Below are 115,343 nucleotides of genomic sequence, written 5' to 3' on the forward strand. Positions count from 1 at the left end.
AAGACCCAGTTTTTTCAGAAATTCGCCCGTATAGCTGCGTGGGGCGCAGGCTATTTCGTGCGGAGTGCCCGCCGCGACGATCTCGCCGCCGGCCGCCCCGCCTTCGGGGCCGATGTCGATGATGTGGTCGGCGACCTTGATCACGTCGAGGTTGTGTTCGATGACGATCACCGTATTGCCGCGGTCGACGAGTTTGTTGAGCACATCGAGCAGCAGGCGGATGTCCTCGAAATGAAGCCCCGTCGTAGGTTCGTCGAGGATGTAGAGCGTACGCCCCGTATCGCGCTTGGACAGCTCGGAGGAGAGCTTGATACGCTGGCTCTCGCCGCCCGAGAGCGTGGTGCAGGGCTGTCCGAGCGTGAGGTAGCCGAGGCCGACCTCCTGGATGGCACGGAGTTTCTGGTGGATGGCAGGGATATTCTCGAAGAACTCCACGGCCATGTTGACCGTCATGTTCAGCACGTCGTCGATATTCTTGCCTTTGTATTTCACTTCGAGCGTCTCGCGGTTGTAACGGTGTCCCCCGCATGCCTTGCAACGCACGTAGACGTCGGGCAGGAAATTCATCTCGATGGTCTGGACGCCCGCGCCGCGGCACTCCTCGCAGCGGCCGCCCTTGACGTTGAACGAGAAGCGCCCCGCCTTGAAGCCGCGGATCTGGGCGTCGGGCGTCATTTCGAACAGTTTGCGGATGTCGGAAAAAACGTTCGAATAGGTCGCCGGGTTGCTGCGCGGCGTACGGCCGATGGGCGACTGGTCGACGACGACCAGTTTGTCGATATGGCTGATGCCTTCGACGCTGTCGTATTCGAGCGGCTGCCCGAAGGAGCGGTAGAGCTCCTTCGAAAGGATCGGGCGCAGCGTCTCGTTGACGAGCGTCGACTTGCCGGAACCGCTGACGCCCGTCACGCAGATGAACTTGCCGAGCGGGAATTCGGCCGTGACGCTCTTGAGGTTGTTGCCCCGCGCCCCGCGGATCACGATGCACTGCCCCGTGCCTTTGCGGAGCGTTTCGGGAATCCCGATACGGCGGCGTCCGGTGAGGTAGTCGGCCGTGATGGAATCGGAACGCAGGATGTCGTCGATCGTACCCGCGGCCATGATATGACCGCCCTTGCGTCCCGCACGGGGGCCGACGTCGACGATGAAGTCGGCGGCGCGCATCATGTCCTCGTCGTGTTCGACGACGATCACCGAGTTGCCGGCATCGCGCAGCTCCTCCAGGCTGCGGATCAGGCGCCGGTTGTCGCGCTGGTGCAGGCCGATCGAGGGCTCGTCGAGGATATAAAGCACGTTGACCAGCTTCGAGCCGATCTGCGTGGCGAGGCGGATACGCTGGCTCTCGCCGCCCGAGAGCGAGCGCGACGAACGCGACAGCGACAGGTACCCCAGCCCTACGTCCATCAGGAAGCGCAGGCGTTCGCGGATCTCCTTGACGACCTCCTGCGCGATCTTCCACTCCTTGCCGGTCATATAGTCCTCGATGTGCGCCACCCACTCCGAAAATTCGGTGATCGACATTGCCGACACGTCGGCGATGCTCTTGCCGCCGATGCGGAACTGGAGCGCCTCCTTCTTGAGGCGCGAACCGCCGCAGACCGAACATTTGCGGTAGACGAGGAATTGCTCGCGCCATTTCTGGCCGTGCTTGGAGTCCTCGTCTTCGGTACGGCCAATATATTCGGCGACGCCCTCCCACGAGACAAGGTGGTTGCCGCCCGATGAGCCGAACTCCGAGAGGTTGATGGTCAACGGCTCGGAATCGCCGTACAACACCGCATTCAGCCCCGGCTCGGGCAGCGACCCGACGGGGTCGTCGAGCGTGAAATCGTAACGCCGCCCCAGCATTTCGAGGATGGCGAAAAGCATGTTGTTGCGGTATTTGCCCAGCGGTTCGACGGCGCCCTCGCGCAGCGAAAGCCCCATGTCGGGAATGATCTTCCCGACGTCGAAGACGGCTTCCTCGCCCAGCCCGTTGCAATGCGGGCAGGCGCCCTGGGGCGAGTTGAACGAAAAGGTATGCGGCGCGGGGTCTTCGAACGCGATACCCGTCGAGGGGCACATCAGGTGGCGGGAGTAGAAGCGCTGCTGTTCGGTACCGTAGTCGTAGACGGCCATCGTACCCTTGCCCTGACGCATGGACTCCTTGAGCGAGGTCATCACCCGGTCGCGGGCCTCCTCACCGACGACCAGACGGTCGACCACCAGGTCGATGGTGTGTATCTTGTAACGGTCAAGGCGCATACCGGCCGAAATCTCGCGGATCTCGCCGTCGATACGGGCATAGATATACCCCTTTTTAGCCAGCGACTCAAACAGTTCGCGGTAATGCCCCTTGCGGCCTTTGACGATGGGAGCCATCAGGGCGATCTTGCGCCCCGTGAAGCCCGTCATAATGAGCCCGGCGATCTGCTCGTCGGTATAATGCACCATCTCCTCGCCCGTGACGGGTGAATAGGCGCGCGACGCGCGCGCGTACAGCAGACGCAGGAAATCGTTGATCTCGGTCACGGTACCCACCGTGGAACGGGGATTTTTGTTGGTGGTCTTCTGCTCGATGGCGACCACGGGGCTCAGGCCCGTAATCTTGTCGACATCGGGACGCTCCATCGTCCCCACGAACTGGCGGGCATAGGTAGAAAGCGTCTCCATGTAGCGGCGCTGTCCCTCGGCATAGATCGTGTCGAACGCCAGGGACGACTTACCCGAACCGGAAAGGCCGGTTATGACTACCAGTTTACGGCGCGGGATCTCCAGGTCTATGTTTTTCAGGTTGTGAACCCGGGCCCCCAGTATTTTGATCGTGTCTTCTTTCATCATCGTAGTCAAACGTACCGGAAGCCCCGTTTAGTGTGCGGGCTCTCCGGCGCGAATATCGTACAAAGATAGCGCATACCGGGGGCAATACCAAATTTTTCGGAAATCAGAATTCCAGTTCGAAGCCGTCTGCATCCATCCACGCCGGGAACTCCTCGCGGAAGGCCGCCTGCGCCTCGGAGTCGAATTCGGCGACGAGGGTCTGCTCCCGCTCACCGGCATCGGCCAGCGTGGCGCCACGGAAGTCGACGAGCGCCGAGTCGCCCGCATAGGAGGCATCGGGATCCGTGCCCACGCGGTTTACGCCTGCCAGGTAGCACTGGTTTTCGATGGCCCGCGCCCGCAGCAGCGTACGCCACACCTCGCGGCGGTCGTCCGCCCACGAGGCGCTGCACAGAATGGCATCGCAATCGCCCCGGTTGCGGCTCCACACCGGGAAGCGCAGATCGTAGCAGATCAGCAGCAGGAACCGGAACCCCATATATTCCACCACCACGCGGCGGTTTCCCGGAGTATAGTCGCGCGCTTCGCCGCCGGGACGAAACAGGTGCCGCTTGTCGTACCAGGCAACCCCGCCCGAAGGCTTCACGAAAAACATCCGGTTGCGGAACTCCTCGTTTTCGGCGATGACGACGCTGCCCACGACGGCTTTGCCGTATTGTGCCGCCCAGCGCCGCATGGTCGTGGCGACAAGCCCGTCGGCAGGCTCGGCGACACGGGCGGGGCACAGCTTGAACCCCGTGGCAAACATTTCGGGCAGCACGGCAATATCAGCATCGGCCGCCGCGACGACAGGTTCCAGACGTTCCAGGTTCCGGGCGGTATGTTCCCATTCCATGTCGACCTGGCAGACAGCAACACGTATTTTCATAGAAAAACTCCGTTTTGTAAACAAATATATAAAATTTTCTTACAGATCGCACCTGCGGGAATAAAAAACATGGAGGTTTGTAAGGCAGGGCGGCAACAGAGGGAACCGGGCATACAAAACGGACACGCAGGGCGGCACCCTTGCGGCAGTGCATACGGTTCGGCGATGAAAAGCAATGCAGGGAAACAGGGCGCAGGCAGCCGGGGGCAACCGGCCGAGGCGGACGACCTTGAGGACGACCTGTCCAGACAACCTATCCAAACAATCTGCCCAGACAACCTATCCAAACGACCGGACGGAGACAGGTACGGGCGGCCGACGCCGACCTGTACGCCTCAATGCGCCCCCAACCGCCACACCGTGACCGACGAGGCATTGCCGCGCTGGTGCAGCAGCGAAATCCGGCAGGGCACGAAATCCGAAGCCCAGCAGTTCCAGACGTCGACGAACTGCTGGGGATTGCGTTCGGCAAGCGGGAACCAGGTGCTTTGTACCTGCACCATGATGCGGTGTCCGGCGCGGAACGTATGGGCGATGTCCGTCATCCGGAAAGGCACCCGCGCCGGAACACCGGGCGTAAACGCCTCGGGACGCGAGAAACTGCGGCGGTAGCGGCCGCGCATGATGTCGCCCCGCACGAGCATCCGGTAGCCCGGCAGCGGATCGTCCTCGGGGAAAAGGTCGATCAGCTTGACCACGAAATCGGCATCGGTCGTCGAAAGCGTCACCTCCAAGTCGGCATCGACCGGGCCGACGAGGGTCATATCCTCTTCGAGAGGCTCCGAAACGAACGTCAGCACGTCGGAACGGCCGGACAGGAAACGCTGGTCGGCGACCATATACTCTTTGGGACGGCGCAGACCGGAAACCTCGCAGTACGGCACGGGATCGGAAGGATCGGAGACATAGGTACTTGCGGATGTTTTGGCCGTCGGGCGCCGGGTATCGAGGATGCCGCCGCCGGCGAGGTACAACGTCAGTTTCCGGGCCCCGCGCGACAGAAAGCGGCCGAAAGTATGCCAGCGGTTGTCCCCCGAGGAAAAGACCGCGGCGGCCGGCAACGGAGCCGCTTCGTCCGTATTGCCGTCGCGGAGGTAGTGGTCGAAGAACGGCACCTCGAAATGCTCCATATAATATTCCCACGAGGCATCGCTGCCGAAATCGAACGCCCCGAGCGTCCGGCCGCCGTTACGCCACGCCCCATGCGCCCACGGGCCCACGACCAGATGGCACGGCGTCGAAGGGCTCTGCCTGTTCAGGGCCCGGTAGAGGTTCCACGCCCCGAAGCAGTCCTCGGCATCGAACGTCCCGCCGACGATGAGCACCGCGGGCTGGACGTTGTAACAGGCACGGCGCAGGTCGCGTTCCTGCCACCAGGCGTCGTAATCGGGATGCGCGGACATCTCTTCCCAGAAGGGGTTGGGTTTCAGCAGCCCGGTAAGTTCCGCAAGCGCCGTATGCTCCAGGAAGAACGTCCGCTCGTCGGGCTGGGTCTGCCGGGACATGGAGGGCATTTTCGCGGCCGGAACACGTCCGGGAGGGGTATTCATGCTGCTCAGGAAGCGGTAGGAGTCGGTGAGCATCAGCACCCCGTTGTGATGCACGTCGTCGCCCATGAACCAATCGGTGACGGGAGCCTGCGGAGAGACGGCCTTCACGGCGGGATGGCCGCAAAGGCCGCCCATCATGGCGTAGAACCCCGGATAGGAACACCCGGCGAATCCCACCCGGCCGTTGTTGTGCGGGATGTGCCTGACCAGCCAGTCGACCGTGTCGTAGCTGTCGGTCGTCTCGTCGGTCTCACCGCTGCCGGCGGGCCGGACATGCTCGAAGTCGCCCTCGCTCATATAGCGCCCCCGGACATCCTGCATGACGATGATATAGCCGCGGTCGACGTAGCTGCGCAGATAGCCTTTCTCAAACCCCTGCGGGAAGCGTCCGGCACCATAGGGCCCGCAGCCGTAAGGCGTACGAAAAATGATGACGGGGGCTTCGCCGGGCGCCTTGGGCGTATAGACCGCCGTGTAGAGGGCTACGCTGTCACGCATTGCGATGCGGTACTCGGCCTTGTCGTACAGCTCGGCGACGGGCTGCCCGGCAAAGGCCGCAACGGCGGCGAGCAGGCCGGTCAACAGGAGCGCGAAAAATCCACGGATTTTCATAGCAGGAAGGTTAAGGTTCGTTTTCGAAAGTTACGCTTTTTTCCGCAAACGCCCAAAAGTCGGCACGAACGGGGAGTACGGATCGGTGCTGCCCGATCCCACTGACTCCCGAAAAGGGATGCGGCCGCTCCCGCACCGCGGAACTTGGCCGGGAAAGTTGCAATCCCGCGAAAATAAACGTACTTTTGCAGGCGGTCAATTCCGCAATAACGATATGCTCAGAGCAGGACGCACCCAGAAACTTACCGTAAGCCGTGTTTCGGACTACGGATTATACCTTACGGACGAGGAACAGAACGAGGTTCTGCTGCCCAACCGTTATATATCCCTCACAGACAAACCCGGCGACGAAAAGGAGGTTTTCGTTTACCACGACTCGGAAGACCGCCTCGTTGCGACTACCGAAACGCCGCTGCTCCGCGCCGGAGAGGCGGGTTACCTGCGCGTGGTGGACAAGACCGTGCACGGGGCATTCCTCGACTGGGGATTGCATGGCAAAGACCTCTTCCTGCCCAACCGCAACCAGCAGGGCGGCATCCTCGCGGGACGGAGCTACATCGTATACCTCTATGAAGACAGCATCACGGGGCGCTGCGTGGCGACCACCAAGCTCAAGGGCTTCATCAACAACGACCTGATCACGGTGGAACCGCGCCAGGAGGTAGACCTGCTGGTCGCCTCGGAAAGCCCGATCGGTTACCGCGTGATCGTCAACAACCGCCATTGGGGCATGCTATACCGCAACCAGGTATTCCGCCCCGTAGCCATCGGCGACCGCATGAAGGGATACGTCCGCAAAATCACCGAGGACAACCGTATCGACGTGAGCCTCCAACAGGAAGGATATGCGCAGGTCAAGGATTCGGCAGAGGTTTTGCTGCAACTGGTGATCGGCAACGGCGGGCACTTGCCGTTGAACGACGACAGTTCCCCGGAGGAGGTGAAACGCCTTACGGAGATGAGCAAAAAGGTCTTCAAACGCTCGCTGGGCGTGCTGATGAAACGCGGCGCGGTCGAAGTGGGCGAAGACGGGATAAAAGTCAAACGGCAATAATGGGTAAAATGAACACGGCGGAACGGGTTTCGCGCGAGATGTCCGACAATTTCGTCTTCCAGCGGTCGCTGCTGGCTTACCATGCCGCGGCGCAGCGCATCGGCGGCGACGTATTGGAGATCGGCACGGGGGCGGGTTACGGCATCGAGGTGGTGGCACCCCATGCACGGAGTTTCATCACGGTGGACAAATTCGCCCCGGCAGCGGAGCTTACGCGGCATCCGCATGTCGAATTCCACCAGGCCGTAGTGCCGCCGCTGGCATTCGCGGCCAACAGTTTCGATTTCGTGATCTCGTTCCAGGTGATCGAGCATGTGAAGCAGGACGTCGAATTGGTGCGCGAAGTGAAACGGGTACTTAAACCGGGCGGCAAGTTCATCGTGACGACCCCCAATGCACCGATGTCGCTCACCCGCAACCCATGGCATGTACGGGAATATACAGCGGAACAGCTGCAAAACCTGTTGGAGCATGAATTCCGCTCGGTCGAAACCCTCGGGGTCGCAGGCAACGGGAAAGTCATGGCCTACTACGAACAGAACCGCCGCAGCGTGGCACGCATCACGCGCTTCGACATCCTGGATCTCCAGCACCGCCTGCCCCGCCGCCTGCTCCAGCTACCCTACGACATCCTGAACCGGATCAACCGCCGGAAGCTGCTGAAGGCAAATACCGACCTCACGTCCTCGATCCGGATGGAGGATTACCGCATCTGCCCGGTGTCGGACGATTGTTTCGACCTGTTTTACGTGGCCGAAAAATAGCCGCTGAGCACCCTCGGATTACAATCGGTTTACTATAAAAAAGAGCAAGCAGCCTCATGCGGGGCTGCTTGCGCTTTTTAACGGCTCGTCCGAGCGCTCGTCATGTTTAATATTCCTCCTCGCCAAAGAAACTTTTATATATTGATTGTCAATATATTACTTCACATTCAATGAAATTTGCGCAAACAAACTGCGCCGTCTGAGACGGGCTGCGGCAATGGAATGGTGGACAAACATATTTGACTTCAATATAACTCATTATTTAAAGGCAACCATCAACGCGGCACGAAGAGCTGTGGTTCGCTTTTCTTTGAATGTCTTAAAATCAGCCCACTGCATTGTGCAGCAAGCAGCAATATAGTTTTTGTTTTTATAATCAGCAATCTTATTAACATCATTATCAAAATGTTCTAGAATCCACTCATCTGGATCAGCGTCTTTTTTTCGTATATTTTCAGCCCCCTCTAATAATTGGAGATTGAAAAGATAATTTTTCTCTTCAAGAAAATCAGGAGATAGAGTCTTATTCTTCATAGTAAACTTAGCTTTGGGATATATATGGTCTATGTGGAATTTGGAATTTTTATAATCCAAGTGCGGGTAGAGTACCTGTAGAACAGGTAATATCGCAGGGTTGCCATATTGCAATGTAAGCAAATCATCCACATCATCAGTAGTTAGCTTTAACGCTTTATTGGCATCCATCTTCGCCATTCTAACATTAAATTCTGAGAAATCCTTAACCCCATCCATTCCCTCTAGTGCATTACTAAGTTTTCTATCCAATGAAGTGGTAAAGTAAGAAGTAATCTGTGCTGTTCTGACAAACTTAAATATTGCCTCTTTATCACCATTGCCAAGTTTGTTATATACTATGTCATTTCTATATAAATACAGTGCAATGATGGAGATGATGTAACCGGATGCCAATTGTCCAGAATATCCAAAATCTTCTACAATGCGCACTGCATCTGTAATAGAAGTGACAATTTTTTCCCAATTTTGTTCAATTGAATGAATGTTAGTTTTGTTGAAATTTTTTAGATTAAATATGTGGTTTGCGCCAATTAGCAACAAACTAGTTTTCAATATTTGATCTCTACCGAAACAACCGAACCCTGTAGTCCTAAACTTATCAACATATACATTCATTTCTCCTCTTATATCTGAAGAGAAATTTGCAGTCAAAATTGACATAAGTAAGTCTGAATAAGACAATGTTGTCCCTCCGCTATTAACCCTAATGAATATCTTTAAGACTTTGTCAAGATTCTTTTCTGTTTCCTCAAAGTAAGAAATCAATCGTTCTGTACATATCACATTCTTAAGTTTCTCCAATATATCGGCCTCCATATCGTCCAATTCATTCTCTCTGCAATACCTATTTAAACTTGTAAGATTAAGAATGTCACCGACTTTAAACCAGAAATTATTTTCATCCGGAAAAGGTATTTGAGTGGGACTTTTAAATTCAAATTGATAACAATCTTCCGTGTCTTCTTCATTGGGCTGATATCTTAAATTGAGATATAACTTCTTTAATTCAAATGCATTAGGATTATCCCACCAACCTTTTGGCTTTTTCAGAGTTCGAGAACCGTTTAATCCAATATACAATGAGGTTAATCTTTGCTGACCATCAAGGACAATATTTAAGTCGTTAGAGTTAACCTTCGCAATATCAATTTTCTCATTATGAGGATTTCTAACATCATAATCTTCTATGAATTGATATAACTGAAAGTTTAATTTATCCGAGTCTGATAAAGCAGACTTATCTGTTTCTACATCAGTTTTTCTTAATTTCCAAAATAAGAAAGAACCTATTGGATAGTTTCTTAATATAGAGTCAAATAGTTGCTCTATTTTCTTTTCTGCAACTCGATCTAGCCAAACATATTCTCTTTGAATGTCCGGAAGGAAGTAACTGACATTGATTTCTTCAATAACCTCCTTAATTGTAATATCCTTAAATTGCCCCATGTTATTATAGTTTAGTGAAACTAAAGTACAAAAATAAGCCCTAAATATCGAATATAATTCCCTATATTTGTACTATTCAATCTATAGTCTTTTCGGTCTTCCCATATCTTTTCCTCCTGTTTTAATATTCCCGAGGATAAACAAAGGTAATGTATTTTAGACAAATAAACCGTACCATATGAAACCATAAAACACCAGCGCGACAAACAAATTTTCATTGTCTGTCGCGCTGATATTTAATAGTTTAATCTATTCGAAGGGCGTCAATATTCCTCCTCGTTGAAGAAGAAATCGTCTTTCGACGGGTAGTCGGGCCAAATATCTTCGATAGATTCGTAAATCTCACCCTCGTCCTCTATTTCCTGCAGATTTTCGAGCACTTCGAGAGGCGCACCCGAACGCACGGCATAGTCAATCAGTTCATCTTTCGTAGCGGGCCAGGGAGCATCTTCCAGCTTCGATGCCAATTCAAGTGTCCAGTACATAGTTCCAAGTTTTTAAGTTCCCAAATATCAGCGGATTAACATCAGGCAATAATCGCTATTCCGCTATCACTGATTTGCAAAAGTATAAAAAAAACGAGAAAAACAAAGAAAAAATTACAAAACATCCATGCGCACGCATCAATAAACTGGAATACAAAGCTTTATGGAATCCACAAGGTCTCCTCGACGCCGTAATGCTCTGTGAGCGTGCGCCCGAGCAGATAGAAATAGTCGGAAAGGCGGTTCAGCCACATCAGCACGATGGCATCCGTGCCGTATTTTTCATCGGCACGCAACGCGGCACGCTCGGCACGCCGGCAGACCGTACGGCACACGTGGCACATCGAAACGACGGCGTTGCCGCCCGGGATCGTGAATTTGTCGATCGGTTTGAGCGCGTCCTGCATCGCGTCGATACGGCCTTCGAGCCAGTTGACGGCCTCGGGAGCCAGCGGCGCGACCTTCCCGCATCCTGTTTTCCCGCACGCCAGCAATGCCTCGACGGTCATCAGGCGTGACAGGATACGGTTCAGGTCGTCGACATAGGGCGACAGCGCAGCTTCCGCACGCATGTTGTCGCAGAGCAAAGCCGCAAATGCTGCCAATTCGTCCACCGTGCCGTAAGCCTCGACCCGTTCGTCGGTCTTGAAAACCCGTTCGCCGCCGACAAGGGAGGTCGTTCCCTTATCGCCTTTTTTCGTGTATACTTTCATATCCGGAAATGTTGTTTCGGCAAATTATTATTGAAAACCAGCAGGTAACCGCGGTTGTCCACCGTCGTCGAACGGTGCGCCGCGACGATTTGCAGGCACATGGCCCGGCGTTCACGCCCGTCGTAGGGGGACATGACCGCCACCGTATTCCCGGCGGCAGCCGCATCACCGACCAGCGCGAGCGTCTCCGTCCGGGACAGGCTGCGCGTCGCTATGCAGAACTCCGCATCCGCACGATTCAGGCCAAAAGTGGCGTAGCCGCAATGAATCGCCAGGTTTTGCAGCTGCACGGCGCGGCGTTCGGGCACCCCGGCCGCGAGCAGTTCACGGAACAACGCCCGGTCGCCGGGAAGCAGCGTATCGCGCATGAAGACATGGCGCACGACATCGTATACGAAAGGCGAATGCACGCCGTGCCCGCGGAAGAAACGGGCCCGGGAGAGCCTGTTGCGCAGCTCAGTGACCCGCCCGTAAAATTTCAAACCGAGTTTATGGCCGCCGATTCCCATAACCGTTATTTTTTCAACAGCCCCGCAAGGCACCCCGTCGAAAAGGCGATCTGGAGGTTATAACCGCCCGTATTGGCATCGAGGTCGAGCACTTCGCCCGCGAAATAGAGCCCCCGGATCTTCAGCGATTCCATGGTATAGGGGTTGACTTCGGCGCAGGAAACGCCCCCGGCCGTCACGATGGCGTATTCGAACGGCGCATAGTCCGTGATGGGGAACGTGAATCCCTTGAGCGTCTTGATAAGGCGGGTTATCTCCTCTTCGGTGAGCTTGCCGATGTAATTCTTTCCGTTGACACCGAGTTCGTGCACCAAAGTCATCACGAGCGGCTTGGGCACCAGCTTGCGCAGCAACTCGGCGAAGAACTCCGTCGGCTCCATCCCGGCTATCTCGCGGGCGATACGTTCGCGCAGTACCTCTTCGGTCAGTGCGGGTTTCAGGTCGACGACCAGTTTAACGCGGCGTTCGTCGATCAGCGCATCGACCGCATCGCGGCTCATGCGCAGCGCCACGGCACCCTCGATGCCGCGCTCGGAGAAGCCCAGTTCACCGAACTCCTCGCGCACGGGTTCGTCGTCGACATAGAGCACGGCCCTGATATTTTTCAGCAACAGACCGTCGAGGTAGCCGATCTGCGGATGCGACGAAACGAGCGGCGTCAGCGAAGGGCGCACCGGTTCGACGGTATGTCCCAGGTCGGCCGCAAAGGTGTAGCCGTCGCCCGTGGAACCCGTGGCGGGATAGGAAACGCCACCCGTGGCGACGATCACCTGCGGGCATTCCTCCTTGCGTTCGAAACCGCGCCTGTTGATATAGCGGACGCCGAAGACCTTATCACCCAGGGTCATGATCTCCGTCACGCGCGTATTATAAATGATCTTCACGCCGTTCTCGTAGCAATATTCCAACAGCGCATTGGCGATGTCCCACGCCTTGCCGCTCTTGGGAAAGACGCGCTCGCCGCGTTCGATGTCGAGCTTCACCCCGGCCTTTTCGAAGAAACGGATGGCGGCGCGGTTATTGAACTCGGCGAAAGCCTGTCCGAGAAATTCCGCGTTGGTACGCACCTGCGCGGCAAACTCCTCGGCCGGGCGGGCGTTGGTGACGTTGCAGCGCCCTTTGCCCGTGATACGGACTTTACGGCCCGACTTGTCCATCTTTTCGATCAGCAGCACACGCTTGCCGTCGCGCGCCGCCGTACCTGCGGCCATCATGCCCGCTGCCCCAGCCCCGATGACGATCACATCGTACGGCCGGATTTCTTTTTCTTCGATTTGTTCCATACGGCTGCAAAGATAGACAATAATTCTTTCTTTCCGGAAAAATTTTTCCTATCTTTGCGACCGAAAAAACCGTTCTAAACAGATATGTTGAGCAGAAGATTACTCCGTATAAAGGTCGTCAAGGCACTGTTCGCCCACCTCAAATCGGGCGCCGACAACATGATGGCATCGGAAAAAACGCTGATGGCGTCCGTCGACAAGGCCTACGACCTCTATTTCCAGATCCTGACCCTCCCCGTGGAACTGACGCGCTACGCCGAACAGCGGCAGGAACTGGCCAAACAGAAAAAACTGCCGACATACGAAGACCTCAACCCCAATACCAAGTTCGTAGACAACCAGGTGATCCGCGTCATCGCCAACAGCGATGCCGTGAACGACCATATCGCCGCCCGCAAGCTGGGCTGGGGCCGCCATCCGGAGCTGATCCGTACGCTCTATACACAGCTCTCGGAAAGCGACTATTTCAAGGATTACATGCTGCGCGAGGAGCGCTCGTTCGCCGACGACCGCAAGCTGCTCGAAGATTTCTTCAAGGAGCTGCAGAGCTGCGAGGCACTGGAAACCGAGCTGGAAGAGATGTCGATCCTCTGGAGCGACGACCTGCCTTACATCGTGATGATGATCCTGCGTTCGCTCTCGGGCCTGAAACCGTCGCACACCGAGCTGAAAGTCCCCGCGAAGTTCAAGAGCGACGAAGACCCCGAATTCGTGAAGACGCTCTTCGAAAAATCGCTGGTCAACTACGATGCCTACCAGGATTACATCGAAAAGTTCACCGCCAACTGGGACGTGGAACGCATCGTGTTCATGGACAACCTGATCATCGGCACGGCCATGGCCGAACTGACCTCGTTCCCGTCGATTCCCGTCAAGGTGACGCTCGACGAGTACATCGAGATTTCGAAATACTACTCGACACCCGGCAGCAGCACCTTCATCAACGGCGTGCTGGACAAGATCGTCGAATCGCTCACCGCCGAAGGCCGCATCAGGAAAGCCGGCCGCGGCCTTATCTGAGTCCCGATGCTGCGCGGGTTGTTGTTGCTGGCGCTGGCCGTGACGACGGCGGCATGCGGCACCCGGCAGGCACGCACGGGCGAGACCGGGCGGAAAGGCCGGATTATCGCCGTCACGGACACGATCCTCGACACGGGCGGCACGGATACCGTGCGTTTCGGACGCATGCACTCGGGGGAGGTGGCCGTGCTCAGGCTCTGGATCGAAAACCGGGCATCGAAGCCCGTAGCCATCACCCGATACGACCGCAATTGCGGGTGCACGACGCTCGGATATGACACACAGCCCATTACGCCGGGCGATGCGCAGCAGGTATCACTCACCTTCGATGCGGGGGGCGAATGGGGCTGGCAGCTCAAGACGCTGGACATCACATTCGCCGGCGGGCGGAAACCCCTGAGGCTGTTCATCGAGGCCGAAGTGGAATAAACATTTGTGTATTCGACAATATTTCGTATATTTGTTCCGTTAACGGAAATAAACACTTAAAACATAACGACGTATGATTAATTTTCTTCAGGTGCCGCCCGTAGAGCCCCAGCCGGGCTTCATGCAGCAGTACAGTTTCATCATTATGATCGGCCTGATGGTGCTGGTTTTATGGCTCTTCATGTGGCGCCCCGAATCCAAGCGCCGCAAGCAGATGCAGGCATTCCGCGAAGGCCTGAAAAAAGGTGACAAGATCATTACCGCCGGCGGCATTTACGGTACGGTAAAAGAGATCAAGGAGACGACCCTGCTGATCGAGGTGGACGGCAATGTCACGCTGCGCATCGACAAAAACATGGTCGTAGCCGACAACAGCGACCTTCAGCGCCAGTAAAAACCTGTTTCAGATAATAAAAAAGCTGCAAAAATTTGCAGCTTTTTATTTGCAGGTTCAAATTTTTTATTTTAAATTTGTATACATGCTCGGGAAACCCGGGCATAGTCCCAACAACATTGTCGAGGGGGGGGGAATTTCTAAGCGCCTCTTACAGATTACCTCTTTCTCGGCAATGTTTTTTTATGCCCGTATCCCGGCAGGCGATCCTGCGGGGAATTTTCGCCCAAATCCGCAGCCGGCCGGCAAGGCGTCCCCAGAAAATTCCGGACAAAAAAATCCCGAACGTGCAAACAAGCAGGATATGCAACCGGTTTTATCGTTATATTTGCATCCGGATTTTTCAACGCATACACATGACCCGACACATATCCTACCCTACCCTCGGCACCTGCTCCCGGCAGATCGACATCGAACTGGAAGACGGCATCATCCGCAATGTGACGTTCACGGGCGGCTGCCACGGCAATACGCAGGGCATAGCGGCGCTCGTGCGCGGCATGAAAGCCGCCGACGCGATAGCCCGGCTGGAAGGCATCGACTGCCACGGCAAGGGCACTTCGTGCCCCGACCAGTTGGCCAAAGCCCTCAGGCAGGCGCTCTGAACCGACGCAGCTACCGTTCGGGAACGGATTTTGCACACGGAGCAGCAAATCAAAACAGAAACACTATGTATTTCGTATGGTATCTCCTGCTCGGCTTGGCTTCCGGATGGATCGCCAACCTCATTGTCAAAGGCAGCGGCTCGGGGCTCATCGTCAACCTCGTCGTAGGGCTGGTAGGCGGCGTGCTCGGCGGCTGGCTCTTTTCGTTCTTCTGGCTGGTTCCGGCAGGCACGCTGGGCAGCCTGGCCACATCGGTCATCGGCGCCGTGGTGCTACTATGGATTGCCGCAGCCATCTCGCACAAGAAAATCCGTTAAACCCGCAACGATTATGGACAACATGAAAAACGGCGTACACGCCGACACCGCAGAAGCGGAAAACACGGAGACCATGGATCTCCTGGCCGGAATGCTCGATGCCTCAACGCATTGCGGCGACAACGACGAGGACGACAAGGAACCGGCACAGGCGGTCGAAGAAACTCCCGGCGAAGAATCCGCGCCCGGAAAATAATAACCGCAGGGAAAAAACCGACAGTTCTATTCAACGAGCAAAGTGTGCGGACAGTCCGCACACTTACCGTATCCAGCATACTGGGCAGAAGCAGGACGAAGGAGGATTCAGGCGAATAATACAACAAACATAATCCCGCATTGATAGTCAATGCGGGATTGTTGAGCTGCCAGGACTCGAACCTGGAACGACAGAACCAAAATCTGCTGTGTTACCATTACACCACAGCTCAATCCGTTGCTCGAGAGCGGGACAAAGATAAGCAAAAAATCGCAATTTACAACCGGAAAACAGAAAAATGCCCGACTCTTGCAGGGGTGCAAGAAAGAATTTCATTACTTTTGCACGCATGGAGCCGACAAGCCGGACAACGGGCTGGCAGGCGCCCTACTGAAACTGAACGATTAATACGATAAGATATGATCCTGACAATGATCCTGCTCTTCGTGGTGGGCTACGCCTTCATCGCGCTGGAGCACAAAGTTAAGGTCGACAAATCGGCCATCGCACTGCTGATGTGCGGAGCCATATGGACGATCTTCAGCCTCTGGGGGCACGATGAGAATATCAGCCACGACATGGTCGACCACCTGGGCGACACGTGCGAGATACTGGTGTTCCTGATCGGCGCCATGACGATCGTCGACCTGATCGACTCGCACGGCGGTTTCAACGTCATCACCGACCACATCAAGACCCGCAACAAGCACAAGCTGATGTGGCTGCTGGCATTCATCACCTTCTTCATGTCGGCAGCGCTGGACAACATGACCACCACGATCATCATGGTGATGCTCCTGCGGAGGATCATCGCCGACCAGAAGGAGCGCTGGATCTACGCCAGCCTGATCGTCATCGCGGCCAACAGCGGCGGCGCCTGGTCACCGATCGGCGACGTGACGACGATCATGCTGTGGATGCGGGGCAACGTCACCTCGGCAGCGCTGATGGGGACGCTCTTCGTACCGTGTATCGTCTCGGTCGTCATCCCGACGGCGATCGCCATCCGGTATATCCGCAACGAGGACGCGGCACCGGTGGACGAGAGCACGTTCGAAGCGGAACTGCCCGCGGGCGTGGGCCCGCGCCTGAGCAAATTCATCCTCATCACGGGTGTATTGAGCCTGTTGTTCGTACCCGTGTTCAAGAGCATCACCCACTTGCCGCCCTACATGGGCATGATGGTCTCGCTGGGTGTGATGTGGGTTCTGACGGAGATCATCTACGACCGCAAGCGCGGCATCGAGGAGTCGATCAAATGCCGCGTGACGAAGGTGCTCAAGCATATCGACATGCCGACGATCCTCTTCTTCCTGGGAATCCTGATGTCGGTGGCGGCGCTGGAAACCGCAGGCGTGCTGACCGACGTGGCGAACTGGCTCGACAAGCAGGTACACGAAGTGTTCACCATAGCGGGCGTCATTGGCATCCTGTCGTCGGTGATCGACAACGTGCCGCTGGTCGCCGCCTGCATGGGCATGTACCCCGTGATGGACACGGCGGCGGTGGCCGCGAGCGCCGACCCGGCCTACATGCAGTCGTTCGTGCAGGACGGGTTGTTCTGGCACCTGCTGACTTACTGCGCCGGCGTGGGCGGAAGCCTGCTGATCATCGGCTCGGCGGCCGGCGTGGTGGCGATGGGGCTCGAAAAGATCAATTTCGGATGGTATTTCAAGAAGATCACCTGGCTGGCCTTCGCAGGCTATGCGTCGGGCATCCTGGTGATCCTGGCCGAACACCTGCTGGTCGGGCTCTGACCGACAGCGGGAAACGGAATAACGGGTGTGGAGGCAATGCTTCCGCGCCCGTTGCGTTTTGCGTAAAACCCCGTCAGCCGGCCGGGTGTCCCCCACCTATGTCAGCGGACTTTGGCCATGAATTTCTCACGATCCACGACGTAACGGACGTGTACGCCCTCGCCGATCATCCCTTCGGCATCGCGGGCGCCGACGTTGAAGGTCAGCTTGCGCCCCTCGACACCGGTCAACACGGCTGTGGCGGTAATTTCGGCACCCAACCCCGAAGGCTTGATGTGCGTGACGTTCATCTCCGCCCCTACGGTCGTAGCCCCCGCGGGGAGCGCCGCGGCTACGGCCGTCATGGCGGCATGCTCCATAAGCGCCACCATCGAAGGCGTGGCGAAAACCCCGAGGTCGCCCGACCCCATCGTCGCGGCGGTATTTGCGGCCGTAACCGTCGTCCGGCTCTGCGCCGACAATCCTTTTTCCAGCATAATATCCATTTTGCGTAATACGTTTATCCAATAAATAATTACATTTGCAGTGGCCGTGCAGGCTGCGTACGGAGGAGAGCTCCGACCCGCCGCCGGATTCGTCCGCGGCAAAGCCAATGCAAGCCGGACGCAACGGCAGACCCGCGAACTACGCGCAAGGCACGGCCTGCCCCGTGAAAGTCCGCCGTTCGCAAAGATAACGATTTTCGCCGATATGAAAAAGTGTCTCCTGATTCTGGTAATACTGGCCGCCGTGTCCCCCGGGGTACGTGCGCAGGGAGGCCGCGGTTTCTGGCACCAGGAATGGACGGTGGAAAAAGGAGACTCGGTACCGTTGGTACATATCCTGCCGGTCTACGTGTTCAGCCGCCCCGTCGACCTGCGCCGTTACCGCAAGCTGGTCGACGCCGTGAAGAAGGTCTACCCCATCGCCAAGGTCGCGAAAGCCAGGATGGCCGACATGGAAGAGGAATTATGCCGCCTGCCGACCAAAAAGGCGCAGAAGGAGTACATCAGGCAGGTATACCACCAGATCAAGGACGAATATACGCCCGTGCTGAAACACATGACCCGCACGCAGGGCAAGGTGTTGCTCAAGCTGATCGACCGCGAAACCGAATACACGGCCTACGAGGTGCTCAAGGAGTTCCGGGGCGGATTCGTGGCGGGGTTCTGGCAGGGCGTGTCGCGGATTTTCGGGCAGAATCTCAAATCGCAGTACGACAAGGACAACGAAGACAAGATGATCGAGCAGATCGTAATTTACTACGAAGCCGGGCTGCTGCGGTAGGCAAACCGGGATAAACTACGATCCGTTACTCGAATTTGTTGTAAAGGACGACGGGGCGTCCGCGGCGTACGCTCATCGCGGGAAACCAGATGTCGTCGGCCGTGAGTCCGCACTTCTCCACCGCCTCGAGCGAGTACTCCAGACGTCCGAAGTCGGCGTCGACGTTGTTGGTGCCGAACGTGAACTTTATTCCGCGCTGCTTGGCCCGGCGGATGATGCCGAAGCTCGGGATACGATAGCGGGCGTTGATCTCCAGGGCGATGCCGTAGCGTTCCAGCACATCCAGTACGCGGTCGACGCGCGCGTCAGTCCAATACCTGTCGTAATCGGCCTGCATGTCGTCGGGCAGGTAGGTCGGGTTGGCGTAGATGTCGGCCGGCTCGTTGGTGAGTATCTTCACCGTCTGGTCGACCAGATGATCCATGTACTGTTCTTTCGTCACGCCGTCGTAGTGCACCTCCTCGGGCCGGTAGATACGCGAGTTGCGCCCTTTGTGGTCTATGATGGTCATGGCGTCCGTAAACAGGTAGTCGAATACGCCGAGGGCCTCCTGCGAGAAGGTCGCCGTCCACTTGCGGCCCTCGCCCTGCACGCCGCACAGGAAGGGCATCCGCTCCACTTCGTCGAAATAGGCATAGACCTCCCCGTCGTCGGCCAGCATCCGGCCCACACCGCCTTCCCCGGCGTTGGGCGCCACGCCGTAATTGATGCCGTAGTTCATCGACATGGCGTGCGCCCGCTCCTTGGTCAGGCCGCCCTTCAGGTGTACGTGGTAGTCGATGACGGGGAAATCACGCTGCTGGAAGCGGATCACGCCGTCGGTGCGTTCGTCCACGGGCGGCAGTGTGTCGGCCTCGTTGCGGGCCTGCGCGCCGAGGCGCTCGATTGCAAGGTTGCGGAACGCAACTTCGCCCTGCACGCCGCGCAGCGCGATCGCGCCGTGTCCTAACAATTGCCGGGCGTGCGCCTGGGTGCGGTAGGGATGTTCGGGTTCGGTATAGCAGACCACTTCGGTGGTGTCGATGCGGACGACGATGTTACGGCCGCGCACAGTGACCTCGAAGCCGAACCACTCGCCGTCGTCGGCCAGCGAACGGTAGAGGTTGCGCACGGAGGCGAGCGAACCGCTCTTGCGTGTCCCGTCGATGGCGCCGTTGCGGAAAACCACCTCGTAGCCCGACTCGCCGTCGGTGTGGAAGAGCAGCGCCGCCTGGGCACCGGGCTGCGTGAGGGCTTCCCCCGTAAGGCGGAAGTTGCCGTAGTCGCCTGCTGCCAGGAGCGTACGGCCCGCCGTTACGGCCGGGGCCGTCGTGCGGATCTCCCGCTCGCCGTCGCGCCACCGGTCAAGCGGTTCGAGGGCTCCGGCCTCTCCGCAGGCCGTGAGTGCGGCCAGGGACAAGAGTGCCGCGGCGATCGTCGTCCCGATACGCGGAACAGGATTCGAATGGCAAAAGAGGTTCCTCATAACTTGGATTTTGTAATAATGCGGTTCCGATTCGGACAGGCCGCCCGGCCTATGTGTACGTCAAACTTATCTCAGTCGTTGCTTGCTATCAAATATGCCCATGCAAAAATACACACTTTGTTGGAAAAGTACGGAATGACGCACGCTGTTTTATTTCGGACAGCATGAATTTCGGGAATCCCGGCAGCAAATAGGCTCAGAAATTGAACGACAGGCCAACGCCCAGCTCCATGTAGGAACGCCCCGGGCGGTAATCCCCGAAGGCGAACCCGAAATTGTCGGTCAGGTAACAATGGTAGGTGAAATCGCCGTAGAGGTTGAACCGCCAGATGGGGATGATAAGCCGCACCCCGAGGTCATAGGTACAGCTGAAACGGTGCTTGACGAGGAAATTCCCGGAGGAGGGCTCGCGGCTGAGCGGGCCCAGCATCATGCCCGGCGTAAAACCCGTATGCGCTTCGAATTGCTTGGGAATGATCGAAAGCAATGCCGCGGCGACCCACGACCCGGCCTCGCCGTCGCCCGGGAAAACCAGCCCCCGGATACGTTCCGTGCGCCAGGTGAATTGCATCGGGATCGAATAGTAGTCGCAGACTTCGTCGTCGAAAAACAGGTTCAGCCCCGTGCGGAAACCTATATTATAATAGTTGTACCGGGCGTAGTCGATGCTGATCGCCTCGAATTCCGGGCCACGGCCGTCCCCCATGAAAAGTTGTGCGCCGTATCGCACTCCGATCTCGTTGCCGGAGGGCAGCCCCTTGGGGGTATGCCACTCGTTCGTATTCTGGGCTGCCCCGCTGACGCAATACAGAAGCGCGAGGAGTGCCGCAAAAACTGGTTTCTTCATAATTTACAGGTTGCTTCTGCCCGCAAAGGTAACAGAATAAGGCCGCCTTCCAAACATTTATGCGGAAAAATGCAGGGTGGGCAACCAGATGCCCTGAAAATCGCCGCAGCCCTTGCTCTTTGTGAATTATTCGTTATCTTTGTGGGCAAAATTTCGCTGAGCCATGTTTGAAAATTTAACGGATAAACTCGAACGGTCATTCAAAATCCTGAAGGGCGAGGGGCGCATCACCGAGATCAACGTAGCGGAGACGCTCAAGGAGATCCGCCGTGCGCTGATCGACGCCGACGTCAATTACAAGGTCGCTAAATCGTTTACCGACCAGGTAAAGCAGAAAGCGCTGGGACAGGACGTGCTCAAGGCGGTGAAGCCCGGACAGATGATGACCAAGATCGTACGCGACGAGCTGGCCGAACTGATGGGCGGCACGGCCACAGACATCAGGCTGGAGGGCAACCCGGCCGTGATCCTGATCGCGGGTCTGCAAGGCTCGGGTAAAACCACCTTCTCGGGCAAGCTCGCGGCATTCATCAAAAGCAAGAAAGGCCGCCAGGTACTGCTGGTGGCAGGCGACGTATACCGTCCCGCGGCCATCGACCAGCTGAAGGTGCTCGGCGGGCAGATCGAGGTGGAGGTCTACACCGAAGAGGGGAACAAAAACCCGGTACAGATCGCCGAAAACGCCATCAAATACGCCCGCCAAAACTCGTTCAACGTCGTAATCGTCGATACGGCGGGCCGTCTGGCCGTGGACGAGGCGATGATGCAGGAGATCACGGCCATCAAGGCGGCCGTGAAGCCTTCGGAGACACTCTTCGTAGTGGACGCCATGACGGGCCAGGACGCTGTAAACACGGCCAAGGAGTTCAACGACCGGCTCGACTTCGACGGCGTGGTACTCACCAAGCTCGACGGCGACACCCGCGGCGGTGCCGCGATCTCGATCCGCTCGGTGGTCAGCAAACCGCTGAAATTCATTTCGAGCGGCGAGAAGATGGACGCCCTGCAGGTGTTTCATCCCGAACGTATGGCCGACCGTATCCTCGGCATGGGTGACGTCGTATCGCTGGTGGAGCGTGCACAGGAGCAGTTCGACGAGGAGGAGGCGCGCCGCCTGAAGAAAAAACTGGTCAAGAACCAGTTCAACTTCAACGATTTCATCGGGCAGATCCAGCAGATCAAAAAGATGGGCAACCTGAAAGACCTCGCGGGAATGCTTCCCGGCGTAGGCAAGATGCTCAAGAACGTGGACATCCCGGACGACGTGTTCAAGCAGACCGAGGCGATCATTTCGTCGATGACCCCGGCCGAGCGCGAGCACCCCGAAATCATCAACGCACACCGCCGCGAACGCATCGCCAAGGGCAGCGGCACGACGATGGCCGACGTGAACCGCCTGATGAAGCAGTTCGAGGATACCCGCAAGATGATGAAGGCCGTAGCCGGCGGCAACATGAAGATGCCGAACATGCCCGGAAGACGCCGATAGCCAACAGATTGCAAATAAACCACGATCCCTCATTCGGAATGGGGGATTTTTTATGCGGTAGTTTTTAGGGCCCGAAACGAATTTTTCATCACTTTTTCATAGCAGGACAGTTAAAAATTATTACCTTAGTACACGCAATACTTCAAATCTCACTTTTTCTAATTTAATCACAACCACATGATGCAATTATCATTTTGGAAAAGATTACTCTGCGCGGCGCTCACCCTCGCGCTGGGAGTAACACTGACAGCCTGTTCGGACGACGACACCAAGGACGACAAGCTGATCCCTGAAATCGAGGTTACCCAATCGTTGACGTTCGATTGCACGCAAACCCAGACGAAAAACCTCGAAATCGAGCTTAACGGAAAGCTCAACTGGCAGATCAAGGCCGACGCATGAATCGAACTGTCGCAGACCAGCGGCAAAGGTTCTGCGACGGTAGCCGTAACCGTACCCGCGAACGCCACGTCGCGTACGGGTACCATCACCGTAACGGCAACCGGTTACATGGGCGCCACCGACACGGGCACATGCTCCGTAAGGCAGATCAAAGAAGGGGAGACGAATACGAACATTGCGGAAATCCGCGAGCTCGTCATGGCGACCAATCCCTCTGCCGATGGAAAAGAACTGACGGACGCGATCAGAGCCATGACGCTGTGCGGTATCGTAGTCTCGGACAAGGGGGGGGGAAACCAGCAGCCCTTCATCGTAATCCTTGCCGACGATACGCAGGATGCCGGTGCCGGCCTCGCACTCTCGATCAGCCAGTCTAACAACACCTTCGAGCGCGGCGACATCGTCGAAGTATCGCTCAGCGACGCATCGGCACAGCTCTTCAGCGGACTGCTGCAGGTTTCGACCCACAACGAACCCATGCTCGTGGGGCAGACCGAACCGCTGGCCCCGATCGCCATCACCGCAGACAAAATCGCGCAGTACGAATCGCAATACGTAAAGATCGAAAACACGCAGCCCGAAGCGTCGGAATCGGGCACCTGGAACAGCGACTCGAACAAGGGCAATGTTTCCATGGAGACCAAGGACGGAAAGTCCTACAAAATCCGCACCCTGCAAACCGCATCCTATGCCCAGGATGCCATCCCGACCGACAAGAGCGGTTCCATCGCAGGTATCGCGGGCATCTACAACGGCACACTGCAACTCCTGCCCTGCAACGGCGACGACATCCAGCTTACCGAAGCACGTTTCACGGTACAGGGTAACAAGGCCACGCTGGCCGAAGTGCTCGAAGCCGGCGCCGGCTCGGCATTCGAAGTCGAGGGCGTAAGCGTCATCGCCGCCAACGAGCAGGGTGTCCTCCTCCAGCAGGACGGCGCACGCATCTACGCATTCAAGGGCGAAGCCCACGACCTGGCCGTCGGCGACGTAATCACCGTATCGGGCAAGACCGAGTCGCGCAACGGCCTGCTGCAATTCGGCAAGGGTTGCAGTTTCACCAAGACTGGCCACCAGGATATTACCCAGCCGCAGCCCGCGGCATTCTCGGCAACGGAAATCGAAGCCTACATGAAAAACCCCGAGGTGAAATACGTGACCTACAAGGGTACCGTCCTCGTATCGGGCAACTACGTCAACGTCGAGATCGACGGCACTTCGGTGCAGGGCAGCCTGGACTACATGAGCGACGATTTCAAGGAGAAGTACAACAGCCACAACGTGACCATCACCGGCTGGCTCTTCGGCTCGTACAAAACCTATATGTACACCATCCCCGTGGAGATCAAGGACGAGGGAGAATTCGAAGAGGAAGTTCCCGACGGAGCGATCTTCTACAGCACGTTCGACAAGGAGCTCGCCTCGCAAACCTTCGGCGACGGCGGCCAGTGGCCGTTCCTCGACCAGTTCGAAGGCTGGATCAACCACAAGGGCTCGGGCGTCGCCAACGTGGCTTATGACTTCAAGAGCATGTCCGCACGTACGAACCAGTCGTCGAAGGGTTCGCTTTCGCTTTACGACGGTTCAGGTAAAAACAACATCTTCTTCAGCACGGCGCCCAACTATTTCACGATCCAGAAGATCGCGGTAACGTCGCAGAACCTTCGCCTCTCGTTCGGCGCGCAGCGCTACGCACAGGGCGCCACCAACACGTTCATCAAGTCCGACTTCGTGGTACGCCTTTCGGCCGACGGGCAGCTCTGGTCGCAGGCGCTCGACTACGATTTCGGCAGCGTAGCGGACGAACCGGGTGAGTGGCGCCTCGCAACGGCAGACTTCACCCTGCCGGCAGGCACCGGCACGCTCTACATCAAGTTCGAAGCCAAGATGAGCAGCGTGAACCGTATCGACGACGTATTGCTGACCCCGGGCAACGGCGGGCAGGCAATCGAGTTCGGTAAGGAAGAGGAGACACCGCTTTCGACGATAGCCGAGGTGCTGGCGGCTCCCATCGACGAAGTTTACAAGGTCGAAGGACAGGTGATCGGCACCCACTCGAAGGGCTTCCTCGTAAAGGACGCCACGGGTACGATCCTCGTATTCAAGAAGAACCACGGCATGACCGTCGGCGACAAAGTCACCGTCGAAGGCGCAACGTCGGAATACGGAGGCATGAAGCAGTTCGGCGAAACGTCGGAACTCACCAAGAACGGCTCGGGAAGCTATACGCAGCCCACCCCGACGGATTTCGGGGCAGCGCAGTTCGACGCCTATGTCAACAACCCGACGATCCAGTATGTAAAATACGAAGGCAACCTCAGCTCGTACCGCGACCAGATTTATCAGTGGCACTATAATGTCGCCGTGGAGGGTACGAATGTAGTCGGCTCGATCGCCTACCCCAACAGCGACCTGAACATCGAAAATTTCGTCGACCGCAAAGTCATCATCACGGGCTACACCGTCGGTGTTTCGGGGACGGATACCAAATACCTCAATACGCTGACCACGTCGATCGAATTCGCAGAACAGGAGACCATGCCCGACGAGAGCCAGGCCATCACGGTGAAAGAACTCAACGCCAAACTCGCCACGATGAATGCGGGCGATGCGCTGGGCGAACTGATCGCCGTGAAGGGCTATGTGGCGGCCAACAACGAAGGAGGAAACTTCTACCAGCTCATTTCGCTGGTGGACAACACCGGCGAGGCCAACACGGGCATCATCATCAAGGGCAGCGACTACACCGAGAAAGACCTGCCTGTGGGCACAAAAGTGATCGTCAGCCTTAAATACGCCAAGTACGACATCAACAATGACCTGCCGCAGTTGAGGATGGCGACGATCTTCCCCACTCAGGAGAAGGTAACGATGAAAGTCCCCCAGATCACCGTTTCGCAGGCAGGAGATTACGTTGGCCAGTATGTGACGGTAAAGAACCTCACCCCGGCGGCAAATTCGACGACCTGGGTCGTGAATAAGAAGACCACTTCGGTCAACTTCACCGACGACGCCGAACTGCCGATGGTGGCACGTACGACCAATCACGCCGTATTCGCCAACGAAGCTATCGCAATAAAGAAGGCGGATCTGAGTGGTATCATGGAGATATACAAGGGGGGCTATCAGATCTTCCCCAACAGCATGGAGGACGTTGCAGGCTTCAAAGTCGAGTAACACGGCACAATCCATCCGTTTGTAAGAAAATCCCTGCGAGCAGCAACCCGCAGGGATTTTCCGTTTCAAAGAGGGGCCAAGGCCGGGGGGGGGCTGAAGATTTAAGAGCGGTTTACAGCATGGAATTGAAAAATAATCGCTAAATTGTACCGGGAAACCCAACCCGGAAAACCACATGAAAAAATTACTCCTGCTGTTGCTGGGGATCGCTTCGATCCCGGCCGCCTTCTCCCAGGGCGGGAGCGGCATCGACTGGGCCGCCGACCTGGATTACCTGGCCAGCGAACTGCCCGCGAAACATTGCAACCTCTTTGCGAAATACGACAAAGCGCAGTTCGAGACCGCAATCGGCGCGATCAAGGCTTCGGCCGGGGAGGCCGGAGATTTTGCTACGGCGCTCAAAACCCAGCAGCTGATCGCCAGGCTGGGTGATTCGCACACCATGCTATATTTCAACCAGCTGATGAACCGGCAGCAGAACTGCCGCTCGGGCTGCTCTGGGTCTCCGACGGGCTGTACGTCATACAGACGGCAGAGGAAAACAAAGAGTTGCTGGGGCACCGGCTCACAGCGGTCGGCAAGGCACCGGTCGAAACCGTAATCGACAGCCTGAGCACCCTGTTCACGGTCGACAACGAAGCAATAGTAAAATCCATGATTCCCCAATTGTTCCCGTCGTTACAGTTCCTGGAATATTTCGGGTTCGCACACAACGGGCAGGTGGAACTCACGCTGGACGGAGACAAGATCTATACGCTCAAACCGTCCGATCCGCAGCGGGCGGGTCGGGCCGCCTTCCAGCCCGATTCCCTGCCCCTTGCGATCGCGGAAAGGAACGTGCTTTTCACGGATCGCTATTTCCCGGAGGAAAAAATATACTATATCCTCTACAACTCCTGCTGGGGGCGTGAAAGCGAGGCGGAGTTCAAGAGCCGCGAGAAAGCCGCGTCGCTGCCGTCGTTCACGGAATTCGGCGAAAAGGCGTTCGGCATATTGCAGGGAAACCCCGTCGGGAAGATCATTTTCGACATGAGGAACAACGGCGGAGGGAACTCGGCACAGGGGAAGGCATTCATCGAAAGGCTGGCCCGGTTCCTGGAACAGCACCCTGGCATAAAAACCTATGTCGTCATCGGGCGAAGCACATTCTCCTCGGCCATCCTGAATACGATGGATTTCAAGCACCTGACCGATGCGGTCGTAGTCGGCGAACAGCCCGCCGGCAAACCCAACCACTTCGGCGAGGTACGGAATTTCCAGCTCCCGGGATCGAAGCTGACAGTCGCCTATTCGACCAAATATTTCCGGCGTACGGACGAAGAGGCCGACACGATCACCCCCGACGTCAGGATCGAAATGAGTTTTACGGATTTCACGAAAGGCATCGACCCGGTGTACGAATGGATCAAGGCACAATAGGCTGCGCGGGCGGTTTACTCCGTCCAGCCGTTATGCCGGACGTTCGCCGGGTTCCACTTCTGCTTGGGCTCAGGATTGTCCGCAGGATAGCCCACCGGAATCAGGTTGAGCGGAACGACATCGGAGGGAAGCCCCAGCACGCGCCGCACGGCCTCTACCCGTTCGTCGCGGGGATAAACCCCAGTCCATACGGCTCCCAACCCCAGGGCATGGGCCGCAAGGAGCAGGTTTTCCGAGGCCGCCGAGGCATCCATCACCCACCAGTCGCCGGAAGCCCCCGGATTGCGCGACACGTCGCCGCAGACGACCACGGCCAGGGGTGCCCGGGCGGCCATCTTCGCAAAGGGCAGCGCCCCGGCGAGTTCGCGTAACAGCTCCCGGTCGTCCACGACAACGAAAGCCCACGGCTGACGGTTCACGGCCGAGGGCGCGGCCATCGCAGCCCGCAGCAGCAGTTCGACCGTATCGGCACCGACCGGGCAATCCCGGTAGGCCCGGATGCTCGTCCGGGTCATAATCACATCGAGGGGGCTCCGCTTGCCGGACTCCCCGGCCGGGGTGCGCATCCCGGCCGACAGCCACCATACCAGCAACGCGGCCAGCACGGCACCGGCGCAGAAAAAGAGGATTTTCGTCCTGTTCATAATTTTCCGTTATATCGTGTACCGGCAAATATACGGGAAAAATCGTAAAAAGCACCGCACACCGGTCAAACGACCGTATCGGCGGGTAAATTAATCGACCGGGCGTTTGCAGGGGTCTTTTTTTATCGCTACCTTTGTCCGGATCATATCCCAAAAGGAAAATGCACAAATCGGGCTTTGTAAATATCATCGGAAACCCCAACGTCGGCAAATCGACACTCATGAACGCGCTGGTCGGCGAAAAGTTGTCGATCATCACGTCGAAGGCGCAGACCACGCGCCACCGGATCATGGGGATCGTCTCGGGCGAGGATTTCCAGATCGTCTATTCCGATACGCCGGGCATTCTGAAACCCAGCTACAAATTACAGGAGTCGATGATGAAATTCGTGACGGGCGCCGTGGCCGACGCCGACGTCATACTCTATGTCACCGACACCGTGGAGCGGGGGGAACGCTCGGCCGAAATCATCGACCGCATCCGCCAGAGCGGCGTTCCGGCCATCGTGGTCATCAACAAGATCGACCTCACGACGCCCGAGGCACTCGAGGTACTGGTCGACAAATGGCAAGGGGAGTTGCCCGAGGCACGCATCGTACCGGCATCGGCCAAGGAGAATTTCAACATCGAAGGGTTGTTCAAGACCATCCTCGACCTGCTGCCCGAAGGCCCGGCCTTCTATCCGAAGGATACACTGACGGACAAGACGCTGCGGTTTTTCGCCTCGGAAATCATCCGCGAGAAAATCCTCAGGTTCTACGACAAGGAGATCCCCTACTGCTGCGAAATCGAGATCGAAAGCTACAAGGAGGAGCCGGCGATCGACCGCATCGCCGCAACGATCTATGTCGCCCGCGACTCGCAGAAAGGCATCCTGATCGGGCATAAGGGCGAGAAACTCAAACGGGTCGGGCAGGCCGCGCGCGAGGACATGGAGCAGTTCCTCGGCAAGAAGGTTTTCCTGCAACTGTTCGTCAAAGTGAATGACGACTGGCGCAACAACGAACGCCAACTGCGCCGTTTCGGGTACGAATTGGAATAAACCGGAATCATAAACCGCCCGAAAAGGACGTTAATGGGACAAGTGAGTCGGAAATTGAAAAAATACATCCTCGGGATCGCACTGGGCATCGCACTGATGTGCGGGAAGGAATCGTATGCGCAGTACAACCGGGAATATTTCTTCTGGGTGGGACGTTCGTGCATGATGAACAACGACTACCAGGAGGCCATCCGGACGCTCAACACCCTGCTGCGGTTCGACGAGGATGCCTTCGAAGGCTATTTCCTGCGCGGCATCGCCAAATACAACCTCGACGACCTGCTGGGCGCCGAGGCCGATTTCTCGACCGCCATCCGGCTCAACCCCGTATACACACAAGCCTATACCTACCGCGCGATCACGCGTTCGCGGCTGGGTAATTACGATGACGCCCTGCAGGACTTCCGCGAGGCGATCGACCTGCGCCCGGATCTGCCGGGCCCCTATTACAGCCGCGGCGTGACACGGCTGCTGAACCAGCAGTTCAAGGAGGCCATCGACGATTTCGACAAGTTCATCCGCCAGGAGAACAAAGTCGCCGACGCCTTCATCTGCCGGGGCCTGAGCTACCTGCACCTGAAGGATACGGTACGCGCCTACGACAATTTCAACACCGCCATCCGCACGAACCGCGAGAACCCCGGCGGATACAACCGCCGCGGCGGACTCTACATGGAGCAGAAACGCTTTGCGGAAGCCGAAGCCGATTTCAACAAGGCCATCGAATGCGATTCGGCCTACCTGCTTTCGTATTTCAACCGCGCACTGGTCTACTCGGACACCAACCGTCCGATGCTGGCCCTCGCGGATTTCGACAAGGTGATCCAGCTAGATTCGACCAATTCGCTGACCTACTTCAACCGTGCCATGCTGCGCACGCAGATCGGCGACTACAACCGTGCGCTGGACGACTACGACAAGGTGGCGCTCTATTCGCCCAACAACGTGCTGGTCTACTACAACCGCGCAGGGGTCTATGCCCAGCTGGGCGAACTGGAGAAGGCGATAGACGACTACTCCTCGGCCATCAAGCTCTACCCCGATTTCGCCAACGCCTATATTTACCGCGGCCGTCTGCGCGAACTGCTGCGCGACCCGCAGGGCGCGAAGAAAGACCGCGACACGGCCCAGAAGAAGATTGCGGAGTACCGCTCCCGCCTGAGCGACAGCACCTACTCGATCTATGCCGACACGACGCAGCGTTTCGATCGCCTGTTGTCGTTCGACAGCAAATTCTCGGGCGGCAGCTTCGACCGCATCACGGGCCACAACGGCGGCCACGAGGAGATGCGCCTGCTGCCGCTGTTCAAGTTCACGCTGATGCGTCCCGACACCGTGCCGACCGTGGGACGCTACCACGTACAGCGCGTCGAGGACTTCAGGAAACGGGTGGACAACGAATACCTCACCCTTTCGTGGCGCGAAAGCAATATCCCGGCCGACACGCTGGTGATGCTCGACAAGCAATACGTCGAGGAGCTCAAGTCGGATCGGGCATCGTGGACGGTGCTCTTCGAACGGGGTGTCACGCAGTCGCTCATCAAGCAGTATACCAATGCTGTAAATACCTTCTCAGCGGCCATCGAGCAGAATCCGAGCAACCCGTTCCTCTACCTGAACCGCTCGACGACGCGCGCCGAGATGATCGACTTCATCTCGTCGATCGACAACTCCTACCAGCGCATCACGATCGACTCGGATCCGGCCAACCGGCTGAACAACAACAGCAAGCGCACGTACAGTTACGACGAGGCGGTGGCCGACCTGAACAAGGCCATCAAGCTCTTCCCCGACCTGGCGTACAGCTATTACAACCGCGCCAACCTCAAGGCCCTGTCGGGAAGCCTGCCCGAAGCGTTCGAGGATTACTCGAAGGCCATCGAACAGAACCCCAATTTCGCCGAGGCATATTACAACCGCGGCATCATACAGATATTCATGAAGGACACGCGCAAAGGGTGTCTCGACATTTCGAAGGCCGGCGAGCTGGGTATCGTCGAGGCTTACGAGGTGCTGAAACGATACGCGCCGTTAGAAAAGTAAGCTAACTCAAAAACAAATAATTATGACGGAAATTATCCAACGGAAACTCAACGACTCGGCCTGGGTGCGGTGGACGGCGCTCATCCTGATCGCACTGACGATGTTCTTCGGCTACATGTTCGTGGACATGATGTCGCCCCTGCAGAGCATGATCGAGGCACAGCGCGGCTGGACGCCCGACGTGTTCGGCATGTACGGAAGTTCGGAGTTCATCTTCAATGTCTTCGGATTCCTGATCCTGGCAGGTATCATCCTCGACAAAATGGGTGTGCGCTTCACGGGAATGCTCTCGGCATCCCTGATGTTTATCGGCGCCTGCATCAAATATTACGGCGTGAGCGACGCCTTCATCGGCACTGGCGCCGAGGCTTGGCTCAATAGCTGGTGGGTATCGTTCCCGGCCAGTGCCAAACTCGCATCGCTCGGGTTCATGATATTCGGATGCGGTATGGAGATGGCCGGCATCACCGTTTCGAAGACGATCGCCAAGTGGTTCGAAGGCAAGGAAATGGCCCTCGCAATGGGGCTGGAAATGGCCATTGCCCGTGTGGGTGTCTTCGCCGTTTTCTCCATCTCGCCGTGGCTCGCCAACATGGCTCCCGCAACGGTCGTGCGCCCGGTGGCATTTTGTACCCTGCTGCTGCTGATCGGACTGCTCACCTACACGGTATTCACCATCATGGATCGCAAGCTGGACAAACAGCTCGGGCTGGATTCCCGCGGCAACAACAGTTCCGAAGAGGAATTCCGCATCAGCGACCTGGGCAAGATATTCAGCAGCAAGGTATTCTGGATCGTAGCCATACTCTGCGTGCTCTACTATTCGGCGATCTTCCCCTTCCAGCGCTTCGCCACGAACATGCTGGAAAGCAACCTCGGGGTCACAGCACAAACGGCCGCCGACATCTTCCGCTGGTTCCCGATGGGCGCCGCGGCCATCACGCCGCTGCTGGGCAGCTACCTCGACCACAAGGGCAAGGGCGCCACGATGCTGATCTTCGGAGCCGTCCTGATGACGGTATGTCACCTGATCTTCGCCTTCGTGCTCCCGGCCTATCCGAGTACGCTCATCGCTTACGGCGCCATCATCATCCTGGGAATCTCGTTCTCGCTGGTACCCGCAGCGCTGTGGCCCTCGGTTCCCAAGATCATGGAGACCCGCTACCTGGGTTCGGCCTACTCGCTGATCTTCTGGATCCAGAACATCGGCCTCTGCCTCTTCCCGGCAGTCATCGGCTACGCCCTCAAATTCAGTAACCCGGGGCATGTGGACGGCACGGCCTACAACTATACGCTCCCGATGGTGATTTTCGCCAGCTGCGGCATCGCGGCAATGCTCCTGGGACTGTGGCTCAAGGCGGAAGACCGGAAAAAGAACTACGGGCTCGAACTGCCCAATATAAAGAAGTAGCCAAACTACGACGAATAAATGAAGCGGAAGGGCTGCCGTGCAATGCACGGCAGCCCTTTGTAATTTTCCGGAGGCAAGGGTTCGGGGAAAATCCCAGCCACGCGATCCGGAATCAGCGTACCATTTCGTACAACTCGGCGATGCGCGTGCACATCTCCTCCCACGAGAAGCGTTTGCGCTCCTCGATGCAGTTCAGGCGGAAGCGTTCGATCGTATCCCCGTCGTACATCCGCGCAATGGCATCGGCCACGCCCTGCACTGTAGGCTCGCAGACATACCCTACGCGACCGTCGGGCACGATCTCCGAAAGACCGCCGACGTCGGTGACGACCATCGGCACGCAGAACTGGTAGGCGATCTGCGTCACGCCGCTCTGCGTCGCGGTCTTATAGGGCTGGACGACGAAATCCACAGCCGAGAAGTAATATTTCACCTGTTCGTCGGGAATGAACCGGTCGTGGAGGATCACCTCGTCCTGCAGGCCGTTGTCGGCAATCTGCCGCAGGTAACGCTCCTTGGGGGTGTAAAATTCCCCGGCGACGATCAGCCTGCGCCCCGCGGCAAGCCCCCGGCGACGCAACCCCGCCCAGGCGTCGAGCAGCAGGTCGAGCCCTTTGTAGTCGCGGATCAGCCCGAAGAAAAGCACGTAATCGACCGTCGGATCCAGCCCCAGCCGTACACAAGCCTCGTTGCGGGCGACCCGCTCCCCGAAGTTCTCGAAAAGCGGATGCGGGGAAAACAGCGCCGGGGCATCGCTGTATGCCTTCAGTTCGCCGTGCACCTGCTCGGACATGTAGACGAACCCGTCCACAACACCCAGGTAATAACGGTTGAAGGGTTTGTCGGTCAGGTGGTGCTCGTGGGGTTCGACGTTGTCGATCTGGCAGAGCACCTTCGTATGGCCGTTGCGGCGGGCGAAACGGGCAATGGTACCGAAACAGGGTGCCATGAAGGGCGTCCAGTATTTCATCAGCACGAAATCGGGACGTTCGCGGCATATCCGGCGACCGATACGCACCCAGTTGAAAGGGTTGACCGTATTGACGCACCGGCAGATGTGCAGATCGGCCGGCGGCGGCGTGGATACGGTCTGGCTCTTGCCCGGGAAGAGCAGCGAAGGGTATTGCAGCGTGAAAGTCTTTATGTCTACCTCGTTCCCACGCCGCTGAAAGGTGCGGGCCATGATTTCCATGATCGAAGCCAGTCCGCCCCGGTACGGGTGCGCAGGGCCTAAAATCGTAATCTTCATACGGCAAATATAGGAAAAGATAGCGCAAACGGCTGTCTCTTTTGCCGTAAATATACGGACAGGGCAAACTTTTCGCGCCACCGCGATTCCATGCGCAGGGGCATAACGGGAAGATCCCGGCAGTCCGGCACCCGCCCCGGCCTGGTTCCCGGCCGGGACGAGGCTCCGTAAAAAGACACAGCAAAGAGCCCGGAGGAAAAACACACGGAGAAAAACCGGCCGGGAAAGCATGGCGGCAAGTGTCCGGCGGGAAGAACGCACAGCGAAGAGCCTGCCGGACGGGATTCACCGGGAAAAGCCCGCACAAAAAACGGGGCGCCGCGAACGGCACCCCGCAGACTCGGGCCAGGGACGGTTATTCGCCGTCGTCAGTATGTTTGAAACTCTTGGCGGTATGCTTGCTGCCCGCTGCGGACTGCAGCGCCAGGTACTCCTCGCCGTAGTCGAGCATATGCTGCAACTCGGTGCGGAAGGTATCGAGGTGTTCCTCCTCCTCGACGATAATGTCCTGGAACATCTTGTGCGTCACGGCGTCCTTGTGTTCGGCGGCGATGCGCGACGCCTCGTTATAGGAGTCGATCGTGCTCTGCTCCAACTGCATGGCCAGGCGGAGCATCTCCTTGGCGTCGGTCACCTGCTTGGTACGGAACGAGGCGTTCATGTCGACGTCGCCCTGCAGGAACATGATGCGGTCGGAGAACTCCTCGATATGGCGCATCTCGGCGATCGAGATCTCGCGCATGATCTTCGAAAGGTACTGATAGCGGTCGTCTTCGAAATGGGTGTGGAAATACATGTACTGGAGCGATGTGGCGATCTCCTTACCTACGGCATCGTTCAGCAGGTCGATGCTCACCTGATACTTGTTCTGTGTTTTGACTGCGGTTTCCATAATGAAAAAGGTTTTGCAGCCCTACCTGCAAAACCCGTTCCACGGAGTGCCGACAGGACATTCCCCGCAGGCCTATTTCCACTCGATAGAGGCACGTACCGCCACCGTATCGGCATCGCTGCGTATCTCGAACAGCGCCGTACGGCCGCGTTGTTCGTAACCGACGGCAAGCGTCTGCCCGTAACGGCATTCGCGCAGGAAATGGATGTCCAACCGCACGGGCGCCTCCTGCATCAGCATTTCCAGGGGCAGCATGTCGATCATCATTTCTATATAGCGCATCGTATTGACATGGCGGTTAAAGTCGATGTCGCTGTAAACGACCTTGTGCATGACCGTCTGCGCCGGGTTGACATCGCGGATCTTGCGCGGCTTGTCGGTCGGCGAAGGGGCATCGACGATGGCTTCGGCATGGGCGTCTCCCACCCACGACAGGTCAAGCGCCGAACGGCTCTTCAGATCAATCATCGCCCACTGCGTCACCGCACGGCCGAATTCGTTGCCCGCGGCGTCGGTCAGCGTGAAATTACGCGTCGAGAGCACCCGCCCGTATTCGTTGATCCACGTGGCGATCGTATAGTCGGTATACTGCCCTGGCTGGCAGTCGAATTCCACGGCCATGCGCGAGAGCACCCACGAATGGTTGTCGGCATTGAGGGCGTCGACCCCGAAACCCTTGCCGTGGGCGTCGATGCCCGCCGTATTGAGGATCGCCGAGCCCAGCGACGGGATCGTGGCCCGGAGCGTGAAATCCACATCCTGCGGTTCGACACGGTAATTATAATGCGATTTTTCTCCCATGTAATTGATATTTAGCGTTGCATGGCGGCAAAGATAAGAATTTTTCGTATATTTGGTTGAACATTAACCCTCAATAAAAGCGTTAGTTATGGAAATGAAGAAACTCGACTTCGCGGAAACCCTGAAGGATTCGATCGAAATCGGCGTCAAGAACGCCCCCCGATCGTCGTGGCAGTGACCCTGTGGCTGGTAACTATCTGGATACCCTACCTAAACATAGGGACGACTATCGCCTTCATCACCTTCGTCGTGATGTTCGTACTCTTCGTGCTGGCCGCTTCGATCGCAATGGCCATCGAAGCCTCGTTCTGGAAACAACTGAAAGACAACGTGGAATAAATACGCGCCACAGCAGGCGAAGGACGGCGCTGGTGCCGTCCTTTTTTATCCGCGACCAATTATTTTATCGAAAAACGATAAATATTGTTTTTTTTTCGAAAATAAATACTAATTTTGCACTATCGAAACTCAAAAACGAACAAGCATGCAGAACAAAAAAAGACTGCACAGGCATTTACTGCTGATCTACATCATCTACTTCGCGGCGCTGATCGTAGGTTTCGCAGCGAGCTTCGTCCCGGATTTCTCGCGCGGATGGCGCGATGCGCAGGACACGCTGGAGATCGAGATCCCGCAAGGCGGCATACGCTCCTATTACGTCTCCGCCCCGGTAGTGCGCAAGGCCGCCGAGCCGGTCGTGATCGAGGGGCTCCCGGCCAGCATCGAACCGACAATCAGCCGGATAGACCTGCGCGTACAGGTGGACGAGGCCTACACGCTCGGCAACGCGTTCAAGGTGATGGGCAACAATGTCTACTGCTACCTGCTGATGGTGATAACGGGCCTCTCGTACCTGACGATCCTCGTGCTGATAGCCCTGATCATCAATTCGCTCCGCAAGTCGATCCGCGACGAACAGCCGCTGCGCCACAGCAATATACTGCGTACGCGCGCCATCGGCATCCTGATCCTCGTAGCGGAACTAAGCGAGGCTCTGATGAAATACATCAGCAACACCGAGGCGGCACGACTGCTCGAAGGCACCTCTTTCGAGGTCGTGGGGACATTTCCGCTGAGCTACTGGAATGTGATCGTCGGTATTTTGTTCCTCTTCATGGCCGAGGTGCTTTCCCTCGGGACGCAACTGAGCGAAGAACAGAAACTGACTATCTAAAATAAGTAACATAGCATGGCAACGATACAGACAATTAAAGGGGGGGGGACGACATTATGGCTATAATAATCAATATAGACGTCATGATGGCCAAGCGCAAGATGTCACTCGGCGAACTGGCCGAACGGGTGGATATTACGCCCGCCAACCTCTCGATACTCAAGAACGGGAAAGCGAAGGCCATCCGGTTCTCGACGCTCGAAGCGATCTGCCGCGAGCTCGACTGCCAGCCGGGGGACATCATCGAATACCGCCCCGACCTGCCCGCAGAAAAAGAATAACACAAAAACCCTAATACGATCGATTATGAAAAAATTAACAATGCTGGTTGCAGCCGCCTTCGCAATGACGAGCGCAATGGCCCAGCTCAACCCGATGGAGCCGATCCCGGCGGACAAGGATGTCCGGACGGGTAAACTCGAAAACGGAATGACCTATTACATCCGCCACAACGAAAAGCCGAAAGGACAGGCGGATTTCCACATCCTGCACGACGTGGGAGCCATCCAGGAGAACGACGCGCAGCAGGGCCTCGCCCACTTCCTCGAGCACATGGCCTTCAACGGCACGAAAAACCTCCCCGGCAAGCAGATGATCGAATACCTGGAGAAGGTAGGCGTGAAATTCGGCGCCAACCTCAACGCCGGCACCAGCTGGGACATGACTTCGTACATGATGAAAGACGTCCCGACCTCACGCGAGGGCATCATCGACAGTGCGCTGCTGATCCTGCACGACTGGTCGCACTTCATCGCCCTCCAGCCCGAGGAGATCGACTCGGAGCGCGGCGTGATCATGGAGGAGCTCCGCACCCGCGACAACGCTTCGTGGCGTTCGACCATGAAGATGCTCCAGGCGCTGGGCAAGGGCACGAAATACGAGCACCGCAACCTGATCGGCTATCTCGACGGGCTGAAAGGCTTCCAGCACAAGGAACTGGAGGATTTCTACAACACATGGTACCGCCCCGACTATCAGGCGGTCGTGATCGTGGGTGACATCGACGTCGATGCCGTCGAAAACAAGCTCAAAACGCTGATGAGCGATATTCCGGCCCCCGCCGCCGATGCCGCACAGAAAGAGGTGATCACGGTGCCCGACAACGAAGAGCCGATCGTCAGCATCTACACCGACCCCGAAATGCAGGGTTCGCGCGTGCAGGTCTTCGTAAAGCGCCCGGCCGTACCCGAGCAGTACAACAACCTGGTATACGGCGAGATGCTCGACGTGGTACAGGCTTACATGACCACGATGGAGAATGCCCGTCTGCAGGAGATTTCGATGCAGCCCGACGCCCCGTTCCTGGGCGCAGGCATGAACTCGGGCAGCATCGGCGTAATCCCGACGCTCGAGGCCACGATTTTCGTCGCCATGACGCAGGATGGCAAACTGGCGCAGGGTTTCGAAGCCCTCTACACGGAGATGGAGAAGGTGCGCCGCCACGGCTTCACGCAGGGCGAATTCGAGCGTGCACAGAACGACCTGATGCGCCGCGCCGAGCGTTCGTACACGAACCGCAACGACCGCCGCAACGCCGAGTTCGTACAGACCTACCTGGATAACTACCAGCAGAATACGCCCATGCCCGACGCCGAAACCGAATGGCAGTTGGACAGCATGCTGATCAAGGCGCTCAACGTCGAGGCGGTCAACGCATTCGCACAGCAGGCGATCTACCCCAACAACCAGGTGATCGTCATCACGGCACCTGAAAAGGAGGGTGTCGTAAATCCGACGACCGAGGAGATTCTCGCCATCCGCGACAAGGTCGCCGCAGCCGAGATCGAGGCATACGAGGACAACACGGTCAAGGAACCGCTGATCCCCGAAGGAACTACTCTGGAAGGTTCGCCCGTGAAGAAGACCGCGCAGAACGCCGAGTACGGCACGACGGAATGGACGCTGGCCAACGGAGTGAAGGTCATCGTGAAGCCCACGACCTACAAAGCCGACGAGGTTCGCATGAGCGCCCTGGCCAAGGGCGGCCTGTCGATCCTCTCGGACGAGGAGTTCTACATGGGCGAGATGATGCCCGCCTTCAACTCGATGTCGGGCGTAGGCAAATTCTCGGCCACCGACCTCAAGAAACAGCTTTCGGGCAAATCGGCGTCGGTTCAGCCTTCGGTGGAGAACTACGCCAGCGCCATGAACGGCGTATGCTCGCCCAAAGACCTGGAGACGATGTTCCAGTTGCTCTACCTCAACTTCACGCAGCCGCGTTTCGACGAGAACGACTACAACACGCTCATGAAGATGCTGCGCGCACAGTTGGAGAACGTCAAGTCAAACCCCGACTACCTGATGGAAGACAAGTTCATCGACGTGGCATACGGCAACAACCCGCGCCGCCAGATGGTTTCGACCGAGATCATCGACAAGTTCAGCTTCGAGGCGCTGCCGGCCATCTACAAGAAACTCTATCCGGATGCCAACAGCTTCGTATTCAAGTTCGTGGGCAACGTAGACCTCGAAACGCTCAAACCGCTCGTTGAAAAATATATCGGCTCGATCCCGACCTCGAAGAAACCGATGACGTTCGCGGACGACAAATGCGATCCCGTGAAGGGCGAGGTGACCGAGGACTTCACGGCCTCGATGCAACAACCCAAGGTTTCGGTACGTTACATGTTCTCCGGCGAGATGCCCTACACGCTCAAGAACAAGGCTGCCCTGTCGTTCCTGACGCAGGCGCTCAACTCGCGCTACCTGGTTTCGATCCGCGAGGAGAAGGGCGGCACGTACGGCGTACAAGTATCCGGTTCGACGGAATACATCCCGAGCGAGACCTACAACATGACCATTTCGTTCGACACCAACGAGGAGATGGCCGACGAGCTGCGCGAGATCGTAATGAAGGAGATCGAAGAGATCGCCGCCAACGGCCCCAAGAGCGAAGACATCGAGAAAAACCGCGAGTTCATGCTCAAGAGCTGGAAAAACAGCCTCGAACAGAATGCCAGCTGGATGAACTACCTCAACAGCAAATACGGCTCGGGGCTCGACTACCTGGCCGATTACGAAGAGGTGCTCAAGACGCTGACCGACGCCGACGTACAGGCCATGGCCAAGAAGGTGCTTTCCGACGGTAACCTCGTGAAAGTCATCATGCGCCCCGCAAAGGAAGAGGCGAAATAAGCCCCCATCCGACAGAATGAAAGGTAGCCGTGAAAACGGCTGCCTTTTTGTTTGCAACAGGAGGTAAAAATATTACCTTTGCAAAAATTTTAAACCAAAGTGCTGCCATCCCATGTCTCGTAGTCTCAACCTGGTCTCAGGCCTCTATCTTAAAATATCCATTCTGACGATCGTCGCGGGGCTCGTACTCCGCATCGTGCTGCTCTTCAACGGGCAGACCAGCGACCTCGGTTTTTCACCGGGCGAGTGGTGCCAGGTATTCCTGCTGGGCGCCGTGAACGACCTTTGTGCCGCAACGATCGGCTTCGGCTTCCTGTGGCTCTTCATGATGAGCGTCTCGGAGACAAAATACTGCAAACCGTGGGGCTACATCATCCTCGGAATACTCGCCGCGGCATTTTGCTACGTGACCTTCTGCAACACGATATTCGACGAATACGGCAGCGTCGCACCGCAGGTAGCCTCGGGCATCCTCGGCTTCTGGGCCGGGACGTTCGCCCTGCGGCTCTTCTTCCGGGGATTCCGCAGCTACTGGACGACGGTATGGTTCGCACTGATCATCACGCTCTACGTGGGGGCTATCGTCTTCAACGCGATCAGCGAATATTTCTTCTGGAACGAATTCGGAGTCCGCTACAACTTCATCGCCGTGGATTACCTGGTCTACACCAACGAGGTCGTGGGCAACATCATGGAATCCTACCCCGTACTGCCGATGTCGCTCGGGATAATCGTAGTGACGCTGCTCATCACCTGGTACCTTTTCCGCCGCGACCTGGGGCAGGCCGACCGGCTGATCGGATGGCGCTGGAAGGCTGTCGCCGGGCCGGCCTATATCGCAGCCATGCTGCTGGCGGTTTGGCTGCTGCATTTCAATACCCGGTTTCAGGACAGCGACAACGTCTACGTGAACGAATTGCAGGCCAACGGACTCTACAAGTTCTACGACGCGTTCGTCAAGAACGAACTCGACTACGAACAGTTCTACATCACCGAGCCCGAAGCCAAGGCCGAGGAGTTCGTACACGGTGTGTACGGCAGCACGGGCGACAACCTGCATGCCGTCCGCAGCGAGGGCCCCGAGATACGGCGCAACATCGTACTGATAACGATCGAGAGCATGAGCGCCTCGTTCATGGGGCATTTCGGCAACACCAGGCAGCTGACGCCCGTGCTCGACTCGCTCTACGACCGGAGCCTGGCGTTCGACCGCGTCTATGCCACGGGTAACCGCACGGTACGCGGGCTGGAGGCCGTGACGCTTTCGCTGCCGCCCTGCCCGGGACAAAGCATCATCAAGCGCCCGAACAATGCGGGGATGCATTCGACCGGCGCCCTGCTGCGCGACAAGGGTTACACCGTGAAATATTTTTACGGCGGCAACAGCTATTTCGACAATATGGAGACCTTCTTCTCGGGCAACGGCTATGAGATCGTCGACCAACGGCAGTACGAGCCCGGGGAGATCACCTTCGCCAACATCTGGGGCGTATGCGACGAAGACGCCTACCGCAAGGTCATCCGCACGCTCAACGAAGACGCCGGCGACGGCAAGCCGTTCTTCGCACATGTCATGACGGTGAGCAACCACCGCCCGTTCACCTACCCGGCCGGGAAGGTCAGCATACCGCACGACGCCAAGTCGCGCAACGGAGGCGTGATGTATACCGACTATGCACTGGGGCGGTTCTTCGCCGAAGCGTCGAAACAACCCTGGTTCGCCAATACGATTTTCCTCATCACGGCCGACCACTGCGCATCGAGCGCGGGCCGCACGGAAATCCCGCTCGAAAAATACCATATCCCGGCACTGATCTACGCCCCGGGCTTCGTCGAGCCGCAGCATGTCGGGGGCATCGTTTCACAGATCGACCTGATGCCTACCCTGCTTTCGCTGCTCAACATGAGTTACGACTCGCATTTCTACGGCCGCAGCATTTACGACGAGGGCTATGTCAACCGCGCGTTCATCGCAACCTACCAGGATCTGGGCTACCTCGAGGGCGACGTGTTCACGATCCTTTCGCCCGTGCGCCGCTTCGAACAGTACCGGGTCGTTCCCACGGAGGACAATCCCCACAACCTCGAACCGATGGAAACGGAAAACCCCGAACAGGTCTCGCGCGCCATCGGCTATTACCAGACTTCGAGCGCGTGGAACAAACGCTGAGTGCCGGTATCTGAAAAAGGCTGTCTGAGATTTGTCAGACAGCCTTTTTTCGTATGCGTTTCCCGGATACGCCCCCGGTTCGCACAGAGTATGAACGCTTATCGGGATACTGCCTCGTCCCGGGGAGGGCGGTATCACTTCACCACCACGTCCCGGTCGGTGTTGAGCGTCAGCTGGTAGGTCGCATAATTGCCCGAGCCGTTGGTAAACTTGGTATAGATGGCCGTCAGGTCAACGACCGAACCGGATACGGGGATTTTGTTGTCGCGGAACTGGCTGTAACCGCTCGTACGCACCACATAGTTGCCCGGGGCGGCATTCGTGCCGGTACCTGCGGCCTGCGCATCGTAGGTGAACCAGGCCGAGCCGTAGAAAAACGTGTCGGCATTCGTACCGGGCAACATGCGCATCGTCGCCCAGGTAGCCCACTGGTCGATATCCTCCCACCCGGGGGAATTCACGTCGTAGGAGACGGAATTGGCGAAATAATTGGGAAAGGTGTTCTTATAGCCCCACGGCGCCGTGCCGAAGCGGCTCTCGACCCCTTCGAAACGAACCAGGCGCCCCAGGTCGTCGTCCGACAGCACAGTCCGGTAGTTGTCGCGCGTGACGACCAGCGTATCGGACTTCAGCATCGGCTGCTGTTCGCCCGAAAAGATGTGCTCGTCCTGCATAATCTTGCTCTCGATATTGTCGTTCGAATAGCTCGCATTGTAGGAGGTCGTACCGATGCTGACCATGCCGCGGTAGTTCCCCAGCACGAGCCCTTCGAGGTCGACGTAGACGATCTGCCCGACGGGATGGAACAGGTAGTTGCCCGTATTGAGCTTGAGCTCGATGGCCGACTCGGAGGCCTCGTCGTAGAGGTATACCGACTTGTAGACATTGCCGAAGCGGTCGGTCGAAATGACCTTGCCCGAGGTGAACAGCGGCTCATCGACCGTCCACGACGCCACGGTACCGTCGTTCATACCCGCATTCTCGGCCCGGAAGCGCGCCTTCAGCTCCCCGACGGAAATGTATTCCAGTCCCTTCGCCTCGAAATCGGCGCGGGTGTAGACCCTGGCCGGCCCCGGATTCAGGTAATCGCTGTAACAGCCTGTGAAAAACAGGGCTGCGGCAGCCGCCAGTAACAATTTGAATAATTTATCCATAGCATTCATGTTTTATTCGTCCAGCCGTCAGAAACGGAAATAGAGATTGAGGTAATAGGTCGTACCGAACATGTAAAAATACTTCGAGTCGAAAGCCTGGTAGGTCGTCACGGTGGTCTCGGTATTTTTCGAGAGGCGTGTCTGCTCATAGCCGCCGGTCTTGATGTCCTGATTGTTCAGGATGTTCTTGACGTCGAGGCTGAATCCCAGCGTGTACTTGCGGTGGATATACCAGTTCTTGCCGATGCTGGCATTGAGCGTATAGGCCGAGTCGAACTTCTCCTGGCGTCGCAGGTGTTCGATGTCGCCGGGCGCCATACCGCCCGTGATTACGGCGTCGGTACGGTAGATCGGGCTCATCGAGAGATACATGTTGTTGTAATAGTTGAAGTCGGCCGAGAGGTAGATGTTGTTGTTCGAGCGCCACGACAGGCCGACGTTGACGGCCGTCTGGGGTGTGCTCTCGACCCGGAAATCCTTCCAGTAGACATAACCGTCGGAGACGATATCGCCGCTGTTGTCCTGCGTTTGCAGGTAATAGGGATTCGAATCGTAGGTATATTGTCCCCAGCTCACGGCGCCGTTCAGGGCGAGCGTGTGGTAGATCGGGATCGAGACGGCCGCCTCGAGGCCGAAATGCACCTTGTCGATGCCGCTCATGGCGAAATTGGTGAAGGTGGCGGCCACGTCGTCGTAATAGGAGATCACCTTCGACTGGTCGTAGATGCGGGTATAATAGCCCGAAATGCGCGCCTTGAAATCGCCGTAGCGCAGGTTGTACGACGCATCCACGCCGAGGACGCGCTCGGCCGAAAGCCCCGGTGTCGTGGTGTTGCGCGTACGGGGCGAAACGAACGAGGACTGGAACTCAGGCGCTTCCTGCATGTAGACGACGTTCGCCTCGACGGCATGCGCCGCGGAGAAGCGGTACGAGAAGTTACCCTTGGCCTTGTAGGTCAGGTAATCCAGTTTTCGGGAGTCGCCCTTCGAATTGTCGGGGAAGAGCCCCTTGCGCCACAAACCCTCGCGCCACAGCTTCGCATAGCCCACTTCGCCGCCCACGGTGATGCCCAAACCGCCGACATTGAAGCCGTACGATGCCCACGCCCGGGTGCTGAGCACGTGGGCATAGTAATCGTAGCTGTACTTATCGCCCACCTTGGCGGCATGCGCATGGCCGTACTTGTTGTAATAGTCGAGGTTGTTCTGGTAGGCCTGCGTATTCGAACCGAAATCGCGTTCGGCGAATTTGTCGATGTCGGCCCAATAGTCGCCCCCCAGGAGGTCTTTCACCTGCGAGTAGTACTCCGTACGGTTACGGCGCAGCGAAAGTCCGCCGTTGATCCTGGAATCATCGCGGAAGATGTGCGAAAAACTGGCCGCGAGATTCCAGTCCAGCTGGTCGGTATGGCGCTCCTCGACCATGTAGTTAGACCGTCGGCCGGGGCCGTAGATCTGCTCGTCGAGGGGATCGTTCTGGTTATAGTTGGTCTGGTACATCTGCTCCCAGTCGAAATGGCGGATGTCCCGGTAGTTGGCCTGCCAGTAGACCTGCTGCCATGCGGCACCGACATAGTTCTTGTCGAGTGCGAAATAGCTCGGCAGGTAACGGTAGTAGTCGGGGCGCGGGTCGGGGCCGTTCTGCCACGTCAGTGCCGAGTAACCGTTCTTGCCGAAGCGCAGCGCCGTGGCCAGCTCCAACTTCGAACGGTCGGAGATGTCGAACGTGTAGTTGAGCATCACGATGGGTTCGTGGTTATTACGCACGCGGGCATTGCGCTTCTTGCCGTCCTGCCAGCCCCAGTTGGGGTTGTAATAGTTGTTGCCTACCAGGTCGTAGGCCTCCTGCGTGGCGGCCTGCTGCGCACCGCGTTCGGTGGGGGCACCCAACAGGGTCAGCGCCAGGCGGTGGCGCTGGCCGAACTGCTTTTCGACGGCGGCGAAATAACCGAACGCATTGTAGTAAACGCCGTCGACATAGGAGTTGCCGCCCTGGCGGGTCGAAACCGAAAAGGCATACGACCAGCCGTTGTCCTGATAGCCCGAGGCATAGGTGACCATCGCACGGAAACGGTACATCGAATTGCCGTTCACGAGGCTGGCACGCAACCCCTTGCGCATCTGCGACGGGCTGGTGATGATGTTGGTCATACCGCCGATGCCGCCCAGCCCGACGTCCGAGGCCACGATACCTGACGTCACCTCCTGGTTACGTGTGGCGTCGTTCAGGCCGCTCCACAGCGACCAGGGCGTATAACCCGTGAGGGCGTCGTTGAGCCGGATGCCGTTCATGTAGACGTCCTGGTACTGCGAATCATAACCGCGGACGTTGAAGCGCATCTCGCTGAACTTGTAGGAAGCGATGTTGTTGAAGATGTCCTTGGAGGCCGAGAGCGACGTAGGCAATGCCTGCGCATCGTCGACGGTCTCCATGTCGAACTCCGCGAACACGGCGTCGTCGATCATCTGCCGGGGTACGTCGGGCACCAACACGACCGCATTGATGTCGCGCACCTGCGAGCCGACGCGCACGGCGATGGAGAGGGGTTCGAACTCGGGGGTCTCGAACTGCAGCGAGTATTCGCCCGCAGGGACATTCTCGATGAGGAAATTACCCCGCTCATCGGACATCACGGTCACGTCGCCCGGCGTCATCGTAACCTTCACGCCGTCGAGGGCCACACGCCCCGCACGCGAAACGACCCTGCCCCTGACGCCGCCGTCCTGTGCAAAGGCGGTCAGCGTGGTGACGGAGAGTACTAAAATCAGTAGAATTTTGACTTTCATAGACTATGTAGCTAAATTATTTGGCAAAATAGATATACACCGGGAAGTGGTCGCTGTAACCGCCCTGGAAGTTGTTTCCCACATAGGTACGCAGCGGATAACCTTTGTACTGCCCCTCCCGCTGCACCATGTAATGCCTGCGGAAGATGTTGCCGTAGTACTTCGAACCGGGAGCCTTGCGCAGTTGCATGCCGTCGTCGCCCGAGACCATGTTCCCCGAGACCACGATGTTGTCGAAAAGGTTCCAGGCGTCGCCGTAGGCGAGCGTACCGATCCCCGCACGCAGCATGTCCCCGAAGGGATTGTAGAAATCGCCGGGTTCGAGCTCCTTCATGCGCGTTCGGGCACCCAGGCCTTCAGCCATGCTCGGATCCGTCGGGTCGTCGTTGAAGTCGCCCATGGCAACGATCCGGGTCGCGGGGTTGGCTTTCAGCACCGAATCGGCGATCCGGCGCATCTGCTCCCCGACGGCGATGCGTTTGAATTCCGAAGCGTCCTTGCCGCCCAGCCGCGAAGGCCAGTGCGCCACCATGAAGAAGAAGGGTTCGTCGTCGATCCTTCCCCACATCGTCAGGATGTCGCGGGTCTTGAAATTAGGGAGCGACGGCACGACGGTTTTCACCGGATAGCTGCCCTCCAGTTTGAAGACTTCGGGGCGGTAGAGAAAAGCCACGTCGACGCCGCGCGCCTCGGGCGAATCGTAGTGCACGATACGATAATCGGCTGGCGCCAGTTTGGGCGCCGCCACGATATCCTCGAGCACGGAGCGGTTTTCGACCTCCGACACGCCGATCACGGCCGGATAGACCTTGTCGGCAGCCGCAAGGTCGAACAATACCCGTTCGATGTTGCCCAGCTTGCGGTTGTACTTGGCCGAGTTCCACTGTTTGGGCCCTTCGGGGGTGAACTCGTCGTCGAGCACCTCGGGGTCGTTGATCGTATCGAAGAAATTCTCCAGGTTGTAGAACATCACCTTGTAGGGCTTCTGCGCGAAGCACGCCACAATGAATGCCGCCAGCAACAGGGTGAATATCAATCGTTTTTTCATCGTTCTGAAATTTTAAGGTTTTACAGTCCCCACGAGGCGGCGTCTTTCTGCGCCTTGACGGCGACAGGCACCGAAGGGAAGAATTCGAAACCCGTGAGGCTTTCGACCTCCGAAACGCTTTTCACCCAGCTCCGGGCACTCCCCTGCTCGCCCGCATTTTCGACCCAGAACCCGATGGACTTCAGCTGGTCGGCCGGATAGTCGCCCAGCCGGTCGCCCGCCTGGCGGACATTGCCCTTGACCGTGCGGACGAACACTTTGAAATAGTAGTTCGGCACGGGGCACTGCTTGCCGTCGATATCGGGCGTGGCAAAGGTGCTGCCGGGATTCCAATAGGCACCCGTGACGACATAGAGCGTATCGGAGCACATCCAGTTGTCGCGCGCCATCTTCTCGAGCGCCGCCCAGGGATTCTGGTTCAGGCTGGAATTCTGGGGCGTCATGTTCGAGAAATAGAAGGTCTGTGCCTGCATCGTGGCATTCCCGCTGCGGTCGGCGTTGGGGATCTGGTGCCCGCGGTCGAAATTCCGTGCCGGATAGCTTTTGGTCAGGTTGGCCTGGTACTCGGCGGCGATCTTGGGGTCGTATGCCCAGGTTTCGACACGCCCCGAACCCGTGTAAGCGCTGTGGAGCGGATAGGCCACCCACCAGGCGGCGAACTTGGTCTTGTCGAAGCACATCGTAAAGTTGCGGGCGTTGTAGGTTACACCCGTATTCTGGTTGCGCAGCAGGGCGAAATGCGTCACATAGACATACGCATCGTCGGATTTCCGGGCCGGGATTTCCGGCCAGACAAGGTTATGGCCCGTCTGGTAGACATCGTCGGCAGCCGAGGTGCTGTATTGTGTGAGTTCCAGTTCGAGGGGCGCCTGCCCGTCGAACGTGAAGCGGATCATGGCATGCCGCTCGTCCTTCGTGTCGTTCGGCCAGTAATAGACATACTGATTGCGGGCCGCGAGGCTCGTTCCGGCAATTCCGGTCTTGACGGTCTGCCCGCCCGGAGCCGTACGGTTGAACGAAACCCAGTCGGCGCCCGCCGTGATCTCGGCCCTCCACGACGTCCCCTCGCGGCCGTCCACGATCAGCACGGCAGCGCCCTCCCGGTCGGGGTGCACGGTCTTGGTGGGATCCCACTCCACGCGGAATACCCCGGAACCCGAATCGGAATCGTCGCTGCAGGAGGTGGCGGCGAAACCCGCCGCCACGACCGCAGCAACCCCGAGGAGCGTTCGTATCAGATATTTACGCATCCTCTTCATATCAATAGACCTGTACGCCCAACACGATGGCACGCCCCGTATTGCGATCCGATGCCGCCGTGAAGTCGGGCGACGTGGAGATCGTCACGGTCGATGCGGCGGTCAGCCCCGTGAGCTGGAAGGTGTAGTAATCGGAATCGGTCACGTCGGTGAAGGTGAAGTCGTTGCCCGACCCCGCAGCACCGGCGCTGGCCGTGATCGCATGGCTGCCGTCACCGCTCACCGCTCCGCCGTTGTTGACACGGATGTAGACCGTGGCGGCCTTGCCCGTCCATGCCACGGCATAGAACGAAAGTTTCTTGTCGCCCGTGAGGGATGCTCCCAGCGCCTCGGAGGTGAATACGCCGGCAAGGCTGCTCGTACCGAGCTTAAAACCCGTAGCGGGCTGGCCGTCGATCGTCGAGTTGGAAGGATAGTAACGGTCGGTCGTGCTGGTGGAAGCCGGGATGAACTGGCTCATGGAGGTATAGATGCCCTTGGTATCGCCGCCCGACCCGGCCGCGAACTGCGTGAGCGTAACCTCGCGGCTGTTACCGCCCGCAACCGAGACGGTCATCGTGCGCACGATGTCGTCGGAGGTCGTGTTGGGAGCCGGAGGCGTGACGGTAACGGTGGTACCGTTGACTACGGCCGTGAAGGGCGCAATCGCATCGTTATCGACCGTCAGGGCGTTCGACCCGAGGTTGACGACCGTAACCTCAACATCCTTGGTTACCGTCTCCTCGGCGCCCCAGGTCAGCGATGCGGGGTCGACCTCCGTAATCACGGGCGTCGAAGCATCGACCTTGAAGTCGGCGACATCCGCCGCGGACTGCGGGTAGAGCTGCGCCGCACCGTCGTAGACTTCGGCCACGCCGGTCAGCGAACCGGCCGTCACGGTCGACGAGATCAACTCGCCGCCCCATGCGACGGTCTTGTAGGTACGCACAGCCAGGTCGCCGCTCCCGTCGGTAAACAGGCGGGTCGAATAGTTGGCTGTACCGCTGTACCACATCTCGCCGGCCTCGCCCTTGAATGCGAGCCCCGTAACCTTCACGTTCATACCCATATAATCGTTCGAATTGAACTGCGCGAGGGTGACGGACGGCACGACCATCTGCACGGGCGACGAGTTGTCGACCGCGGTCGTTACCTTATTGATCTTATACAGGCCATAGGAATTGTAGACCGTACTCGTCGCATCGAGGGTCAGCGTTATCCGGGCACCGACCGGGTAGTCGGCGACGGTTTCGTACGCCGCATCGGCGAGCAGAATACCCGAACCGGCATCCCCGGTGTTATCCACGACGGAGATCATCTGGTAAAGGTTGCCGCCCGCGTCGTTGGCGGCAATATATCCCTGAACGGTCTGTCCCGTCCACTCGCCGAGCGAAGCCTCGGCACCCGAAGCAGGCGCCAGCCCCTTGACGAAGGCAACGAATTCGGCAACCGTCTTGGGCTCGGCACTCGGCTTGGCGGCCTGCGCGACACGCAGGGTCAGCGGCGTGACACCCTCGCCCGAGAAGGTGATGCTGCCCAGGTCTTTCGATGCGGAGGTTTCGTTGGCTGCGGTCGCCGTGACGGTGACCGTACCGTTGTTATCCCCGCCCTGGGGTGAGATCGTGAAGCCGTCGCCGCTCATGGTGGCCGTCCACGCGATGTTGGCCGTGACGGTCACGGTCGCCGTAGCGCCCGACGTCGAAGCCAGCACGAGGTTATCCTCGGGCGAGATGCCGAGCGAAGCCCCCGAAGCGACGAATGCGGCCACGTCCGAAGGCGTGGTCGGGATGACCTGTATGTTCTTGAAATTCTGTTCGGCGGTACCGAGCAGGGCGCCCGTCTTGTCGGCGATCGTGATCGCGGCGAAACCGGCGGCATCGGTTGCCGTAGCCATATAGCTCTGGACAGTCTCGCCTCCGGCGGCATCGAAGCGCACGACGCGCTTGGCGGAAGTCGCCCACGCCTCGCCGACGAACGACGACTGCGGCGTGAGGTTCGTGACCCGGACATACTCCCCCTGATAATTGCCCTCGTTGAGCGTCGCGGCCGAAAGCGTCGGCACGGCCACCTCGACGGCGGGATCGTCGGAGACGGTCACCACGACGTTCTTCAGCTCGCGCAGATTGCCGTAGGGCGCATACTGGGCGGCCGACAAGTCGAGCGTAACCTTCTTGCCGACCGGATATTTCGCGCTGTTATCGCGGGTAAACTCGGTCGTGCTGTAAAGGATGATGGCCGAGTTGGGCAGCGTGATGTTGTCGCCGACATAGAGCTTGCCGAAATTATTGCCGCCCTCGTTGTTGGCGAGGATCACGGCGGGAATCGTCTTTTGGCTGTAATTCAGCTCTTCGGTACCGCTTTCGAGGCTCGGCCACGTGTTCTTGATGTAGGCCACCAGCGCGCTCACCTCGCCGGCCTTGGGCGCCTCGCCCTGCTCGATGGTGACCTCTTTCGTCCAATAGGCGCCATATGCGTTCTTCAGGTTGAACGAGAGCTTGGCGATACGGCCCACGTTGCTCGCGGGGATGGTGAATTCGACGGTACCGTCGCCCGAGCCCTGAGTTGCGGAGGGCGTAACCCAGTCGCTGCCCTCCAGCACTTCGAGCGTCCAGGGGCGGTTGCTCTTTACGGTGAATGCGGAGGCGCCTTCCGGGGCACCGTCGGCATTGAACGTGAGCACGTCGGGGGTGACTTCGAGATAAGGCATCCCCTTGTCGTCGTTATCGTCCACACATGAGGCCAGAGCCACGGTGGCAAAGAACACCGTGCCGGACAATAACTTCCAAAAGTTCGATTTTTTCATAGAAGCGTTTATTTTAGACAGGAATGAATGAATTTCCTAATTTCCTGTATATCCGCTTCAAATCGAATGCCAAGGAATGCCTTTCAACCGCCGGACGGCTCCGGCAGGCACAAAAAAATATATCCCGCAAGCGGGATATATTCAGCGGACGGGCCGATTGATGCCACGTCCGGTCGTATGGCGCGCGTCAGCGTATTCTATCGGCGGCACGTACCATCAGTTCGTCGCGGAAAACAGCCCGTGCAGCGAGGTAGGCGAACAGCAGGCACACGAGCGGCAGTGCGATGGCGGGCCGGAAACCCTGCGTATGGAACGAAAGTTCGGAAAAAACCCGCCAACTGAGGAAATAATAGGCCGCTTCCATAACCGCAGAACCGATCAGCAGCACGATCTCCACGACACAGAGCCGGATCTGGAGCAGGCGGCGTTTGAACAGGAAGATCGTAATGAAAGGCAGCACGCAGGCCAGTGCCAGCACGACGCCCATGTAGACGGTCGACTGTACAGCCTCTCCGGCCGAGGTCTGCAGGGAAAAGGCATAGAGCCGGAACTCACCCGCGTCGCCCGCGAACCAAGCCAGCGGGGCAAAGAGCGTAACGGCCATGAGCGCCGTGACGATGAGCAGATGGAGTGTTTGGATTCGTTGTATCATAATTATTTACAAAGTTTTATCAATCAGATACTTATTCCTGTCCGACGAACCCCGGTTGATGAGCTCGCCCAGGAACCCCGCCAGGAACAACTGCACGCCGAGGATCACGGCGAGGATCGCCAGGTAAAAGAGCGGCTGGTCGGTGACCGGACGCAGCGACAGCCCGTGCACCTGTTTCCAGATCTTTGCGGCGATGATCCACACCGTAGTCCCGCCGCCGATAAGGAACATCAGCGTCCCCAGACTGCCGAAGAAATACATCGGCGAGCGGCCGAAATGCGTCATGAACAGCACGGTGATCAGATCCAAGTAGCCTTTCACGGTACGTTCGAGGCCGAACTTCGAGCAGCCGTATTTGCGGGCGTGGTGCTCGACGACCTTTTCGCCGATACGGCGGAACCCGGCCTGCTTCGCCAGAATCGGAATGAAACGGTGCATCTCGCCGTAGACCTCGATCGACTTGACGACCTTGCGGCGGTAGGCCTTCAGCCCGCAGTTGAAATCGTGGAGTTTGATGCCGGAGACCCGGCGCGCCGTCCAGTTGAAGAATTTGCTCGGCCAGCGTTTGCCGACCGGGTCGCGGCGCTTCTTCTTCCAGCCGGATACCAGGTCGTACCCTTCTTCGAGGATCATGCGGCGCAGTTCGGGAATCTCGTCGGGCGAATCCTGCAGGTCGGCATCCATCGTGATGACGACCTCGCCTTCGGCTGCGGCGAAACCGCAGTACAGGGCTGCCGACTTGCCGTAATTGCGGGCGAAGCCGATGCCGCGGATCGCCGGGTACTTCTCCCTGAGCGACTCGACAACCTCCCAGGAGCCGTCTGACGAACCGTCGTCCACGAGGATCACCTCGTAGGCATAGCCATGCGACACGGCAACGCGGTCGATCCATGCCACCAGTTCGGGCAGGGACTCGGCCTCATTGTAGAGTGGTACTACGACGGATATGTCCAGTTTATTATTCACGGTATGTCCCTATTCGCTTAGCGGGGTATCGAACGGTTTGGGCGCACGCGACAACACGCCTGCAATGATAAGGCCGAAAACGGCACCGAACAGAATGCTCACGAAAGTTACGGCCCACAGCGTTCTTAAAAAAGAAGGTTCGGGGGTATTCTGTATCTGGTCGAACATCTGCGACAGCATGGATTCCATGTTGGCCGGCACCCCGCCGTTCCGCCCTATATAATCGGATAATGCGGCTGTAGTACGCTCCGTATAGTTGGTGTAACCGATGAAAAAGTGCAGGTAAAGGTATTGCACGATACCGACGATGAGCCCCGCAACGGTCGAGACGGAGAGGATGTAAGCGTACCCCTGCCCGAAGGAGAAACCCTCCTCGGCGGTATACATCATCGAATACCGGCGCGTGAAACGGTGCAGCAGATAGTAATGCAGTACGACGACGGCAATCCATTCGATTGCGTACAGGCCGAAACTGGCCGAAATCTGCAATCGGGTTTCCAACATGAACGAGACGGCCAACAGGGCGCCTATGATCGCGCCGTACTTGGCGACATCTTTCCAGAAATTCGTTTTTTCCATATACTGTTTATATTAATCTCATTGCAGTTCCCCTTTGCCCTCGCGCAGCACTTCGGGCTCGTCGCCCGTAAGGTCTACGACCGTCGTGGGGATGTTGTCCCCCATGCCGCCGTCGATCACAAGCGCCACGTCGCGGCCATAGCGCTCATGGATCAGTTCAGGATCGGTGGTATACTCCACGACCTGGTCGTCGTCCTTCACCGACGTGGTGACGAGCGGGCAGCCCAGGGCGGCGACGATGGCGCGGGAAACGGCGTTGTCCGGAATGCGGATGCCGATCGTACGGCGCCTCTCGAGCGCCTTGTCGGGCACGCGCGAGGATGCCGTGAGCACGAACGTGAAGGGCCCCGGCAGGTTCCGTTTCAGGATCCGGAACGCCGTGTTGTCCACACGGCAATACTCCGCCACCTGGGCGATATCCCCGAAGACCACCGAAAAAGCCTCGGCATCCTTACCCCTCATCCGCCGCAGGCGTTCGATGGCCTTGGGCGAATGGAGCGAACAGCCGAAAGCATAGACGCTGTCGGTCGGATAGATGACGATCCCGTCGTGAACGAGCACGTCGACCACCTTCTGCAACTCCCGCTCCGAGGGGTTCTGTTCGTAGATCTTCGTAAGCATTAGGACAAATGTACGAAAAATTATTTAATCTTGCGCCGGTTCAGTTCGGCGCTGTATGCCCGGGCATTGGCATTGTGCTCGCGGAGCGTCCGTGCGAAGTTGTGGTAACCGTCGAACGTCGCACGCGCACAGAAGAAAAGGTAGTCATGCTCCTCGAAATTGAGCACGGCGTCGATGGCGTCGATGCCGGGCATGCAGATCGGCGAAGGCGGCAGCCCCTTGTTCCGGTAGGTATTGTAGGGCGACTCGTATTTCAGGTGTTTGTGCAGGATGCGCCGCAGCCCGAAGTCCTGCATGGCATACTTGACCGTCGGATCGGCCTGCAGGGGCATCCCCTTGCGCAGGCGGTTGACGTACACCCCTGCGATACGGGGCATCTCGTCGGTCTTGCGGGTCTCCTCGTAGACGATCGATGCGAGGGTCATGACCTCGAGCCGGCTCAGACCGCTGCGTTCGCGCAGGGCATCGCGCCCGGGCGTCCAGAAACGGTCGTACTCTCGCTTCATGCGCTGCACGAACTCTTCGGGCGTCACCGTCCAGTAGAACTCGTAGGTGTTGGGAATGAACATCGAAAAGAGCGTCACGCTGTCGAAACCCACGCCACGCGCCACTTCGGGCGAGGTCAGCACCTGCATGATCGCCGTGGAGTCGGCGTCGATCTGCCGGGCGAGTTTCTGCGCGAGCTGCGCCGGAATGCGGGCATTGTTGATCGAAACCCGTACAGGGGTTTGAAGCCCCAGTTTGAGCATCCGCGCTACCCGGATCACGCTCATCCCGGGCTCCAGCACATAGTGGCCGGGCTTGAACGTCTCCGGCAGGTTGATGCGCCGGGCATAGACACCGAAAGCCCAATGGTGCCTGAGCCGGGGCAGCAAGGAATCGGTGAGGCTTTGGTAGTCGGCACGGCTGCCGATATAGAGGTCGCGCCCCGCGCGCACGGCATTCCCGTAAAATTGCTGCCGCAGGACAAAACCCGCGACAAGCAGGCACGCAAGGCAGGCGAAAAGGATATAGCGAAAAGTTTTTTTACGCATCGGGCCGAAAATTTTTGCAAAGATATAAAAAATTCCTACTTTTGTGCCCGGGTGAGTCTTATACGACCAGCTCCCACAGAATCCCCCAGGCGAGGAATCGAGCAAGGGTATGTGGTCGTAGCGGTGCGATATAAGGAGCTCACCCTTTTTTTGTTATACGGTGCCCGGGTCACATAGCCCCGGGCACCGCTTTTTTGCTCCATCGCGGCATGAAAAAACGTCAACGAACAAACCTGCCGCCGGCATAAAATCCAATCGTATTGTGTTGCCGGCAAAAAAAATGCATACCGGATGCAGCAGCCGGCCAGTGCATTCCAGTAAAGGCATAAAAAACGGGACGAAGACGTCCCGCGCGGCATGATTCCGGTATTTTATTTCGAATAGGCGATCAGCAACTGGTTGACGACGCTGACGAAGACATAGCAGATGACAAAGATGGAAACCCCGCGCCACCCTTTCATATTGGCCGAGACGAGGTAGGCGAAACAGCCCCAGACCATCGACCAGACCATCGAGACCGACAGCAGGATCACGATCAGGTTATAGCCTGCGAGCTTCATCACTTCGCAGACGCTCCGGGGCTCGCAGACAAGCCCGCCCAGCCATTTCGAGGGTACGCTCAGCACCCCGAGTATGACGATCGCAGGCAGCATGGCGAAAAGATTCGTGGCGAAGATATCGACTGCGCGGATACGCGACGGCGAGAAGAGCAGGGCCAGCACGTAGAGCAACAGCGAAAGGGGAATCCACAACAGCAGGTTCGAAGAGAGGATCGTGACGATCTTCGACAGGTCGTCACCGACAGGCCAGCTCACCGCCGTCAGCAGGCAGATGGAAAAAATAGTCCCGGCAAGGCCCCAGCCGAGAGCTTTCCCGGTAGAGAGGTATTCAAACGGGTTAAGAATCCTGTTCATCGCCTTCGAATTGATTAAGTTGAGCAATTATGTCGTCCAAACGGTTGCGTACCGTGGGGTAACTGAGCCCTAATTTCTGCGCCATCTCCTTCAGGGAGCCGCTGCTTTTTACGAAATCGAGCACGAATTGCTGGTCGGGAGCCGAAAGCTGCATCATCACCGGGAGGTTGTAGTCGCCTTCGATATGCGTATCGCATCCGTTGCAATGCATCGCTTGTACGCTCAATCGTTTACCGCAGGAGGGACATATCTTGGGGAGGTTCTTCAGTGCCATATAAGTTCAAAAAGTTGTATTTATACCATGTCAGGCTTCACAAAATTAATATATTTTTTGAATATGTCACATAAATGTGCAAATTCCTGCAAAAAACCATGGCAATACCCCGCGTCACAGACCGGAGGTGGGATTTCAGAAATTGGCCTTCACCCCGACCGTGAAATTTGCCCCGTATTCCGGATACCACGGGTATTGGTACAGGCGGCGGTTGATCAGGTTACGGCCCTCGGCGAAGAGCGTAATGCGTCCCGAAACCTTCCAGTCGAAATTGACCCGCAGGTCGGCGGCAAAGGGCACTTCGACACTGGCGAAACTCTCCGCCCCGGATGCTGCATCCATCTGGTAGTCGGACCATTTACGGGTGCTTTGCAGCCAGATGCCCGCGCCGAACGAAATCTTGCGGCCGTCGTAGTGGGCGGAAAAATTGCCATCGAAAGCCGGGGCACCGTTATGGAGTTTGGTCTCGTCGTCGTTATAGATATAGCCGTGCACGCCCAACTCCGTCCGGAAACTGCTCGCGGGACGCCACGTCACCTCGCCGTTGAACGACAAGACGGTCTGGCGGGCCATCGACGGCAGCATGGTCAGCCCGGCGGCAAGAATATCGCTCCCCTGCACGACATCGGCACTGTACCAGTAAAGGTGGTTGTCACGGATCGAGAACCCGGCATAGGCCCGGTAGTCGAACTTCCCGCGCCAGATACTGCCCCCGATACCGAAGCGGCCGTTGTAATCGACCGAACTCTTAGTCCCGAATACGGGATTCAGCAGATAGGGATTCAGCTTCGTAAGCGAACGGTAACTGTTCTCGCGGACGTTGCCGTCCATCTCGAAGAACGGGCACAGCCCGTCCGTCCCGAGGTTCAGGTTCAGCCGCACGAAAGGAATGATATAATTTTCCGCTTCGACGGACTTGACCTTGTCGTGGTAATAATCGGCACCGACCTCGAGGCGCACTACCCCGCCCTCGATGCCGTAGCGCAGCGCGGCATGTATCAATTGCTGGTTATATTCGTCGAGGGCCTTCTGTCCGGCGAGCCGCTCGTAACCGATCTCGGCGGCAAGGCGGTGGCGCCCGAAAGCGCGGGCGATCTTCGCGTGGGTTTCCAGCGTGGTCTGGCGGGCCTTGTCGTTATAGTCCGGCCACTCGGAATGGTCGAAAAACATGCCGCCCCGGATGGCGATTTCGAAATTCACGCGGCTCAGATCCTGGAAATCGTCGCCGAAGCGCACCGCGATGTTCGCATCGCCGTAATCGGCCATCGAACCGGGTACGGCATCGGCAGAGATGTCCGGCGCGAGGTACATACCGTAGCGGTGGTACATGCGGTTCTCGTAGGAGAGGTCGCCCTCGAGCACGTGGCGGCCGAAATATTTACCCGCAGCGGCGCCGATGCGGTTGAGCATCCGCGTCGAATTATTCTTGACGCCGAAGTCGTTCCCGATCTTGGAATAGCGCCCCTCGTGGTTGACATAGCCCACCACATACCCCGTCCCGGGGTTCTGGCTCGAAGCATAGAAATCCAACACCGAATTGAACGGGTAGCCCATCCCGGCCTTGAGGTAGAAAGGCAGCGGGCGGTTGAATTCCCAGTAGGTTACCGTCGCGGGACGGATCGGCCGCGTGGCGAGGGTGGTCTGCAACGACAGCGGCGTGATCGTATAGTCGATCTCGGGACGCATCTTCACCGTATCGGTCATGTCGGGTACGACAGCGAGTTTCGACGCTCCCTCCACACTCGGCACATAGGCCTTGGTCACTTCGACCCGTTTCTCGACCTGCGCGCTCGCGCCCCAGGGCAATGCCGCCATCAGCGCGGCTACAAACAACATGTGTTTCATCGTCAGTTCAGTTTTGCGATCCGTTCCTTGGCTTCGTCCACGATCCCGTCGTCGGCAGGCGAATAGCCGTCCGCGACGCTCTGGTAGGTCGCCCGCGCCTGGAAATTGTCTCCCTTGCGGACATAGACGTCGCCCAGCAGGATGAAGGCCTTGGCCAGCCAGTAGGCCTGGGGTTCCCGTTCGGAATAGGCGAATATCGCCTTCTCGGTCTTGTCCATATCGCCCTTTTCGAAGGTGTCCTCCAGCACGTAATAGGCAGCGGCGGAACCCTCCTTCGAGCGGACGTCCGCGGCCAGTTCCCTGTAAAGCTTCACGGCATCGGCACGGCGATCCTGCTGCCGCAGCAACTCCGCCCATGCGAATTTCGATTCGCGCAGCGCCACGGCCCCGGCATCGGGATGCGCGGCGACATCGGCAGCCATTGCCTCGATTTTCGAAGCGTCGCCCCCGGCCAGCGTGGCGCGCACGTAGCCCGTCATGGCATCCTCGCGCCCGGCCACCGTCGTCGTGACGTCGTACAGCTTGCGGAATGCGGCGGCGGCCTCGTCGTAACGCTTGTCCTCATAGGTCAGCTCCGAAAGTTTTTCGAGCACCGTGACCGAATACTGGTTCGTACCCTGCCCGGCCAGTTCGGTGAGGGTTTCGATAGCATCGCCGCGCTCGCCCGTGCGGAGGTAACAGTCGCTCAGGAAATAGAGGGCATCGTTCAGGTAATACCCCTTGGGGTAGCTCCTGACATAACTGCGCAGCGACTTGGCGGCAGCCTCGGTCTGCCCGGCCAGGTAAAGTTTCTGGGCGGCGGCGAACGACAGCGAGTCGCGCGACACGGCTGTCAGGTCGCTCTCCATGCCCACCCTGGCGGCATAATCGAAATAGTCGTCGACCTTGCCGTCCGAGACATAGATCTCGCGGATACCCTGCATGGCCCCTTTGGCTTCGGACGACTGCGGGGCCGTCTCGACCACCATGTCGTAATATTTCAGCGACTTTTCCTTGTCCCCCAGGTTGAGGTAGGCGAGCCCCAGGTCGGCAAGCGCCTGTGCACGGCGCGGCGACGAGGGATAGTCGGCAATGAACCGTTCCAATTGTCCGGCACCTTCGGCATAGCGTTCCTGCGCGATATAGGAACGGCCGAGCTCGTACGAGGCGGCATCGACATAGTCGCCCTGCCCTGCGGCAACGATCTGCCGCAGCGCCTGCAGCTTGGACTCCGTGCGCCCGAGGATGCCGAGCGTCACGGCGCGTTTATACTGTGCGTAATAGCGTTCGGGGGTGTTCAGCGCAACGGCACGGTCGTAATCCCCTACGGCCGCTTCGAATTCGCGGTCGGAATAGCGGATGTCGCCCAGCCGGTTGTAGGCATCGGCGCGGTCGCGGTCGCGGGCCGGATAGGCTTCGAGGAACTTCTCGAACGAACTGCGCGCCCCGGCCATGTCCTTGCGCGAGAAATCGCAGTAGCCGAGGTTGTAGAGCGCCATGGCATATTCGTCCTCGCTGCGGGGGGCACGCTTCAGGTAGGCATTGTATTTGGCCGCAGCGACCGTATAGTCGCCCTGTGCGAAGGCGATTTCGCCCTGCCAGAAGGAGTTGAGCGCACTGTATTTGGGGCTGACATTGATGGCCGCGGATTCGGCCAGGTAACGCTGCGCGGCACGCATGTCGCCGGCGCTGTACGCCTCCAGGCCGCGGAAATAGGTGATCTTCTGCAATGCGGCTCGGATGTCGGCATCCTGTGTCGGGAAGGATTTGATGGCCCGGTAAGCCGCGTCGTAATCGTTCGAATTGTAGTAGGCCGCGATCAGCAGCGAACGGGCTTCGCCCACGCGCGGAGAATCGGGATACTGCGCGACATAGCGCGTCAGCACGTTGATCGCGCCGTTGAAGGCACCGCCGCCCAGCTCGTATTGCAGTTTGCCGTAGTTGAACAGCGCGTCTTCGGCGATCACCGGATCGAGCTTGTCGTCCGCTGCCATGGCGAACGCCTGCATGGCGGCCTGCTTGTCACCCGCACGCAGATAGCAGTCGGCCAGGTGGTACGAGGCATTCTGCGTCAACGCATCCTCGGCACCGCAGGCCTTGCGCAGGAACTCCGCAGCCTCGGGATAGCGTGCCGTGCGGTAAAGCGAGAAGCCCATCAGATAGCTGCCGTCACGGTCGAGTTCGCCGCCGGCAGCCGTAAAAGCGTCCAGATGCCCGATGGTCTTGTTATAGTCGCCCAGGTGAAACCACGATTCGGCGATGACGCGCTCCAGTTCCTGCCGGCGTTCGGGCACGGCGCGGCGCACCAGTTCGTCGCCGTTCTCGACGACATAACGGTAGTTTCCGTCGCGGAATTCGATCTGCAGGAGGTAATACGGCACCACGGCACGGTAGGCATCGCTGCGCTGCAAGGCCGTGAAGCCCTGTTTCGCACGCCCGTAGCGCCCTTCGGCATAGTCGATATAGGATTTGTAATAGAGTGCATGGTCGGCATATTCGCTCTGGGGGCCGATGCGGTCAAAATAACCGAAAGCCTTGTCGTAATTGCCGTCGGTGAATTCGACATAGCCCATGCGGATGTCGTACTGCTCCTTGCGTGAGCGGCTCAGCGCCTTGTAATCGGTCTTTGCGAAGGCCTCGCGGGCACGCCTCATATCGCCCTCGGCGCAATAGAGCGACCCCAGCGAAAACCGCACGTCGTTGGCGTAGACCGAACCGGGATAACGTGCCTCGAAATCGCGGAGCGCCCCTTCGGCATCGCGGCTGCCCAGCTCGACGGCACAGGCCGCCAGGTAGAAATCGACCGTCTGCGCCGCGACACGGTCGGAAGGCGCGAGCACGTCCCGGGCCCGGAGGAACTCATGCCGGGCATCGCTCCAGCGGCCGTAGTCGAACAACGACCGTCCCCGCTCGATAAAGGTCTCACTTTCGGGCTCCCCGGCCTGCACCCGCAGGGTGCATACCGCGCACAGCGCGAGGGTCAGCAACAAGCTCAGTTTTTTCCGCATACGCACATAAATTCTTACAAAGGGCAAATATACGAAAATTTGCCTTTCCCGCATACCCCCGCACCAAATATACCGGTATAAAACCGGAACCGACACCCCGGCGGCGACCGGGACGGTTTGCATCTGTTGAAAATTATCCATACCTTAGCCAGACCGTTACGCCCTTAACCCAGTCAACATGAAATTGCGTCTCTTCCATCGTAACAAGCCCGCCCTCGCGCCGGGGATACAGGCCCCGGCCGTGCGCGACACGCTCAGCCGGGTTTCCGTTGCCTGCATCGAGCTGACGCCCGAAGGGGAATTAACGGATATCAACATGCAGGCATTCAAGGCACTCCGCCTCGGGGGGGGGATTTTCCGCATCCGCTGAACATCTCCGGCCTGTTCTCTGTCTGTCATGATAAAAAAGACCTTCTGCCCGCTATTTTCAAAGGGCTGGAACGGCACAAAACCTACGGCGACCTGCCGCCGTGGAGCTATATACAGCTATCCGGCAGGGACAATCTGAAATTCTATATCGAAGGCCGCTTCGTCGGCCACTACGACCGGCATAGAAAACTGCGCCGGATAGTATTCCTGTTCCGGGACATCGAAGAGGAAGTCTGCCGCAGGTTCATTCTCGACATGGCGATGGCGCAAACGAAAATTTTCCCGTGGTTCTTCGACCTGGACAACGGCAGAATGGTCATCGACGCCCGCTGGTTCGACCACGTCGGCATCCCGCGCGGCGACTGTTCGATGAGTCCCGGGGCCTTTTTCGACATGCTCCATCCCGACGACCGGGAAACCCTTTCCGCAGCATTCGCAAAGCAGCTATCCGGGATACTCACCCCCGAGGCATACGCCTACCGCGTCCGCCGCTGCGACGGGACATGGGAATGGTTCGAGGGACAATCCGTATACCTGGGACAGGCACACGACGGCTCGCCCTATCGCGTGGTGGGTATCTGCCAGAGCATCCAGCCCCACAAGGAGATCGAAGGACATCCGCGCGAAGCCCGCGACAAGGCCCGCGAAAACGACCGGCTCAAATCGGCGTTCCTGGCCAACATGAGCCATGAAATCCGGACGCCGCTCAACGCCATCATCGGCTTCGCCAACCTCTTGACGTGCGACGACGTCCCCTTCAGCGAAACGGAAAGACAGGAGTACAGCCGCCTGATCACGGCCAACGGCGACCAGTTGCTGCGTCTGATATCGGACATCCTCGACCTTTCGAAGATCGAGTCGAACACCATGGAGTTCTGTTTCGGGGAGCATTCGCTGCACACGCTGCTGTCGGACATCTACCAGTCCCAACTGCTCACCATGCCCCCACAGGTCGAACTGAGGCTCGAACTCCCGCAGGCCGACACGACAATCCGCACCGATGCCTCGCGGCTGAAACAGGTCGTCAACAACTTGATAAACAACGCCGCGAAATTTACCGACAAGGGCAACATTACGTTCGGGTACCGCACGGCCGACGGTGCGGGAGAGGTCGAACTGTTCGTCAGGGATACGGGGAAAGGCATTTCGCAAGAGCACCTGAGCCGAATCTTCGAGCGATTCTACAAGGCCGATTCCTATGTAAAAGGCGTCGGGCTGGGGCTTTCCATCTGCCGTACGATCACCGAACTACTCGGCGGCGAGATATCGGTCGTCTCCGCGCCGGGCGAGGGCACCTGCTTTAAGATCGTGCACCCCGTCCGCCGTACGGAAACGGCGGCGGAAACCGCGGGGGCATACCGGTAAGGTACGATTCTTGCCCCGCTTCGGGCGTTCAACATTAATTCTGTGACTTATGATCGAAAAAGTAACGCTGCAACTCTCCGGGGATGCGGACTTCACGTCCGAAGGCGGGCCCCGCTGCGAGGAGATGAATCCCAAGGCACTGCTGCTTTATGCCGCGGCGAAATGCGTCGGCAAGACGGCCCTGATGATTATGGATAAGGAACGTTTCCGCCCCAAGCGCTTCGAGATCGGCATTTCGGGCGAGCTCTCGGACGAAACGCCCCAATCCGAAAGCACCTTCAAATCGTTCCACGTAGTCTACAACATCGAATGCGACACCGAGGACGACCAGGCCAAAGTGAGCCGTGCGGTGACGCTGGCGCACGAAAAGTACTGCGGTATGATGCAGATGCTGCGCAAGGTCGCACCCGTATCGCACGAAATCGCGGTGGTCAGCACCGAGCCTGCGAAAGCCTGAAACGACAGGCAAGGGATACGAAAAACGGGGATTTTCAGGAAAAATCCCCGTTTTTTGTGCCCCGCCGGCAGGAAACCGTCGTCGTCCCGAAGAGGCGGTCTCGGCCATGCGGTTTCCGCAGCCGGAACAGGCATCCCCGCCGCGACGGCCTGCCGGGCAGGGCCTGCCTGCCGCCGCTCACTGCGCCGTGATGCGCAGGTAGTCCGACACCGCCACGGCATAGTTGTAATGAGCCTTGATTGCATTGGTGTAGAGCTGTATCCAGCTCAGCTGCGCCTGCAACACATCGAGGATCGTAGAGAGCCCCTCGCCGTAGGAATAGGTGCTGATGTCGAGGTTTTCGCCGGCGATGCGCAGGCTCTGCTCCGTGGCATCGACCTGTGCCCTGCTGTTGACCAGCGCCGTCCAGCCGTTCATCTCGTCGCGCACGATATTGTCGTGCAGCAGCGCGGTGTTCCACTCGCTCTGCCGCTGGACGGCATGTGCCGCACCCGTGGCGCGGCGGCGTTCGCCCCAGTGGAAAATCGGGAGCGTGAGTTTCACGAACACAGAGCCGTCGACCGTCGTGGCGCCCGTCCGGTTGGGATAATACGGCTGCCACGAGCCGCCGATGCCCACGCTCACCTGCGGATTGAACGGCGCGCGCGCCGCCCGGATACCCGCGTCGGCCTGTTCGCTGCGCAACCGGGCCGCCATATAGTCCGGACGGCGCCCCAGCACCTCGTCGGGCAGCAGGCGCGCAGGCTGCGGCAGCGAATCGCGGATGCCCTGGGCAAGTTCCACCGCAAGGTCGGGATCCGTGCCGCGCAGGATGTTGAAATTGTGCAGCGCGACGGTATAGTTCCGCTCGGCACTCACCAGCCCGTACTGCGCTTCGCTCAGACGGGCATCGATCATCAGCACGTCGCCCTTGGCAATGTAGCCCTCGGCGAAACGGCGGTCGACGACCTCCTTGAGCGAGCGGATTATGTTGACATACTGGCGCATGGATGCGGCATACAACTCCATGGCGGAGAGGTTCCAGTAGGTATACTCGGCCGCATAACGCACATCGAGCTGCGTGAATTCCTCGTCGCAGAGGGCGATGTCGTAGCCCAGCTCGGCCTGTTTGTAGGCCGCACGTACGGCCCCGCCGCCGTAGACGGTCTGCACGAGTTGCGGAAGGACGCTGAAATTCCACCGCTCCAACCCGTCGTAGTGGTGTACCGTGGCGGTGAAACTGCCGTCGAGCGACAGCCGTGGCAGGTATCCCGTACGAGCCTGTCCCATGGTCTCGGAAGCCGCATCGCTCTTCGATGCGGCGACCTTCAGTTCCCAGCTGTATTCGGTCACGGCCTGCCGGTAGTCGCCGAGCGAGGTCTGGGCGGCGGCGGGCACGAAGGCCAGCAGTGCGGAGAGGATCAGATAATTCTTCATGACTTGCGGATATTGTAGAAAATGGCATAGACGACCGGCAGCACGCAGACCGTCAGCAGCGTGGCGACGAGCAGGCCGCCCATGATCGTGGCGGCCATGGCGCCGAACATCGAGTCGAACAACAGGGGCAGCATACCGAGGATCGTGGTACCCGAAGCCATCGCCACGGGGACGATTCGGCTGCGCGTAGCCGCCGTGAGGGCTTCGTAGGCGCCCTTGCCTTCGGAGCGCAGCACGCCGATCTGCTCGACCAGCACCACGGCGTTCTTGATGTTCATGCCCACCAACCCCAGCAGTCCCAGCAGGGAGAAGAAGTTGAAAACCTTGCCCGTGACGGCCAGTCCGAGCACCACGCCGATGAAGATCAGCGGGATCATCAGCAGGATAACGGTCGGCTCGCGGTAGTTGCGGAAAAGCAGGAGCAGCACGATGAAGATGAGCACCATCGTCAGGGGCATATACCTGGCCAGGGCCGAGTTGGATTCCTGCTGGCTCTCCTGCTCGCCGAAAACCTTCATCGAATACCCTTCGGGGAGCACCACGCCGCGCAGAACCGAATCCCGCAGCGCAGCGTAGAGCTGCATGGTGTTGACCCCGCGGCCGGGGTCGCACTGCGCCTTCATGACCCGCTGACGGTTGTAGCGTTTCACCACTCCGACGCGGTATTCGAAGCGGAAGCCGTCGGTCGCCTGCTCGATGGAGTAGACCTTGCCGGCGGGGGTGAAGATCGGCAGTGCCTGCAGGTTGGTGAGGTTGTAGGTGTCGATATTCTCGTCCTTCAGAAGGATCGGCATGAACTGGTCGCCCTCGCGGTATTCGCCGAGGCGGTAACCCTGCGTGGCGATGGTGATGCCCTGCGCCATCTGGCTGCGGGTGACGCCGATACGCTGCCCCTTCATCTGCGAGTAGAGCGGCAGCCATGTCGGGACGCGGTTGCCCCAGCTGTTGCGGATGTTGACCGTGCCTGCCGTCCGCCACATGATCTCTTCGGCGGCCTGCGTCAGGCGGCGGAGCGTGTCGATATCGTCGCCGATAAACCCGAATTCGATCGCCGCATCGGGCACGGGCGAGAGTTTGAAAAGCGACGAGCGCAGCCACACGTCGGGGCACATCGCCCGGACATAAGCGTTGAAACGCGCCTCGACAGCTTCGGTCTGCTCCTTATCGTGCAGTTCGACGAGGATGTTCCCGAAATTGGGACGCAGCGAAACGCTGCTGCTGGCCAGGTAGTAGCGCGGCGGCGTGGAACCCATCGTCACCGAGACGGTCTTCACCTCGGGCTGCGCATGAAGCCACTCCTCCATCGTGCGCAGGTTGCGTTCCGTGTCCCGGATATTGTACCCCTCGGGCAGCAGCACGTCGGCACGGAAATAGGGCTTGTCGAGCGACGGGAAGAAATTCTGGGGCATAAGACCCATTACCGCCAATGCCGCTGCAAAAAGCGCCACGACGCCTGCCACGACGCCCCACCGCCATCGCAGCAGGGCAGCCAGCAGGCGGTCGAAAGCGCGGTAAAATTTCGTATCGTAGGGATCGTGCGCGGCAGGGTTCACGCGGAGCATGAAGTCGCCGAAAAGCGGCGTCTGCGTCAGGGCCAGCACCCAGCTCAGCAACAGCGACAAGGCCAGCACGACGAACAGCGGCTTGACGATCTCGGCCACGGACGACGGCGCCAGGTAGAGCGGCAGGAACGAGAAAATGGCGATCAGCGTCGCGCCGAGCAGGCTCCAGCGCGGGGCATTCGCCCCGTCGACGACCGCACGGCGCCGCGCGACACCCCGCAGCATGGCCTGCTGCGCGTTATCGGTCACCACGATGGCATTGTCCACGAGCATACCCATGGCGATGATGAACCCGGCGAGCGACGTACGGTTGAGCCCCTCGCCCAGGAACTGCATCAGCAGCAGCGTACCCCCGATGGAGAACAGCAGCGAGCTGCCGATGAGCACCCCGGCGCGGAAACCCATGACGAGCATGATGATCAGGATGACGATCGCGACCGACTCGGCGAGGTTCAGCACGAAGGTCGCATTGGCCTGCTGCGCGATGCGGTTCTCGGGATAAAGCACCGTAAGATCCATGCCGACGGGCATCTGGCGCATGAGGCCGTCAAGCACGCGGATGATCTTCTCCCCGGTTTTCACCACGTCGACCTGCGCCTCGGTCGAAATGCCGATGCCCACGGCACGGCGGCCGTCGACTCGCATGAGCGTCTGCGGCGGGTCGGCATAGCCCCGTTCGACGCGGGCGATGTCGCCCAGGCGGTATTGTTTGCCCGAGGCAGCGGTCAGCATCTGGTTTGAGATATCGTCGAGGCCCTTGTAGGTTCCGGCCTCGAGAATCTGTATCTGGAGCGCCCCGGCCTGTTTCTCGCCGCTGTTGACGATGGTGTTCTGCTGGCCGATGGTCGCCACGATCGTCTCGGGGCGGATAGCGAAGTTAGCGAGCGCTGCAAGGTTGACATAGACGTTCACGACGGGCGTCTGCTCGCCGAAAAGGCTCACCTTCTGCACGCCGTCGACCGTCACGAGCGCCGTCTTGATCCGCTGTGCCCAGTCGCGCAGCTCCGCCCAGGTGAAACCCCCGTCGACCGACAGGCCGTAATAGATACCGTAGACGTCGCCGAAATCGTCGGCCACGGTCACGGGCGAAGCCCCGGCAGGCAGCCGGGGCTGGATGTTGAGTACCTTGCGCCGCAGTTCATCCCACAACTGGGGTATCTCGGAAGCACGGGTCGCAGGGTCTAATTCGACCAGGATCTTCGACAGTCCGTAATAGGATTCGGACGTGATTTTATGCACGAGGCGCATCGACTGCACCTCGCGCTCGATCGGTTCGGTCACAAGCTGTTCGACTTCGAGCGGCGTGGCGCCCGGGTAGGAGCAGACCAGCGACGCACTCTTGATGACGAATACCGAGTCCTCCTTTTTTCCCAGCGTAACGAAGCCCAAGGCTCCGCCCGCCAGCAGGACGAAAAGGAAAAACCAAACGACTTTTCTGTTCTTCAATGAATATTCGGGCAGGCTCATCGTCGCATCAGTTTAAGATTCTCACCCGTTCGCCCTGCCGCAACTGGTAAACCCCGGCCGTGACGACCCGCTCACCCGGTTCCACCCCGCTGTCGATCACGACCCGGTCTCGGCCGTACAATTCGCCCAGGGTTACGGCCCGGCGCTCGACACGGTCGCCGCCGGTCACCACCCAGACGTAAGTGCCGCCTTCGGCCGGGGCATAAACGGCCGAGACGGGCAGGGATACCGCATCCGTGACGGGATCGGCGCTCTGCATCGTGACCATGCACGACATGCCGGGCGAAATCGAATAACGCCCGGTGTCGACATCCGTAAGGCGCAGCGACACGGGGAACCCCGAAGCATCGGACGATGTCTTGGCATAGTCCTTCAGCACGGCGGGGAACTTGACGCCCCGGTAGTTGTCGAACTCGACCTCGAAGCGGGTCGAAGGCGACGAAAGGAGCGACAGGCCGCTTTCGGGCATGGTGAATTGCACTTTGGTCGTCACCGGGTTCACGACGCGAACGATGGACTGCCCGGCCTGCACGCGTTCGTAGTTGTCGACGAACTTGCGTTCCACGACGCTGGCGAAAGGCGCACGGAGCTTGGTCTCCTTGAGCAGGTCGAGGGAATTTTCATAGGCTGACTTGGCTTGTGCGAAACGGGTCTGGGCGCTTTCGAACTCCTGGCGGGATACGGCTTCGTGCTCCAACAACCGCTGCATACGCTGCATCTGCGAACGGGCCTCCTCGAAAGCCGACCGGTCGGCCGAAACCTGCAATTCGATATCCCGGGGATCGAGTTCGGCCAGCAGCGCCCCTTTCTTGACGCTTTCGCCCTGCGCGACGGGGACATCGAGCACCTGCCCCGGAAGCTTGAAGGCGAGGTTCACGGCGTCATCGGGCGTCGCCAGCCCTGCGAAGTCCTTGTCGATGACCGCCGCACCGGCTGCCGTGGTGACTTTGACGGGACGCACGGTCTCGGGCACAGGCTGGCGCCGGGCGCAAGCGCCCAGGAGAAAGACTACGATTAAAACATGGAAAGTTCGCATAATAAGAAAGTTGACTCCGTTCCCGGGGTCAACTTTCATACCACATGCCGCAAAATGTCCCTACGGACGAATATCGCGACAATTCTTTTTAGCACGGATCACGCCGTCCTCCAGCACCACCATGCCGTTATTGGCGCGCAGCATGGTCTTCATGGTCGAAGCGTCTATGTTATAGCACCGTACATCCCCCGAACCGAAATCGTGGTAAGTGACCCCGTACAACGGCTGCGGGGTAAGGCAGACGACGCGGGCGCCCTCCTCCCCGGCCCGCCGCACGACCCTGGCGAAGCGCTTGGCGCAACCGCGCGGCAGGCGGTCGAACGACGTAACGCAGAGCAGGTACACGCGCCCGGGAGCAGTCACGATCTCTTCGGTCGCATCCCCTTCGGCATCGCGCAGGGAGAATTCGCTCATGAGCGGGCGGATGGCGGGCATCTCGTCCGTAGTCCGGGTATCGACCCACTCCCATTTTTCGGCATCCTGCCAGGCCGTGTCGTCGAGCGAAAATTCGCGCAGCTTGCCCGTCTTGATGTTGCGGTAGACAAGTACGGTCTCCGTTTCGCCGGGCTCGACGACCGGGGCGTGCATCCCCTCCCAGATATTGACCCCGACCTTATAGGGCAGGAAGTCGATCAGCGGCAGGTGGCGGTAGCAATAGTATCCCAGATACATCGTGAGGAAGAAAAAGGTGACGGTAAGCACGATTTCCAGGGGGTTGAAGGCGAAGATCTTGTCGGGGCGGTAACGCCACCAGACCACCAGAGCCATCGGCAGCAGCGCCAGGTTCTTGTAGAAAGTCTCCCACGGCGTCAGCTTCAGCGCCTCGCCGAAACAACCGCAGTCCTCGACGGGGATCACCGTAGCGCTGAGCAGGGTGAGGGCGGTAAAAAAGAGCATGGACAGCACGGCGAAGATCGAGATCAGGCGGATACGTACCTTGAACAGGAGCATACAGCCCATCATCATCTCGGCACCGCACAACCAGATCGAAAAGGCCATGCTCGCCCCCAGGAGGGATTCCATGCCGTAGATGGAGAGGTACTCGTTGACCTTCATGGCGGTGCCCCACGGGTCGATGACCTTCGAGAAACCCGACACGATGAACGTGCAGGCAAGGATCAGCCGGCAGACGTTGGCCAGCAGTTTAAAGGCCCTGGACTTCCGCATCGGCTTCGAGTATTGGTGCCAGCTGGGCACATATTTTAGCAAAAATACCCTCCGGGGAATCCATCGCCCCCGCAGGATCGCTGCAATCGACGACCCGCAGCGCGGGGTCTTTGGCCGCGGCTTCGAGGTATACGCTGCGCACGGCCTGTTGCAAGGCGAGCGACGCCTCGTGGATGTCCTGTCCGCCCTGCAGGTACTCGCGGTCATCGCCCTCGCGCAGCTCGGAAAGTTTGCGCTCGGTAAAGGTGAACGGCACGTCGAGGAACAAGGACACGTCGGGACGCGGCAGGCCGTTATGACAGAATTCGAGGTATAGGATCCAGTCGGCCAATCGGTTGCGTTCTTCTCCGGCGGGCAGCTTGGCGCACTGGAAACCCACGTTCGAATAGACATAGCGGTCGAGGATGACCGCCTTGCCCTGCGCGAGCCACTCCCTGATCCGGGGGGCGGCATCGGCACGGTCGCCCGCGAAGAGCAGCGCCACGAGATAGGGGTCGACCTCACCCACGCCGCCGAACTCGCCGCGCAGGAAACGGGCTATCAGCTCGCCGTAGACGGGCGAATCGAAACGCGGGAAGTGCACATACTCGCTCTCGACGCCCCTGTCGGCAAAAAAACGGCGCAACATGCGGATTTGGGTCGATTTACCGGCCCCGTCCAATCCTTCGAGTACTATGAACATAGGTTAATTCCTGATTATTTAAGTTTTTATCCTTCAATAAGTCGCCCGGCCCGCTATCCGCGCAGCATCCGCACCGCGCGTTCCACGCCGCCGGCCAGCGCATCGGCCTCGGCCAGCGTATTGTAGAGCGCGAACGAAGCGCGGCACATCCCCGTCGTGGAGAAATGCGTCATGGTGGGTTCGGCACAGTGCTGCCCGGTACGGACGGCGATACCCAGCTTGTCGAGGATCATGCCCATGTCGTAGGGATGCACACCCTCGACGTTGAACGACACGATGGCACACTTGCCGGGCGTCGTACCGTAAATCCGCAGCCCGTCGACGGCCGAAAGCCGTTCGGTCGCACGGTGCAGCAGTGCCGCCTCGTGCGCCTCGACCTCGGCCGGGTCGAAACGCCCGACGAATTTCACGGCTTCGCCCAGGGCGATGGCCCCGGTGAAATTGGCCGTACCGGCTTCGAACTTGAGCGGCACGGGCGCATAGGTGGTCTTGGCGAAGGTCACGGTATCGACCATATCGCCCCCGCCGAGAAACGGCGGCATGGCTTCGAGCAGCGCACGTTTGCCATACAGCACGCCGATGCCCGTCGGGCCGAAGAGCTTATGCCCCGAGAAGGCATAGAAGTCGCAATCCAAAGCCTGCACGTCGACACCGCCGTGCACGACACCCTGGCATCCGTCCACCACGGCGATCGCCCCCACGGCATGTGCCGCATCGATGACGGGCCGCAGGTCAGGACGCGTTCCGAGCGTATTCGAAGCCTGCGTAACGGCGACGATGCGGGTCTTGTCATCCAGCAGCGACGGCAGCAGTTCGGTGCACAGGCGCCCCTCGTCGTCGAAGGGCAGGACGCGGATTTCCGCCCCCTTGCGTTCGGCGAGCATCTGCCAGGGCACGATATTGGAGTGGTGCTCCATCTCGCTGACAAGGATATTGTCGCCCGCACGGACGAACTTTTCACCCCAGGCATAGGCCACCGTATTGAGCGAAGCCGTAGCGCCGGCCGTAAAGACGACCTCTTCCTTTTCGGCAGCGCCGATAAAGGCGCCGATCCGTTCGCGTGCCGCCTCGTAAAGCGTCGTGGCCTCTTCCGAGAGGTAGTGCACCCCGCGGTGTATATTGGCGTTAAGCCCGCGCTGCAGGTAATCGACCATCTCGATCACGGCCAGCGGTTTCTGCGCCGTGGCGCCGCTGTCGAGATAAACCAGCGGCTTGCCGTAGACCTCGCGCCCCAGGATCGGGAACTCCCCGCGTATTTTTTCAACGTCGAACATCGTTATGATTTTTCCAGTTTGGCAACCACCGCTTCCATCGCCGCCTCGCACAGCGGTTCAATGCCGCAACGGCGTACGACATCGCCCACGAAGCCCTCGATCTGCAACTGCCGCGCCTGGGCTTCGCTCAGGCCGCGCTGCCGCATATAGAGGATCGCCTCGGAATCCATCTGTCCCACCGTCGCGCCGTGCGAGCATTTCACGTCATCGGCATAGATCTCCAGCTGGGGCTGGGTCGTGATACGCGCCGTCTCGCTGAGCAGAATGTTGCGGTTCTGCTGCTGCGCATCGGTGCGCTGGGCGTCGGGCGCCACATAGACCAGCCCGCAGAACTCCCCTACGGCCGTACCGCCCGCGACACCTTTTATATAAGAGTTGCTGCGGCAGTCGGGCACGTTGTGGTTCGTCCGCAGCCTGACGACGCAATGCTCCTGCCCGGCGGCGAGGAACGCTCCGCCCAACAGGCTTTCGGCACCCGGCCCGTCGAGATCGACCGTATAGGAGGCATTGGCGCTCGAAAGCTGCACCGCCGTGATATGGCAAAGGCTGCGGGCAGCCTGTTTCACAGTCACCTCCGCAAAGGCTTCGGAAACGAATAACTCGGTCAATACGAAGCGTGCGCCCTCCTCCAGCACGATCTCCAGGGCCGACACCTCAGGCGAAGTATGGAGCACGGCCAGCCGCAGCGAAGCCCCCGCCGCAACCTCGACACGCATACGCCGGGGATCGACCGCAGCGAAAGGCTCGCTCTCCGCCCCGGCAACCCGGAACACTTCACCCTCGGCCGTGCGGAACCCGCGGATAATATCGTAAAGCGCCGTCATTCCCTGTAATCGTTAATCAGCCAGTCGTAGCCCTCCTTTTCGAGCTTGAGGGCCAGCGTCTTGTCGCCCGTATGGATAATGCGCCCCTTGTAGAGCACATGCACCACGTCGGGCACGATGTAATCCAGCAGGCGTTGGTAGTGCGTGATGACCACCGTGGCATTCTGGGGCGTATGGAGTTTCGTAACGCCCGTGGCGACGATGCGAAGGGCGTCGATGTCGAGTCCCGAGTCGGTCTCGTCGAGGATCGCCAGTTTCGGGTCGAGCATCGCCATCTGGAAAATCTCGTTTTTCTTCTTCTCACCGCCCGAGAAGCCTTCGTTCACGGCACGCGACGTGAGCTTCGCATCGAGCTCCACGACAGCGCTCTTCTCGCGCATCAGGCGCAGGAACTCGGCGGCCGTCAGCGGCTCCTCGCCGCGGAACTTGCGCTGTTCGTTCACGGCCAGCTTCATGAAATTGGCCATCGTGACGCCCGGTATCTCGACCGGGTACTGGAAGCCGAGGAACAGGCCGAGGCGCGCCCGGTCTTCGATCGGCATGTCCAGCAGATCCTGCCCCAGGAACGTCGCCGAACCTTCGGTGACGGTGAACTTTTCATTGCCCGCGAGCACCGCCGCGAGCGTCGACTTGCCCGAACCGTTGGGGCCCATGATGGCATGCACCTCGCCGGCTCCGACCTCGAAGTCGATGCCCCGCAGGATCTCCTTGCCGTCGACGGACGCATGCAGATTTTTTACGCTTAACATATCTTTCCTTTTTTATATCCGGTTATCCGACCGAACCCTCGAGGCTTATCGAAAGCAGTTTCTGCGCCTCGACGGCAAATTCCATCGGCAGTTTGGCCAGCACCTCGCGGGCGTAGCCGTTGACGATCAGCCCCACGGCGTCCTCGGTCGAAAGCCCGCGCTGGTTGCAGTAGAAAAGCTGGTCGTCGGAAATCTTCGACGTGGTGGCTTCGTGTTCGACCACGGCCGTGCGGTTGCGGCTGTCGATCACCGGGAAGGTGTGCGCGCCGCACTTGTCGCCGATCAGCAGCGAGTCGCACTGCGAATAGTTGCGGGCGTTCTCCGCCCCCTTGGCCATGCGCACCAGCCCGCGGTAGGAGTTCTCGCTCCGCCCTGCCGAGATACCTTTCGAGACGATGCGACTGCGGGTGTTGCGGCCGATGTGGATCATCTTCGTACCGGTGTCGGCCTGCTGGAAGTTGTTGGTCATGGCCACCGAGTAAAACTCACCGACCGAATTGTCGCCCGCGAGGATGCAGCTCGGGTATTTCCAGGTGATGGCCGAGCCGGTCTCCACCTGCGTCCACGACAGGCGGGCGTTTTCGCGGCAGATGCCGCGTTTGGTCACGAAATTATAGATGCCGCCCCGCCCCTGCTTGTCGCCGGGATACCAGTTCTGCACCGTGGAGTATTTGACCTCGGCGTCCTTCTCGACGATGATCTCGACCACGGCGGCATGCAACTGGTTCTCGTCGCGGCGCGGGGCCGTACAGCCTTCGAGGTAGCTCACGTAAGCCCCTTCGTCGGCCACGATCAGCGTACGTTCGAACTGTCCCGTCCCCGCCGCATTGATCCGGAAATAGGTCGACAGCTCCATCGGGCAGCGGACACCCCGGGGGATGTAGCAAAACGATCCGTCGGAGAAGACCGCGGCATTGAGCGCCGCATAGAAATTGTCGGTATAGGGGACGACGCTGCCCAGGTATTTCTTCACCAGGTCGGGGAAGTCGCGCAGCGCCTCGGAGATCGAACAGAAGATGATGCCCTTTTCGGCCAGCACCTCCTTGAACGTCGTCTTGACCGACACCGAGTCCATCACGGCGTCGACCGCCACGCCCGCCAGCGCCATCTGCTCTTCGAGGGGGATGCCCAGTTTGTCGAACGTGCGTTTGAGCTCGGGGTCGACCTCGTCCATCGAATTGAGTTTTTTCTGCGGCTTGGGGGCGGCGTAATAGATGATGTCCTGAAAATCTATTTCGGGAATCGTCAGGTGCGCCCACGTCGGGGGTTCCAACGTCAGCCAGTGGCGGTAAGCCGCCACGCGCCGCTCGGTCATCCACGCGGGCTCGCCTTTCTTGGCGGAGATCAGACGTACCACCTCCTCGTTCAGACCCTTACCGATGGTTTCGGTCTCGATGTCCGTGGTGAAGCCGTACTTGTATTCCTGCTCTCCTATATTCTCCAGTATGTCTTTATCTTTCTCTGCCATTATGAGCGAAATATCACACAAAGGTACAAAATCTAAATGCAATTTCATAATACGGCAAAGCAAATCCGACACCAGAGCAGGCAAAACGGCAAAAAAGAGATGTGAATTTTCGACGCCCGTGCAACGGATGCCGCCGCCGACAGGCCGTATCGGCGGGACGCAGCCTTCGGCCACGGGGGCTCCATGCCGCGGGGCCTCCCCCGGCAGAATGCAGGGCGAAAACTTTTCTCCGGTTTTTATTTGGTAATTCCCCTTTTTTGATTTACTTTTGTCCCGCTTAACGATAGCAATATTTAGTTTTAGCTGCCCGGAGAGTTGGGTGAGTGGCTGAAACCACCAGTTTGCTAAACTGACGTACGGGATTACTGTACCGGGGGTTCGAATCCCCCACTCTCCGCAAAAACGAGCGAAACCCCTGCAAATATCAATTTGCAGGGGTTTCCATTTCCGGGGTGCCGTCCAACGGAAAAAAAGGAAAAAACCTCGGACAAACCCCGATATGCCGGGCTTGGATGCCTTCAGCAACGCCCTTCCCCATCGCGGTACGACCTTTGCAGCACACTTTCCAAAAAAGAACCGATGAAAAACACCGACCAACACCATCCGTCCTGCCGGCAAGAGGCAGCGCAGGCCGACGTAAGACAATCGCAAGGCATGCAGGAAATCCCCGTCACCCAGATCACCCCGGACGACATACTCGCCGACGGCGGCCCCATCACCCCTGCCACCGAAGACGGAACGCCTACGCAGCGGCAAATAGAGCAGGACGTGGTGAGCGTCAATCCCTCGGCTGACAGCATGGAAAGCCGGGGTTGAATTTCCCGTCCGGGTTTTCCCCGTCGTTCTTACAGGTTTCCGGCGGTGCTTTCCGGACGGAAACCGGATTGAAACATCTATCCCCGAGGCCGAAAAATTTGAGAAAACGGGCGTAATTTGTTATATTTGTGATGACAACCCATATATTCGGAACATTCAGTCGCAAATATACAACATTCAGTCCGCAAATGCGGCATCGGGGATATGACAATCGAAAAACTGGACGGAACTTCGCCTCGCCTCTACACACTCGTCGCGCCTCTGGTCATGCGGCGCAGCGTATTGCGCCAGAACAACAACTATCCGTTCTGGACTTCGCGTTCGCATACGTGGTTCGTCGCCTGGGAAGGTGAAAATGTTTACGGATTCGTGCCGGTGGAGATTACCGACGGCGGGATCGCAAGGATCAACAACTACTATGTCTCGGGCGACAACCCGCAACTGCTCGCGCGGTTCCTGCGGGAGGTCGTCCAGTATTACGGCCGCGACTATACGATACGTTCCGTCACGCTGATCCGCCATGCGGAGATATTCCGCACCGAGGGATTCGCCGCAATCCGGGAATGGAAGCAATACGTCGCGATGCAGTACGACAATAAACGGCCGCAGCCATGAATGTCTACGAGCGGACACAGCAACGGCTGAAAACCGTCTTCGAGCTCTTCGACGACATCTATGTCTCCTTCTCGGGCGGCAAGGACAGCGGCGTGCTGCTCAACCTGTGCATCGACTACATACGGCGGCACCATCTCAAACGCCGCATCGGGGTATTCCACATGGACTACGAGATACAGTACCGCGACACGGTCGACTATGTCAACCGGACGCTGGCCGCGAACGCCGACATACTCGACGTCTACCGGGTCTGCGTGCCGTTCAAGGTACAAACCTGCACATCGATGTTCCGGCATTACTGGCGCCCGTGGGAAGAGTCCAAGCGGGAGCTGTGGGTGCGTGAGATGCCTGCGGGCTGCCTCACGCACCGCGACTTCCCGTTCTTCAGGGACGACATGTGGGACTACGAATTCCAGAATTGCTTTGCCGAGTGGCTCCACGCCCGCAACCGGGCGGCACGCACGTGCTGCCTGATCGGCATCCGCACGCAGGAAAGTTTCAACCGCTGGCGCACCATATACAGCGACCGCAACCACCACCGGTTCGCCGGCAAACGGTGGATACGCCAATGGGTCGGCGGCGGAATCTGCAACGCCTACCCGCTCTACGACTGGCTCACGACCGACATCTGGACGGCGAACGGCCGGTTCGGCTGGCCCTACAACCACCTTTACGACCTCTTCTACATGGCCGGCGTGCCGCTGGAGAGCCAACGCGTAGCCAGCCCTTTCATCTCGCAGGCGATTTCGAGCCTGCATCTCTACAAGGCCATCGACCCGGACACGTGGGGCCGCATGATCGGCCGGGTCAACGGCGCCAACTTCGCGGCGCTGTACGGCCGGACGGCTGCCACCGGCTGGCAATCGGTCAAGCTGCCGAAAGGGATGACCTGGGAAGGTTACATGCATTTCCTGCTCTCGACGCTTCCGGAGCGGACACGGAATAACTACCTCGAAAAGCTCTCCGTAAGCATCCGTTTCTGGCGCGAAAAAGGCGGGTGCCTCCCCGACGAAACCATCGCAAAGCTGCAAAAGGCGGGTATTCGGATTGAAATCGGCGGCAAGAGCGCCTACCGGACGGACAAACGTCCGGTGCGCATGGAATACCTCGACGACATAGACCTTCCGGAATTCAGCCGGCTGCCGACGTTCAAGCGGATCTGCATTTGCATCCTGAAGAACGACCATGCCTGCAAATACATGGGATTCTCGCCGAACAAAAGCGAGACGCAGCGCCGAAATAAAATCATGGAAAAATATGAATCGTTACTGCAACCCTCCGACAAAAGCAACGTACCGGAGCCCTGTCTATGACGTCAGAGCCGTGCCGGTGGAGAAAGTCGTGGCGAACAGCTACAACCCCAACGTCGTAGCCCCGCCCGAAATGAAACTGCTGGAGCTGTCGATCTGGGAGGACGGCTACACGATGCCGTGCGTTTGTTATTACGATGCCGAAAAGGATCTCTACGAACTGGTGGACGGTTACCACCGCTACCTGGTGCTCAAGCGGTCGAAACGCATCTACGAACGGGAGAGGGGCCTGCTGCCCGTGGCGGTGATCGAAAAGGACATCTCGAACCGCATGGCCTCGACCATCCGCCACAACCGGGCGCGCGGCACACACAACGTAGAGCTGATGAGCGAAATCGTCGCCGAGCTGACGCGGGCACAGATGTCCGACCAGTGGATCATGCGCCACATCGGCATGGATCGCGACGAACTGCTGCGCCTGAAACAGATCACGGGGCTCGCCGAACTCTTCGCAGACAAGGAGTTCAGCCCCGGCGATACCGAGGACGAGGCCGTGGAGCCCGCCAGGATCATGCGCTGAGCACCGCGTCACGACGTATACGGGACGGTGGAGAGGAACCGGCATGGGATACGGCCCGGAATATCCGCACCGGGGCGTGCGGCGCCGCACGCCCCCGCCCACAGCCGGATTCGAAGCCCTGCAAAGGAGCATCGCCGCTCCCCGGGCATGGAGCGAATGCCAGCGGGCAAGGCCGCAGGAAAAGGAGCCCGAAAAAAGTTCCGTAACCGGAGCAGGCGGCCTCACGTCGTCCCGGCGACAGCGACAGGGCGCTGCCGCCGGCAGCAGGGAAAACCGGCAGCAGGGAAAAGGCCGCCCGCGAATTTGCGCCCCGGAACATATTATGCGGACATACCGGAGGTTTGGAATAGTTATTGATGACTTTCGCACCACAATACAAAGTTCCGAACCCCAAGATGTTAAAGGAAGGATTTCTTTTCACGTTCATATCCGCCTTCATGGCGTTGTTTCCGGTGGCGAACCCCGTCGGTGCGGGCTTCCTGGTCAACGGGCTTCTGTCGGGGCTGGACGATGAAGACCGCAAGTCGATCATCCGGAGGATCATCACCGACTATCTGCTCGTCGGGCTGGGCAGCCTGGCCGTCGGGCATTTCGTGCTGACGCTCTTCGGGCTCTCGCTGCCGGTAATCCAGCTGGGCGGCGGGCTGCTGATCTGCCGCACCGCCCTGCAATGGCTCAGCGACTCGGACTCCTCGGTGGGGCACGCGCAGGGCAAGGATGTCAACCCGCTCCACAAAATAGCCCTCGAATCGCAGGTCTTCTACCCGATCACCTTCCCGATCAGCATCGGCCCGGGCAGCGTCTCGGTCATCCTGACGCTGATGGCCTCGGTGAGCATGAAGGACGGCTGGGCCAAAGGGCTGCTCTCCTATGCGATCATCGCGCTGGTAGTCGTGCTGATGTGCCTGATCCTCTACCTGTTCCTGTCGCAGGGCGAGCGCATCATACGGAAAATCGGCACCAGCGGCAGCATCGTCATCAACAAGATGGTCGCCTTCTTCACCTTCTGCGTCGGCGTGCAGATCGTCGTGACGGGCATCGCCAAATTATTCCACTTGCACCTATAACCGAAAACCGAGCCGGCAATTTCGCGCGGACACACGAACTTGCCGGGCGCGCAACCCGTAGAAACTATTTATTTTTCTTATTTTGCGGATCGAAATAAACCATGTAACTATGTCATTCTGGTCGCGACTCTTCGGCCCGGATCACAAGCCCCGGATGGGCGGGTTGGAGATTTTCAAATACATCGGCCCCGGACTGCTCGTCACCGTGGGGTTCATCGACCCCGGCAACTGGGCTTCCAACCTGGCCGCAGGCGCACAATACGGATACACGCTGCTATGGATGGTGACGCTCTCGACCGTGATGCTGATCGTATTGCAGCACAACGTCGCTCACCTGGGCATCGCCACGGGCCTCTGCCTGTCGGAAGCGGCATCTGCATACCTCAAACCCGCATGGTCGCGCCCGTTGCTGGGTTCGGCCGTGCTGGCGTCGATCTCCACCTCGCTGGCCGAAATCCTGGGCGGGGCGATCGCATTGCAAATGCTGTTCGGCGTACCGGTGCGCATCGGCGCGCTGCTGGTGCTCGTGTTCGTGGTCGTCATGCTCTTCACCAATAGCTACCGGCTGATCGAAAAATGGATCATTGCCTTCGTCTCGATCATCGGGCTGTCGTTCATCTACGAACTGTCGCTGGTGACGATCGACTGGCCGCAAGCCGCCCGGGCATGGGTGACGCCCTCGTTCCCCGAAGATTCGATGGTCATCGTCATGAGCGTATTGGGCGCAGTGGTAATGCCCCACAACCTGTTCCTACATTCGGAGGTGATCCAGAGCCGCCAGTGGAACCTGAGCGACGACGCGGTCATCCGCAGGCAACTGCGCTACGAGTATGCCGACACGATCTTCTCGATGCTGGTGGGCTGGGCGATCAACAGCGCGATGATCCTGCTGGCCGCAGCGACCTTCTTCGTGACAAAAACACCCGTGGAGGAGTTGCAGCAGGCCGATTCGCTCCTGCAACCGCTCCTGGGGCGAAGCGCGACGCATATCTTTGCCGTCGCCCTGCTCTTCGCGGGGATCTCCTCGACGATCACCTCGGGAATGGCCGCGGGCTCGATCTTCGCCGGGATATTCAAAGAGCCCTACGACATCAGGGACAACCACTCCCGGACGGGCGTGATGGTTTCGCTGGCCGTCGCATTCCTGATCATCCTGCTGATCGGCGACCCGTTCAAAGGGCTTATCTACTCCCAGATGATACTCAGCATCCAGCTGCCCTTCACGGTCTTCCTGCAGGTACACCTGACCTCTTCGGAGCGTGTGATGGGCAAATACCAGAACTCGCGGTTCACCAAATACCTGCTCTACGGGATCGGGGCCGTAGTGACCGTCCTGAATGTAATGCTGCTCGTCAGTTTCTTCCGGTAGGCGCAGCACGGCGTCCGGCGGGGATATGCGATATATGTCCCCCGGCAACGGCTGTGGCAGCCGCTTAGGCACCGCCCGGGCAGCTGGGTGAAATCAAAAAAAGACGATTGAGACCTCGAATAAGCCCGTTTATCGGGGGAATTGCTGTTGTGCAATTATCGGATTTTTAGTAACTTGCCACGATTTTACGGGCTGCCCGTAAAACCAAGAGCGCTTTCACGCACCAACACATTGTATTATACGGCGTTACAATACACGACACTATATTTTAATGCTGAAAAAGATCATCAAATATACGCTCCGTGCGCTGCTCGTTGTCCTCGTCGTCCTGATACTGGTTCCCGCCCTGCTCTACATACCGGCCGTACAGGATTTCGTTCGGAAGCGCGCGGTCGGCTATGCCTCGCGGGCGCTCGGGATGGATTTGTCCGTCGAACGTCTCCGGCTCTCCTTTCCGCTCCGGTTGTCGGTGGACAACACGCTGCTGGTCGACAAGGCCGATACGCTCCTCAGCTGCGGCAGGCTCTCGCTGGATGTCGCCCTGTGGCCCCTGGTTCGGAAAGAGGTCGTCATCCGGAGCTTCGGGCTGGAGCGGGTCGCCGCCCGCTACAAGGATTCGCTGGCGGGCATGGACATGCGCCTTTCGGCGGGTCTGTTGTCCCTGGATGCGGCCAAGGCCGACCTCTCGGCAAATACGGCAGGCATCGCCAGCCTCGTCCTGTCGGATGCCGATGTCCGGCTGGACATAACGCAAGCGGCTCCGAAAGAGGAAGCGGACAGCACGGCCGCACTGCCGTGGACGATCGGCATCGGGAAACTCTCGGTGGGAAACCTGGCTTTCGGGATGCGGACGGCACCTGCCGTATCGGAACTCTCCGTCCGCCTGGCCGAAGGCACGGTGGATGAATGCCGGGTACGGCTCGACAGCCAGCAGGTATCCGTGAAAAGCGTACTGCTGAACCGGGGCGGCTACTCCTACCTGACAGGGCCGGCAGTGCCCGGAAAAGAGAAACAGGAGGCAGCTCCCGTCCCCGGCGGCAGCACGCCGTCGCTCCCCTGGACGGTTCGGGTCGGCAGCGTCGTGCTGGACGACAACCGGGCGGAATACGGGCTGCTGAACCATCGTCCCGCAGCGGGATTCGACCCGTCGTTCATCGCCCTCTCGACGCTCGACCTGGCGGTCGATTCGATCTACAACCGGGGTGCGGACATAGCCCTGCAAATCCGCCGCATGGCGTTCACCGAGCGCAGCGGGCTCACGGTGAGCGACATGACCGGGGACATCGGCATGGACGCCTCGGGCATATCCCTTGCCGGCGTCACCCTGAAAACGCCCTTTTCCCGGATCGAGGCCAACATCTCCGCCGGGGAGGGGATTCTGGCACTGGCTCCGGATTCGCCGCTCAAGGCAGCGCTCACGGCCGACGTGAACACCAAAGACCTAAAATACCTCTATCCGGCGCTGATACCGCCCATGCTCGACGGACGCATCGTCAGCCTGGCACTCACCGCAGCGGGGACGCTGGGCGACATCGGAAAAGCCGGGCTGGACATCTCCTCGCCCGGACACGTCGCATTCACGGCGGACGGGGCGGCGAGAAACGTGCTCGACCCCGACCGCATGGAGGCTTCCGCACGGTTCGAAGGCGATTTCAGGGATATGGCGTTCCTCGAAGCGCTGTTGCCCGACTCCGCCCTGCGGCGGCGCATAGCGATCCCCGACCGCATCCGGCTCCGCGGAACGGCCGGCGCAGACAAAGGGGCGTTCTCGGCCGCTTCGACGCTCTCGACCGACGGCGGGGAGATAGCCCTGCAAGGCCAGCTGGATACCCGCAGCGAGGCCTACGAAATCGAATTACGGTGCGACAGCTTTCCGTTGAACAGGTTTCTGCCGGCCGATTCGCTGGGCCTTTTAGACCTGGCGCTGCAAGCCGGGGGCAGCGGATTCGATCCGCTCCGGGCGCAGACCCGGGGGAACATCCGCCTGCAGGTTGACCGGGCGGAGTTCCGCGGCAGGGATTTCGGAGGCGTGGAGCTGAACGCAAACCTCGAAGGAGGACAGCTTTCCGGCCGCCTGTCCGACCGGGACGAGGCACTGCGGCTGTTGCTGCTGGTCTCGGGCACGCTGACCGAACGGAAACAGGAAGTCAGGCTCACGGGCAACGTCTTCGATTTCGACCTGGCAGAGCTGGGAATCTCCCCGCAGAAAATCGGCGGGTCGTTCGCGCTGGAGGCCGGGGCGTCCGCCTCGGACGCCGGCAGCTATACGGCCCGGATAGCCCTGGACAGCATCGAGGTCAGAACCCGGCACCGCACAGACCGCATCCGTCCGACGAGCCTGTCGTTGAGCTCCGACACGACGGCGACGCGGGCCAAACTGGCATCCGGCGACCTGTCGCTGGCATTCGTCTCCCCCGGGCCCGTGGACTCGCTGGTTCCGGCCCTGACGCGGAGCGCCGACATACTCGCACGGCAGATACGGGCACAAAGCGTCGACATGGAGACCCTGAAACCCGCATTGCCCGATTTCAGCCTGAGTGTCACGGCCGGACGCGAAAATATCCTGAATAATTTTCTGAAAACAAAAAAAATGTCGTTCGGCGCGCTGGACATCGAAGGCGTGAATTGCGACTCCCTGCCGGTATCCCTCCGGATAAAGGCGGAGAGGCTGACCTGGGGAGGCGTCGTCCTCGACACGCTGACGGCAGGCATCGCGCAGGACGGCCGCCGGCTGGATTATTTCCTCCGCACGGCGAACGTCCCTGGGAACCTGGACAACGTAGCCCTCGCAGGGCTGTACGGCCATGTGGCCGGAAATAGGGGCCAGGTAAACCTCTGCCAGAAAAACCGGGCGGGACGCGAGGGGTTCCGTTTCGGGCTGGACGTTGAATGGAACGACAGCCTGGTCAGGGCGGGTGTAACGCCGCCCGACCCGGTATTCGGGTACGAACCCTGGACGGTAAACCCCGGCAATTACCTCGTTTACAGGTATGGCAAAAGCATCGACGCCGACCTCGACATGAGGCACGGCGACCAGCGGTTCGCAATCCAAACGGTTTCCGGAGAGGGGGCGTCCGACGACATCCGGCTGGACATCGCGGGCCTGAACATCGGTTCCGCACTGGGGCTGCTGCCCTCCGCCCCGCCCGTCGACGGCGTATTGGGTACGGAAATGACGCTGGGCATGACGCCCGACAGCCTGACCCTGCGCGGCGACCTGTCCATCGCGGAACTGTCGTACGACAAACGGCGCTTCGGCAACGTCGACTTCGGACTCTATTACAAGCAGGATCAGGGACATGTGGCCGATGCGCGGCTGACGCTCGACGGCGCCGAGGTACTGACCGTCCGGGGAGATTACCGCGCAGAGCGCGAAAGCCCGCTCGACCTCACGGCGACGATCCCCGGATTCCCGTTGCAGCAGGCCAACGTGTTCCTGCCCGACGACCTCATCCGCCTCTCCGGCCGGTTGCAGGCGAAAATCCACGCAGGAGGCACCGCTAACCGGCCGAGGCTGGACGGGGGCGTGCACTTCGCACAGACCGAAATCCGCGTACCGATGATCGGCACGTCGTTCCGGTTGTCGTCCGACACGATCCGCATCGACGACAGCCGCGTCATATTCGACGACTACACGCTCCTCGCCCCGAACAGCAAGCCGCTGACGATCGTCGGCGAGGTCGACCTGGCCGATTTCAGCCGCATGACGGCCGATATCGCGCTCCGGGCGTCGGATTTCCAGGTAGTCGACGTAGCCCGGAAGGATGGTACGGCCGTCTACGGAAAGGCCTACCTCGACCTGGACGCGACGGCCAAAGGCCCCCTGGACGAACTCGTCGTCCGCGGCAACGTAGCCCTGCTGGGCGGCACGGACATCAACTACGTCATGCAGGACTCCCCGATGGACGTGAAGGAACGTCCGCAAAACATCGTGACGTTCGTCTCGTTCCGGGAACTGGATTCCCAGGGACAGGAAGAAACATCGCAGGCAATACGCATCGGAGGCATGGACGTGCTGGTGAATGTCGACATCAACAACGACGTACAGGCGGCCGTAGACCTTTCGGCGGACGGCAACAACCGGATCGACCTGAAGGGAGGCGGCAACCTGACCTATACCATGAACCCGCTGGGCGACGTCCGCCTGTCGGGGAAATACGTGCTCTCGGGCGGAAGCGTACGCTACAATCCGCCCATCATCTCCCAAAAAATCTTCAAGATCACGCCGGACAGCTATGTCGAATGGATAGGGAACATCGCCGACCCGGCTTTCAACATCACGGCCGTGGAGACCGTACGTGCCAACGTCTCCTCGGACGGGCAGGACAACCGTGCGGTGAATTTCGACATCTCCATCAACATCCGCAATTCGCTCGACAACCTGGAGGTCAGCTTCGGACTTTCTGCCCCCGAAGACCTCACCATGCAGAACCAGTTGAATTCGCTCACGGCCGAGCAACGCGCCAACCAGGCTATGAACCTGCTGATATACAACACCTACACGGGCCCCGGAACCACGGCGAAGGTCAGCTCTGAGAACCCGCTCAACTCGTTTATCCAGAAGGAGCTGAACCAGTGGGCGCAGAACAACCTGAAGGGCGTAGACCTGAGCTTCGGCATCAACTCCTACGGCGAGGACGACCCCAACGGCCAGCGCACCGACTACTCCTACCGGTTGTCCAAAAACCTGTTCAGCAACCGCGTGCGCGCCGTCATCGGAGGCAAGTTCAGCACGGACGCCGACCCGTCGCAGAACCTCAAGGAGAACCTGATCGACGACATTTCGCTGGAATACATGCTGACCAAGCGCGACAACATGTACCTGAAAGTATTCCGCCACACCGGGTATGAAAGCATCCTCGAAGGCGAAATCACCGAAACGGGCGTGGGCTTCGTGATCCGGAAAAAACTGCTGAGGCTGGGCGACCTGTTCAAGTCGACGAAACCCAAAGCGAAAAAACAGAAACGAGATGAGGCCGGCACACATTAGAAATACCTGCATCCTGGTTTGCGCCGTGCTGTCGGTAGCGGCCTGCTCCACCACCCGCCGGCTGGGGTCGGACGAGGTGTTGTATACGGGCGTGAAGAAAATCCGGATCGAACCCGACTCGGGCGTCGTGCTCTCCGCCGCAGCCGAATCGGCCGTGAAGGAACCGCTGTCGGTCGCCCCGAACAACCCGCTTTACAGCCCCTATATCCGCACCCCGCTGCCGATCGGGCTGTGGGCCTACAACTACCTCTACACGCCCAGGCAAAAGGGATTCAAATACTGGTTATTCAAACGGCTGGCCAAACAGCCCGTGCTGATCTCGAAGGTACAGCCCCGGCTCCGGACGAAGGTCGCGGAACAGGTGCTCGAAAATTACGGCTATTTCGGCTCGCACGCCGCAGACTCCCTGCTCTACCGCAAACACGGGCGGAAGGCAAAGGTGTACTATACGCTCGGCATAGCGCCGCCCTGGCACTATTCGAAGATCGCCTACCCGGAGGTGGACAGCGGCATGGAGCATCTCATGGACAGCCTCCGGGCCACGTCCCTGCTCCGCGTGGGGGCGCAGTACAACATGGACAGCCTCACGCTCGAACGCAAACGAATCTCCCAGCTGCTGCGCAACAGGGGATATTACTATTTCCGTCCCGAATACCTGGAATACCTGGCCGATACGACCTCCGGTCTGCGGCAGGTCGACCTGCGCCTGAACCTCAAGCCCAACCTGCCGGAGGTGGCGCTCAAGCCCTACCGGGTGGGCGGCATCACGGTGCGGCTGACAAACATCAAACCCGGCCCGACGGACACGCTCCGCCTGCCCAATGCGACGGTCATCGCCCAGCGGCCGATGAAAATCCGCCCCAGGATCCTGTCCGGGGCCCTCACACTCCGAAGCGGGCAACTCTTCACGGTAGATGCCCAAAACCGCACGCAGACCGACCTCAACAAGCTGGGCATTTTCCGTTCCGTCAACCTGAGCGTCACGCCGCTCGACTCGCTGCGGGGCTCCGACACGCTGGACGTCGCCATCGACGCGCAGTTCGACTATCCGCTGGAAGCCGCCCTGGAAACGGACGTAACCTCGAAGTCGAACAGCTTCATCGGCCCCGGCATCACCTTCAAGGTCAGCAACAACAACCTGTTCCGGGGCGGCGAAGTCCTCGCCCTGAAACTGAACGGCTCGTACGAATGGCAGACGGGCAACAAAAACTCCGGCGGCCGTTCCTCACGGCTCAACTCCTATGAACTGGGACTGAATGCGAACCTCAGCATTCCGCGGCTGTTGCTGCCGTCGTTCATCACGCGCAGGCTGAAATACCCCGGGAGCACGACGTTCCAACTCGGGGTCGACCTGATGAACCGCCCCAGCTTCTTCCGGCTGATCGCGTTCAGCGGCTCGGCAGGATACAATTTCCAGACCTCGCCTTACAGCCGCCATTCGCTGACCGTATTCAAACTCACCTACAACAAGCTGCTGCACACGACCGAAGCCTTCGACAAGACGATGGACGAGAACCCGGCCATCGCCATGAGTTTCCGCAACCAGTTCGTACCGTCGATCAACTATACCTATACGTTCGACAAGACCTACGGCAGCACCGGCAACCGCCGCTTCTACTGGCAGAACAGCGTCACCTCGGCCGGGAACCTCCTCTCGGGCATCCTGAGCCTGTTCGGCGAAAAACAGCCCCAGCATCTGTTCGGAAACCGCTTTTCGCAGTTTGTCAAGGAGGTGAGCGAAGTGAAGTTCTACCACCGCATCGGGCGCCGGAACAACTGGCTGGCGACGCGGCTGCTCGTCGGCGTGGGATATGCCTACGGGAATTCCGAGGTGATGCCGTACAGCGAACAGTTCTACATCGGGGGCGCCAACAGCATCCGCGCCTTCACGATCCGGTCGCTCGGGCCGGGCAGCTACCGTCCCCCGGCCAACGACCGCAACGGCTATCTCGACCAGACGGGCGATTTCAAGCTGGAGGCCAACGTCGAATACCGCTTCGGCATCATGGGACGCCTGAACGGCGCCGTTTTCCTCGACGCCGGGAATATCTGGCTGCTGAAAAAAGACCCCAAACGCCCCGGTGCGGAACTGAAATGGAAAGGGCTGCTCAATGAAATCGCGCTGGGCACCGGATTCGGGTTGCGTTACGACATCAGCTACCTGGTCATCCGTGCCGACCTCGGAATCGGCATCCACACCCCCTACCCCAATCCCGACAAGACGGGGTATTACAACATCTCCAGTTTCAAGGACGGGCTCGGGTTCCACCTGGCGATCGGCTATCCGTTCTAAAGTGCGGGCAGGTCATCCTTACGAATACGAACAGGCCGGCTGGTATTACCAGCCGGCCTGTTCCATATCTGTCTTTCCTTCTAAGGCGAACGGATTTCCCGCCGCATGGACACCGAATCAGAAGACGAACTTTTCGAGTTTCATCTCGCCGAGCTGGTGCAGGCGCGGTACGAGGGTCGTGAAATGCGACGCCTGCTCGTGCGCGGCCAGCGCCTTGGCGTCGCTCCACGTCTCGCAGATCATCAGCACGTCATTGCGCGTAGTGCTTTCGAACAGGTCATAGGCCACGCAGCCTTCGTCCTTGAGCGAAGCCGCCACCAGTTCCCTGGCCGTATTTACCACTTCCTCGCGGTTGGAATCCGTCGTACGGATAAAAACATTCAATCGTATCATTTCGTTCTATTTAATTAAGTTTAAAAGGCTTTCACGGCCTCGACGGCCGCATCGTAATCGGGTTCCTCGGTAATTTCGGGCACGAGCTGGGTGTAGACCACCTTCCCCGCCTTGTCGATCACCACCACGGCACGGGCGAGCAACCCAGCCAGCGGGCCGTCGGCCATCAGCACGCCATAGGCGCCGGCAAAACCCGCAGCACGGAAATCCGACGCGGGAACGACGTTGGCGATACCCTCGGTCGTACAGAACCGGGACTGCGCGAAAGGCAGGTCTTTCGACACGGCCACGACGACCGTGTCGGGCAGCGAAGATGCCAGCTTATTGAATTTTCGCACCGAAGTCGCACAGACGCCCGTATCGAGGCTGGGAAATATGTTCAGCACGACGCGCTTGCCTTTCAGGTCACTGAGTTTCAGCGGGGAGAGATCCCCCTTTACCAATTCGAAATCGGGAGCCTGGGCGCCGGCCCGGATGAATTCGCCGTCGATATGCACGGGCGTGCCCTTGAATTTTGTCGTTGTCATCGTCTTTTTATTTTTCTGTCGTTTCATAAAACGTAAAACCGGCAGGTTTATTGTCCGGCAGGCGACATGCCGCCAACGGAAACCGTGCACGGATGCCGCACCACAAATTTAGTTCCTTTTCGGGAAGATTCCAACGGCTATTTCATATTCTTTTCAGGTTTACCGCCCAACTTTGCAGCGACTTAACCGGGTAAGAGCATATTTTTTGTATTTTTGCCCGAACCCGGCCGAAACGAAACAAAACGAAACAAACAGACAGACAAGACCGACATGAAAAAGACACTCCTTCTGCTCATGCTGACGTGCAGCTGCGCAATCGCTACAGCACAGGAACGCTCGCCACTGAGGCAAACCGAATTCATCTCCGCCGATTCGCTCGAAGACGAACACGAACTGTTGGAGCGCGTACGCAACATGCCCAACCTCGAAGTCGGCAAGGGCATCACGTTCCGTCCCAAAAGCAACTGGTTCTCACTGACGATGCGCTTCCGGATGCAGAACATGGTGGGACTCTCGTTCGACAAGGATTTCACGCTCACGAAAACCGATGCGCAGGTCAAGCGCCTGCGCCTGCGCTTCGACGGGTACATCTATTCCCCGAAACTGGTCTATTCGGTTCAGCTGGGATTCACCTCCTACGACACGGAACCGCTGCCCAACGGCAATATGAACATTGTGCGCGACGCAATCGTCTACTACGTCCCCAGCCCCAAGTGGAACATCGGGTTCGGGCAGACCAAGATCAAGGCCAACCGGGCGCGCATTAACTCTTCGAGCGCCCTGCAATTTGTCGACCGCAGCATCGTCAACAGCGAGTTCAACCTCGACCGCGATTTCGGGTTCTTCGGCGAATACAACATGCGCGGGGGCGAGGGCTTCAACCTCTCGGCCAAAGGTTCGGTGACGCTGGGCGAAGGCCGCAACTGGGGCAGTTCGTCCAACGGCGGGCTTGCCTACACGGGACGGCTGGAGCTCTACCCGCTGGGGCGGTTCAAGTCGAAAGGCGACGTGATGGAGGGAGATTTCGAAGGCGAGGAGCAGGTCAAGATACTCGTGGCCGGAGCCTACTCCTACAACCACAAGGCATCGCGCCTGAAAGGCCAGCGCGGCGCCGTCATGCCGGACGACGCGACCCGCAACATCGGCTCCTATTTTGCGGATTTCATCCTCAAGTACCGGGGATTCGCATTCTATACCGATTTCATGGGACGCAGCTGCGACCGACCGCTGTTCGACCCCCAGAGCAATGCCTTCGTATACAGCGGGCAGGGGCTCAACATACAGACCAGCTACCTGTTCGACAAGAAATGGGAGGTCGCCCTGCGTAATTCGACGCTCTTCCCCGAGCACGAAGTACAACCCTTTGCGGGGTACAAACGCTGGAACCAGACGACCGTAGGCGTCACCCGTTACATCATCGGCCACAGCCTTAAGGTACAGGCAGACATGTCGTACAACCACCGCAGCGAATCGTTTGACCCCGATTACAACCGCTGGGAGATCCGCTTCCAGCTGGAGCTGGGGCTCTGACCCGGCAACAGGAAAATACGAAAACTCCCGGCTATTGCCGGGAGTTTCTGTTTCGGGACAGGAACCCCGTTACAGGATTTTCAGCGCGATCCGCGCGCACGCCTCGGCATCGGCCAGGGCATGGTGGTGGTTGGCAAGGTCGAAACCGCACGCCGCCGACACGGTATGGAGCTGGTGGTTGGGCAGGCTGCTGCCGAACGTCCTGCGCGAGGCACGGCACGTACAATAGAACCGGTAGCCGGGATAAGGCATCCCGTACAACTCGAACACGGCGCGCAGGCACCCCTCGTCGAAGGGCGAGTTGTGCGCCACGAGCGGCAGCCCCTCGATACGGGGCGCAATCTGCTTCCACACGTCGGCGAAATCGGGCGCCTGGGCCGTATCCTCGTAGCTGAGGCCGTGGATGGCCGTGGTGAAACGGCTGTAAAAATTAGGACGCGGGCGGATCAGGCTGTAAAGCGTGTCGACCACCTCGCCGCCACGCACCACGACGACGCCCACCGAGCAAACGCTCGTACGCCGGCCGTTGGCCGTCTCGAAATCTATGGCTGCAAAATCTTTCATCGGTCAGGAGTGAATATCCTTCGCAAAGATACGGATTTTAACGCTTCCCGGTATCACCGGCAACGAAAAAACGGCCGCCTTTCCGAGGGCGGCCGTCGTTTCTGCCGGAGCGGGTTATTCGGTATACTCGTCGTCCGACGTGTCGGGCGTAACCCATGAATCGGCCGGGGTCAGCTCCTCGACCTCCGCCTCCGTCAGGAAGGCGTCTTTGTCGAACATGATGTCGTCGAAATAGTTGACCGTGCACTGGTAAGCGCCGTAGTTGTATGTCCAGTCCTTGGAGTAGATGCCGAAGATGGCCATGATATCGCCTTTCGCGCCGTCGCGGACGACGGGATACTGGGCGAAACGCGAATAACCGCTCGTGCGCACCGTATAGACACCCTTCTTGTTGGTCGTCGAAGGCAGGGTGCTGTCATAGGTGAAAAGCACCGAACCGTAGAGGTTCGTACCGTCGTTGCTAAATGCCCAGCGGTACCAGACCTTGTTCATCACCGGACGGATGTCGGTATACATCCACGCGGGATAAATGTTCGACCCCACCGTCCCGTAACGACACGTAACGCCGCGCAGGATCACCAGACGCCCGAAATACTGCTGCCCGTTCTGGCCGAAGAAATCGTCGCAGTTGGCCTCGGTGATCTCGAGGATCTCCTTGCCCAGCTCCAGCTGCGTCTCCCCGCCGAGGAATACGCGCTTGCGGATCTCCGTCGGATCTTCGATGTTCGAGTTGGCATAGAACTTATGTTCGCCCACCTTGTTGTAGGAATCGGTAGGCCCCTCGCCCAGCGACAGCATCATGCGGTAGTTGCCGATATAGAGGCCCGAGACCTTGACATAGACCCAGTTCGAGGGGATCGTACCCGTGGCCTTGTCGAAACGCCCCATCGGATAGGTAAAATAGAGCCCCGTAGTGAGCTTCACCTCAATGGCACCCGAATCGTCCACCAGGTAGAGCGACTTGTAGACGTTGCCCTCCTCGTCGCTCGACTGCACCTTGCCCTTGATGTAGTAATCCAGCCCGTCGGACGACTGGCCGATCTGTACATACTTCGTATCGCCCCAGCTCGAGTTGCTGCCCATAACACCGAGCGACTTGTGCTCATCGAGGAACATCTGTTTCACATCGGCGATGGAGATATGCTTCATCCCCGCGAAATCCTCGTCGGTATAGACTTTGGCGGGCTTCGGCGCATCGAAATCATTATAGCACCCCGTAACCGCAAACATCACGGCCAGCACGGCACATAACTGAAATATCTTTTTCATAATCGTCATATCGTATTAGAAGCGGAAATATACATTCAGGTAATAGGTCGTCCCCAGCAGGTAAAAGTACTTCGAATCGAACGGTACGTAGTACTGGATCGGCTGGGCGGCCGCACCCTCCTTGTTCACATAGGTACGGCGCGAAAGGCGCATCTGTTCGTAACCGCCCGTGCGGATCGTCTGGTCGTTGAGGATATTCTTCACCTCGAGGCTGAAGCCCAGCTGGTAGATGCGGTGGATGTACCAGTTCTTGCCGACGCTCAGGTTGAGTGTATAGGCCGAGTCGAATTTCTCCTGCTCGCGCAGGTTCATCAGCGCCGTGTATTTCACGGCGCCGGGAAGCTGTGCCGCCTCGTCGGGGCGCAGTACCGTGGCATAAGCGGCACGGGTACGGCGCGCGGGGTTCATCGAGAGGTAGATACGGTCGTAGTAGTTGAAATCGACCGAGGCGAACCAGTTGCGCGGGCCGCGGTAGCTCAGACCGAGGTTGAGCGCCGTCTGCGGCGTGCTTTCGACGTAGAGGTCGTCCCAGAGCACCTTGTCGCCGCGGAGCACCTCCTCGCTGTTGTCGCGCGTCTGTGTGAAGTTGGCGTCCGACGTATAGCGGTAGTCGCCCAGGCTCAGGGCACCGTTGAACGAGATGCCGCCCCAGATGGGAACCACGACGCCCACTTCGAGGCCGTAGTAACGCTTGTCGATGCCGCTCATGGCGAAGTTGGTGAACGACGACTGCGTATCGTCATAGTACGAGATAACCTTCGACTGGTCGGCGACCGAGGTATAGTAACCCGAAACGCGCGCCGTGATCCACGGCAGATTGAGGTTGTACGACAGGTCGACGCCGAGTACCTTCTCGGAATCGAGGCCCGGCGTAGTCGTATTGCGGGTACGCGCCGAAACGAAAGCGTCGCGGAACTGCGGGGGATTGACCATGTAGGCCACATTGGCGTCGATGGCGTGCGCACCCGAGAAACGGTACGAGAACTCGCCCTTGAGCTTGTAGGTCAGGTAGTCGAGCGTCTTCGATTTGCCGAGCGAGTTGTTCGCGAAGAGGCCCTTGCGCAGCCGGCCGTCGCGCCACATGGCCGTATAGCCGACCTCGCCGCCGAGGCTCATCGTGAAACCGCCGAACGAGGCGTAATACTGCGCCCAGACCTGTGCCTGGCGCAGGTTGGCGTAGTAATCGTAGCTGAACTTATCGCCTTCCCCGACGCGGCGGGCCTCGCCGTGCTTGAGGTAATAATCCAGGTCGTTCTGCGAAAGCAGCGGGTTGTAGTTGCCGTTGTCGCGCAGGGCGAACTTATCCACGTCGAGCCAGTAGTCGGCACCGAGCAGGTCTTTCACCTCGTCGTAGTACTCCGTGCGGTTGACACGCGCCGTCAGGCCTCCGCGCAGCACGGACTGGTTGCGGAACGTATGGGCGATGTTGGCCGCAAAATTGAAATCGCGCTGGTCGGTATGGGCTCCTCGATCATGTAGATGCCCGAAGCCCCGGACTTGTTGCGGTTGTAGTTCATGCGGAACATGTTGTCGTAATCCATCAGGCTCTTGCTGGGGTCGGTGATCCACTCGCGCATCGAACGCAGCGCAAGGTCGTTGTACGTCCCCAGATCCGAACTCTCGATGCCCTCGGACAACTGGAGGATACGGTTCGTGTAGAAGCTGGGCAGGTAACGGTAGTAGTCGGGGCGCGGGTCGGGGCCGTCCGTCCACGTCAGGGCCGAATAGCCGTTCTTGCCGAAGCGGAACGAAGCCGCGGCGGCAAGTTTGGTATTCGACGAAATGTCGAACCCGTAGTTGAGCATCACGATCGGCTCGTGGTAATCGCGCACGCGCGAGTTGCGCAGCTTGCCGTCCTGCTTGCCCACATTGGGGTTGTAATAGTTGTTACTCAACAGGTCGTAGGCTTCCTGCGTCGACGCCTGCTGCGCTCCGCGCTCGGTCGGTGCGCCCAGGATGGTCAGCGCCAGGTTGTGGCGATCGCCGCCGAAACGCTTTTCGACCGATGCGAAGTAACCGTAGGCATTGTAGTACACCCCGTCGACATAGGAGTTGCCGCCCTGGCGGGTCGAGAACGAGAAGGCGTACGACCATCCGTTGTCGAGCAGGCCCGAAGCGTAGGAAACCATCGCGCGGAAGCGGTACATCGAGTTGCCGTTCACGACGCTGGCACGGAAGCCCTTGCGCATCTGCGAAGCGCGCGCATTGACATTGGTCGTACCGCCGATGCCGTCGATGCCGTAGCCCGACGAGCGCAGCCCGGCGGTATTCTCCTGGTTACGCGTGGCGTCGTTCAGGCCGCTCCACAACGACCAGGGGCCATAGCCCGTCATGGCGTCGTTGAACCGGATGCCGTTCAGGTAGATGCTCGAATACTGCGAATCGTAACCGCGCACGTTGAAACGCATCTCGCTGAATTTATACGAGGCAATGTTGTTGAAGACATCCTTCGACGACGAAAGCGACGAAGGCAGCGACTGCCCGTCGGCCGCCGTATCGGAGTCGAACTCCGCGAACACGGCGTCGTCGATGACATACTGCACATCGGGGGACATCACCACCGAATTGAGGTTCTTGACCATCTTGTCGACACGAACCGCCAGGTCGAGGTTCTCGAACTCGGGGGCTTCGAATTTCAACTGGTATTCCCCTTTGGGCAGCTGGTCGATATTGAAATTACCGTGGTTGTCGGTCATGACGGTGACGCCAAGCGGTTCGACGACCACCTTGACATTGCTCAGTGCGACACGGCCGTCACGCGAGACGACCTTGCCTTTGACGCCCCCGTCCTGGGCATACGCCCCGGCACAGGCCAGCGTGAGCAGGATAACAAGTAAAGCTCTGATCTTCATAATTACTTTGTTGGGTTATTTACCGATGTAAATGAATACGGGAAGGTGATCGCTGTATCCCCCCTGGAAATTGTTGCCCACGAACGTACGCAGCGGGTAGCCCTTGTACTGGCCTTCCTGCTGGAACAGATAGGGGACACGGAAAATATTGCCGTAATATTTCCCCTTGGGGGCACGCTCCAGCTTGAGCGAACCCGTCGAGCCGGTAGCGAGATTCTCCGACACGACGATATTGTCGAACAGGTTCCACTGGTCGCGGTAGGCAAGCGAACCGATGCCCGCCTTCAGCATGTCGATAAAGGGATTGTAGTATCCGCCCGGTTGGAGCTTGCGGATGTTGCCTTCGGCGCCGAGCACCTCGGTGATGCTCTTGTCGGTGGCGTCGTCGTTGAAGTCACCCATCATCACGACCTTGGTCGCGGGGTTGATCGCCAGCACCGAGTCGGCGGCATGGCGCATGATCTCGGCGGCGCGCTCGCGCTTGGGTGCCGAAGCCTCCTTGCCGCCCAGGCGCGAAGGCCAGTGGGCCACCATGAAATAGAACGGTTCCCCGTCGATCGTCCCCCACATCGTCACCACGTCGCGCGTGCGGAAATTCGGCAGGCTCTCCATCGTAAACGGGATCGGGGCGCTGCCCTCGAGCTTGAACACGTCGGGACGGTAGTAGAACGCCACGTCCACGCCGCGGGCATCGGGCGAATCGTAGTGCACGATGCGGTAATTGGCCGGGGCGAGTTTGGGCGTAGCGATCACGTCTTCCATGACATTGCGGTTCTCGATCTCCGAAACGCCGATCACCACCGGGTAGTCCTTGTTGATGGCGGCGATGTCGAACAACACGCGCGAAAGGTTATTGATCTTTTTGGTGTACTTGGGCGTATTCCACTTCTTGGGCCCCTCGGGCGTAAACTCCTCGTCGTAAATCTCCGGGTTGCGGATCGTATCGAAGAGGTTTTCGAAGTTGTAGAAAACGACCTTGTAGGGTTTCTGGGCGAAGCAGGCGACGATCAGCGCTGCGAAAAGCCCGGTAAAAAGCAGTTTCTTCATATAGTTCAGATTAATTTATACCCCAGTCCGAGGGATTGTTCTGTGCCTTCACGTCGGCGGCAATGGCCTCGTCGAGCATCGTAAAGAATTTATAACCCGTTTTCTCTTCGATGTCGGCAACGCTCGTGATATATTGTTTTATATTCCCGGTCGTGGTTGAGGAATTTTCAGCCCAATAACCGATTGCCGCCAATTGCGATGCATCGGTAATCTGGTCGATCCGCTTCCCCGTCCTGCCGCTTTTGGTACGTAGCAGCACCTTCCAGCAATACTGTGGAATCGCGACCCGATTCCCCTCTTTATCCGTCGTATATCCCTGTACCCCATAAGTTCCCGTAACATTGTACAAGGTATCGGGATATGAAATATATTTCAGGGTAAGATCTTCCAAATCCCCCCACGACCCGCTATTAAAATCAGGATCCTGAGGCATAATATTGGTCGAATAGAACGTCTGCTCATTCAATAGCGAAGAATAGCTGACATAACGATGGTAGGACATACACTGATGCCCGCGGATAGGCCGCCCATTATATGAACCGCGGCTCAAATCGACCTGAAATTCCTCCGGCACTTCAGGATCGTATTTCCATGCATTAGAACGCTCATATTTTCCAACCCGGTAACAGGAATGGATCGGATAGGCGACCCAGTTGGCGATACGTTTCTTCGTGTCGTAGCAGATCGTAAAGTTACGTGCCGTCACAGTCGAAGAGAGCGGCGCGTAATGTGTTACGTAACGGTAATCAGGGTCTTCGACATAGGCGGGCAATTCCGCCCACGCGTGATCCATCGACGCCGGAACCGAGTAGTCCGCCTGGTCGATCGTCAACGTGAATTCGTGCCCGCCGTCGAAAACGACATCGACCGCGGCACGGCGCGAAGCGCCCGTTTCATTATCGTCCAGGTAGAGGTACACGACATCGTTCGCCGAAACGAGTTTCGCCGATTTGGTCGTGGTATGCGTCCTGCGCGACGTCCAGCACCAACTGCCGCCTTCGGTCACGGTGACGGTGTAAACCGTACCTACGGGCCCCGTCAGTACGAGCCGGGGATCGGTCGCATAACCTTTGGCGTCGAGCGTGGTCGTCTCGGTTTCCATGAACACCGCGGAAATATTCGCCGGGGTGCCGTCGTCGGAGGAACCGCACCGCCCGAAAACCAGCAGGAGCACCCCGAGCACCATAGCCCGCCCGAAAAGTTTCAATAACCCGTTTGTCAAAATCATGTGGGAATTTGCAGATAAAAATGTCAGGTAGAAAATCCGACAATCATCCCCGGCGGAAGCCAATCCGCCGGGGATGGATTATTAAGAAAGCAAATAAGTTATTGCAAATAAGTTACCGTAATACTTTCAATACGAGTTTGAGCCGATCCAGCTGTAAATACAATGTTGTCGGAATTTCCTGTCCATATATTTTCTGAAATTGTTCCCGGATCAGGAGTCATTCCTTCCATTTTATACGACCCATTAAGCTTGAATTCAACCTTCGTAATTGTTGCACCCGATACAGTAAGCGTATTATGTTTATCGGCTGTACCGTAGAATCGAACACAATTTGCATCCCATCGAGGAGCTGTTGTATGGTTGCCTGTTTTAAATACAGCGGAAAGGGCTCCTTCTGAGAAGGGAATCTCATCATGATTCTTGGCATCACCACCAGCAAATGAGATAGTAACAGACTGTTCATTACCTGATGATTTTCCCGACTGCGAAATCGCAACGGTTTTGGTATCCACAGCAGCACCGGCCTTCATCAGTTTGATGGTCAGCGTGGCGGTGATAACCTGCTCCGTCGTGTTTTCCTTGGGCGTCACGGTTACAACCATCCCGTTTACGGAGGTCGTGAACTGCTCCGATTTATCCGTAGCGGCTTCGATCGTGCAGTCGTCGGCATTGGCAGCCGTGACCGTCACGGTCTTGGCATTGTCCGTCGCAGCGAAAGAAAGCGACGTCGGGTCGAGCTTGGTAATCTTCGGTTCAGCGGGTGCATCACCATCCTTTTCGACCGATACGGCAATCGTGCTAAGCATCTTACTCTGGTTGGTCATACCTAACGTATAACCCTTGACAATAACAACCTGTCCATTAAGGGAAGCATCGACAAAACCATCGGCGGGATATGCCAGAGAGCCCTGCAGATCCGTACCTTCGACAGCTATATTATAGTAATACCCGTCTATCGTAAGCGTGCCCGAATATTCGATATATTTAATAACGGGAGTGGCTGCCGCATAGGCATCGAAAGCGGCTCCGTCGAACTTTTCGGGAGTAGGCTGTGTGAAGGAACCGTCAGATACCTTTTCTATTACCAGGTCGGTTTCAGAGAACTGTACCAACTTACTGTAAGTAGTCGTCTTGCCGGTCACCTTGACAGTCTGGCCAATCGTAGCGGAATAATCTACCACAGGCTTATTATCTTTCCATCCAAGATAGACCAGAATCTTCCCGCTATTGTCCTGAATCAGGAAACTACGTCCGTTAATCGCCACGACTTGTCCCTGCGTAGTATAGGTCGCGCCTACCGAACCCGCAATGACTTCAGCAATGGTCTTCGTTTCAGTTACAGGAGGAGTAATATTGTCCAGGTCGACCTCCGTACCACCGATGCCCTCGAAAAGTTTCACGTCGTCGATACGGTGTGCGGATGTAAGATCCGAAGTAAATTTAATGTAAAGTTCCGAAGGCACCTGTTTCAGCGTGAAATTGGCCGTCGCCAAAGCCCAGGTACCGTAGTTAGAGTGCTCGTCGTCCCCGACAGGGCGGTCATAGGTAATTTCCGCCCAGTTTTCACCGTCTTTGCTCAGATATACATGGAACTCCGAAGTCTTGAAGGCATTGTCCTTATCTTCAAAAATACTACGGTATGAACCGAACGTAAGTTGAAGGTTCTTCTGGGTAGATTCAAGTGCGATTTTCTGAATCTCAAAAACACCGCTCGTTCCGAAAAACATATTGTTGACACCGGAAGCGTCGTCCTTGTACTTCGAATGGCTATCGTTCGAAGGCGAATTCGAACGAACACTTATACCGCTCGTTTTATAAGCAACATTGTCGGCACCCGTACCAGTCTGATTCTTCCAGCCCTCGAATGCATCTGCGAAGGGGAACTTACCATCTGCCCCCTTTTGAGCCTGCTCCTTATCGAAATCGTTAGCATAGATAGCATCGCCCGTGGGGGGGGGGTGTAACCCCGCTGCCGTACTGTTTCACGGCTACGGACGACTCGGCCTGGCCCCATTTGCCGAATTCGGGGTGGATAAGCGTGAAGGAGATCTTACCTTCGCGCAGGTTCGTACCGGCGGGCAGCTCGGAAACCGTAACGGAGATCGTTCCGTTGCCTTTGCCGCTCATCGGGGAAATGGTAGCCCAATCCAGGTTACTTGCAGTAACCGTCCATTCGCAGTTCGCCGTGATGGCAACGGTCTGCGTCGTCGCCGTCTCATCGGTGAAATCAAGCGCCGTCGGATCCGCCGTCAACTTCGGCGTCAGCGACTTGTCATCGTCGTCGGAGCATCCCGTAAATGCCGTGGCAGCCACAAGGAAAAATGCACCGAAGACCAACCTAAAAAGATGTTTACTCATAAAAATAGTTTTAATTAGGTGATTATAAACTAATATCCGTTTGCAAAAATAACTTACGATTCTTCCGTTTTTTAAAGGGGAAACTATTACAAAGATAACTTTTATTTCAAAAATACAAAAGGATTTCGGCATATATTTACTGTTAAGGTTCCGTTACATAGCAAAAAAACGTTCCATGCTGCCTCGGAAAGGACAACCCGTGCGGCATACAGCCTCGCCAGCACCCAAATCAAGGCATCGGCGGAGGCTTCCGTCCGGAACCGCCCCCCTGGCGCACCTTCGGCCAGGCAAAAAAAATTCCGCCCCGGAAACCGGGACGGGCGAAGTTTCAAGGCTGGTTGGCGGATTGCATCGGCAGGAGTCATAAACCGGCATCGTTTCCGATGCTGCAAAATTACCCTACGGCTATTTCATCGTTGCGGCAGTCCCGTTACAATCCCGGGAATATGGCATTACACGCACGTTGCAGCAGCCGGCAAAGCCGCTCGACCACACCACCCAGCCACAAAAGCAGCCTGCCCGGACTGTAAACGTCCGGGCAGGCCATGCCGAATAACGGGTTCGGCAACGATTGCAATACGGCGGCGGCCTGCCTCACACAGCGGCCGCGCAGGGATCATACCCTATTCCCACTCAATCGTTGCGGGCGGTTTCGAGGAGATGTCGTAGACGACGCGGTTGACCCCTTTGACTTTATTGATGATGTCGTTCGACACATTGGCAAGGAACTCGTAGGGCAGGTGCACCCAGTCGGCGGTCATGCCGTCGGTCGAGGTCACGGCACGCAGTGCGACGCAGCTCTCGTAGGTTCGCTCGTCGCCCATCACGCCGACGCTCTTCACCGGGAGCAAGATGGCCCCCGCCTGCCACACCTTGTCGTAAAGTCCGGCATCGCGCAGGGCGTCGATGTAGATTTTGTCCACGTCCTGCAGGATTCCGACCTTTTCGGGCGTAATGTCGCCCAGGATACGGATCGCAAGGCCGGGCCCCGGGAAGGGATGGCGCCCGATCAGCTGCTCGGAGATCCCGAGCGAACGGCCTACGCGGCGCACCTCGTCCTTGAAGAGCAGGCGCAGCGGCTCGACGATCCCGAGGTGCATCTTCTCGGGCAGCCCGCCGACGTTGTGGTGCGACTTGATCGTCGCCGAGGGGCCGTTGACCGACACCGACTCGATCACGTCGGGATAGATCGTCCCCTGCGCCAGCCAGCGCACGTCCTCGATCCGGATCGCCTCCTCGTTGAATACCTCGACGAAATCGCGGCCGATGATCTTGCGCTTGGTCTCGGGATCGCTCACGCCAGCCAGGTCACCCAGGAACTTGTCGCCGGCCTTCACGCCCTTGACGTTCAAGCCCATGTTCTTATACGACTCGAGCACGTCCTCGAATTCGTTCTTGCGCAGCAGGCCCGAATCCACGAAGATGCAGTAGAGGTTCTTGCCGATGGCCCTGTGCAGCAGCACGGCGGCCACCGACGAGTCTACGCCGCCCGAAAGCCCGAGCACGACCTTGTCGTCGCCCAGTTTCTCCTGCAACTCGCGCACGGTGGCCTCCACGAAACTCTCCGACGTCCACTCCTGCCTGCAGCCGCAGATACCCACGACGAAATTCTTCAGCAGGTGCGTGCCGTCGGTCGAATGGTAGACCTCGGGGTGGAACTGGATGCCCCACGTCTGCTCGCCCTCGATGCGGAACGCAGCCACGCGCACGTCCTCGGTGCTGGCCACAATCTTATAGTTCGCGGGCACCGACGTGATCGTATCGCCGTGCGACATCCACACCTGCGTGGTCGCAGGCAGGCCGCGCATCAGCGGGTCACCGGCATCGCCCACCGTAAGCACCGCACGGCCGTACTCGCGGCTGGGCGCAGGCTGCACCTCACCGCCGAAGGCCGATGCGAGGAACTGCGCGCCGTAGCAGACACCCAGCAGGGGCAGTTTACCCTTGATGGCCGAAAGGTCGGGGGCAGGGGCATGCTCGTCCCTCACGGAGAAGGGACTGCCCGAGAGAATCACACCCCGCACCGAAGCATCCGGCACCGGAATTTTGTTGAAGGGGTGGATCTCGCAATAGACATTCAGTTCGCGTACGCGCCGCGCGATGAGCTGCGTATACTGCGACCCGAAGTCGAGAATCAGGATTTTTTCCATAATATAATGTAAGTCCGACGAATCGGGGTTCATCAATTTCGGAAGATTTACAAGCCATGAAACTCGCCGGACTCACTCTACGGCGTCTCCGACGCCGGTTTCAGGCCTAAAATTCCTCCGGGCCTTCTCGTTGCCAAGGAAGACCTCGAATCCTTATTATTTTCTTTTTACCGGACGGTTGTAACTTCCCGCAAGGCGCATCTCCGCGGTGAAAGCCTCGTTCCCGACTTCGCGGATGCGTGCTATGCAACCGCGACGGTCTGAGCGAAAAACGACCTGGAAAACCCCGGCGATGAAATTATTGAACTTTCCGCAGGCATCCAGCGGCACCAGCGTGCATTCGGCGCAACTCTGCCAGCCGTTCTCCCGGCAGCAGAAACGAACCTTGCACCACACGGCCTTTTCGTTATCGCGGCACCCCGGACAACTCCCTTTCCGGAATTTCCGGCATGAACCGCAAAAAAGCCCGCAGGCCGCAATCCCGGGATCGGAACTATTCACCGCGGGAATAATTGGGCGTTTCACTCGTGATGGTCACGTCGTGCGGGTGGTTCTCCGTAACGCCGTTCGAGGTGATGCGGATGAACTGCGCACGCTGCAAAGCCGCGATGTCCCTGGCACCGCAATAACCCATGCCCGAACGGATGCCGCCGATAAGCTGGAAGACAGCCTCGCTCAACGTGCCCTTGAAGGGTACGCGCGCCACGATCCCTTCGGGAACGAGCTTGTTGATATTGCCTTCGCAGCCCTTCTGGAAATAGCGGTCGGCGGAACCCGCCTTCATGGCGTCGATCGAGCCCATGCCGCGGTAGGTCTTGAACTTACGGCCGTTGTAGATGATCGTCTCGCCGGGAGACTCCTCCGTGCCGGCGAACATCGAGCCGATCATCACGCAGTCGCCGCCCGCAGCCAGCGCCTTGACGATGTCGCCCGAATAACGCAGGCCGCCGTCGGCGATAACCGGAACGCCCGTATCTTTGGCGGCCGACGCCGCGGCATAGATGGCCGACAACTGGGGAACGCCCACGCCCGCGATCACGCGGGTGGTGCAGATCGAGCCGGGGCCGATGCCGACCTTGATGCCGTCGGCGCCGTTCTCGATCAGGAACCGTGCGGCCCCTGCCGTGGCGATATTTCCGACCACCACGTCGAGCGACGGATAGGCGGCCTTGATCTCCTTGAGCTTATTGACGATATTCATCGAATGCCCGTGCGCGGAGTCGAGCACCACGGCATCCACATCCTCCTCGACGAGCGCCTTCACGCGATCCAGCGCATCGGGCGTGATGCCCACGCCGGCTGCGACGCGCAGACGGCCTTTGGCATCCTTGCAGGCGTTGGGATGATCCTGCACCTTCGTGATATCCTTATAAGTAATAAGCCCCACCAGATGGCCTTCGTCGTCGACCACGGGGAGCTTTTCGATCTTGCAGTTGAGCAGCACCTCCGAAGCGTTGGACAATTCGGAGCTATGCGTGGTGATGAGGCGGTCGCCGGGGGTCATCACCTCCTCGATACGGCGCGACATGTCGCGCTGGAACCGCAGGTCGCGGTTGGTGACGATACCGATCAGCTTCCGATCCGCGTCCACGACCGGGATACCCCCGATCTTGTTCTCTTTCATCAGGTTGAGCGCATCGCCGACCGTATGGTCTTTCGAGATGGTCACCGGGTCGTAAATCATGCCGTTCTCGGCCCGCTTCACCCGGCGCACGTGGGCGGCCTGCTCGGCGATGGACATGTTCTTGTGGATCACGCCGATCCCGCCTTCACGAGCCAGCGCAATAGCCATCGGCGCTTCGGTAACGGTGTCCATGGCAGCGGACACAATGGGGATGTTGAGTTTGATATTTCGCGAGAAACGGGTCTGGACACTGACCTCTCGCGGCAACACTTCCGAATAGGCGGGTACAAGCAGCACATCGTCGAACGTAAGTCCTTCGGGCTGAACCCTTTCATTGATAAAAGACATAATGAACGTGGATTTTTGTTGCTCGCAAATGTAGTGATAATTTTCGAAACGGCCTAATATCCGGGGCAACGCGACGATTTTTTTATCAACAATTTATCAAAGCCGCCGGGTGCGGGCAAAATCCGGAGCCCCCGGGACAACGCCCGGCAAGCCCCGCGACGGGTAAATACACACGCCAGCGCCCCGGACAGGAAACCCCTCCGACACCCCGTCCCGGGAAGCCGCCAGCGCAGTCCCGTACAAGCCGGAGGGGACGCTCCGCGCCCGGAATCCCTGGACAGCAATCGGGGGCATCCTCCCGCCGCCGACTTCCCGGACAGGAAAAATCCCCGGCCTCAGGGTCGGGGATCGAAATTATTCCGTCACGGCGGCCTGCACACCCGGCGGGGTCAATACTGCTCCTGCCCGTTGGGAAAATCGCACGATTTGACGTCCGTGATATACTGCGACACGGCGTCCGACATGACGGTATACAGGTCGGCATAGCGGCGCAGGAAGCGCGGCGAGAAACCCTTGTTGATGCCCAGCATGTCGTGGATCACCAACACCTGCCCGTCGCAACCTCCGCCGGCGCCGATGCCGATGGTCGGCGCGGAGATTTCGGAGGTGACGCGGGCGGCCAGCGCCGCAGGAATCTTTTCGAGCACGATGCCGAAGCACCCCGCATCGCTCAGCAGGTGGGCGTCGCGGACGAGTTTCGCTGCCTCGGCCTCCTCCTTGGCACGCACGCTGTACGTCCCGAACTTATGGATCGACTGCGGCGTCAGCCCCAGGTGCCCCATGACGGGTATTCCGGCCGAAAGGATGCGATTAACCGATTCGAGGATCTCTTCGCCGCCCTCGATCTTCACGGCATCGGCCTCGGTCTCCTTCATGATGCGGATGGCCGAGTCGAGCGCCACCTTCGAATTGCCCTGGTAGGTTCCGAACGGCAGGTCGACGACGACCAGTGCACGGCTAACGGCACGCACGACCGAACGCGCATGGTAAATCATCATATCGAGGGTAATGGGAAGCGTGGTTTCGTAACCGGCCATCACGTTGGCCGCCGAGTCGCCCACGAGGATCACATCGATACCCGCGGCGTCGACGATCCTGGCCATCGAATAATCGTACGAGGTCAGCATGGCGATCTTCTCGCCGCGCTGCTTCATCTCCGTCAGACGGTAGGTGGTCACTGCCCTGACAGTACTTTCTACAGACATAGTTTACTACGAACCCGATGGATTATTCAACATTTCATTCGTTCGCAAGGTTCCGGTATGGAATCCATCGGATTCGTATTACGGCGCAAAAACGCCAATTCCATATCGACAATCCTTCCAAACCTCCCTTTGAAAAGGGAGACTTATCAACACCTGTAAACCGGGGTGATAGCGCAAGCCGGGTGCAAAGCCAAATTTATCTGTTTTGCCGGGGCGCAGCTAAACCGAGGTTCAGCGCGGCAAAGTTAACGCTTCGGCCGGATTTGGCAAAAAAAATCCCACAAAACGACACCGCCCGAAACCGAAACGTTGATCGAATGCTTTGTCCCGGCCTGCGGGATCTCGATCGCACCGTGGCACATGTCCACGGCCTGCTGCCCCACGCCTATCACCTCATTGCCGAACACGAGCGCATATTTCACGCCCGGCTCCGCCCGGAAATCGCCGAGCATCACGGCTCCTTCGACCTGCTCGACGGCATAGACCCGGTAGCCTTCGGCGCGCAGGCGGGCAATGCACTCCTCCGTCGTCTTGTGATAAGTCCACGGCACGGTCAGTTCGGCACCGAGCGCCGTCTTGTGGATGTCGCGGTTGGGCGGCGTCGCGGTGATGCCGCAGAGGGCGATGCGTTCCACGGCGAAAGCATCCCCCGTGCGGAAGAAAGCCCCTACGTTCTGCAACGAACGGACGTTGTCGAGCACCACCGCGACGGGCATTTTCTCCATCGCGGCGAACTCCCCGGCCGAGGGCCGGTTCAGCTCTTCGTTGGTGATTTTACGCATAACGTATGCAAATGAGTGATTTCGGGGTCAAAAGTAGTCAAATAATAAATATTTTACCTATTTTTGGGGTCTCAATTCAAAAGAATTATGTCACTCAAAAAAGTCTTGATGCTATCGTTCGCCGCCCTTGCCGCGGGAGGAAGCCTCAGCGCGCAGAATCTGATCGTCGGCGCCGACTTCGCGACCCGCTTCGACAACCGGGAATACGCCAACAACGATTTCAACGAATCGCAGACGCTCTTCAGCGCCCGCTTCACACCCCGCATCGGCGTGGAATGGATGGAGAAAAACCGGCTGATCTTCGGCGTAGACCTCCTGCAGAACTTCGGGCAGCACAACGGCGCCCGCGAACCGTTCCTGAGCGACGTGAAACCGCTGATATATTACCAGTTCAACAGCAAGAACGTACAGGCCAACGCCGGTATCTTCGACCGCAAGGAGCTGCTGGGCGATTATTCGAGGGCGTTCTTCAGCGACTCGACGGCGTTCTACCACAACCGCCTGTCGGGTTTCCTCGGGCATTATAAATCCACCGAGCGCGAGAATACCTATGTAGAAATGGCGATCGACTGGGAAGGCATGTATTCCGAGCAGTCGCGCGAAATGTTCCGCATCATCTCGGCGGGACGCTACACGCTCGAGCGGGGCTTCTACTTCGGTTATGCCTTCTCGATGTTCCATTTCGCAGGTTCGAAGCTCAACGAGAACGTCACGGACAACCTGCTGGTAAACCCCTATGCGGGCTGGGGATTCAACGCCTTCTTCGACTTCGACATCAAGGCCGGGTTCCTCTTCGCCCCGCAGCGCGGCCGCAGCGTAGACCACAACTGGAAAAAACCGTGCGGTGCACAGATCGACTTCGTGCTGACCAAGTGGGGCGTGAAACTCGAGAACAACCTCTATCTGGGCGAAAACCTGCAACCCCTGCGCAACATCGCGGTCGGCGAAGACATCCCCATTACCTACGGACAGGACGGACTGTACGCCGGCGAACCGTTCTATGCCACGACGGAGCACATCTACAACCGCACGTGGGTCGGCTACGACCGCCGATTCTTCAAGGGCACGCTGGCCGTCGAGGCGGGCATGGTGTTCCACTACGACGGCACGGGCATGGGCACCCAGCAGGTCGTGAAGCTCTCGGTGGACATCCAGAAGCTGTTCAACATCGGCCCCAAGGCAAAGAAATAAAGCATACAACAAGCGAAACATACACATATGGCAAGCGAAACAAACGAAACACGGGAGAAGTCGCTGAACTTCCTCGAAGAGATCATCGAAGAGTCGATCGCCAAGGGCGAAACGCGCGTCCAGACCCGTTTCCCGCCCGAACCGAACGGCTACCTGCATATCGGACACGCCAAGAGCATCTGCATCAACTTCGGGCTGGCGAAAAAATACGGTGGCAAGTGCAACCTCCGTTTCGACGATACGAACCCCGTCAAGGAGGATGTAGAGTATGTCGATTCGATCAAGCGCGACATCCAGTGGCTCGGGTTCGACTGGGCCGTCGAACGCTATGCGTCGGACTATTTCGACCAGCTCTACGACTGGGCGATCGTACTGATTAAAAAAGGGTTGGCATACGTCGACGACCAGACACAGGAGCAGATCCGCGAAAACCGCGGTACGGTTTCCGTACCGGGCACTCCGTCGCCGTGGCGCGACCGCTCCGTGGAGGAAAACCTCGACCTGTTCGTCCGCATGAAAAACGGCGAATTCCCCGACGGGGCCAAGGTGCTGCGCGCCAAGATCGACATGGCGCACCCCAACATGCTCTTCCGCGACCCGATCATGTACCGCATCATCCATGCCGAGCATCACCGCACGGGCAACAAGTGGTGCATCTACCCGATGTACGACTATGCCCACGGCCAGAGCGACTCGATCGAGCAGATCACCCACTCGATCTGCACGCTCGAATTCGACGTGCACCGTCCTCTCTACGACTGGTTCATCCAGGCGCTGGAGATCTACCCTTCGCACCAGTACGAATTCGCCCGGCTGAACCTCACCTACACGATGATGTCGAAGCGCAAGCTGCTCAAACTCGTGCAGGAAGGCGCCGTGATGGGCTGGGACGACCCCCGCATGCCGACGATCTGCGCTTTGCGCCGCAAGGGCTATACCCCGGCCTCGGTGCGGAACTTCGCCGAGATGGTGGGCGTCGCCAAGCGCGACAACGTGATCGACCTGGGCAAGCTCGAATACTGCGTGCGCGAAGACCTGAACAAGATCGCAGAGCGCCGCATGGCAGTGCTCAACCCGCTGAAGGTGGTCATCACCAACTACGAGGAAGGCAAGACCGAGCTCTTCACGGCGATCAACAACCCCGAGGACGAATCGGCCGGCACGCGGCAGGTGCCCTTCTCGAAGGTCATCTACATCGAGCGCGACGATTTCATGGAGGAGCCTCCCAAAAAGTTCTTCCGCCTGGCACCCGGCGGCGAGGTGCGCCTGCGCTATTCGTACCTGATCAGGTGCGAGGAGGTCATCAAGGATGCCGCGGGCAACATCACCGAGCTGCGCTGCACCTATGACCCGATGTCGGGCAGAGGGTCGTCGAGCGACGGCCGCCGCGTGAAGGGTGTCATCCACTGGGTATCGGCCAAAGATGCCGTGGAGGCCGAAATCCGCCTGTTCAACCCGCTCTTCACGAAGGAGAACCCCGACGACGTGAAGGAAGGACAGACCTGGGAGGACAACCTCAACCCCGAATCCATGGTCAAGGTCACGGGCTACCTGGAGCCGTCGCTGCGCGACATACCCATAGGGCAGGCCGTGCAGTTCGAGCGCGTAGGCTACTTCTGCCCCGACACCGACTCGACACCCGAACACCCCGTGTTCAACCGCACGGTGACGCTCAAGGATTCGTGGGCGAAAATCAACAAGTAGGAAAACACGGAATACTATTTATAAAAACAAGACCTCCCGGCAGAACCGGGAGGTCTTGTTTCAGGTTATTTCACCGGAAGGCAGATCTCCGTCCTGAGCTTTTCCGCCGGGTCACATCATCCGCCCGAAGGTCTTTCGCCCCAAAAGGTAACGCAGGACTACGGAACCGCGGTAAACCTTCCCGGCGACCGTCCCCCTGCACTGCTGCCGAATCTCCTTCCGCTTGCGCGACAGGCTGCCGTGCCAGCGGAGGAAATCGCGCCAGGCGCGGAATACGGCACGGAAATTATCGCCCCGTCCCTGTGCCAGATACGACAATGCCGCCATCAGGTCGAGCACGGGGCGTACGATGGCCACTACGGCACGCTGTACGGGAGAAGCACACTTGTAGAGCATCGCCAGGTTATTGCGATGGTTGTAGAACACCTTGGTCGGGGAATCGGTCGTCAGCGTCCCGCCGCCGAGGTGGTAGACCGTACTCCCGGGCACGACCCGCACGCGGTAACCCGCGAGCTGCATGCGCCAGCAGAGGTCGATCTCCTCCATGTGGGCGAAGAAATCGTCGTCGAAGCCCCCTAATGCGCGGAACACGTCGGCACGGCAGCAAAAAGCCGCTCCGCTGACCCAGAATACGTCGCGGGCATCGTCGTACTGCCCCTCGTCGGCTTCGACCCGCTTGAGGATACGCCCCCGGCAAAAAGGATAGCCCAGGAAGTCGATAAAGCCCCCGGAAGCCCCTGCGTACTCGAATTTCGTACGGTCGAGCCACGAAACCAGCTTGGGCGAAACGACCGCCACGTCGGGCTCACGCTCCAGAACGCCGAGGATCGGCTCCAGCCATCCCCGGGGTGTCTCGACATCGGAATTGAGCAGCAGGTAATAATCCGCCTCGACCTGCGCCAAAGCGCGGTTGTAACCGCCCGCGAAACCGTAATTCCGGTCGAGGCGCACCACAGCGACGGTCGGGAACTTCTCCGCCAGCACCGCCAGCGACCCGTCCGTCGAACCGTTGTCGGCGACGACGACCCCGACCCCGGCGGGAGCCGCGGCCACGACGCTCGGCAGGAAGCGGCGCAGGTGTTCCGCGCCGTTCCAGTTGAGTATGACGATTTTAACGATTGGCATTCGTGCGTTTGTGTTTCCAGCGGCGGTGCGACCACATCCAGAGCTCGGGATGCTCGCGGATCATGGCTTCCAAACGTCTAACGTAGCGTTCCGTGATTTCGTATTCGGCGACCTCCTCCACACCGTCATAGATCGGTTCGAACGACATCTGGTAACGTCCCCGCTGCAAGCGCTCCATCCGGACGAAATAGACCGGCAGGTTACAGCGCAGCGCCAGTTTCTCCCCGCCATCGAAGAAGATCGTATCCTGGTTGAGAAAGCGGAACCAATGGCTGTCGGGGCGGCGCGGCGGGTTCTGGTCGGCGATAAGCCCCATCACGAGGTTCTTGCCCTCGATGCCGCGTTCCCTGTTGCGCAGGTAGAAGCGCAGCGAATCCTTCATCGCCACGGTCATCGAATTCTCGTAGTTGCGCAGGCGCTGGTAAAGGCGTTCCATCACTTTGCTGCGCAACGGGTGGTAAACGGCCACGAGCATCTGCGAGCGTTCGTAAAGCCCCCAGTAGGAGCAATACTCCCAGCAGCCGAAATGGGCCGTCATGGCGATCCAGTCACGGCCGTGCACCTGCGCATAATGTTCCTCGAACCCTTTTACGGTGAGTACCGTACGGCCTTTTTCCTCGCTCATGTGGGCCATATTGACCGTATCGACGAAAATCTCGGCAAGCGTACGGTAAAAACTGCGGCAGACGGCCGCCCGTTCCTGCTCGCTTTTTTCGGGGAACGAGTTCCGCAAATTGGCCTTCACGACCTTCATGCGGTAGCGCAGGCAATAATATATGATGAAAAAGAGCAGGTTTTCAACAATGTAGTACTTGAACCAGTAAGGCATCACGGCAAATACCCGCGCCCCAAGCCACAGGAACTCCAACCATATCTTTTGTATGAAATTCAGCTCTGTACGTTTCATCCGGAAAATCAGCGGTTACGGTTCGACGAAAAGTTTTACATTGGCGACCTTGGTGCGGATTCTCAGCCAGTTCGCGAGCGTCGTCCGGTCGATGGAATCAGATGCGACTTTCGGCGTGACCACACAGACGAGCGTCGTATCGAGCGGTGCGCCCGAAACGTCGAACGTAATGCCCTTCATGAGCGATATGGCCCTGACGTTCGTGGTCATGGCACCCACCTCGCGCGAAATGTCGTCCACCTCGACATTCGTGACGCGGTAGCGTTTCAGCTGCGCAGCCATCTCGCCGATGCGCCTGTTCTTCTCCTCCAGAAGCTCGAGGTAACTTTGTTGCAGTGACGCCACGTCGATCTTGTCCGTGGTGTTTGCCTGGCGGACGACCAGCTCGGCCTTGTCGAGCCCGAAGCTACCCATCTGCGTGCGGGCGTTTTCTATGGTTCCGTCGTCGAGCGGCTCCCCCAGGAGCAGCAGTTCGATCTGCGACGGATGTCCGTGGTGTGCGTAACGCTTATTGCACTCGATCACACGCGTATGGGGAAAATTGAATACCTGCGAGACATATTTGTCGGCCGCCGCCTCGAAAAGCGACACCCTGACCATGTGGAACCCGATGACGACGCTCGGGATGAAGGTCACCAGCGTGATGACCATCATCAGCCGCTTCACGTTGCGCTCGCGCACCTTGTCGATGAACGCCTTTTTCTCGTATTTCAGGAACCGCACCATGGCATAGGTCGCCAGGGCGATGAATACCGAGTTGATGAAAAAGAGGTAGAACGCCCCGAAGAAAAACCGTATCTGCCCCGTGGCAAGGCCGAAGCCCGCGGTACAAAGGGGCGGGATCAGCGCCGTAGCGATCGCCACGCCCGGGATCACGGTCGAAGTGCGATCCTGCCGCGTCTGCGCCACGATACCAGCCAGGCCGCCGAACAATGCGATCAGCACGTCGTAGGTCGTCGGCACGGTACGTGCCAGCAACTCGCTGCTGTTCGACGACAGGGGCGACACCAGGAAATAGGCTGTCGAGGTGACGATCGCCACGACGAACATCAGCGCATAATTGCGCAGCGACTTTTTGAGCAGTTCGAAATCGTTGATACCCAGCGAGAGGCCGATGCCCATGATCGGCCCCATGATGGGCGAGATGAGCATGGCGCCGATAATCACGGCGGCCGAATTGACATTCAGGCCCAGCGACGCGATCATCGTCGCAAAAATCAGCACCCACAGGTTGACCCCGCGGAATACCACCCCTTTGGAGATCGACGCCACGACCTCGTCGCGCTGTGCCTTGTCTTCGTCGAGGCTGAAACGCCCCCGGAGGAATTCACGCATCTCTCCCAGCCATGCCGAGGAAGAACGTTTGATCCGATGCGTATCGTTGTTGTTTTCCATTTTCCAGTCCTTTATTCAGTCTCCTCATCCGGTAATTCCCTCTTCGGTTTGGGTTTCCCGGCCAATACGATCACAAATTCGCCTTTGGGTTCCGTCGTACGAAAATGTTCCAGCACTTCGGCGACAGTGCCCCGCACGGTCTGCTCGAACTTCTTGGTCAGCTCACGCGATACGGACACCCTGCGTTCCGATCCGAAAACTTCGGCGAACTGTTCGAGGCATTTCACCACCCGGTAGGGCGATTCGTAGAATACCATCGTGCGCTCCTCGTCGGCAAGCGACTGCAACTGCTTCGCCCGCCCCTTTTTCTGGGGCAGAAACCCCTCGAAACAAAACCGGTCGCACGGGAATCCGCTCTGCACAAGAGCGGGAACCAGCGCCGTGGCACCGGGGAGCGTCTCGACCTCGATGCCGGCCTCGACACACGTCCTGACCAGCAGAAACCCCGGATCGGAGATCCCGGGCGTCCCGGCGTCCGAGACCAGCGCGGCATTGCGTCCGGCGGCAATCGACCCGGCCACCATCTTGACCGTGGCGTGTTCGTTGAACTTGTGGTGCGAATGGAGTTTTTTCTCGATACCGAGGTGTCTGAGCAGGAACGACGTAGTACGCGTATCCTCGGCGAGGATGAAATCCACCTCGCGCAGCACATTGACCGCCCGCAGCGTGATATCGTCGAGGTTCCCGATCGGGGTAGGTACGATATAGAGCTTGGCCATGGGGCTATGCGAATTTACGTTCGAGCAGTTCCATCAGGAACTTCGCGCCGTCGGAATTGGCATTCCAGACATAATTCTCGGCAATGTAAATCATGCAGTCGTCGAAATCGCCGAAGGCATCGAGCTTGTCGAGCGCCGCTTCGTAAGCCCGGGCATCGCCGTCGAACAAGTCGCGGATCATCAGGAACTTGTCGTTGATGCCGATGGCGCGCCTCAGGTCGGTGACGGGCTCGCTGCGGCGCAGTTCCGAGGCCATGTCGCGCGGCGGCACAATCGTATCGGCCAGCGTCTGTTTGTCATGGTTGATCACTTCGCCCAGTACGGCCCCGTTATTCGGCGCCCCGTTCCCTGCAAGGGTAATCTCCTCGAAATCGGGCTCTTCGTCGTCATTCCCGGTGTCGGGCACGGGTGCCGGACGCTGCGACACGGACGCCGCATACACCCCTTCCGCAGGAGCTTCATCCCCGGCGAACATACGCTGGGTGTCCGGGACAGAAACGCCAGGGCCGGATACCGGTTCCGGGCTGTCGGTTGCCAGACTGTCGGTTGGAAGCTGCGGCCGCCCGGCCGCGGTTCTTGCGGCGTCCCCCGCGGCAGGTGCCGGAGCAGGCTTTTCGGCCGTCGGCCGTGCAGCCGTGGGTTCGGGATTGTAAAGCGACATGATTACCCGCTGTTTATGGCGGTGGCGCTGGGTCTCCTCTTCGATGCCGAACAAGGTCGGCGCGATCGGCTGCGGCGCTGCCGCAGGATGCGTCCCCGCTCCGGGAGCCGGGTGGGTAACGCCCGTTTCCGCCCCTGATCCGGCAATTGCTTCCGGTTCGGGCATCCCCGAGGGTGCTTCCCGGTGTGCGGGCTCGTCCCGGGGGGCGGTTGCCCCTTGCGGCCCGGATGCCCCCGGCACACGGGCAAGCTCCTGCGAACCGGAATCCCCATGCGATTCGGATGCCGCCGCAATATTTTCAGCCGGCACTTCCTTGCCGGCGCTATTTCCAGTCGATTCGGGCGCAGGAATTTCTTCCGCAGCCGGGGTTTCAGGATCGGAAACCAGCCCGGCAACCGGGGGTTCAGCCTCCGCAATCGGCCCCGCAGCCGGTTCAGCCGGGATTTCGGCAGGTTCCGCAACAACCCCGGCCGGCTCTTGTCCGTCCGCCGGCACGGAATCCAGCACGGATTCGGCCACCGTTTCCGCCACCGCGGTATCGCAATCGGGGAAATCTGCCCCGGACTCCGCCACGGGCAGGCCGGCCAGGGGCGCAATGAACCCTGATTCGGGTTCCGGCCCGGATCCGGAGAGCGACGGTAATTCGGGTTCCGCCACGGACAGCGACTCGATCGAAAGCACCTCGCCGAGGTCTAAGCTGACCGGAATCTCCGTCGGGAAGGGTTCCTGTCCGGAGGCATCTGCCGCGGGAGGTTCCGCCTCCGCACCGAAACGCACGGCCTCGTAGAGTGTCCGCAACTTATCGAGTACGAGATCCCGCTCGAGGGAGCCGATCTCCTGGTTCGCATTCCAGCCTTCAACGATTTCCGAGAGCTTGCGCAATTCGCTCCGCACGTATTTCAAATCCATAATCCGCACACTTTTTGCCTCCAAAGATAGGAAAAATTTACGAACACGCCGCCCAAAACCCGAGATAATATCCCCGAGGGCCTGCGGCGCCGCTGCGGGGCACAAAAAACGGGGATCGACACACAGCCGATCCCCGTTCGTATGCGGGAGTAGTCTACTCCCCGAAAATATGCCGCGCATAATTATACCCGCAGGCATCGTAGATCCGCGCCAGGCGGCGGACACGGTGCAGATAGCCGGCATAATCCTTCCGGTCGAGGCTCCACCCCACTTCGGCCAGCGCGCTCAGGCGCGGCAGAAGCATATATTCGGCATGGGGCCATGTCGCGATATACTCCGTCCACAGGTTGGCCTGCACGCCCAGGATACAAACCTGCTCGGCAGGCGTCAGCTGCTCGTAAGGATCGAGTTCGTAGACCTTCTCCACAGGTAGGTACCCGCCGATGGCAAGGGGTTCGCGGGCCGTATCGCGCGTCTGGTAGTAATCCAGGTAGCAGTTCGTGGTCGGCGCCATGATGGCATGGTTGCCCTGCCTGGCGGCCTCGATCCCCCCTTTCGCTCCGCGCCACGACATGATGGTCGCCGTCGGGGTGACATCGCCTTCGAGAATCTCATCCCAGCCGATCAGGCGGCGTCCGCGGGCGTTCAGAAACTTTTCGACGCGCGCCGTAGCGTAATTCTGCAACTGGCGCGGGCGCCTCAGCCCTTCGGCCTTCATGCGCGCCTTGCAATGCGGGCACTTCTCCCACATCACCGTCGGACATTCGTCGCCGCCGATATGGATGTATTCCGACGGGAAAAGGCCGACGACCTCTTCCAGCACCCCCTCGATGAATTCGAAGGTCGTCTCCTTGCCGATGCAGAACACCCTGTCGTCGATATCCCAGGTCTGGCGCACCTCGTATTGTTCGCCCGTGCAGCCGAGCCACGGATAGGAGGCCAGCGCGCCCACGGCATGTCCGGGGAATTCGATCTCGGGGATCACCGTGATAAAACGCTTCGCGGCGTAGTCCACGATGTCGCGGATCTCGTCCTGCGTATAGTAACCGCCATAGGGCGTTTCGTCGAACTTGCAGTTTTCGTCGTACTCGCCGCCCGGGTCGCGGCCGATCAGCGTACGGCTGCGTACGGAACCCACCTCGGTCAGTTTC

Annotated in this window: 96 protein-coding genes, 2 tRNA genes and 1 other RNA gene (2 of these 99 running past the window's edge); 39 read left to right on the plus strand and 60 right to left on the minus strand. The window is 58.7% G+C overall.

Annotated elements, in window-relative coordinates:
- The 3 genes from uvrA to B3C38_RS11775 form a co-directional block, all read right to left on the minus strand.
- Positions 1-2,820, minus strand: partial view of an excinuclease ABC subunit UvrA gene (uvrA, locus tag B3C38_RS11765; RefSeq protein WP_286727184.1) — the 5' portion only. Its footprint begins 3 nt before the window's first position; only the first 2,820 of its 2,823 coding nucleotides appear in the window; the start codon lies at positions 2,818-2,820; its stop codon lies off the left edge, out of view.
- A gap of 103 nt (positions 2,821-2,923) precedes the next feature.
- Positions 2,924-3,688, minus strand: coding sequence for a nitrilase-related carbon-nitrogen hydrolase (locus B3C38_RS11770; protein ID WP_286727186.1), 765 nt, complete (start codon positions 3,686-3,688; stop codon positions 2,924-2,926).
- Between the two features lie 335 nt (positions 3,689-4,023).
- Positions 4,024-5,850: a CocE/NonD family hydrolase gene (locus tag B3C38_RS11775; protein WP_022332680.1), complete on the minus strand. Its 1,827-nt coding sequence runs from the start codon at positions 5,848-5,850 to the stop codon at positions 4,024-4,026.
- Between the two features lie 214 nt (positions 5,851-6,064).
- Here B3C38_RS11775 and B3C38_RS11780 point away from each other — a divergent pair, with 214 nt between their 5' ends.
- Together B3C38_RS11780 and B3C38_RS11785 are read left to right on the plus strand one after the other, a co-directional pair.
- Positions 6,065-6,904 carry a CvfB family protein gene (locus tag B3C38_RS11780; RefSeq protein WP_022332679.1) on the plus strand — a complete coding sequence of 280 codons (840 nt, stop codon included), beginning with the start codon at positions 6,065-6,067 and terminating at the stop codon, positions 6,902-6,904.
- A complete protein-coding gene (locus tag B3C38_RS11785) occupies positions 6,904-7,668 on the plus strand; it encodes a class I SAM-dependent methyltransferase (protein ID WP_286727190.1) in 765 nt (254 codons plus the stop codon). The genes B3C38_RS11780 and B3C38_RS11785 overlap by 1 nt, the downstream gene beginning before the upstream one ends.
- A gap of 258 nt (positions 7,669-7,926) precedes the next feature.
- Here B3C38_RS11785 and B3C38_RS11790 read toward each other — a convergent pair whose 3' ends face one another.
- The 5 genes from B3C38_RS11790 to B3C38_RS11810 form a co-directional block, all read right to left on the minus strand.
- Positions 7,927-9,651, minus strand: a complete 1,725-nt coding sequence (locus B3C38_RS11790; protein WP_237956943.1) for a DUF262 domain-containing protein — start codon at positions 9,649-9,651, stop codon at positions 7,927-7,929.
- Positions 9,652-9,914: 263 nt separating this feature from the next.
- On the minus strand, positions 9,915-10,136 hold the full coding sequence (locus B3C38_RS11795; protein WP_009597992.1) for a DUF2795 domain-containing protein: 222 nt from the start codon (positions 10,134-10,136) through the stop codon (positions 9,915-9,917).
- A 161-nt stretch (positions 10,137-10,297) separates the two neighbouring features.
- Complete coding sequence (locus B3C38_RS11800; RefSeq protein WP_256166473.1) at positions 10,298-10,849, minus strand: cob(I)yrinic acid a,c-diamide adenosyltransferase; 552 nt, start codon at positions 10,847-10,849, stop codon at positions 10,298-10,300.
- On the minus strand, positions 10,846-11,358 hold the full coding sequence (locus B3C38_RS11805; RefSeq protein WP_117506651.1) for a hypothetical protein: 513 nt from the start codon (positions 11,356-11,358) through the stop codon (positions 10,846-10,848). Before B3C38_RS11805 ends, B3C38_RS11800 begins: the two co-directional genes overlap by 4 nt.
- A 5-nt stretch (positions 11,359-11,363) precedes the next feature.
- Positions 11,364-12,641, minus strand: a complete 1,278-nt coding sequence (locus B3C38_RS11810) for an NAD(P)/FAD-dependent oxidoreductase (protein ID WP_286727202.1) — start codon at positions 12,639-12,641, stop codon at positions 11,364-11,366.
- Between the two features lie 84 nt (positions 12,642-12,725).
- Between B3C38_RS11810 and B3C38_RS11815 the strand changes: the two genes are divergently transcribed.
- From B3C38_RS11815 to B3C38_RS11840, 6 genes are all read left to right on the plus strand, one after another.
- On the plus strand, positions 12,726-13,661 hold the full coding sequence (locus B3C38_RS11815; RefSeq protein WP_195611167.1) for a transcription antitermination protein NusB: 936 nt from the start codon (positions 12,726-12,728) through the stop codon (positions 13,659-13,661).
- Positions 13,662-13,667: 6 nt separating this feature from the next.
- Complete coding sequence (locus tag B3C38_RS11820) at positions 13,668-14,090, plus strand: DUF1573 domain-containing protein (protein WP_286727205.1); 423 nt, start codon at positions 13,668-13,670, stop codon at positions 14,088-14,090.
- Between the two features lie 73 nt (positions 14,091-14,163).
- The gene (gene yajC, locus B3C38_RS11825) at positions 14,164-14,484 is read left to right on the plus strand and encodes a preprotein translocase subunit YajC (RefSeq protein WP_055210559.1); all 321 of its coding nucleotides are present in this window, start codon (positions 14,164-14,166) and stop codon (positions 14,482-14,484) included.
- Between the two features lie 356 nt (positions 14,485-14,840).
- Positions 14,841-15,089, plus strand: a complete 249-nt coding sequence (locus tag B3C38_RS11830; protein WP_286727209.1) for a TIGR03905 family TSCPD domain-containing protein — start codon at positions 14,841-14,843, stop codon at positions 15,087-15,089.
- Between the two features lie 65 nt (positions 15,090-15,154).
- Complete coding sequence (locus tag B3C38_RS11835; protein ID WP_286727211.1) at positions 15,155-15,406, plus strand: GlsB/YeaQ/YmgE family stress response membrane protein; 252 nt, start codon at positions 15,155-15,157, stop codon at positions 15,404-15,406.
- A gap of 13 nt (positions 15,407-15,419) precedes the next feature.
- Entirely contained in the window at positions 15,420-15,602 is a 183-nt protein-coding gene (locus B3C38_RS11840) for a hypothetical protein (RefSeq protein WP_022333428.1), read from the plus strand.
- Between the two features lie 161 nt (positions 15,603-15,763).
- Here B3C38_RS11840 and B3C38_RS11845 read toward each other — a convergent pair.
- Positions 15,764-15,834, minus strand: a tRNA-Gln gene (locus B3C38_RS11845).
- A gap of 187 nt (positions 15,835-16,021) precedes the next feature.
- On the opposite strand from B3C38_RS11845, the gene nhaD reads away from it, so the two are divergent.
- A complete protein-coding gene (gene nhaD, locus B3C38_RS11850; RefSeq protein ID WP_286727213.1) occupies positions 16,022-17,359 on the plus strand; it encodes a sodium:proton antiporter NhaD in 1,338 nt (445 codons plus the stop codon).
- A 101-nt stretch (positions 17,360-17,460) separates the two neighbouring features.
- On the opposite strand, the gene B3C38_RS11855 is transcribed toward nhaD, so the two are convergent.
- Positions 17,461-17,835: a thioesterase family protein gene (locus tag B3C38_RS11855; protein WP_276791451.1), complete on the minus strand. Its 375-nt coding sequence runs from the start codon at positions 17,833-17,835 to the stop codon at positions 17,461-17,463.
- 214 nt (positions 17,836-18,049) lie between these two features.
- Between B3C38_RS11855 and B3C38_RS11860 the strand changes: the two genes are divergently transcribed.
- The gene (locus tag B3C38_RS11860; protein ID WP_117506647.1) at positions 18,050-18,625 is read left to right on the plus strand and encodes a DUF4294 domain-containing protein; all 576 of its coding nucleotides are present in this window, start codon (positions 18,050-18,052) and stop codon (positions 18,623-18,625) included.
- A 25-nt stretch (positions 18,626-18,650) separates the two neighbouring features.
- Here the strand turns inward: B3C38_RS11860 and B3C38_RS11865 are convergent, their stop codons facing one another.
- Entirely contained in the window at positions 18,651-20,090 is a 1,440-nt protein-coding gene (locus tag B3C38_RS11865; protein WP_141404703.1) for a DUF1080 domain-containing protein, read from the minus strand.
- Between the two features lie 196 nt (positions 20,091-20,286).
- Positions 20,287-20,937, minus strand: coding sequence for a hypothetical protein (locus B3C38_RS11870; protein WP_117506645.1), 651 nt, complete (start codon positions 20,935-20,937; stop codon positions 20,287-20,289).
- A gap of 163 nt (positions 20,938-21,100) precedes the next feature.
- Here B3C38_RS11870 and ffh point away from each other — a divergent pair, with 163 nt between their 5' ends.
- The 5 genes from ffh (at position 21,101) to B3C38_RS11895 (ending at position 27,424) form a co-directional block, all read left to right on the plus strand.
- Positions 21,101-22,426, plus strand: coding sequence for a signal recognition particle protein (gene ffh / locus B3C38_RS11875; protein ID WP_286727219.1), 1,326 nt, complete (start codon positions 21,101-21,103; stop codon positions 22,424-22,426).
- A gap of 177 nt (positions 22,427-22,603) precedes the next feature.
- A complete protein-coding gene (locus B3C38_RS11880) occupies positions 22,604-22,828 on the plus strand; it encodes a hypothetical protein (protein ID WP_286727220.1) in 225 nt (74 codons plus the stop codon).
- Positions 22,829-22,936: 108 nt separating this feature from the next.
- Positions 22,937-26,005, plus strand: a complete 3,069-nt coding sequence (locus tag B3C38_RS11885) for a DUF5689 domain-containing protein (protein WP_286727221.1) — start codon at positions 22,937-22,939, stop codon at positions 26,003-26,005.
- 175 nt (positions 26,006-26,180) lie between these two features.
- Positions 26,181-26,606, plus strand: a complete 426-nt coding sequence (locus tag B3C38_RS11890) for a hypothetical protein (protein ID WP_286727222.1) — start codon at positions 26,181-26,183, stop codon at positions 26,604-26,606.
- Positions 26,555-27,424 carry a hypothetical protein gene (locus B3C38_RS11895; RefSeq protein ID WP_286727223.1) on the plus strand — a complete coding sequence of 290 codons (870 nt, stop codon included), beginning with the start codon at positions 26,555-26,557 and terminating at the stop codon, positions 27,422-27,424. The genes B3C38_RS11890 and B3C38_RS11895 overlap by 52 nt, the downstream gene beginning before the upstream one ends.
- A gap of 14 nt (positions 27,425-27,438) precedes the next feature.
- Here the strand turns inward: B3C38_RS11895 and B3C38_RS11900 are convergent, their stop codons facing one another.
- Positions 27,439-28,068: a nitroreductase family protein gene (locus B3C38_RS11900; RefSeq protein WP_286727224.1), complete on the minus strand. Its 630-nt coding sequence runs from the start codon at positions 28,066-28,068 to the stop codon at positions 27,439-27,441.
- A gap of 161 nt (positions 28,069-28,229) precedes the next feature.
- On the opposite strand from B3C38_RS11900, the gene era reads away from it, so the two are divergent.
- Genes era through B3C38_RS11915 form a run of 3 tightly spaced genes read left to right on the plus strand, consistent with a single transcriptional unit; the run spans position 28,230 to position 32,565 of the window.
- On the plus strand, positions 28,230-29,111 hold the full coding sequence (gene era, locus B3C38_RS11905; protein WP_055211101.1) for a GTPase Era: 882 nt from the start codon (positions 28,230-28,232) through the stop codon (positions 29,109-29,111).
- 54 nt (positions 29,112-29,165) lie between these two features.
- The gene (locus B3C38_RS11910; RefSeq protein WP_286727225.1) at positions 29,166-31,154 is read left to right on the plus strand and encodes a tetratricopeptide repeat protein; all 1,989 of its coding nucleotides are present in this window, start codon (positions 29,166-29,168) and stop codon (positions 31,152-31,154) included.
- Between the two features lie 22 nt (positions 31,155-31,176).
- Positions 31,177-32,565 carry an MFS transporter gene (locus B3C38_RS11915; protein WP_286727226.1) on the plus strand — a complete coding sequence of 463 codons (1,389 nt, stop codon included), beginning with the start codon at positions 31,177-31,179 and terminating at the stop codon, positions 32,563-32,565.
- Between the two features lie 112 nt (positions 32,566-32,677).
- On the opposite strand, the gene B3C38_RS11920 is transcribed toward B3C38_RS11915, so the two are convergent.
- The 3 genes from B3C38_RS11920 to B3C38_RS11930 all read right to left on the minus strand — a co-directional run bounded on the left by B3C38_RS11920 (position 32,678) and on the right by B3C38_RS11930 (position 35,507).
- Positions 32,678-33,814, minus strand: a complete 1,137-nt coding sequence (locus B3C38_RS11920; RefSeq protein WP_286727227.1) for a glycosyltransferase — start codon at positions 33,812-33,814, stop codon at positions 32,678-32,680.
- Positions 33,815-34,169: 355 nt separating this feature from the next.
- On the minus strand, positions 34,170-34,706 hold the full coding sequence (locus B3C38_RS11925) for a ferritin-like domain-containing protein (RefSeq protein WP_022332956.1): 537 nt from the start codon (positions 34,704-34,706) through the stop codon (positions 34,170-34,172).
- A 72-nt stretch (positions 34,707-34,778) separates the two neighbouring features.
- Entirely contained in the window at positions 34,779-35,507 is a 729-nt protein-coding gene (locus tag B3C38_RS11930) for an acyl-[acyl-carrier-protein] thioesterase (protein ID WP_286727228.1), read from the minus strand.
- Positions 35,508-35,675: 168 nt separating this feature from the next.
- Here B3C38_RS11930 and B3C38_RS11935 point away from each other — a divergent pair, with 168 nt between their 5' ends.
- The 5 genes from B3C38_RS11935 (at position 35,676) to B3C38_RS11955 (ending at position 41,986) form a co-directional block, all read left to right on the plus strand.
- Positions 35,676-35,846, plus strand: a complete 171-nt coding sequence (locus B3C38_RS11935) for a hypothetical protein (protein WP_229107370.1) — start codon at positions 35,676-35,678, stop codon at positions 35,844-35,846.
- Between the two features lie 145 nt (positions 35,847-35,991).
- Positions 35,992-36,681, plus strand: coding sequence for a DUF2975 domain-containing protein (locus B3C38_RS11940; RefSeq protein ID WP_022332960.1), 690 nt, complete (start codon positions 35,992-35,994; stop codon positions 36,679-36,681).
- 56 nt (positions 36,682-36,737) lie between these two features.
- A complete protein-coding gene (locus B3C38_RS11945) occupies positions 36,738-36,962 on the plus strand; it encodes a helix-turn-helix domain-containing protein (RefSeq protein WP_055203307.1) in 225 nt (74 codons plus the stop codon).
- Positions 36,963-37,002: 40 nt separating this feature from the next.
- Complete coding sequence (locus B3C38_RS11950; RefSeq protein WP_022332962.1) at positions 37,003-39,816, plus strand: M16 family metallopeptidase; 2,814 nt, start codon at positions 37,003-37,005, stop codon at positions 39,814-39,816.
- Positions 39,817-39,928: 112 nt separating this feature from the next.
- Entirely contained in the window at positions 39,929-41,986 is a 2,058-nt protein-coding gene (locus B3C38_RS11955; RefSeq protein ID WP_130064971.1) for an LTA synthase family protein, read from the plus strand.
- 134 nt (positions 41,987-42,120) lie between these two features.
- Here B3C38_RS11955 and B3C38_RS11960 read toward each other — a convergent pair whose 3' ends face one another.
- The 10 genes from B3C38_RS11960 to mltG form a co-directional block, all read right to left on the minus strand.
- Entirely contained in the window at positions 42,121-43,140 is a 1,020-nt protein-coding gene (locus B3C38_RS11960) for a DUF5689 domain-containing protein (RefSeq protein WP_022332964.1), read from the minus strand.
- A gap of 27 nt (positions 43,141-43,167) precedes the next feature.
- On the minus strand, positions 43,168-45,927 hold the full coding sequence (locus B3C38_RS11965) for a carboxypeptidase regulatory-like domain-containing protein (RefSeq protein WP_022332965.1): 2,760 nt from the start codon (positions 45,925-45,927) through the stop codon (positions 43,168-43,170).
- Between the two features lie 16 nt (positions 45,928-45,943).
- On the minus strand, positions 45,944-46,975 hold the full coding sequence (locus B3C38_RS11970; RefSeq protein ID WP_196012003.1) for an endonuclease/exonuclease/phosphatase family protein: 1,032 nt from the start codon (positions 46,973-46,975) through the stop codon (positions 45,944-45,946).
- Positions 46,976-46,995: 20 nt separating this feature from the next.
- A complete protein-coding gene (locus B3C38_RS11975) occupies positions 46,996-48,225 on the minus strand; it encodes a DNA/RNA non-specific endonuclease (RefSeq protein WP_286727233.1) in 1,230 nt (409 codons plus the stop codon).
- A gap of 10 nt (positions 48,226-48,235) precedes the next feature.
- The gene (locus tag B3C38_RS11980; protein WP_286727235.1) at positions 48,236-51,016 is read right to left on the minus strand and encodes a DUF5689 domain-containing protein; all 2,781 of its coding nucleotides are present in this window, start codon (positions 51,014-51,016) and stop codon (positions 48,236-48,238) included.
- A gap of 187 nt (positions 51,017-51,203) precedes the next feature.
- Complete coding sequence (locus B3C38_RS11985) at positions 51,204-51,668, minus strand: DUF4293 domain-containing protein (RefSeq protein ID WP_022332969.1); 465 nt, start codon at positions 51,666-51,668, stop codon at positions 51,204-51,206.
- A 6-nt stretch (positions 51,669-51,674) separates the two neighbouring features.
- On the minus strand, positions 51,675-52,622 hold the full coding sequence (locus tag B3C38_RS11990; protein WP_162852202.1) for a glycosyltransferase family 2 protein: 948 nt from the start codon (positions 52,620-52,622) through the stop codon (positions 51,675-51,677).
- 21 nt (positions 52,623-52,643) lie between these two features.
- Entirely contained in the window at positions 52,644-53,213 is a 570-nt protein-coding gene (locus tag B3C38_RS11995) for a DUF4199 domain-containing protein (protein WP_022332971.1), read from the minus strand.
- A gap of 18 nt (positions 53,214-53,231) precedes the next feature.
- Entirely contained in the window at positions 53,232-53,834 is a 603-nt protein-coding gene (locus B3C38_RS12000; protein ID WP_022332972.1) for an L-threonylcarbamoyladenylate synthase, read from the minus strand.
- Between the two features lie 20 nt (positions 53,835-53,854).
- On the minus strand, positions 53,855-54,868 hold the full coding sequence (mltG, locus tag B3C38_RS12005) for an endolytic transglycosylase MltG (RefSeq protein ID WP_022332973.1): 1,014 nt from the start codon (positions 54,866-54,868) through the stop codon (positions 53,855-53,857).
- A 49-nt stretch (positions 54,869-54,917) separates the two neighbouring features.
- Here mltG and ffs point away from each other — a divergent pair.
- An RNA gene (gene ffs / locus B3C38_RS12010) (signal recognition particle sRNA small type) lies at positions 54,918-55,015 on the plus strand.
- Positions 55,016-55,239: 224 nt separating this feature from the next.
- Here ffs and B3C38_RS12015 read toward each other — a convergent pair.
- From B3C38_RS12015 to B3C38_RS12030, 4 genes are all read right to left on the minus strand, one after another.
- Positions 55,240-55,782: a hypothetical protein gene (locus tag B3C38_RS12015; protein ID WP_286727239.1), complete on the minus strand. Its 543-nt coding sequence runs from the start codon at positions 55,780-55,782 to the stop codon at positions 55,240-55,242.
- The gene (locus tag B3C38_RS12020; protein ID WP_022332975.1) at positions 55,766-56,056 is read right to left on the minus strand and encodes a DUF2089 family protein; all 291 of its coding nucleotides are present in this window, start codon (positions 56,054-56,056) and stop codon (positions 55,766-55,768) included. The genes B3C38_RS12015 and B3C38_RS12020 overlap by 17 nt, the downstream gene beginning before the upstream one ends.
- Before the next feature lie 135 nt (positions 56,057-56,191).
- A complete protein-coding gene (locus B3C38_RS12025) occupies positions 56,192-57,901 on the minus strand; it encodes a hypothetical protein (protein ID WP_022332976.1) in 1,710 nt (569 codons plus the stop codon).
- Positions 57,902-57,903: 2 nt separating this feature from the next.
- Positions 57,904-60,888 carry a tetratricopeptide repeat protein gene (locus B3C38_RS12030; RefSeq protein ID WP_286727242.1) on the minus strand — a complete coding sequence of 995 codons (2,985 nt, stop codon included), beginning with the start codon at positions 60,886-60,888 and terminating at the stop codon, positions 57,904-57,906.
- Between the two features lie 178 nt (positions 60,889-61,066).
- Here B3C38_RS12030 and B3C38_RS12035 point away from each other — a divergent pair, with 178 nt between their 5' ends.
- The 3 genes from B3C38_RS12035 to B3C38_RS12045 all read left to right on the plus strand — a co-directional run bounded on the left by B3C38_RS12035 (position 61,067) and on the right by B3C38_RS12045 (position 63,079).
- Positions 61,067-61,258, plus strand: coding sequence for a hypothetical protein (locus B3C38_RS12035; protein ID WP_022332978.1), 192 nt, complete (start codon positions 61,067-61,069; stop codon positions 61,256-61,258).
- Positions 61,259-61,518: 260 nt separating this feature from the next.
- Complete coding sequence (locus tag B3C38_RS12040) at positions 61,519-62,622, plus strand: PAS domain-containing sensor histidine kinase (RefSeq protein ID WP_286727243.1); 1,104 nt, start codon at positions 61,519-61,521, stop codon at positions 62,620-62,622.
- Positions 62,623-62,671: 49 nt separating this feature from the next.
- Positions 62,672-63,079: an OsmC family protein gene (locus B3C38_RS12045; RefSeq protein WP_286727245.1), complete on the plus strand. Its 408-nt coding sequence runs from the start codon at positions 62,672-62,674 to the stop codon at positions 63,077-63,079.
- Between the two features lie 177 nt (positions 63,080-63,256).
- On the opposite strand, the gene B3C38_RS12050 is transcribed toward B3C38_RS12045, so the two are convergent.
- From B3C38_RS12050 to sufB, 9 genes are read right to left on the minus strand one after another with little or no spacing between them, the layout of a single operon-like run.
- Positions 63,257-64,495, minus strand: coding sequence for a TolC family protein (locus B3C38_RS12050; protein WP_286727246.1), 1,239 nt, complete (start codon positions 64,493-64,495; stop codon positions 63,257-63,259).
- Positions 64,492-67,524: an efflux RND transporter permease subunit gene (locus B3C38_RS12055; protein WP_286727247.1), complete on the minus strand. Its 3,033-nt coding sequence runs from the start codon at positions 67,522-67,524 to the stop codon at positions 64,492-64,494. The genes B3C38_RS12050 and B3C38_RS12055 overlap by 4 nt, the downstream gene beginning before the upstream one ends.
- Before the next feature lie 7 nt (positions 67,525-67,531).
- Positions 67,532-68,560, minus strand: coding sequence for an efflux RND transporter periplasmic adaptor subunit (locus B3C38_RS12060; RefSeq protein ID WP_117506624.1), 1,029 nt, complete (start codon positions 68,558-68,560; stop codon positions 67,532-67,534).
- 60 nt (positions 68,561-68,620) lie between these two features.
- Positions 68,621-69,727, minus strand: coding sequence for a BT_3928 family protein (locus tag B3C38_RS12065; protein WP_286727249.1), 1,107 nt, complete (start codon positions 69,725-69,727; stop codon positions 68,621-68,623).
- A complete protein-coding gene (locus B3C38_RS12070; protein ID WP_278971767.1) occupies positions 69,705-70,409 on the minus strand; it encodes a dTMP kinase in 705 nt (234 codons plus the stop codon). Before B3C38_RS12070 ends, B3C38_RS12065 begins: the two co-directional genes overlap by 23 nt.
- A 53-nt stretch (positions 70,410-70,462) precedes the next feature.
- The gene (locus B3C38_RS12075) at positions 70,463-71,683 is read right to left on the minus strand and encodes an aminotransferase class V-fold PLP-dependent enzyme (protein WP_055211117.1); all 1,221 of its coding nucleotides are present in this window, start codon (positions 71,681-71,683) and stop codon (positions 70,463-70,465) included.
- Between the two features lie 2 nt (positions 71,684-71,685).
- Positions 71,686-72,507 (minus strand): SufD family Fe-S cluster assembly protein, encoded by an 822-nt coding sequence (locus B3C38_RS12080; RefSeq protein ID WP_286727252.1) that lies wholly within the window; start codon positions 72,505-72,507, stop codon positions 71,686-71,688.
- Positions 72,504-73,256 carry a Fe-S cluster assembly ATPase SufC gene (gene sufC / locus B3C38_RS12085; RefSeq protein WP_286727253.1) on the minus strand — a complete coding sequence of 251 codons (753 nt, stop codon included), beginning with the start codon at positions 73,254-73,256 and terminating at the stop codon, positions 72,504-72,506. Before sufC ends, B3C38_RS12080 begins: the two co-directional genes overlap by 4 nt.
- A gap of 22 nt (positions 73,257-73,278) precedes the next feature.
- The gene (gene sufB, locus B3C38_RS12090) at positions 73,279-74,724 is read right to left on the minus strand and encodes a Fe-S cluster assembly protein SufB (protein WP_286727254.1); all 1,446 of its coding nucleotides are present in this window, start codon (positions 74,722-74,724) and stop codon (positions 73,279-73,281) included.
- A 309-nt stretch (positions 74,725-75,033) separates the two neighbouring features.
- Between sufB and B3C38_RS12095 the strand changes: the two genes are divergently transcribed.
- The 9 genes from B3C38_RS12095 to B3C38_RS12135 all read left to right on the plus strand — a co-directional run bounded on the left by B3C38_RS12095 (position 75,034) and on the right by B3C38_RS12135 (position 87,704).
- A tRNA-Ser gene (locus tag B3C38_RS12095) sits at positions 75,034-75,121 on the plus strand.
- Between the two features lie 182 nt (positions 75,122-75,303).
- A complete protein-coding gene (locus B3C38_RS12100; protein ID WP_022332990.1) occupies positions 75,304-75,540 on the plus strand; it encodes a hypothetical protein in 237 nt (78 codons plus the stop codon).
- A gap of 204 nt (positions 75,541-75,744) precedes the next feature.
- Positions 75,745-76,155 carry a hypothetical protein gene (locus tag B3C38_RS12105; protein WP_022332991.1) on the plus strand — a complete coding sequence of 137 codons (411 nt, stop codon included), beginning with the start codon at positions 75,745-75,747 and terminating at the stop codon, positions 76,153-76,155.
- The gene (locus B3C38_RS12110) at positions 76,152-77,468 is read left to right on the plus strand and encodes a DUF3440 domain-containing protein (RefSeq protein ID WP_237957707.1); all 1,317 of its coding nucleotides are present in this window, start codon (positions 76,152-76,154) and stop codon (positions 77,466-77,468) included. Before B3C38_RS12105 ends, B3C38_RS12110 begins: the two co-directional genes overlap by 4 nt.
- Positions 77,413-77,985 carry an IbrB-like domain-containing protein gene (locus tag B3C38_RS12115; protein WP_022332993.1) on the plus strand — a complete coding sequence of 191 codons (573 nt, stop codon included), beginning with the start codon at positions 77,413-77,415 and terminating at the stop codon, positions 77,983-77,985. The genes B3C38_RS12110 and B3C38_RS12115 overlap by 56 nt, the downstream gene beginning before the upstream one ends.
- A gap of 395 nt (positions 77,986-78,380) precedes the next feature.
- Positions 78,381-79,052, plus strand: a complete 672-nt coding sequence (locus B3C38_RS12120; RefSeq protein WP_117506617.1) for a MarC family protein — start codon at positions 78,381-78,383, stop codon at positions 79,050-79,052.
- Between the two features lie 109 nt (positions 79,053-79,161).
- Positions 79,162-80,421, plus strand: coding sequence for an Nramp family divalent metal transporter (locus B3C38_RS12125; protein ID WP_286727260.1), 1,260 nt, complete (start codon positions 79,162-79,164; stop codon positions 80,419-80,421).
- A gap of 271 nt (positions 80,422-80,692) precedes the next feature.
- Entirely contained in the window at positions 80,693-85,411 is a 4,719-nt protein-coding gene (locus B3C38_RS12130; RefSeq protein ID WP_022332996.1) for a translocation/assembly module TamB domain-containing protein, read from the plus strand.
- Positions 85,392-87,704: a BamA/TamA family outer membrane protein gene (locus B3C38_RS12135; protein WP_022332997.1), complete on the plus strand. Its 2,313-nt coding sequence runs from the start codon at positions 85,392-85,394 to the stop codon at positions 87,702-87,704. Before B3C38_RS12130 ends, B3C38_RS12135 begins: the two co-directional genes overlap by 20 nt.
- Before the next feature lie 117 nt (positions 87,705-87,821).
- On the opposite strand, the gene B3C38_RS12140 is transcribed toward B3C38_RS12135, so the two are convergent.
- Together B3C38_RS12140 and tpx are read right to left on the minus strand one after the other, a co-directional pair.
- Entirely contained in the window at positions 87,822-88,097 is a 276-nt protein-coding gene (locus B3C38_RS12140) for a putative quinol monooxygenase (RefSeq protein WP_022332998.1), read from the minus strand.
- A gap of 20 nt (positions 88,098-88,117) precedes the next feature.
- Positions 88,118-88,624, minus strand: a complete 507-nt coding sequence (gene tpx, locus B3C38_RS12145; protein WP_022332999.1) for a thiol peroxidase — start codon at positions 88,622-88,624, stop codon at positions 88,118-88,120.
- Positions 88,625-88,894: 270 nt separating this feature from the next.
- Here tpx and B3C38_RS12150 point away from each other — a divergent pair, with 270 nt between their 5' ends.
- On the plus strand, positions 88,895-90,154 hold the full coding sequence (locus B3C38_RS12150) for a porin (RefSeq protein WP_055203258.1): 1,260 nt from the start codon (positions 88,895-88,897) through the stop codon (positions 90,152-90,154).
- 69 nt (positions 90,155-90,223) lie between these two features.
- Here the strand turns inward: B3C38_RS12150 and B3C38_RS12155 are convergent, their stop codons facing one another.
- The 13 genes from B3C38_RS12155 to B3C38_RS12210 form a co-directional block, all read right to left on the minus strand.
- Positions 90,224-90,718 (minus strand): 3'-5' exonuclease, encoded by a 495-nt coding sequence (locus tag B3C38_RS12155; RefSeq protein ID WP_022333000.1) that lies wholly within the window; start codon positions 90,716-90,718, stop codon positions 90,224-90,226.
- A 114-nt stretch (positions 90,719-90,832) separates the two neighbouring features.
- Positions 90,833-91,987 carry a DUF5689 domain-containing protein gene (locus tag B3C38_RS12160; RefSeq protein ID WP_286727262.1) on the minus strand — a complete coding sequence of 385 codons (1,155 nt, stop codon included), beginning with the start codon at positions 91,985-91,987 and terminating at the stop codon, positions 90,833-90,835.
- A gap of 15 nt (positions 91,988-92,002) precedes the next feature.
- Positions 92,003-93,385, minus strand: coding sequence for a hypothetical protein (locus B3C38_RS12640; RefSeq protein WP_414630912.1), 1,383 nt, complete (start codon positions 93,383-93,385; stop codon positions 92,003-92,005).
- On the minus strand, positions 93,367-94,839 hold the full coding sequence (locus B3C38_RS12645) for a carboxypeptidase-like regulatory domain-containing protein (protein WP_414630913.1): 1,473 nt from the start codon (positions 94,837-94,839) through the stop codon (positions 93,367-93,369). The genes B3C38_RS12640 and B3C38_RS12645 overlap by 19 nt, the downstream gene beginning before the upstream one ends.
- A 15-nt stretch (positions 94,840-94,854) precedes the next feature.
- A complete protein-coding gene (locus B3C38_RS12170) occupies positions 94,855-95,886 on the minus strand; it encodes a nuclease (RefSeq protein WP_018696861.1) in 1,032 nt (343 codons plus the stop codon).
- Between the two features lie 10 nt (positions 95,887-95,896).
- Positions 95,897-97,114: a DNA/RNA non-specific endonuclease gene (locus B3C38_RS12175; RefSeq protein ID WP_286727263.1), complete on the minus strand. Its 1,218-nt coding sequence runs from the start codon at positions 97,112-97,114 to the stop codon at positions 95,897-95,899.
- Between the two features lie 98 nt (positions 97,115-97,212).
- Positions 97,213-98,841, minus strand: a complete 1,629-nt coding sequence (locus tag B3C38_RS12180) for a hypothetical protein (protein WP_286727265.1) — start codon at positions 98,839-98,841, stop codon at positions 97,213-97,215.
- 199 nt (positions 98,842-99,040) lie between these two features.
- The gene (locus tag B3C38_RS12185) at positions 99,041-99,472 is read right to left on the minus strand and encodes a BACON domain-containing protein (RefSeq protein ID WP_278809449.1); all 432 of its coding nucleotides are present in this window, start codon (positions 99,470-99,472) and stop codon (positions 99,041-99,043) included.
- Positions 99,473-100,095: 623 nt separating this feature from the next.
- Positions 100,096-101,625, minus strand: a complete 1,530-nt coding sequence (gene guaA / locus B3C38_RS12190) for a glutamine-hydrolyzing GMP synthase (RefSeq protein ID WP_278809479.1) — start codon at positions 101,623-101,625, stop codon at positions 100,096-100,098.
- Positions 101,626-101,778: 153 nt separating this feature from the next.
- Entirely contained in the window at positions 101,779-102,123 is a 345-nt protein-coding gene (locus B3C38_RS12195; protein ID WP_279143645.1) for a DUF3795 domain-containing protein, read from the minus strand.
- Positions 102,116-103,594, minus strand: a complete 1,479-nt coding sequence (guaB, locus tag B3C38_RS12200) for an IMP dehydrogenase (protein WP_022333007.1) — start codon at positions 103,592-103,594, stop codon at positions 102,116-102,118. The genes B3C38_RS12195 and guaB overlap by 8 nt, the downstream gene beginning before the upstream one ends.
- A 389-nt stretch (positions 103,595-103,983) precedes the next feature.
- Complete coding sequence (gene panB, locus B3C38_RS12205) at positions 103,984-104,799, minus strand: 3-methyl-2-oxobutanoate hydroxymethyltransferase (RefSeq protein WP_256166324.1); 816 nt, start codon at positions 104,797-104,799, stop codon at positions 103,984-103,986.
- Between the two features lie 245 nt (positions 104,800-105,044).
- Positions 105,045-105,581: an RNA methyltransferase gene (locus tag B3C38_RS12210; RefSeq protein WP_286727268.1), complete on the minus strand. Its 537-nt coding sequence runs from the start codon at positions 105,579-105,581 to the stop codon at positions 105,045-105,047.
- Positions 105,582-105,668: 87 nt separating this feature from the next.
- Here B3C38_RS12210 and B3C38_RS12215 point away from each other — a divergent pair, with 87 nt between their 5' ends.
- Complete coding sequence (locus B3C38_RS12215; protein ID WP_055203244.1) at positions 105,669-106,772, plus strand: hypothetical protein; 1,104 nt, start codon at positions 105,669-105,671, stop codon at positions 106,770-106,772.
- 27 nt (positions 106,773-106,799) lie between these two features.
- Positions 106,800-108,476, plus strand: coding sequence for a glutamine--tRNA ligase/YqeY domain fusion protein (locus tag B3C38_RS12220; protein WP_055203242.1), 1,677 nt, complete (start codon positions 106,800-106,802; stop codon positions 108,474-108,476).
- A gap of 111 nt (positions 108,477-108,587) precedes the next feature.
- Here B3C38_RS12220 and B3C38_RS12225 read toward each other — a convergent pair whose 3' ends face one another.
- The 6 genes from B3C38_RS12225 to B3C38_RS12250 form a co-directional block, all read right to left on the minus strand.
- Positions 108,588-109,601 (minus strand): glycosyltransferase family 2 protein, encoded by a 1,014-nt coding sequence (locus B3C38_RS12225; protein WP_237957697.1) that lies wholly within the window; start codon positions 109,599-109,601, stop codon positions 108,588-108,590.
- Complete coding sequence (locus B3C38_RS12230; protein ID WP_022333465.1) at positions 109,588-110,508, minus strand: lysophospholipid acyltransferase family protein; 921 nt, start codon at positions 110,506-110,508, stop codon at positions 109,588-109,590. Before B3C38_RS12230 ends, B3C38_RS12225 begins: the two co-directional genes overlap by 14 nt.
- Positions 110,509-110,523: 15 nt before the next feature.
- Positions 110,524-111,903, minus strand: a complete 1,380-nt coding sequence (locus B3C38_RS12235; protein ID WP_022333464.1) for a TIGR00341 family protein — start codon at positions 111,901-111,903, stop codon at positions 110,524-110,526.
- Between the two features lie 11 nt (positions 111,904-111,914).
- A complete protein-coding gene (rsmI, locus tag B3C38_RS12240; protein WP_022333463.1) occupies positions 111,915-112,622 on the minus strand; it encodes a 16S rRNA (cytidine(1402)-2'-O)-methyltransferase in 708 nt (235 codons plus the stop codon).
- A 4-nt stretch (positions 112,623-112,626) separates the two neighbouring features.
- Positions 112,627-114,192: a hypothetical protein gene (locus tag B3C38_RS12245; protein WP_022333462.1), complete on the minus strand. Its 1,566-nt coding sequence runs from the start codon at positions 114,190-114,192 to the stop codon at positions 112,627-112,629.
- Between the two features lie 154 nt (positions 114,193-114,346).
- Positions 114,347-115,343 carry the 3' portion of a beta-N-acetylhexosaminidase gene (locus B3C38_RS12250; RefSeq protein ID WP_022333461.1) on the minus strand. Its footprint extends 638 nt past the window's final position, so only the last 997 of its 1,635 coding nucleotides appear in the window; its start codon lies off the right edge, out of view; its stop codon occupies positions 114,347-114,349.

Source organism: Alistipes sp. UBA1686, from assembly GCF_002320215.1.
GTDB classification, from domain to species: Bacteria; Bacteroidota; Bacteroidia; order Bacteroidales; family Rikenellaceae; genus Alistipes; species Alistipes onderdonkii.

Excerpts from the sequence above, each read along its gene's own strand:
- B3C38_RS12060 (WP_117506624.1), bottom strand. The coding sequence starts at position 68,560 with ATGCGAACTTTCCATGTTTTAATCGTAGTCTTTCTCCTGGGCGCTTGC.
- B3C38_RS12025 (WP_022332976.1), bottom strand. The coding sequence starts at position 57,901 with ATGAAACACATGTTGTTTGTAGCCGCGCTGATGGCGGCATTGCCCTGG.
- B3C38_RS12155 (WP_022333000.1), bottom strand. The coding sequence starts at position 90,718 with ATGAAAGATTTTGCAGCCATAGATTTCGAGACGGCCAACGGCCGGCGT.
- B3C38_RS11785 (WP_286727190.1), top strand. The coding sequence starts at position 6,904 with ATGGGTAAAATGAACACGGCGGAACGGGTTTCGCGCGAGATGTCCGAC.
- B3C38_RS12170 (WP_018696861.1), bottom strand. The coding sequence starts at position 95,886 with ATGAAGAAACTGCTTTTTACCGGGCTTTTCGCAGCGCTGATCGTCGCC.
- B3C38_RS11955 (WP_130064971.1), top strand. The coding sequence starts at position 39,929 with ATGTCTCGTAGTCTCAACCTGGTCTCAGGCCTCTATCTTAAAATATCC.
- sufB (WP_286727254.1), bottom strand. The coding sequence starts at position 74,724 with ATGGCAGAGAAAGATAAAGACATACTGGAGAATATAGGAGAGCAGGAA.
- B3C38_RS12125 (WP_286727260.1), top strand. The coding sequence starts at position 79,162 with ATGTCATTCTGGTCGCGACTCTTCGGCCCGGATCACAAGCCCCGGATG.
- B3C38_RS11770 (WP_286727186.1), bottom strand. The coding sequence starts at position 3,688 with ATGAAAATACGTGTTGCTGTCTGCCAGGTCGACATGGAATGGGAACAT.
- panB (WP_256166324.1), bottom strand. The coding sequence starts at position 104,799 with ATGTCTGTAGAAAGTACTGTCAGGGCAGTGACCACCTACCGTCTGACG.
- B3C38_RS12040 (WP_286727243.1), top strand. The coding sequence starts at position 61,519 with ATGGCGCAAACGAAAATTTTCCCGTGGTTCTTCGACCTGGACAACGGC.
- B3C38_RS12115 (WP_022332993.1), top strand. The coding sequence starts at position 77,413 with ATGAATCGTTACTGCAACCCTCCGACAAAAGCAACGTACCGGAGCCCT.
- B3C38_RS11865 (WP_141404703.1), bottom strand. The coding sequence starts at position 20,090 with ATGAGGAACCTCTTTTGCCATTCGAATCCTGTTCCGCGTATCGGGACG.
- B3C38_RS12225 (WP_237957697.1), bottom strand. The coding sequence starts at position 109,601 with ATGCCAATCGTTAAAATCGTCATACTCAACTGGAACGGCGCGGAACAC.
- B3C38_RS11890 (WP_286727222.1), top strand. The coding sequence starts at position 26,181 with ATGAAAAAATTACTCCTGCTGTTGCTGGGGATCGCTTCGATCCCGGCC.
- mltG (WP_022332973.1), bottom strand. The coding sequence starts at position 54,868 with ATGCGTAAAAAAACTTTTCGCTATATCCTTTTCGCCTGCCTTGCGTGC.
- nhaD (WP_286727213.1), top strand. The coding sequence starts at position 16,022 with ATGATCCTGACAATGATCCTGCTCTTCGTGGTGGGCTACGCCTTCATC.
- B3C38_RS12065 (WP_286727249.1), bottom strand. The coding sequence starts at position 69,727 with ATGCGGAAGTCCAGGGCCTTTAAACTGCTGGCCAACGTCTGCCGGCTG.
- B3C38_RS12210 (WP_286727268.1), bottom strand. The coding sequence starts at position 105,581 with ATGCGTAAAATCACCAACGAAGAGCTGAACCGGCCCTCGGCCGGGGAG.
- B3C38_RS12000 (WP_022332972.1), bottom strand. The coding sequence starts at position 53,834 with ATGCTTACGAAGATCTACGAACAGAACCCCTCGGAGCGGGAGTTGCAG.
- B3C38_RS11775 (WP_022332680.1), bottom strand. The coding sequence starts at position 5,850 with ATGAAAATCCGTGGATTTTTCGCGCTCCTGTTGACCGGCCTGCTCGCC.
- B3C38_RS12015 (WP_286727239.1), bottom strand. The coding sequence starts at position 55,782 with ATGAACAGGATTCTTAACCCGTTTGAATACCTCTCTACCGGGAAAGCT.
- B3C38_RS11790 (WP_237956943.1), bottom strand. The coding sequence starts at position 9,651 with ATGGGGCAATTTAAGGATATTACAATTAAGGAGGTTATTGAAGAAATC.
- B3C38_RS11860 (WP_117506647.1), top strand. The coding sequence starts at position 18,050 with ATGAAAAAGTGTCTCCTGATTCTGGTAATACTGGCCGCCGTGTCCCCC.
- B3C38_RS11870 (WP_117506645.1), bottom strand. The coding sequence starts at position 20,937 with ATGAAGAAACCAGTTTTTGCGGCACTCCTCGCGCTTCTGTATTGCGTC.
- B3C38_RS11855 (WP_276791451.1), bottom strand. The coding sequence starts at position 17,835 with ATGCTGGAAAAAGGATTGTCGGCGCAGAGCCGGACGACGGTTACGGCC.
- B3C38_RS12135 (WP_022332997.1), top strand. The coding sequence starts at position 85,392 with ATGAGGCCGGCACACATTAGAAATACCTGCATCCTGGTTTGCGCCGTG.
- era (WP_055211101.1), top strand. The coding sequence starts at position 28,230 with ATGCACAAATCGGGCTTTGTAAATATCATCGGAAACCCCAACGTCGGC.
- B3C38_RS12185 (WP_278809449.1), bottom strand. The coding sequence starts at position 99,472 with ATGAGTAAACATCTTTTTAGGTTGGTCTTCGGTGCATTTTTCCTTGTG.
- B3C38_RS12070 (WP_278971767.1), bottom strand. The coding sequence starts at position 70,409 with ATGTTCATAGTACTCGAAGGATTGGACGGGGCCGGTAAATCGACCCAA.
- yajC (WP_055210559.1), top strand. The coding sequence starts at position 14,164 with ATGATTAATTTTCTTCAGGTGCCGCCCGTAGAGCCCCAGCCGGGCTTC.
- ffh (WP_286727219.1), top strand. The coding sequence starts at position 21,101 with ATGTTTGAAAATTTAACGGATAAACTCGAACGGTCATTCAAAATCCTG.
- B3C38_RS11980 (WP_286727235.1), bottom strand. The coding sequence starts at position 51,016 with ATGAAAAAATCGAACTTTTGGAAGTTATTGTCCGGCACGGTGTTCTTT.
- B3C38_RS12130 (WP_022332996.1), top strand. The coding sequence starts at position 80,693 with ATGCTGAAAAAGATCATCAAATATACGCTCCGTGCGCTGCTCGTTGTC.
- B3C38_RS12230 (WP_022333465.1), bottom strand. The coding sequence starts at position 110,508 with ATGAAACGTACAGAGCTGAATTTCATACAAAAGATATGGTTGGAGTTC.
- B3C38_RS11810 (WP_286727202.1), bottom strand. The coding sequence starts at position 12,641 with ATGGAACAAATCGAAGAAAAAGAAATCCGGCCGTACGATGTGATCGTC.
- B3C38_RS11830 (WP_286727209.1), top strand. The coding sequence starts at position 14,841 with ATGACCCGACACATATCCTACCCTACCCTCGGCACCTGCTCCCGGCAG.
- B3C38_RS12035 (WP_022332978.1), top strand. The coding sequence starts at position 61,067 with ATGAAATTGCGTCTCTTCCATCGTAACAAGCCCGCCCTCGCGCCGGGG.
- B3C38_RS11945 (WP_055203307.1), top strand. The coding sequence starts at position 36,738 with ATGGCTATAATAATCAATATAGACGTCATGATGGCCAAGCGCAAGATG.
- B3C38_RS11900 (WP_286727224.1), bottom strand. The coding sequence starts at position 28,068 with ATGAACAGGACGAAAATCCTCTTTTTCTGCGCCGGTGCCGTGCTGGCC.
- B3C38_RS11780 (WP_022332679.1), top strand. The coding sequence starts at position 6,065 with ATGCTCAGAGCAGGACGCACCCAGAAACTTACCGTAAGCCGTGTTTCG.
- B3C38_RS12100 (WP_022332990.1), top strand. The coding sequence starts at position 75,304 with ATGAAAAACACCGACCAACACCATCCGTCCTGCCGGCAAGAGGCAGCG.
- B3C38_RS11970 (WP_196012003.1), bottom strand. The coding sequence starts at position 46,975 with ATGAAAAAACGATTGATATTCACCCTGTTGCTGGCGGCATTCATTGTG.
- B3C38_RS12180 (WP_286727265.1), bottom strand. The coding sequence starts at position 98,841 with ATGTTTTTCGGAACGAGCGGTGTTTTTGAGATTCAGAAAATCGCACTT.
- B3C38_RS12075 (WP_055211117.1), bottom strand. The coding sequence starts at position 71,683 with ATGTTCGACGTTGAAAAAATACGCGGGGAGTTCCCGATCCTGGGGCGC.
- B3C38_RS11940 (WP_022332960.1), top strand. The coding sequence starts at position 35,992 with ATGCAGAACAAAAAAAGACTGCACAGGCATTTACTGCTGATCTACATC.
- sufC (WP_286727253.1), bottom strand. The coding sequence starts at position 73,256 with ATGTTAAGCGTAAAAAATCTGCATGCGTCCGTCGACGGCAAGGAGATC.
- B3C38_RS11930 (WP_286727228.1), bottom strand. The coding sequence starts at position 35,507 with ATGGGAGAAAAATCGCATTATAATTACCGTGTCGAACCGCAGGATGTG.
- B3C38_RS12645 (WP_414630913.1), bottom strand. The coding sequence starts at position 94,839 with ATGAAGATCAGAGCTTTACTTGTTATCCTGCTCACGCTGGCCTGTGCC.
- B3C38_RS11835 (WP_286727211.1), top strand. The coding sequence starts at position 15,155 with ATGTATTTCGTATGGTATCTCCTGCTCGGCTTGGCTTCCGGATGGATC.
- B3C38_RS12045 (WP_286727245.1), top strand. The coding sequence starts at position 62,672 with ATGATCGAAAAAGTAACGCTGCAACTCTCCGGGGATGCGGACTTCACG.
- B3C38_RS11885 (WP_286727221.1), top strand. The coding sequence starts at position 22,937 with ATGGGCGCCACCGACACGGGCACATGCTCCGTAAGGCAGATCAAAGAA.
- B3C38_RS11800 (WP_256166473.1), bottom strand. The coding sequence starts at position 10,849 with ATGAAAGTATACACGAAAAAAGGCGATAAGGGAACGACCTCCCTTGTC.
- B3C38_RS12105 (WP_022332991.1), top strand. The coding sequence starts at position 75,745 with ATGACAATCGAAAAACTGGACGGAACTTCGCCTCGCCTCTACACACTC.
- B3C38_RS11975 (WP_286727233.1), bottom strand. The coding sequence starts at position 48,225 with ATGCGTAAATATCTGATACGAACGCTCCTCGGGGTTGCTGCGGTCGTG.
- B3C38_RS11995 (WP_022332971.1), bottom strand. The coding sequence starts at position 53,213 with ATGGAAAAAACGAATTTCTGGAAAGATGTCGCCAAGTACGGCGCGATC.
- B3C38_RS11965 (WP_022332965.1), bottom strand. The coding sequence starts at position 45,927 with ATGAAAGTCAAAATTCTACTGATTTTAGTACTCTCCGTCACCACGCTG.
- B3C38_RS11840 (WP_022333428.1), top strand. The coding sequence starts at position 15,420 with ATGGACAACATGAAAAACGGCGTACACGCCGACACCGCAGAAGCGGAA.
- B3C38_RS12140 (WP_022332998.1), bottom strand. The coding sequence starts at position 88,097 with ATGATACGATTGAATGTTTTTATCCGTACGACGGATTCCAACCGCGAG.
- rsmI (WP_022333463.1), bottom strand. The coding sequence starts at position 112,622 with ATGGCCAAGCTCTATATCGTACCTACCCCGATCGGGAACCTCGACGAT.
- B3C38_RS12110 (WP_237957707.1), top strand. The coding sequence starts at position 76,152 with ATGAATGTCTACGAGCGGACACAGCAACGGCTGAAAACCGTCTTCGAG.
- B3C38_RS11805 (WP_117506651.1), bottom strand. The coding sequence starts at position 11,358 with ATGGGAATCGGCGGCCATAAACTCGGTTTGAAATTTTACGGGCGGGTC.
- B3C38_RS11950 (WP_022332962.1), top strand. The coding sequence starts at position 37,003 with ATGCTGGTTGCAGCCGCCTTCGCAATGACGAGCGCAATGGCCCAGCTC.
- B3C38_RS11925 (WP_022332956.1), bottom strand. The coding sequence starts at position 34,706 with ATGGAAACCGCAGTCAAAACACAGAACAAGTATCAGGTGAGCATCGAC.
- B3C38_RS12175 (WP_286727263.1), bottom strand. The coding sequence starts at position 97,114 with ATGATTTTGACAAACGGGTTATTGAAACTTTTCGGGCGGGCTATGGTG.
- B3C38_RS12020 (WP_022332975.1), bottom strand. The coding sequence starts at position 56,056 with ATGGCACTGAAGAACCTCCCCAAGATATGTCCCTCCTGCGGTAAACGA.
- B3C38_RS11820 (WP_286727205.1), top strand. The coding sequence starts at position 13,668 with ATGCTGCGCGGGTTGTTGTTGCTGGCGCTGGCCGTGACGACGGCGGCA.
- B3C38_RS11960 (WP_022332964.1), bottom strand. The coding sequence starts at position 43,140 with ATGGATAAATTATTCAAATTGTTACTGGCGGCTGCCGCAGCCCTGTTT.
- B3C38_RS12120 (WP_117506617.1), top strand. The coding sequence starts at position 78,381 with ATGTTAAAGGAAGGATTTCTTTTCACGTTCATATCCGCCTTCATGGCG.
- B3C38_RS12160 (WP_286727262.1), bottom strand. The coding sequence starts at position 91,987 with ATGAAAAAGATATTTCAGTTATGTGCCGTGCTGGCCGTGATGTTTGCG.
- B3C38_RS12245 (WP_022333462.1), bottom strand. The coding sequence starts at position 114,192 with ATGGATTTGAAATACGTGCGGAGCGAATTGCGCAAGCTCTCGGAAATC.
- B3C38_RS11795 (WP_009597992.1), bottom strand. The coding sequence starts at position 10,136 with ATGTACTGGACACTTGAATTGGCATCGAAGCTGGAAGATGCTCCCTGG.
- B3C38_RS12215 (WP_055203244.1), top strand. The coding sequence starts at position 105,669 with ATGTCACTCAAAAAAGTCTTGATGCTATCGTTCGCCGCCCTTGCCGCG.
- guaB (WP_022333007.1), bottom strand. The coding sequence starts at position 103,594 with ATGTCTTTTATCAATGAAAGGGTTCAGCCCGAAGGACTTACGTTCGAC.
- B3C38_RS11920 (WP_286727227.1), bottom strand. The coding sequence starts at position 33,814 with ATGAAGATTACGATTTTAGGCCCTGCGCACCCGTACCGGGGCGGACTG.
- B3C38_RS11880 (WP_286727220.1), top strand. The coding sequence starts at position 22,604 with ATGATGCAATTATCATTTTGGAAAAGATTACTCTGCGCGGCGCTCACC.
- B3C38_RS12055 (WP_286727247.1), bottom strand. The coding sequence starts at position 67,524 with ATGAGCCTGCCCGAATATTCATTGAAGAACAGAAAAGTCGTTTGGTTT.
- B3C38_RS11985 (WP_022332969.1), bottom strand. The coding sequence starts at position 51,668 with ATGATACAACGAATCCAAACACTCCATCTGCTCATCGTCACGGCGCTC.
- B3C38_RS12235 (WP_022333464.1), bottom strand. The coding sequence starts at position 111,903 with ATGGAAAACAACAACGATACGCATCGGATCAAACGTTCTTCCTCGGCA.
- tpx (WP_022332999.1), bottom strand. The coding sequence starts at position 88,624 with ATGACAACGACAAAATTCAAGGGCACGCCCGTGCATATCGACGGCGAA.
- B3C38_RS12220 (WP_055203242.1), top strand. The coding sequence starts at position 106,800 with ATGGCAAGCGAAACAAACGAAACACGGGAGAAGTCGCTGAACTTCCTC.
- B3C38_RS12080 (WP_286727252.1), bottom strand. The coding sequence starts at position 72,507 with ATGACGGCGCTTTACGATATTATCCGCGGGTTCCGCACGGCCGAGGGT.
- B3C38_RS12150 (WP_055203258.1), top strand. The coding sequence starts at position 88,895 with ATGAAAAAGACACTCCTTCTGCTCATGCTGACGTGCAGCTGCGCAATC.
- B3C38_RS12030 (WP_286727242.1), bottom strand. The coding sequence starts at position 60,888 with ATGCGGAAAAAACTGAGCTTGTTGCTGACCCTCGCGCTGTGCGCGGTA.
- B3C38_RS11815 (WP_195611167.1), top strand. The coding sequence starts at position 12,726 with ATGTTGAGCAGAAGATTACTCCGTATAAAGGTCGTCAAGGCACTGTTC.
- B3C38_RS12050 (WP_286727246.1), bottom strand. The coding sequence starts at position 64,495 with ATGAAGAATTATCTGATCCTCTCCGCACTGCTGGCCTTCGTGCCCGCC.
- B3C38_RS11915 (WP_286727226.1), top strand. The coding sequence starts at position 31,177 with ATGACGGAAATTATCCAACGGAAACTCAACGACTCGGCCTGGGTGCGG.